This window comes from Pseudomonas defluvii (assembly GCF_001695625.1).
Lineage (GTDB): Bacteria > Pseudomonadota > Gammaproteobacteria > Pseudomonadales > Pseudomonadaceae > Aquipseudomonas > Aquipseudomonas defluvii.
Genome location: NZ_MBPN01000004.1, coordinates 1 through 106,247, shown reverse-complemented (window position 1 = coordinate 106,247; position 106,247 = coordinate 1). Strand labels below are relative to the sequence as shown.

93 protein-coding genes and 5 pseudogenes are annotated in these 106,247 nt (G+C 60.6%); 43 read left to right on the top strand and 55 right to left on the bottom strand.

Annotated elements, in window-relative coordinates; all coding sequences use genetic code 11:
- Positions 1 to 316: pseudogene (locus EKA13_RS02105) on the top strand (EamA family transporter RarD); the annotation flags it as partial.
- Here EKA13_RS02105 and EKA13_RS02100 read toward each other — a convergent pair.
- Entirely contained in the window at positions 279 to 1,850 is a 1,572-nt protein-coding gene (locus EKA13_RS02100; protein ID WP_065757888.1) for a TerC family protein, read from the bottom strand. The pseudogene EKA13_RS02105 and the gene EKA13_RS02100 overlap by 38 nt on opposite strands.
- A gap of 272 nt (positions 1,851 to 2,122) precedes the next feature.
- Between EKA13_RS02100 and EKA13_RS02095 the strand changes: the two genes are divergently transcribed.
- The gene (locus tag EKA13_RS02095) at positions 2,123 to 2,710 is read left to right on the top strand and encodes a LysE family translocator (protein ID WP_065757887.1); all 588 of its coding nucleotides are present in this window, start codon (positions 2,123 to 2,125) and stop codon (positions 2,708 to 2,710) included.
- Here the strand turns inward: EKA13_RS02095 and EKA13_RS02090 are convergent.
- Together EKA13_RS02090 and EKA13_RS02085 are read right to left on the bottom strand one after the other, a co-directional pair.
- Positions 2,699 to 3,484 carry an AraC family transcriptional regulator gene (locus tag EKA13_RS02090; protein ID WP_065757886.1) on the bottom strand — a complete coding sequence of 262 codons (786 nt, stop codon included), beginning with the start codon at positions 3,482 to 3,484 and terminating at the stop codon, positions 2,699 to 2,701. The genes EKA13_RS02095 and EKA13_RS02090 overlap by 12 nt on opposite strands.
- 26 nt (positions 3,485 to 3,510) lie before the next feature.
- A complete protein-coding gene (locus tag EKA13_RS02085) occupies positions 3,511 to 4,053 on the bottom strand; it encodes a helix-turn-helix domain-containing protein (RefSeq protein ID WP_065757885.1) in 543 nt (180 codons plus the stop codon).
- Between the two features lie 160 nt (positions 4,054 to 4,213).
- Here EKA13_RS02085 and EKA13_RS02080 point away from each other — a divergent pair, with 160 nt between their 5' ends.
- Together EKA13_RS02080 and EKA13_RS02075 are read left to right on the top strand one after the other, a co-directional pair.
- A complete protein-coding gene (locus EKA13_RS02080; protein WP_065757884.1) occupies positions 4,214 to 4,996 on the top strand; it encodes an aldolase in 783 nt (260 codons plus the stop codon).
- Positions 4,997 to 5,021: 25 nt separating this feature from the next.
- Positions 5,022 to 5,906 carry a dihydrodipicolinate synthase family protein gene (locus EKA13_RS02075; protein ID WP_065757883.1) on the top strand — a complete coding sequence of 295 codons (885 nt, stop codon included), beginning with the start codon at positions 5,022 to 5,024 and terminating at the stop codon, positions 5,904 to 5,906.
- Positions 5,907 to 5,994: 88 nt separating this feature from the next.
- Here EKA13_RS02075 and EKA13_RS02070 read toward each other — a convergent pair whose 3' ends face one another.
- From EKA13_RS02070 to lexA, 6 genes are all read right to left on the bottom strand, one after another.
- Complete coding sequence (locus EKA13_RS02070; RefSeq protein ID WP_065757882.1) at positions 5,995 to 6,651, bottom strand: CoA transferase subunit B; 657 nt, start codon at positions 6,649 to 6,651, stop codon at positions 5,995 to 5,997.
- 36 nt (positions 6,652 to 6,687) lie between these two features.
- A complete protein-coding gene (locus EKA13_RS02065) occupies positions 6,688 to 7,386 on the bottom strand; it encodes a CoA transferase subunit A (protein WP_065757881.1) in 699 nt (232 codons plus the stop codon).
- Between the two features lie 193 nt (positions 7,387 to 7,579).
- Complete coding sequence (locus EKA13_RS02060) at positions 7,580 to 10,678, bottom strand: error-prone DNA polymerase (RefSeq protein WP_218060835.1); 3,099 nt, start codon at positions 10,676 to 10,678, stop codon at positions 7,580 to 7,582.
- A complete protein-coding gene (locus tag EKA13_RS02055) occupies positions 10,654 to 12,069 on the bottom strand; it encodes a Y-family DNA polymerase (protein ID WP_065757879.1) in 1,416 nt (471 codons plus the stop codon). Before EKA13_RS02055 ends, EKA13_RS02060 begins: the two co-directional genes overlap by 25 nt.
- Positions 12,070 to 12,075: 6 nt before the next feature.
- On the bottom strand, positions 12,076 to 12,693 hold the full coding sequence (gene imuA / locus EKA13_RS02050; RefSeq protein ID WP_065757878.1) for a translesion DNA synthesis-associated protein ImuA: 618 nt from the start codon (positions 12,691 to 12,693) through the stop codon (positions 12,076 to 12,078).
- Positions 12,693 to 13,310: a transcriptional repressor LexA gene (gene lexA / locus EKA13_RS02045; RefSeq protein ID WP_065757877.1), complete on the bottom strand. Its 618-nt coding sequence runs from the start codon at positions 13,308 to 13,310 to the stop codon at positions 12,693 to 12,695. Before lexA ends, imuA begins: the two co-directional genes overlap by 1 nt.
- 101 nt (positions 13,311 to 13,411) lie before the next feature.
- Between lexA and EKA13_RS02040 the strand changes: the two genes are divergently transcribed.
- The gene (locus tag EKA13_RS02040) at positions 13,412 to 14,077 is read left to right on the top strand and encodes an HAD family hydrolase (protein ID WP_065757876.1); all 666 of its coding nucleotides are present in this window, start codon (positions 13,412 to 13,414) and stop codon (positions 14,075 to 14,077) included.
- Here the strand turns inward: EKA13_RS02040 and EKA13_RS28245 are convergent.
- The 3 genes and pseudogenes from EKA13_RS28245 to EKA13_RS02025 form a co-directional block, all read right to left on the bottom strand.
- Positions 14,071 to 14,166, bottom strand: a pseudogene (locus EKA13_RS28245) (hypothetical protein); the annotation flags it as partial. The gene EKA13_RS02040 and the pseudogene EKA13_RS28245 overlap by 7 nt on opposite strands.
- A 124-nt stretch (positions 14,167 to 14,290) precedes the next feature.
- A complete protein-coding gene (locus EKA13_RS02030) occupies positions 14,291 to 15,136 on the bottom strand; it encodes a site-specific integrase (protein WP_371918261.1) in 846 nt (281 codons plus the stop codon).
- A gap of 262 nt (positions 15,137 to 15,398) precedes the next feature.
- On the bottom strand, positions 15,399 to 16,070 hold the full coding sequence (locus tag EKA13_RS02025; RefSeq protein WP_065757874.1) for a DUF3313 domain-containing protein: 672 nt from the start codon (positions 16,068 to 16,070) through the stop codon (positions 15,399 to 15,401).
- An 80-nt stretch (positions 16,071 to 16,150) separates the two neighbouring features.
- On the opposite strand from EKA13_RS02025, the gene EKA13_RS02020 reads away from it, so the two are divergent.
- Positions 16,151 to 16,798 carry a DUF1345 domain-containing protein gene (locus EKA13_RS02020; RefSeq protein ID WP_065757873.1) on the top strand — a complete coding sequence of 216 codons (648 nt, stop codon included), beginning with the start codon at positions 16,151 to 16,153 and terminating at the stop codon, positions 16,796 to 16,798.
- Here EKA13_RS02020 and EKA13_RS02015 read toward each other — a convergent pair.
- Positions 16,787 to 17,983: a pyridoxal phosphate-dependent aminotransferase gene (locus EKA13_RS02015; RefSeq protein ID WP_065757872.1), complete on the bottom strand. Its 1,197-nt coding sequence runs from the start codon at positions 17,981 to 17,983 to the stop codon at positions 16,787 to 16,789. The two genes, EKA13_RS02020 and EKA13_RS02015, sit on opposite strands and share 12 nt — an antisense overlap.
- A gap of 304 nt (positions 17,984 to 18,287) precedes the next feature.
- On the opposite strand from EKA13_RS02015, the gene EKA13_RS02010 reads away from it, so the two are divergent.
- Positions 18,288 to 18,545 carry a DUF1652 domain-containing protein gene (locus EKA13_RS02010; protein ID WP_065757871.1) on the top strand — a complete coding sequence of 86 codons (258 nt, stop codon included), beginning with the start codon at positions 18,288 to 18,290 and terminating at the stop codon, positions 18,543 to 18,545.
- A gap of 3 nt (positions 18,546 to 18,548) precedes the next feature.
- On the opposite strand, the gene EKA13_RS02005 is transcribed toward EKA13_RS02010, so the two are convergent.
- The 9 genes from EKA13_RS02005 to EKA13_RS01965 all read right to left on the bottom strand — a co-directional run bounded on the left by EKA13_RS02005 (position 18,549) and on the right by EKA13_RS01965 (position 35,253).
- Positions 18,549 to 20,630, bottom strand: a complete 2,082-nt coding sequence (locus tag EKA13_RS02005; RefSeq protein ID WP_065757870.1) for a putative bifunctional diguanylate cyclase/phosphodiesterase — start codon at positions 20,628 to 20,630, stop codon at positions 18,549 to 18,551.
- 171 nt (positions 20,631 to 20,801) lie between these two features.
- On the bottom strand, positions 20,802 to 22,289 hold the full coding sequence (locus EKA13_RS02000) for an efflux transporter outer membrane subunit (protein WP_065757869.1): 1,488 nt from the start codon (positions 22,287 to 22,289) through the stop codon (positions 20,802 to 20,804).
- The gene (locus tag EKA13_RS01995) at positions 22,286 to 25,396 is read right to left on the bottom strand and encodes an efflux RND transporter permease subunit (RefSeq protein ID WP_065757868.1); all 3,111 of its coding nucleotides are present in this window, start codon (positions 25,394 to 25,396) and stop codon (positions 22,286 to 22,288) included. The genes EKA13_RS02000 and EKA13_RS01995 overlap by 4 nt, the downstream gene beginning before the upstream one ends.
- 22 nt (positions 25,397 to 25,418) lie before the next feature.
- Entirely contained in the window at positions 25,419 to 28,514 is a 3,096-nt protein-coding gene (locus tag EKA13_RS01990; RefSeq protein WP_065757867.1) for an MdtB/MuxB family multidrug efflux RND transporter permease subunit, read from the bottom strand.
- Positions 28,511 to 29,803: an MdtA/MuxA family multidrug efflux RND transporter periplasmic adaptor subunit gene (locus tag EKA13_RS01985; protein ID WP_065757866.1), complete on the bottom strand. Its 1,293-nt coding sequence runs from the start codon at positions 29,801 to 29,803 to the stop codon at positions 28,511 to 28,513. The genes EKA13_RS01990 and EKA13_RS01985 overlap by 4 nt, the downstream gene beginning before the upstream one ends.
- 216 nt (positions 29,804 to 30,019) lie before the next feature.
- A complete protein-coding gene (tpx, locus tag EKA13_RS01980; RefSeq protein WP_065757865.1) occupies positions 30,020 to 30,520 on the bottom strand; it encodes a thiol peroxidase in 501 nt (166 codons plus the stop codon).
- An 800-nt stretch (positions 30,521 to 31,320) separates the two neighbouring features.
- On the bottom strand, positions 31,321 to 32,598 hold the full coding sequence (locus EKA13_RS01975; protein WP_065757864.1) for a serine/threonine transporter: 1,278 nt from the start codon (positions 32,596 to 32,598) through the stop codon (positions 31,321 to 31,323).
- Positions 32,599 to 32,882: 284 nt separating this feature from the next.
- Positions 32,883 to 34,085: an amino acid aminotransferase gene (locus EKA13_RS01970; protein ID WP_065757863.1), complete on the bottom strand. Its 1,203-nt coding sequence runs from the start codon at positions 34,083 to 34,085 to the stop codon at positions 32,883 to 32,885.
- 136 nt (positions 34,086 to 34,221) lie between these two features.
- The gene (locus EKA13_RS01965; protein ID WP_065757862.1) at positions 34,222 to 35,253 is read right to left on the bottom strand and encodes an Ldh family oxidoreductase; all 1,032 of its coding nucleotides are present in this window, start codon (positions 35,251 to 35,253) and stop codon (positions 34,222 to 34,224) included.
- Between the two features lie 147 nt (positions 35,254 to 35,400).
- Here EKA13_RS01965 and EKA13_RS01960 point away from each other — a divergent pair, with 147 nt between their 5' ends.
- The 7 genes from EKA13_RS01960 to EKA13_RS01930 all read left to right on the top strand — a co-directional run bounded on the left by EKA13_RS01960 (position 35,401) and on the right by EKA13_RS01930 (position 41,820).
- Positions 35,401 to 36,270 (top strand): MurR/RpiR family transcriptional regulator, encoded by an 870-nt coding sequence (locus EKA13_RS01960; protein ID WP_065757861.1) that lies wholly within the window; start codon positions 35,401 to 35,403, stop codon positions 36,268 to 36,270.
- Positions 36,271 to 36,301: 31 nt separating this feature from the next.
- The gene (locus tag EKA13_RS01955; RefSeq protein ID WP_065757860.1) at positions 36,302 to 37,060 is read left to right on the top strand and encodes a transporter substrate-binding domain-containing protein; all 759 of its coding nucleotides are present in this window, start codon (positions 36,302 to 36,304) and stop codon (positions 37,058 to 37,060) included.
- A 115-nt stretch (positions 37,061 to 37,175) separates the two neighbouring features.
- A complete protein-coding gene (locus tag EKA13_RS01950) occupies positions 37,176 to 37,895 on the top strand; it encodes an ABC transporter permease (RefSeq protein WP_065757859.1) in 720 nt (239 codons plus the stop codon).
- Positions 37,892 to 38,602, top strand: a complete 711-nt coding sequence (locus tag EKA13_RS01945; protein ID WP_065757858.1) for an ABC transporter permease — start codon at positions 37,892 to 37,894, stop codon at positions 38,600 to 38,602. Before EKA13_RS01950 ends, EKA13_RS01945 begins: the two co-directional genes overlap by 4 nt.
- A 27-nt stretch (positions 38,603 to 38,629) precedes the next feature.
- Positions 38,630 to 39,871 (top strand): NAD(P)/FAD-dependent oxidoreductase, encoded by a 1,242-nt coding sequence (locus EKA13_RS01940; RefSeq protein ID WP_065757857.1) that lies wholly within the window; start codon positions 38,630 to 38,632, stop codon positions 39,869 to 39,871.
- A gap of 19 nt (positions 39,872 to 39,890) precedes the next feature.
- Entirely contained in the window at positions 39,891 to 40,679 is a 789-nt protein-coding gene (locus EKA13_RS01935; RefSeq protein ID WP_065757856.1) for an amino acid ABC transporter ATP-binding protein, read from the top strand.
- A gap of 331 nt (positions 40,680 to 41,010) precedes the next feature.
- The gene (locus EKA13_RS01930) at positions 41,011 to 41,820 is read left to right on the top strand and encodes a gamma-glutamyl-gamma-aminobutyrate hydrolase family protein (RefSeq protein ID WP_065757855.1); all 810 of its coding nucleotides are present in this window, start codon (positions 41,011 to 41,013) and stop codon (positions 41,818 to 41,820) included.
- A 179-nt stretch (positions 41,821 to 41,999) separates the two neighbouring features.
- On the opposite strand, the gene nfuA is transcribed toward EKA13_RS01930, so the two are convergent.
- Complete coding sequence (gene nfuA / locus EKA13_RS01925) at positions 42,000 to 42,584, bottom strand: Fe-S biogenesis protein NfuA (protein WP_065757854.1); 585 nt, start codon at positions 42,582 to 42,584, stop codon at positions 42,000 to 42,002.
- Positions 42,585 to 42,736: 152 nt separating this feature from the next.
- Positions 42,737 to 45,037 carry a fatty acid cis/trans isomerase gene (locus tag EKA13_RS01920; RefSeq protein ID WP_065757853.1) on the bottom strand — a complete coding sequence of 767 codons (2,301 nt, stop codon included), beginning with the start codon at positions 45,035 to 45,037 and terminating at the stop codon, positions 42,737 to 42,739.
- Between the two features lie 156 nt (positions 45,038 to 45,193).
- Here EKA13_RS01920 and metH point away from each other — a divergent pair, with 156 nt between their 5' ends.
- The gene (gene metH, locus EKA13_RS01915) at positions 45,194 to 48,901 is read left to right on the top strand and encodes a methionine synthase (protein WP_065757852.1); all 3,708 of its coding nucleotides are present in this window, start codon (positions 45,194 to 45,196) and stop codon (positions 48,899 to 48,901) included.
- A gap of 109 nt (positions 48,902 to 49,010) precedes the next feature.
- Positions 49,011 to 49,229 (top strand): DUF2970 domain-containing protein, encoded by a 219-nt coding sequence (locus tag EKA13_RS01910; protein ID WP_065757851.1) that lies wholly within the window; start codon positions 49,011 to 49,013, stop codon positions 49,227 to 49,229.
- A gap of 418 nt (positions 49,230 to 49,647) precedes the next feature.
- Here the strand turns inward: EKA13_RS01910 and EKA13_RS01905 are convergent, their stop codons facing one another.
- Positions 49,648 to 50,730, bottom strand: coding sequence for an ABC transporter substrate-binding protein (locus tag EKA13_RS01905; protein ID WP_065757850.1), 1,083 nt, complete (start codon positions 50,728 to 50,730; stop codon positions 49,648 to 49,650).
- A 219-nt stretch (positions 50,731 to 50,949) separates the two neighbouring features.
- On the opposite strand from EKA13_RS01905, the gene EKA13_RS01900 reads away from it, so the two are divergent.
- Positions 50,950 to 52,608 carry a nitrite/sulfite reductase gene (locus EKA13_RS01900; RefSeq protein ID WP_065757849.1) on the top strand — a complete coding sequence of 553 codons (1,659 nt, stop codon included), beginning with the start codon at positions 50,950 to 50,952 and terminating at the stop codon, positions 52,606 to 52,608.
- On the top strand, positions 52,592 to 53,086 hold the full coding sequence (locus EKA13_RS01895; protein ID WP_065757848.1) for a DUF934 domain-containing protein: 495 nt from the start codon (positions 52,592 to 52,594) through the stop codon (positions 53,084 to 53,086). The genes EKA13_RS01900 and EKA13_RS01895 overlap by 17 nt, the downstream gene beginning before the upstream one ends.
- Before the next feature lie 98 nt (positions 53,087 to 53,184).
- On the opposite strand, the gene EKA13_RS01890 is transcribed toward EKA13_RS01895, so the two are convergent.
- The 13 genes from EKA13_RS01890 to hpaA all read right to left on the bottom strand — a co-directional run bounded on the left by EKA13_RS01890 (position 53,185) and on the right by hpaA (position 67,589).
- A complete protein-coding gene (locus tag EKA13_RS01890) occupies positions 53,185 to 54,078 on the bottom strand; it encodes an EamA family transporter (protein WP_065757847.1) in 894 nt (297 codons plus the stop codon).
- 175 nt (positions 54,079 to 54,253) lie between these two features.
- Positions 54,254 to 55,522, bottom strand: coding sequence for an OprD family porin (locus EKA13_RS01885; RefSeq protein WP_065757846.1), 1,269 nt, complete (start codon positions 55,520 to 55,522; stop codon positions 54,254 to 54,256).
- 94 nt (positions 55,523 to 55,616) lie between these two features.
- Positions 55,617 to 56,621: a branched-chain amino acid ABC transporter permease gene (locus EKA13_RS01880; RefSeq protein ID WP_065757845.1), complete on the bottom strand. Its 1,005-nt coding sequence runs from the start codon at positions 56,619 to 56,621 to the stop codon at positions 55,617 to 55,619.
- Positions 56,622 to 56,623: 2 nt separating this feature from the next.
- Positions 56,624 to 57,511, bottom strand: a complete 888-nt coding sequence (locus tag EKA13_RS01875; protein WP_065757844.1) for a branched-chain amino acid ABC transporter permease — start codon at positions 57,509 to 57,511, stop codon at positions 56,624 to 56,626.
- A 73-nt stretch (positions 57,512 to 57,584) separates the two neighbouring features.
- Complete coding sequence (locus tag EKA13_RS01870) at positions 57,585 to 58,799, bottom strand: ABC transporter substrate-binding protein (RefSeq protein WP_065757890.1); 1,215 nt, start codon at positions 58,797 to 58,799, stop codon at positions 57,585 to 57,587.
- A 108-nt stretch (positions 58,800 to 58,907) separates the two neighbouring features.
- Complete coding sequence (locus tag EKA13_RS01865) at positions 58,908 to 59,630, bottom strand: ABC transporter ATP-binding protein (protein ID WP_065757843.1); 723 nt, start codon at positions 59,628 to 59,630, stop codon at positions 58,908 to 58,910.
- Positions 59,627 to 60,403: an ABC transporter ATP-binding protein gene (locus EKA13_RS01860; RefSeq protein ID WP_065757842.1), complete on the bottom strand. Its 777-nt coding sequence runs from the start codon at positions 60,401 to 60,403 to the stop codon at positions 59,627 to 59,629. The genes EKA13_RS01865 and EKA13_RS01860 overlap by 4 nt, the downstream gene beginning before the upstream one ends.
- Before the next feature lie 266 nt (positions 60,404 to 60,669).
- On the bottom strand, positions 60,670 to 63,126 hold the full coding sequence (locus EKA13_RS01855) for an AAA family ATPase (protein WP_065757841.1): 2,457 nt from the start codon (positions 63,124 to 63,126) through the stop codon (positions 60,670 to 60,672).
- A gap of 10 nt (positions 63,127 to 63,136) precedes the next feature.
- The gene (locus EKA13_RS01850) at positions 63,137 to 64,336 is read right to left on the bottom strand and encodes a hypothetical protein (protein WP_065757840.1); all 1,200 of its coding nucleotides are present in this window, start codon (positions 64,334 to 64,336) and stop codon (positions 63,137 to 63,139) included.
- Between the two features lie 100 nt (positions 64,337 to 64,436).
- Positions 64,437 to 64,637: a hypothetical protein gene (locus tag EKA13_RS01845; protein WP_065757839.1), complete on the bottom strand. Its 201-nt coding sequence runs from the start codon at positions 64,635 to 64,637 to the stop codon at positions 64,437 to 64,439.
- A 92-nt stretch (positions 64,638 to 64,729) separates the two neighbouring features.
- Positions 64,730 to 65,152 (bottom strand): homoprotocatechuate degradation operon regulator HpaR, encoded by a 423-nt coding sequence (gene hpaR / locus EKA13_RS01840; RefSeq protein ID WP_083199727.1) that lies wholly within the window; start codon positions 65,150 to 65,152, stop codon positions 64,730 to 64,732.
- A gap of 99 nt (positions 65,153 to 65,251) precedes the next feature.
- Entirely contained in the window at positions 65,252 to 66,508 is a 1,257-nt protein-coding gene (locus tag EKA13_RS01835) for a Bcr/CflA family multidrug efflux MFS transporter (RefSeq protein ID WP_065757837.1), read from the bottom strand.
- Positions 66,509 to 66,686: 178 nt separating this feature from the next.
- The gene (gene hpaA, locus EKA13_RS01830; protein WP_065757836.1) at positions 66,687 to 67,589 is read right to left on the bottom strand and encodes a 4-hydroxyphenylacetate catabolism regulatory protein HpaA; all 903 of its coding nucleotides are present in this window, start codon (positions 67,587 to 67,589) and stop codon (positions 66,687 to 66,689) included.
- 201 nt (positions 67,590 to 67,790) lie between these two features.
- Here hpaA and EKA13_RS01825 point away from each other — a divergent pair, with 201 nt between their 5' ends.
- The 9 genes from EKA13_RS01825 (at position 67,791) to EKA13_RS01785 (ending at position 76,572) form a co-directional block, all read left to right on the top strand.
- On the top strand, positions 67,791 to 68,450 hold the full coding sequence (locus EKA13_RS01825; protein ID WP_065757835.1) for a fumarylacetoacetate hydrolase family protein: 660 nt from the start codon (positions 67,791 to 67,793) through the stop codon (positions 68,448 to 68,450).
- Positions 68,451 to 68,461: 11 nt separating this feature from the next.
- Positions 68,462 to 69,229: a fumarylacetoacetate hydrolase family protein gene (locus EKA13_RS01820; protein ID WP_065757834.1), complete on the top strand. Its 768-nt coding sequence runs from the start codon at positions 68,462 to 68,464 to the stop codon at positions 69,227 to 69,229.
- A gap of 5 nt (positions 69,230 to 69,234) precedes the next feature.
- Positions 69,235 to 70,695: a 5-carboxymethyl-2-hydroxymuconate semialdehyde dehydrogenase gene (gene hpaE, locus EKA13_RS01815; protein WP_065757833.1), complete on the top strand. Its 1,461-nt coding sequence runs from the start codon at positions 69,235 to 69,237 to the stop codon at positions 70,693 to 70,695.
- Positions 70,696 to 70,814: 119 nt separating this feature from the next.
- Complete coding sequence (gene hpaD / locus EKA13_RS01810; protein WP_065757832.1) at positions 70,815 to 71,672, top strand: 3,4-dihydroxyphenylacetate 2,3-dioxygenase; 858 nt, start codon at positions 70,815 to 70,817, stop codon at positions 71,670 to 71,672.
- A 55-nt stretch (positions 71,673 to 71,727) separates the two neighbouring features.
- Entirely contained in the window at positions 71,728 to 72,120 is a 393-nt protein-coding gene (locus tag EKA13_RS01805; protein ID WP_065757831.1) for a 5-carboxymethyl-2-hydroxymuconate Delta-isomerase, read from the top strand.
- A 46-nt stretch (positions 72,121 to 72,166) separates the two neighbouring features.
- Positions 72,167 to 73,471 carry an MFS transporter gene (locus EKA13_RS01800; RefSeq protein ID WP_065757830.1) on the top strand — a complete coding sequence of 435 codons (1,305 nt, stop codon included), beginning with the start codon at positions 72,167 to 72,169 and terminating at the stop codon, positions 73,469 to 73,471.
- 13 nt (positions 73,472 to 73,484) lie between these two features.
- Entirely contained in the window at positions 73,485 to 74,288 is an 804-nt protein-coding gene (hpaH, locus tag EKA13_RS01795; RefSeq protein ID WP_065757829.1) for a 2-oxo-hept-4-ene-1,7-dioate hydratase, read from the top strand.
- A gap of 10 nt (positions 74,289 to 74,298) precedes the next feature.
- Positions 74,299 to 75,102 (top strand): 4-hydroxy-2-oxoheptanedioate aldolase, encoded by an 804-nt coding sequence (hpaI, locus tag EKA13_RS01790; protein ID WP_065757828.1) that lies wholly within the window; start codon positions 74,299 to 74,301, stop codon positions 75,100 to 75,102.
- A gap of 15 nt (positions 75,103 to 75,117) precedes the next feature.
- Entirely contained in the window at positions 75,118 to 76,572 is a 1,455-nt protein-coding gene (locus tag EKA13_RS01785; RefSeq protein ID WP_065757827.1) for an NAD-dependent succinate-semialdehyde dehydrogenase, read from the top strand.
- Positions 76,573 to 76,637: 65 nt separating this feature from the next.
- Here EKA13_RS01785 and tyrS read toward each other — a convergent pair whose 3' ends face one another.
- Entirely contained in the window at positions 76,638 to 77,873 is a 1,236-nt protein-coding gene (tyrS, locus tag EKA13_RS01780; protein ID WP_065757826.1) for a tyrosine--tRNA ligase, read from the bottom strand.
- Positions 77,874 to 78,209: 336 nt separating this feature from the next.
- Between tyrS and EKA13_RS01775 the strand changes: the two genes are divergently transcribed.
- Positions 78,210 to 79,508, top strand: a complete 1,299-nt coding sequence (locus EKA13_RS01775; protein WP_065757825.1) for an NAD(P)/FAD-dependent oxidoreductase — start codon at positions 78,210 to 78,212, stop codon at positions 79,506 to 79,508.
- Positions 79,509 to 79,541: 33 nt separating this feature from the next.
- Positions 79,542 to 79,907: a cupin domain-containing protein gene (locus EKA13_RS01770; protein WP_065757824.1), complete on the top strand. Its 366-nt coding sequence runs from the start codon at positions 79,542 to 79,544 to the stop codon at positions 79,905 to 79,907.
- 260 nt (positions 79,908 to 80,167) lie between these two features.
- On the opposite strand, the gene feaR is transcribed toward EKA13_RS01770, so the two are convergent.
- The 7 genes and pseudogenes from feaR to EKA13_RS01740 form a co-directional block, all read right to left on the bottom strand.
- Positions 80,168 to 81,130 (bottom strand): transcriptional regulator FeaR, encoded by a 963-nt coding sequence (feaR, locus tag EKA13_RS01765; protein ID WP_065757823.1) that lies wholly within the window; start codon positions 81,128 to 81,130, stop codon positions 80,168 to 80,170.
- A 113-nt stretch (positions 81,131 to 81,243) separates the two neighbouring features.
- Positions 81,244 to 81,828, bottom strand: coding sequence for a DUF3156 family protein (locus EKA13_RS01760; protein WP_065757822.1), 585 nt, complete (start codon positions 81,826 to 81,828; stop codon positions 81,244 to 81,246).
- Positions 81,809 to 83,308, bottom strand: a complete 1,500-nt coding sequence (locus EKA13_RS01755; RefSeq protein ID WP_065757821.1) for an APC family permease — start codon at positions 83,306 to 83,308, stop codon at positions 81,809 to 81,811. The genes EKA13_RS01760 and EKA13_RS01755 overlap by 20 nt, the downstream gene beginning before the upstream one ends.
- 213 nt (positions 83,309 to 83,521) lie before the next feature.
- Positions 83,522 to 83,785: pseudogene (locus EKA13_RS28745) on the bottom strand (methyl-accepting chemotaxis protein); the annotation flags it as partial.
- Between the two features lie 30 nt (positions 83,786 to 83,815).
- Positions 83,816 to 84,031: pseudogene (locus tag EKA13_RS28740) on the bottom strand (PAS domain-containing protein); the annotation flags it as partial.
- 566 nt (positions 84,032 to 84,597) lie between these two features.
- On the bottom strand, positions 84,598 to 85,536 hold the full coding sequence (locus EKA13_RS01745) for a p-hydroxyphenylacetate 3-hydroxylase reductase component (protein WP_065757819.1): 939 nt from the start codon (positions 85,534 to 85,536) through the stop codon (positions 84,598 to 84,600).
- Positions 85,537 to 85,611: 75 nt separating this feature from the next.
- Complete coding sequence (locus tag EKA13_RS01740; protein WP_065757818.1) at positions 85,612 to 86,781, bottom strand: p-hydroxyphenylacetate 3-hydroxylase oxygenase component; 1,170 nt, start codon at positions 86,779 to 86,781, stop codon at positions 85,612 to 85,614.
- Positions 86,782 to 87,139: 358 nt separating this feature from the next.
- Here EKA13_RS01740 and EKA13_RS01735 point away from each other — a divergent pair, with 358 nt between their 5' ends.
- The 10 genes from EKA13_RS01735 to EKA13_RS01690 all read left to right on the top strand — a co-directional run bounded on the left by EKA13_RS01735 (position 87,140) and on the right by EKA13_RS01690 (position 97,335).
- Positions 87,140 to 88,627 carry an aldehyde dehydrogenase family protein gene (locus EKA13_RS01735; RefSeq protein ID WP_065757817.1) on the top strand — a complete coding sequence of 496 codons (1,488 nt, stop codon included), beginning with the start codon at positions 87,140 to 87,142 and terminating at the stop codon, positions 88,625 to 88,627.
- A 99-nt stretch (positions 88,628 to 88,726) separates the two neighbouring features.
- Positions 88,727 to 89,986, top strand: coding sequence for an MFS transporter (locus EKA13_RS01730; protein WP_065757816.1), 1,260 nt, complete (start codon positions 88,727 to 88,729; stop codon positions 89,984 to 89,986).
- A 49-nt stretch (positions 89,987 to 90,035) separates the two neighbouring features.
- Complete coding sequence (locus tag EKA13_RS01725; RefSeq protein WP_065757815.1) at positions 90,036 to 90,476, top strand: GlcG/HbpS family heme-binding protein; 441 nt, start codon at positions 90,036 to 90,038, stop codon at positions 90,474 to 90,476.
- 110 nt (positions 90,477 to 90,586) lie between these two features.
- Entirely contained in the window at positions 90,587 to 91,885 is a 1,299-nt protein-coding gene (locus EKA13_RS01720; RefSeq protein ID WP_065757814.1) for an NAD(P)/FAD-dependent oxidoreductase, read from the top strand.
- 27 nt (positions 91,886 to 91,912) lie between these two features.
- Positions 91,913 to 92,605 (top strand): helix-turn-helix transcriptional regulator, encoded by a 693-nt coding sequence (locus EKA13_RS01715; RefSeq protein WP_065757813.1) that lies wholly within the window; start codon positions 91,913 to 91,915, stop codon positions 92,603 to 92,605.
- Between the two features lie 60 nt (positions 92,606 to 92,665).
- On the top strand, positions 92,666 to 93,490 hold the full coding sequence (locus tag EKA13_RS01710; protein WP_065757812.1) for a molybdenum cofactor biosynthesis F family protein: 825 nt from the start codon (positions 92,666 to 92,668) through the stop codon (positions 93,488 to 93,490).
- Positions 93,483 to 94,271 carry an SDR family NAD(P)-dependent oxidoreductase gene (locus tag EKA13_RS01705; protein ID WP_065757811.1) on the top strand — a complete coding sequence of 263 codons (789 nt, stop codon included), beginning with the start codon at positions 93,483 to 93,485 and terminating at the stop codon, positions 94,269 to 94,271. Before EKA13_RS01710 ends, EKA13_RS01705 begins: the two co-directional genes overlap by 8 nt.
- Positions 94,271 to 95,050 (top strand): SDR family oxidoreductase, encoded by a 780-nt coding sequence (locus EKA13_RS01700; RefSeq protein WP_065757810.1) that lies wholly within the window; start codon positions 94,271 to 94,273, stop codon positions 95,048 to 95,050. Before EKA13_RS01705 ends, EKA13_RS01700 begins: the two co-directional genes overlap by 1 nt.
- A gap of 214 nt (positions 95,051 to 95,264) precedes the next feature.
- A complete protein-coding gene (locus EKA13_RS01695; RefSeq protein ID WP_065757809.1) occupies positions 95,265 to 96,593 on the top strand; it encodes an alginate export family protein in 1,329 nt (442 codons plus the stop codon).
- Positions 96,594 to 96,774: 181 nt separating this feature from the next.
- A complete protein-coding gene (locus tag EKA13_RS01690; RefSeq protein WP_065757808.1) occupies positions 96,775 to 97,335 on the top strand; it encodes a UPF0149 family protein in 561 nt (186 codons plus the stop codon).
- Between the two features lie 229 nt (positions 97,336 to 97,564).
- On the opposite strand, the gene EKA13_RS01685 is transcribed toward EKA13_RS01690, so the two are convergent.
- The 6 genes and pseudogenes from EKA13_RS01685 to EKA13_RS01660 form a co-directional block, all read right to left on the bottom strand.
- On the bottom strand, positions 97,565 to 97,771 hold the full coding sequence (locus EKA13_RS01685; RefSeq protein WP_065757807.1) for a hypothetical protein: 207 nt from the start codon (positions 97,769 to 97,771) through the stop codon (positions 97,565 to 97,567).
- A gap of 553 nt (positions 97,772 to 98,324) precedes the next feature.
- Positions 98,325 to 98,441: pseudogene (locus EKA13_RS28735) on the bottom strand (hypothetical protein); the annotation flags it as partial.
- 142 nt (positions 98,442 to 98,583) lie between these two features.
- Positions 98,584 to 99,054 (bottom strand): anti-virulence regulator CigR family protein, encoded by a 471-nt coding sequence (locus EKA13_RS01675; RefSeq protein ID WP_065757805.1) that lies wholly within the window; start codon positions 99,052 to 99,054, stop codon positions 98,584 to 98,586.
- A 101-nt stretch (positions 99,055 to 99,155) separates the two neighbouring features.
- Entirely contained in the window at positions 99,156 to 99,782 is a 627-nt protein-coding gene (locus EKA13_RS01670) for a LysE family translocator (RefSeq protein ID WP_065757804.1), read from the bottom strand.
- A 225-nt stretch (positions 99,783 to 100,007) separates the two neighbouring features.
- A complete protein-coding gene (locus tag EKA13_RS01665; protein WP_065757803.1) occupies positions 100,008 to 101,327 on the bottom strand; it encodes an ABC1 kinase family protein in 1,320 nt (439 codons plus the stop codon).
- A complete protein-coding gene (locus EKA13_RS01660; RefSeq protein ID WP_065757802.1) occupies positions 101,324 to 101,788 on the bottom strand; it encodes a DUF3429 domain-containing protein in 465 nt (154 codons plus the stop codon). The genes EKA13_RS01665 and EKA13_RS01660 overlap by 4 nt, the downstream gene beginning before the upstream one ends.
- A 187-nt stretch (positions 101,789 to 101,975) precedes the next feature.
- On the opposite strand from EKA13_RS01660, the gene EKA13_RS01655 reads away from it, so the two are divergent.
- Positions 101,976 to 102,767 (top strand): PhzF family phenazine biosynthesis protein, encoded by a 792-nt coding sequence (locus EKA13_RS01655; RefSeq protein ID WP_065757801.1) that lies wholly within the window; start codon positions 101,976 to 101,978, stop codon positions 102,765 to 102,767.
- A gap of 134 nt (positions 102,768 to 102,901) precedes the next feature.
- Here the strand turns inward: EKA13_RS01655 and EKA13_RS01650 are convergent, their stop codons facing one another.
- Positions 102,902 to 103,102, bottom strand: coding sequence for a hypothetical protein (locus EKA13_RS01650; RefSeq protein WP_065757800.1), 201 nt, complete (start codon positions 103,100 to 103,102; stop codon positions 102,902 to 102,904).
- A 257-nt stretch (positions 103,103 to 103,359) separates the two neighbouring features.
- Between EKA13_RS01650 and EKA13_RS01645 the strand changes: the two genes are divergently transcribed.
- Positions 103,360 to 103,707: a hypothetical protein gene (locus tag EKA13_RS01645; RefSeq protein WP_065757799.1), complete on the top strand. Its 348-nt coding sequence runs from the start codon at positions 103,360 to 103,362 to the stop codon at positions 103,705 to 103,707.
- A gap of 114 nt (positions 103,708 to 103,821) precedes the next feature.
- A complete protein-coding gene (locus EKA13_RS01640; RefSeq protein ID WP_065757798.1) occupies positions 103,822 to 104,661 on the top strand; it encodes an isocitrate lyase/PEP mutase family protein in 840 nt (279 codons plus the stop codon).
- A gap of 156 nt (positions 104,662 to 104,817) precedes the next feature.
- On the opposite strand, the gene EKA13_RS01635 is transcribed toward EKA13_RS01640, so the two are convergent.
- The gene (locus EKA13_RS01635; RefSeq protein ID WP_065757797.1) at positions 104,818 to 105,135 is read right to left on the bottom strand and encodes a DUF2513 domain-containing protein; all 318 of its coding nucleotides are present in this window, start codon (positions 105,133 to 105,135) and stop codon (positions 104,818 to 104,820) included.
- Between the two features lie 309 nt (positions 105,136 to 105,444).
- Between EKA13_RS01635 and EKA13_RS01630 the strand changes: the two genes are divergently transcribed.
- Positions 105,445 to 105,657, top strand: a complete 213-nt coding sequence (locus tag EKA13_RS01630) for a hypothetical protein (RefSeq protein WP_065757889.1) — start codon at positions 105,445 to 105,447, stop codon at positions 105,655 to 105,657.
- Positions 105,658 to 106,069: 412 nt separating this feature from the next.
- On the opposite strand, the gene EKA13_RS01625 is transcribed toward EKA13_RS01630, so the two are convergent.
- Positions 106,070 to 106,247 (bottom strand): transposase (locus EKA13_RS01625; protein ID WP_141685661.1); only part of this gene is annotated, 178 nt, incomplete at its 5' end.

Sequence of the window (106,247 nt, the reverse complement as noted above, 5' to 3'; positions counted from 1 at the left end):
TTTCATTGTACAGGGACCACTGTCGGCGGCCGATCTGGTTGAGCATCCGGGGCTTTACGCGCTGATCCCGCTGCTCGGCGTGATCAGCGCGCTGGCCCTGATTTGCTACGTACTGGCCAGCCGGCTGTTAGCGTTCAGCCTGTTCGGCCTGCTTAGCTATGTCGAGCCGGTATTGCTGGTCGCGGTAGCGCTGATGCTGGGTGAAAGCATCGCCGCCGACCAATGGCTGACTTATATCCCGATCTGGCTGGCTGTGGTGGTGCTGGTGCTTGAGGGCATCAAGCACCTGCTGCGTCAGCGTCGCCGCCTGGTGTGAGGCGCACCTGCCGCACCCTGCGCTCGGCCACCGCCACCACCGTGAGCTGCCAGCCGTTCCAGTTCAGCTTATCGCCGACCATCGGCAACCGATCAAGCAAGCTCATGACCAGACCCGCAAGGGTCTGGTAATCCTCGGTGGCCTTGGCGGCAAAGCCGGTTCGGGCCTGAATCTGGCTCAGGTTCAAGGCGCCGTTGACCAGGTACCCCTCTGGGCCTTCGACGATGCCCGGCCCCTCGACCTCACTGGCGTCCGGCAACTCGCCGGCAATCGACTCAAGAATGTCGGTCATGGTCAGCACACCGGTGAAATCGCCGAACTCGTTCACCACAAAGGCAATGTGAGTCGACTGGTTGCGCATTTGCTCAAGGGCATTGAGCACACTGAAGCTTTCCAGCACATGCAACGGTGTGCGCGCCAGGCGCTCCAGGTCTGGCTCATTGCCGGCCAGCAGCTCTTTGAGCAGTTCTTTCTTGTGCACGAAACCCAGCGGTTCTTCGACGTTCCCATCACGGATCAAAGGCAAACGCGAATAGGACGAATGCATCAATGCCGTGCGAATCGCCTCTGCCGATTGTGCCAGGTCAATGACATCGACCTCGGCCCGAGCCGTCATCACGGTCTTGATCGGGCGCTCGGCGAGGTTCAGCACACCACTGATCATCACACGCTCGCGGCGATCGAACAGCACCTGCTCAGTTCCTCCCTCGACCAGATCGGCGATCTCCTCGCCGACTTCGTCTGCCTCGACCCGGCGCCCGCCGAGCAGACGCAGCACAGCGTGGGCGGTGCGCTCACGCAGTGGTCGGTGCTGCTGCAGGCTGCGCTTGCGGCGCACTCGGGCCAGTTGGTTGAACACTTCGATCAGAATCGAGAAACCAATCGCGGCATACAGGTAACCTTTGGGTATGTGGAAACCCAGGCCTTCGGCCGTCAGGCTGAAGCCGATCATCATCAAAAAGCCCAGGCAGAGCATGATCACGGTCGGGTGGGCATTGACGAAGCGAGTCAGCGGCTTGCTGGCGACAATCATGATGCCGATGGAGAACACCACCGCGATCATCATGATCGACAAGTGCTCGACCATACCGACTGCGGTAATCACGGCATCCAGCGAGAACACGGCGTCAAGCACCACAATCTGCGCCACGATGGGCCAAAAGGCGGCATGACGAACTGTTCCGCCTGTCTGGGCGACATGACCCTCAAGGCGCTCATGCAGCTCCATGGTGGCCTTGAACAACAGGAACACACCACCAAACAGCATGATCAGGTCTCGCCCGGAGAACGACTTGTCGAAGACTTCGAACAGCGGCGCGGTCAGGGTCACCATCCAGGAAATACTGGCCAGCAGGCCCAAGCGCATGATCAGCGCCAGGCTCAAACCAATCACCCGCGCGCGATCACGCTGATGCGGCGGCAGTTTGTCGGCAAGGATGGCGATGAATACCAGGTTGTCGATGCCCAGTACCAGTTCCAGGACAATCAGCGTGGCAAGGCCCAGCCAGGCCGTGGGGTCGGCTAGCCATTCCATGGAGAGGTACTCGCAAGCAAGGCGTCACAGGGACGAGAGAAAGGCCAGGACGGCCAGCTACTGGGGGGCTCCGAGAACGAAGTCATATCAACCTTGATATCAATAAGGGACGATGATCCTACAAGCGTCAGCTGCTCTTGATATAGCGGGAAACTATTACAAAAGCTGTAACGCCCTCCTCCATGACGCCTCACCAGGGTGATTTTCTTCAATACCCTGCCTCCCCTGCTGCTTAGGCTATGTGACCGTTCCCCTTAACCCAGAAGGTCACTATGAGTCTGATGTTATCCATGGCCGCCTTTGCGCTGGCCGCTTCGATTTCTCCCGGCCCGGTCAATATCGTCGCCCTCGGTGCCGGAGCCCGGCATGGTTTGCGCGCCAGCCTGGCGCATGTCACGGGGGCGACGCTGGGCTTTTGCCTGCTGCTGGTGCTGGTCGGGCTTGGCCTTCACGAACTGTTGCGCCACTGGCCCGGCCTGGCCCGCCTGTTGCAAGCGGGGGGTGTGCTGTTTCTGTTCTACATGGCCTGGAAGCTGAGCAGCGACAATGGCGAGCTTGGCGCAGGGAACCGTGAAGAGCCACCCTCCATGCTCTACGGGGCAACACTGCAATGGCTGAACCCCAAGGCCTGGCTAGCGAGCGTTGCCGGTATTGGCGCGTACGTCGGCGAGGGCGAGGTCGGCCTGCTGTGGCAGTTCACCGGGTTGTATTTCGTGATCTGTTATCTGTCAGTCGCCAGTTGGGCCTGGGCCGGTAGTGTCATCAGCCACTACCTGAACAACCCTCGACGCATGCGCCTGTTCAATCGCAGCCTGGCGCTGTTGTTAGTGGCCAGCGCGATCTACCTGTTACTCGGCTGAACGGTAGTGCCCGGGCGTGGCGGCCAGGTGCTGCTTGAAAGCCCGCTGCAGGTGGGCCTGATCGGCAAATCCGGCATCGGCGGCCACCTCGGCAATCAGCCGCCCCCGACGCAGCTGCGCCCGGGCATACTGGACGCGATGGTCAAGCAAGTAGCCGTGAGGCGTCAGGCCATAGTGCTGCTTGAAGGCCCGAATCAGATAAGACGCCGATAGCCCGGCGGCCTGACAGATGTCCTCCAGTTTCAACGGCTCGGTGCAGTGCTGGCGAATATAGTCGGCGGCACGCTCCAGACGCTGGTTGCCCTGCGCTGGCTCGACCCAAACGGGCCCCAATTGATCCAGCAACTGAACAAAGAATGCCTCTGTTGCCGCGGCCTTCTCCTGGGGGCTGCGTGCTGGATCAACCAGCCACGCATACAGCCTCAAGAGCTCGCTGTACACCTGTACCGACGTGGTATGGGTCGCCGCCAATGGCTGAAATCCCAATCGCTCAAGCCAGGGGGTATCGACATACAGCATGAGGTAGGACCAGGGCTGATCGGCAATCGGGTTGCAGGCATGCACCGTACCCGGGTTCATCATGACCACCGTGCCTGCGCTGATCTCGTGCCAGTGATCACCGTTCAAGTAGGTGCTGCGCCCCGCCGTAACGGCACCGATGGAAAAACCGGCGTGGGAATGTCGCGCATAACAGACCTTGCGTCCGTCTTGCACGCTGCGGGCCTCAATGAAGGGCAAGGCCGGGTCACGCCAGAATTGTGAATGAATGCTCATGGCTGGCTCAGGTCCTGAAGGCTCGTCTACCCGTTCATCTCATGCACCACAACCAGCAACTGCGCGGGTTGTGGCCCCAGCGAGCGCAATCGATGCGGTGTCTGTGCGTTGAAATACAGCGCATCACCGCGCTCTAGAATGACCCGCTCGTTCATGAAGTCAACTTCTACCTGGCCCTCATGAACAAACAGGAACTCTTCGCCCTCATGCTCCTTGAACGTTGAATCGCTGAACTCGCTTGGCGGGCTGAGCATGAACGGCAACAGGCTGCGATGGCTGATCTGACTGGCAAGCACGGCATAGCCGGAGACCTCGCGGGCACCTGGCAGCAACTGGCGCTGGTGGCTGCGCACCAGGCTATAACGCTCTTGCGTTGGCGTGTCGGCGGCAAACAACTCCTCAACCTTGACGTTCAACGCACTGGCCAGTTTCAAGGCAGCGGCAATCGAAGGGGTGTTCAGGCCGCGCTCGACCTTGGACAAGTAGCTCTTGGTCATACCGGCTTTTTCAGCCAGCGCCTCCAGCGTTATCCCCAATTTTTTTCTCAATAATTTCAATCGGATAGACATGCGAAGCCGTAGATCCCCACAGGCGTGTGCGATTTTGCCTTGCCAATGACACTCTGTGTCATATAGCATCTTTTGTGTCATATGCGTGTCGCCGCGCCACCTCCCAGCAACCCGGCGACATACCTCCCTGACACCCATGACTACTGCACAGGACATCTCCATGGCCAAGACATTAACACTGCCCAAGGATCAATTGATCAAGCAGGCCCTTGCGCACATGCAAGGCTCGCTTGCCGATAATACGTGGACTACCCGAGAAAAGCTGGCCCTCACCTGCCGGATTCTCTTTGAACATGGCCACGACTCCGGTCTGGCCGGGCAAATCACTGCACGTGGCCCGCAGCCCGGGACCTATTACACCCAACAGTTGGGCCTGGGTTTCGATGAAATCACGGCCAGCAACCTGTTGCTGGTCAATGAGGACCTTGAAGTGCTCGAAGGCGATGGTATGCCCAACCCGGCCAACCGCTTCCATAGCTGGGTGTACCGTGCTCGCCCGGACGTCAATTGCATCATTCACACCCACCCGACCCATGTCGCGGCCTTGTCCATGCTGGAAGTTCCCCTGCAGGTCTCCCATATGGACCTCTGCCCGCTGTACGAAGACTGCGCGTTCCTGGAGGCCTGGCCCGGGGTACCGGTGGGCAACGAAGAAGGCGAGATCATCAGCGCCGCACTGGGTGACAAGCGGGCGCTGTTGCTCTCGCATCACGGCCAATTGGCGACGGGGGCCAGTGTTGAAGAGGCCTGCGTGATAGCACAGCTGATCGAGCGTGCCGCCAAGCTGCAGTTACTGGCCATGGCCGCAGGGCAGATCAAACCGATCGAGCCGGCACTGGGTCGTGAAGCCCATGACTGGATCGCCCGCCCCAAGCGCCACGTTGCCGCCTTCAACTACTATGCCCGGCAAAGCCTGCGCCAGCACGCCGACTGCCTGAACTGATCACATTCTTATCGGAGCCTTGTCCATGTCCACCGCAATTCACGGCATCATCGGCTACACCATCACCCCCTTCACCGCAGACGGCGAAGGCCTTGATCTGCCCGCGCTGGGTCGTTCTATCGATCGTATGGTCGAAGGCGGCGCTCACGCTATCGCGCCCTTGGGCAGCACCGGCGAAGGCGCCTACCTCAGTGATCACGAATGGGATCAGGTGGCGGAGTTCAGCCTGGCGCACATCGACGGCCGCGTCCCCACGGTCGTCAGTGTTTCCGACCTGACCACTGCCGGCGCCATACGCCGTGCGCGACTGGCCGAACGCCTGGGCGCCGATGCGGTCATGGTGTTGCCAACTGCGTACTGGAAACTCAGTGAAGCGGAGATTCTCCAACACTACCAGGCCATTGGCGACAGCATTGGCGTGCCGATCATGCTCTACAACAACCCGGCCACCAGCGGCACCGACATGTCGGTGGAGCTGATTCTGCGCATCGTCAAGACGGTGGAGAACGTGACCATGGTCAAGGAGAGCACTGGCGATATCCAGCGCATGCACAAACTGCAGGTGCTCGGCGAAGGCCAGGTGCCGTTCTACAACGGCTGCAACCCACTGGCGCTGGAAGCATTCGTGGCAGGCGCGACAGGCTGGTGTACTGCCGCCGCCAACCTGATTCCGGCACTTAACCTGGCCCTTTATCAGGCAGTACAAGCCAACGATCTGGAGCGCGCAAAAGCACTGTTCTACCAACAGTTGCCATTGCTCGACTTCATTCTCAAGGGTGGCTTGCCGGCAACCATCAAGGCCGGCCTGGCGCTAACCGGCCTGCCCGTGGGCGAGCCGCGTCGCCCGGTGTTCGGGCTGAATGAAACTGGCCGTATGCAGTTGCAGGCGTTGCTGGATCAACTGATCTGACAATGCCCGCCCGCAAGGCAGGCTCCGCTCTTTGCAGGAACCCGTCTTGCGGGCAACAGGCCCGGTACGGTCAAAATAAAACGACTGCTTAGAAGGTCATTTCCTTCACATCGTCTGCGACGATCAGCTTACCGGCCGTTTTCTCGATGATTTCCTCGACGCTGACGCCCGGAGCGGTCTCGCGCAGGATGAACGCACCGTTCTCGATCTCCAGGTAAGCCAGGTCGGTGAGTACCTTGCGGATGCAGCCCGCACCGGTCAGCGGCAGGCTGCAGCGCGACAGCAATTTGGACTCGCCATCCTTGGAGGCGTGAGTCATGGTGACAATGATGTTGTCGGCACCGGCCACCAGGTCCATCGCCCCACCCATGCCCTTGACCAGTTTGCCCGGGATCATCCAGGAGGCGATGTTGCCCTCCACGTCCACCTCGAAAGCACCCAGTACGGTCAGGTCGACGTGGCCGCCACGGATCATGGCGAAGGACTCGGCAGAGTTGAAAATCGAAGCGCCGCGGCGCGCCGTTACGGTCTGCTTGCCGGCGTTGATCATATCGGCATCCAGTTGTGCTTCGGTCGGGAATTCACCCATGCCGAGCAGGCCGTTTTCCGATTGCAGCATCACGTCCATATCGGCCGGGACATAGTTGGCCACCAGGGTCGGAATACCGATGCCCAGGTTCACGTAGTAGCCGTCCTTGAGTTCGCGGGCGACGCGCTGGGCCATTTGTTCGCGGGTAAGTGCCATGGTCAGGATCTCTTTGTTGTTCTGTGCGGGGGCGGGTCAGGCTTTGACGGTGCGCTTCTCGATGCGCTTCTCGAAGGTGCCGACGATTACCCGGTCGACATAGATGCCTGGGGTATGGATCTCGCTGGGCAGCAGGACACCTGGCTCGACGATTTCTTCGACTTCGACCACGGTGATCTTCCCGGCCGTAGCGGCCAGCGGGTTGAAGTTCTGTGCGGTGTTGCGGTAAATCACGTTACCGTAGTGATCGGCCTTCCAGCCCTTGACGATGGCGAAGTCGCCGGTAATGGCTTCTTCCATGATGTACTTGCGCCCATTGAACTCGCGCACTTCCTTGCCTTCGGCAACCGGGGTGCCGTAACCGGTGGCGGTATAGAACGCCGGGATACCCGCACCGCCAGCGCGCATTTTTTCCGCCAGGGTGCCTTGCGGGGTCAGTTCCACTTCCAGTTCGCCGCTGAGCAACTGGCGTTCGAATTCGGCGTTTTCTCCAACGTAGGAAGCAACCATCTTGCGGATCTGGTGCTGTTCCAGCAGCACACCCAGGCCAAAGCCATCGACACCGCAGTTGTTGGAGACAACGGTCAGGCCCTTGACGCCACGGCGCTTGATTTCAGCGATAAGGTTTTCCGGGATGCCGCACAGGCCGAAACCGCCGGCCAGTACCGTCATGTTGTCGGTCAGGCCTTCGAGGGCCTCTTCATAGGTTGCTACGCGCTTGTCCAGTCCGGCCATGCTGATCCGCCTTTTGTAGTTGTAGAACCGACCTCAGGTGTCGGAGGAGCGTCTGGCGCATCTTCACCCCTCCAGACTCATTTGTTAATTTTGTTTTTTTCATTGATTAATTGATTTTTAAAAATAATAGACCCTCTACCGTTCCCTGCGCAGGCATTGACCCGCAAGCGGCGCTGGGCGACGCGCTGAACCATCAATGGAAGTCCCGGCTGCGCACGTCCAGCCCGCTCAACAGCGGGCTGAGGTCTTCAAGGCGTCGGGCAATCACATGGCGCACCCCACTCTCGCACTCCAGCCGCCCCACCACCCGCAACAGCCGTGCCCCCACCAAGATGCAGCGCTGACGCTCGGCCAGCGCGCGCCAGACCACCACATTGATCATGCCGAATTCGTCCTCCAGGGTGACGAAAGTCACCCCACTGGCGGTCTGCGGTCGTTGTCGTCCGATGACAATACCGGCGACGCTGACCTTGTCAGCATGAGCCAACTCGACCAGCCGCTGCGAACTGCGACAACCCAGGCCTTCGAGGCGACGCCGCAGCAAGGCCAATGGATGCGGCCCCAGGGTCGTGCCGGTGCTGCTGTAGTCGGCGAACAGATCCTCACCCAAGGTTGGCGCGGGCAAGGCCACCCCCTCGTCTGAAGGCGCCACCAGCCCGGCGAACAACGGCAACTGGGCCTGCACCGCCGCCACTTCCCAGCGCGCCTGGTAACGGTGCCCGACCAGCCCCTGCAAGGCTCCGGCATCGGCCAGCAACTCACGTGCGCGTGCATCCAGACCGGCCCGCAGGCTCAGATCGCTGACATCGGCCCATGCCTTCACGGCGCGCGCCTGCTCAATACGCCGGCCATATTCCTCACGAAAGCCTCGCACCTGACGCAGCCCCAGACGAATCGCCAAGGCATCATCGGTGACCGGCTCCAGGCTGCAATCCCAGTTGCTGTGGCACACATCCACCGGGCGAATCTCGATGCCATGTCGCCGCGCATCCTGAAGAATCTGGTCCGGGCTATAGAAGCCCATCGGCCAACTGTTGATCAACGCGCAGGCATAAATAGCGGGCTCATGGCACTTGAGCCAGCAACTGGCGTAGGTCAGCAAGGCAAAGCTGGCCGCATGGGACTCGGGAAATCCGTAACTGCCAAAACCCTTGATCTGCTCAAAGATCCGCGCAGCAAAGGCCTCGGTGTAACCGTTGTCGAGCATGCCGCGAGTCAAGCGCTCACGGTGCGGCTCCAGCCCGCCATGACGTTTCCACGCGGCCATCGAGCGACGCAGTTGATCGGCCTCGCCCGGGCTGTAGCCTGCCGCGACGATGGCCAGTTCCATGACCTGCTCCTGGAACAGCGGCACGCCAAGGGTGCGTTCAAACACCTTCGCCAGCGCGGGCGAAGGAAAATCGACAGGTTCTTCGTTGTTGCGGCGACGCAGGTAGGGGTGGACCATATCGCCTTGAATCGGCCCAGGGCGAACAATCGCCACTTCAATGACCAGGTCATAGAACGTCTTCGGCTTGAGCCTCGGCAACATGGCCATCTGCGCCCGCGACTCGATCTGGAACACGCCGATGGTATCGGCCCGACCGATCATGGCATACGTCGCTGCATCCTCGGGAGGCACCGTGGCGATGCTCAAGCGACGCCCACGATGGCGCTCAAGCAGGTCAAAACACCGACGCAAGGCGCTGAGCATGCCCAAGGCCAGGATATCGACCTTGAGCAACCCGACCAGGTCGAGGTCGTCCTTGTCCCACTGGATCACCGTACGGTCTTCCATGGCCGCGTTCTCCACCGGCACCAGGCTGTCCAATGGCTGCTCGGAAATGACAAAACCGCCCGGGTGCTGGGACAAGTGCCGGGGAAAGCCGATCAAGGTCCCCGTCAGTGACAGTACCCGGTGCAACAACGGGCTTTCAGGGTCGAAACCCGCTTCACGCAGGTGCTCGGCAGACGGCACACGGTCACTCCAACGGCCACAGCAATCAGCCAATGCGTTGATCTGATCGGGCGGCAACCCCAGCACCCGGGCAATATCCCGCACGGCACCGGCGGCATGGTAGGTGCTGGCCACGGCCGTGAGCGCTGCGCGATGACGCCCATAACGACGAAACACATACTGCAGCACCTCTTCGCGGCGCTCGTGTTCGAAATCGACATCAATGTCCGGAGGCTCGTTACGCTCGCGGGAGAGGAAACGCTCGAACAACAGGTGCGAGGTCATGGGGTCCAGTTCGGTGATACCCAGCACGAAGCACACCACCGAGTTGGCTGCCGAGCCCCGCCCCTGGCAGAGGATGCCCTGCTCGCGGGCAAACCGCACGATGTCATGGACCGTGAGAAAGTACCCTTCGTAACCAAGCTCGGTGATCAGGGCCAGCTCATGCTCCAGCATGCCACGGGCCTTGTCGTCGACACCCTCAGGCCAGCGCCAACGTAGACCGTGCTCGCACAACTGACGTAGCCAACTGGTCGAGGTATGGCCGTGCGGCACCACTTCCCGAGGGTACTGATAGCGCAATTGACCGAGGTCGAACTGGCAGCGCTCGGCGATTTGCACACTGGCCTGGAGCAATTCGGGTGGGTACAACTCGGCCAGGTGCTGCAACGGTCGCAAGTGTCGCTCGCCATTGGCGAACAGACGGTGCCCGGCCTCGGCCACGGTCGTGTGATGGCGGATAGCGGTCATGCAGTCCTGCAAGGCCCGACGTCCACGGGCATGCATATGCACATCGCCACAGGCGACCGCAGGAATGCCGGTCTCAGCGGCCAGCGCCAGCAGGTTCGCCAGCCGCTGGCGGTCATCCGGGCCACGGTGCAACTGCACCGCCAGCCACAGGCGCTCAGCAAACACTTCACGCAACCAGTGGCCGTTACTGGCGTCACGCTCGTCATCCGGTACCCACAACGCCAGCAGCCCCGGGAAAGGGCTGTTGAAGTCATCGCGGTACAGGCAGTACTCGCCCTTCTTTGCCCGACGACGCCCCAGGGTGATCAGCCTGCACAGGTGCTGATAACCACACAGGTCCTCCACCAACAGCACCAGTTTCGGGCCATTTTCCAGGCGTATTTCGCTGCCAATGATCAGCGGGAGGCCACTGTCCTTCGCTGCCTGCCAAGCCCGCACAATACCGGCCAAGGTACATTCATCAGTGATTGCCAGAGCCTGGTAACCCTGCTGGCGGGCACGCTCGAACAGCTCCTGCGCACTGGAGGCGCCGCGCTGGAAACTGAAGTTCGACAGGCAGTGCAGTTCGGCATAAGCAACGCTCATGCGAACCAGCCTTGCAACCACAGCGCACGACTGTCGCCGACATTGCGGTAGGCCCAGCCGCGCTGGCCGCTGGCGGTTTCGATCAGGTAATAGTCACGGCGTATATCGTCACCGTCCCACCAACCGGACTCGATACGTTCAGGCCCGGCCAACACCTGCAAACCCTCAGGCAGCAACGCTTGCGGCTCGGCCAACAACCAGCCAGGACGCGGTGCAGCCGGCAGCGACACGTCAGCCGAACGCCCTTCCCCTGAGTACCAGGCGCACTCGGGACGGTGGTCTGCCTGCACCTGCAGCGTCCCTACGGCGTCATCGCCAAGGCGCGCACGCAACCGCTCGCGCAACTGCTCCCATGGCTGGTACTGCTGCGGCCGGGCTTCGAAAAGCTCTGCCAGCGGCGGTACGAAACGTGGCAAATCCTCAGCCAGCAAACGCAGATTACGCACAGGTGCCGCTAGCTGCAGCGCCTCCAGCCGCCCACGGGCCAGCTCGAACAACATGCCCGCCTCACGCTCAGCCGCCAGCAAGCCGACCACCACGCGGGTGTCTTCGACCTCGGCATGCTCCAGGTGCAGCGTAAAGCGCTGAACCCCCACATCCCGTCCGACCAGGAACACCGTCAGGTCGTTGATCAACCGGCGCAAGGGGAACAACAGCGCCTGATGGGATTCAACATCGAAATTCAGCTCCAGCCGCGCATCGAAACGGTCTGCCGGCATGTAGCACGTCAATGCCATGGCCCGCAGACCCAGCAGCCGATCCAGATGCAACTGCACCGGCGCGGCGAAACGTCGGGCCAGCGCATCACGCGGCAGCGCCAGCACCTGATCCAGGCGGCGCAACCCCATGCGCACAAGCGCCGTGGCGGCGTCCGGCGGTAGACCGATACGCTCAACGGGCATCCGTACCAAGGCGGCGCGGGTTTGTTCGGGGCAGAAAGCGGTCAGCCCGTCATGCCCATTGGCAAGCATCCGGGCGGCTACCGGGTTGCTGGCCAGCACGATGCGATGGCGAAAACCGAGGGCCGTCAACTCCTCACGCAAGCGCGCCTCAAACACAGGCCAGGGCCCGAACAGCCCAAGGCTGGACTCGACCTCCAGCAACAGGGCTCGGGGGTAATCCAGGCTGACCTGCGAGCTGAAGCGGTACGCCCAGGCCGCAAGCAATTGCTGCAAGTGTTCCGTGGCTGCGGGGTCATGCTCAACACACGTAAACCCCTGGGCCAGGGCTTGCGCTGTACTCAGCGTTTGCCCCGCACGCAAGCCAAGGGCATGGGCCGCCGGGTTGACGGCCTGCAACACCCGGCGCTGGCTAGGCCCGCTGATCAATACCAACGGTGCGTCGGGCTCATCACGCCCGCGCAGTACACCATCGAGTGCCAGCTGCGGCAGCAGGATACAGGCCCAGAGCATGGTGCATCAGCCTCGCCAGCACGCAGCAATGGGGGTTGTCGGTGCCCGTCCGCCACGGCACTTGAGCACCCGCCACTGTGCTGGCTGGCAATCGACGGCAATACGCAAGGCCGCCGGTGAAGGGTTCAACGCCGCGTGTTGAGGACGACAGGCAAATGCCAGGGCCTGGCCCGTTTCGGCAGCGACCTGCAAACGGCGCAGGGCCCGATCATCGGCATGCTGCGGCCAACACAGCACTGCGGCGCAACTGCCCGAGCGCAAGCATTGTTCGGTGGCCCAGAGTACCTCGCTCGGGTCGGCCTGCACCAGCGACAGCCAGCGCAAGTCGACACCAGCGGCCTGCCAGGCAGGGGCATACGGGATATAGGGTGGCGCTACCAGCACCACCCGCTCGCCGCCTGTGGTCAAGCGCGCCAGGCTCGGCCAGAGCAACTGCAGCTCGCCACTGCCAGCACTCGCCAGCAGCACTTCGGTCAGCGCCCCGGACGGCCAGCCGGTATCGGGCAAGGCTGCATCCAGCGGCGCATGCCCGGTGGGTTGTACCTCACGCGGTGGGGCAACCGGCCGCCCTTTCCAGACCTGGCGCGTGTCCAGCAGCCCGTCGAGACTGACCACGGCACCCATCAGCCGCGCCTCAGCAGGCCACAGAACACACCTTCGATCACCAGCTCATGTTCGGGGCCAACGTCAATCGGCGCATAGGCCGGGTTACGTGGCAACAGGCGGTAATGCCCATCGGCACGCTGGAAGCGCTTGATGGTCACCTCACCGTCCAGGCGGGCAACCACGATCTGCCCGTCACGGGCATCGGCTTGTTGTTTGATGCCGACCAAATCGCCATCGAAGATACCGTCGTCGATCATCGAGTCACCACGCACCTTGAGCAGGTAGTCCGGGGTACGGCTGAACAACTGCGGGTCCAGCAGCAATTGCTCATGAATATCGATATCCGGGCCAATCGGTCGCCCGGCCGCCACCTGCCCCAGCACCGGAATCTCCAGCACCTCGGGCCGACGCAACACACCGGCCAGGCGGATACCGCGTGCCTGGTTCGGCGTGACCTCGATCAGACCGGCCTCGCAGAGGGCCTGAATGTGTTTACGCGCCACACTGCGCGAAGCAAAACCAAAGGCCTGGGCGATATCGGCCAGGCTCGGTGGCTGACCGTGCTCGGCAATGCGTTCACGGATGAAGGTCAGGATGGCGGTGCGTTTGGGCGATAATCTAGTCATGGAGTACATTTGTACTCTTTTCGTAAATCACTGACCAGCCCCATTGATCGCCTCAAGGCGAAATGAGTCCGTTATGATCGTCGCCATCAGACCTGTAGCGGAAACCCACCATGCTCAATGCCCTGCTGTTCGACCTCGACGGCACCCTGACCGATACCGACAAGCTGCACCTGCTGGCCATGCAGCAGTTGTTGCTCGAAGAAGGCCGGGTCTTTACCGAAGAAGAGTTCGATGCGCATGTCAGTGGCCGGGCCAATGCCGATTTGTGCCGCTACCTGTTCCCGGAACGCTCGGTTGCCGAGCACCGGGCCTTCGCCGAGCGCAAGGAGGAGCGCTTTCGCGCCTTGTCGCCGCGCCTGCAACCGACACCCGGTCTGTCGCGCCTGCTTGCGCATGGCGAGGCTGCCGGCCTGGGCATGGCCGTCGTCACCAATGCACCACGGGCCAACGCCGAGCACATGCTCGCCGCCATGGGTATGGCCGGGCGTTTTCGACATATCCTGGTGGCCGAGGAACTGCCCTGCGCCAAGCCCGACCCCCTGCCCTATCTCACCGGCCTTGAGCGCCTGCAAGCACGCGCCGAATACGCATTGGCGTTCGAAGACTCGATTCCTGGAGTAACGGCAGCCAGCAAGGCCGGCATTTTCACTGTTGGCCTGAGCACCAGCCAACGGCCAGAGTTGCTGCTAGCCGCTGGCGCGCAACTGGTGGTGGAGGACTTCACCGATGCCCGCTTGTGGGCATTGATCGACGGGATGTCCAACCAGGCTCAGTGACGCCGGTAGCTTTTCTTGCCACTTGGCGTCAGGCAATACACAGCACCCCGAGGGCCGGTACGGAACGCCCCGCTGCCACACGCGCAGCCGTCGTTGCACAGGACGCGCCAGTGCGCAGATAGCCGAAGGTTGCTCGGCGTGATCCTGATGTATATACCGATCTTCGAGCTGGCCTCGAGCATCCACTGAGCGGGAAGCTCGCGACGCCGACCGCTACATATCAAAACGATCCACCGCCCGCCGCCGCTCGTTGTCGTCGCGCATGTCATAGTTGGCAGTGGTCTGGATGTTGCTGTGGTGCGCAAGTTTCTGGGCAATCGACAGGTCGTGCTCTTCGATCACCCTGGTAATGAACGAGCGGCGAAAATCGTGGGGCATGATCTTCACCCCGACCTGCTGCCCCCGCTGGCGGGCGATGTAATAGATCGCATGCTTGGTGATGCGTTCGCGGGTGATATGGCTGCCCCGTCGTATGCGGTTGAACAGGAAGTCGTCATCGGCCTGCCCTTCCGGCAGTTGCGAACGACGAAAGGCCAACCAGGCATTGAGCCTGTCGAACGCCCAGGCCGGCGCATACTTGATCAGTTGTTTGTTGCCTTTGCCCAGCACCTGCAGGCTGCGCTCGGAAAAGTCGATCTGCGACAGTTTCAGATCGACCGACTCGGATTTGCGCATCCCTGTGCCATAGAGCAAGGCAATTACCGCTGCATCGCGTAGCCCTTGTGGGCGTGGGTCAGCGGCGCACACCTCCATGAGTTCGCGTATCAGGCTGCGCTTGAGGTTTCGCCCCACGGGCAGGCGTACACCCTGGGTCGCTTTCACCGTGCGAATTTTCAGCAGGTGTTCGTGGCTGATCAGGCTCAACCGCCACGCCTCGTTCATGACGCCCCGTACCGCATTGACATACAGCGATGAGGTGTTGGGGGTAAAACCGTCGGCACGCAGCGCCGCCACCAGCGAGGTGACATGTGCGGGGTCGAGCAGGTGCCAAGGTACCTCGGCAATGTCGCAATCCTCAAAGCCGAGCCGGTCGGCAGCATCCTGCAGGACGTACTTCATGGTCAACTGGCTGGAGGGCGCCAGGCGCGCAAGGTATTGCAGCAGCGGGTTATGCAGTGAATCGGGCAAAACGGGAGGTCCTGTAGCAGCGCTAGCATGATCTGAGGCCAGAGCCAGGTCATTGATTGCCAAGCATTTTGACCTGGCACCGGGCGGATGGTAACTCATCCCGCGTAACGCTGCTGCCAATAGCCGACAAGCCCTCCCATCATGGAAACCGATACCCCGGTCGAGCAGTCGACATCAGGACAAACCAACGAACCTAATGGGACTTGAGTTTCTGGAACGACAGGTTCAGGTCCGAGGCCCACGCATCCAGTACGACCTTGACATCGTCCGGGACCAATACCTGTTTTTCATTCTCCAGGGGTTTGCCGCTGCCCTTGCGCACGACCTGAGCCAGTACCTTGTTATTACCACCATCGAGAAATGCCGCTTCGGTGGCGATCTCGGTTTCCTGGTCACGGATTCCCGAAGCGGTACTCACAGCAGCAGCAACCAAGGCGATCGGAATCACTTCATACGGTTTCAAGCCTTCGGTCTTGCTGCTGACCGCAGTGATTGCCGGCCTGACGACAATAGTGCCTGGGCCAGGCCCCGTGGCCAGCGGCATCGATTTGCTGATTTCTCGCTTGAGTGCTGCGTCATAGTAGCGGGTGATACCTTGCAGGGTACTTTGCGGTATACGCTCGGTCGCCTGAGGTTTGGGGTAGAACTGGCTGGGCTCGATGTAGACGCTCGTGTAACGGCCAACCTTCAGGTCAGGGTCCACCCAGCGCATCACCGTTGCCCCGGAAGGCGATGTGTTCTCAGTCAAACGGCTGTAGTCCCTGAGGAAACCGGAATATTGCTCCGGTTCGACGACTTTGCTCGAACAGCCGGACAGAACAAGCCCGCTCAGGCACAGCGTACCGACGATCAACGCTCTTTTCATGCTCTCGCTCCATGGCGCGCAAAGGAAGGCTCTGTAGGTATAGGCTAGAGTTGCGCAGGCATCCAACAAAACGAGGCAGCATGGCATTTCACAAACTGGCACACACTCATCCACGCTTGAGCGCAGCGGCTCTACTGGGCGCTATTGCAGGCATACTGATTCCCGCACATGACCTGATCCAGCACATCTTGATTGGCTGGAACATCGGTGTCTGGTTCTACCTGGCACTGGTGCTCTGGCTGACCCTGCGAGCCAACCCGGAACGGGTTCGCAAGGTGGCCAGCATCGAAGACGAAAATGCCGGTCTGGTATTGTTCACCGTGAGTATCGCCGCCATCGCCAGCCTGGCCGCCGTCACCCTCGAACTGGTCGGCAGCCGGGGCCTGGAGAATGGCCAACAGCTGTTGCGCTATGCCTTCACCGGGCTCACCGTAAGCGGTTCATGGCTGTTGATCGGCACTGTCTTCAGCCTGCACTATGCGCGGCTGTTCTACACCGATGAGGCAAAGGCACCCTTGTTGCGTTTTGCCGATGGCGAATGCAACCCCGATTACTGGGACTTCCACTATTTCTCATTCACCCTGAGCGTGGCCGTACAAACCGCCGATGTCGGCGTCGCCGGGCGTGAGCTGCGCCGCGTGGTATTGGCGCACTCACTGATCGGTTTTCTCTTCAATACGGCCATCCTGGGTTTCACGATCAATATTGCTGCCGGCTTACTGAGCTGACGGGCCCTGCCCCTCAAGCGCTTGCACCGCACAGCGTGCAATGCGCTGGCAGGCCAACACCAGTCGCGAACTGTCCAGTACCAGGCCCAGACGCAGATGCCCTGCGGCACTGGGGCCGAATGCATCGCCGGGCAACACCGCCACACCATGCTCTTCCAGCAGGCGCTCAGCGAAGGCCCGGGCACTCAAGCCGGTTTCACGGATATCGATCATCACGAACATGCCGCCATCCGGCTTATGCACACGGATTCCCGCACAGCCTTCCAGGCTGGCGCACACCCGGTCACGCCGCTCGCGGTAGGCTTCGCGCATCTGCACAAGTTCTGGGAGTTCGTGCTCCAGGGCCACCCGAGCCGCATTCTGGATGAAGTCCGGCAGGCCATAGAGCATGCACAGGGCCAAGTGCGTCAAGTGATCGGCCAGGGCTGGCGGACCGATCATCCACCCTACCCGCCAACCGGACATGGCATGGGACTTGGAGAGGCTGTTGATTGTCACACAACGCTCAGCCATACCCGGCAGGCTCGCCGGGCTGACATGTTCGCCGTCATACAGCAATTCGCTATAGACCTCGTCGGAGATCAGCCACAAGTCATGCTCAATACACAGCCGCGCCAGGCGCTCCCATGTGGCCCGTGGCAGGCTGGCGCCTGAAGGGTTGTGCGGGCTATTGATGAGCAGGGCCCGCGTGCGCGGGGTGATCAGCGCCCGGACATCCGCCGGTTCAATACAAAACCCCTTTTCGGGCTTGACCGCGACGGGCACCACCTTGGCCCCACAAGCACCGAACACCGCGTCATAGGTGACATACATGGGTTCGGCGACAATCACCTCATCCCCGGGATTGAACACGCATTGGGCCACGCCGTACAGTGCACACTGTGCTCCGGCCAGCACGACGACTTCTTGCGCATCCACCGCTCGCCCGCTGAGCCGTGCATGTCGGTGGGCAATGGCTTGACGCAAGGCCAGGCTGCCACGCACATCCGAATAATGAGTATCGCCTGCAGCAAGGCTGTCGACCGCCGCCTGGACAATCGACTTCGGCGTGTCGAAATCAGGGTCGCCAACCGACAGCAACAAAATGTCACGGCCTTGCTGCTGCAGTTCCAAGGCTCGGTAATGAATGTTCCAGACGGCAGCACCATCACCGGCTATACGTTGGGTCAGGGTTGAATACTGCATGGAAGGCTCCTTGACTGATGGCACACCTCGGGCGTACCGCTGGTCAGAAACCTCCAGGCGGGCATCCCAGCCGACTGCCGGTAAAAATAGCAGAATGCCGTGTGCCTGGCGGCTCAACCCCCAAAGACAAACGTTTGCGTTGAAAAACTATCCGAACGAAGGGCCATGACCAGGGTCAAAAATCCGCTGATAAACCGCGTTCAGGTCCCGGACAACCCCCCCAGTGAATGCTATGGTTAGGGTCGCGCTGTACCCTGAGAAATAGCCAACACACCGTGTGACGCTGAAAATCAAGGAGGCCAGCATGAGCAAACTGACGTTTCCAAACGCCTGTCAGGTAATGCGTTGGCATTTCCATCCATTAGGCTTTGAGGCAAGCATGGATGCGCCCAGCAGCATGGTAGCCCGCCTGTTTGACCGCGCTACGGGCGAAACCTTGCTGGCAATTACCGGCATTCCTTGCGCCACCGTGATGCAGGCTACCGATGTCGAGTTGATCATCGAGGCCGTGGAGGCCAAGCTCGATGCCTTTGCACCGTCCAGCACCTTGCACTCGGCATGACAGCTAGGCCGGTACACCGGCCTGGCTGGCCGACTCGATTCTGGCCATGAAGTCTTCGGCGGACTGCGGCTGACCCAACAGATAGCCCTGCAGCGAGTCACAGCCCAAGCGCGTCAGGAAGTCCTGTTGCCGATCGGTTTCCACCCCTTCGGCAACGATGCGCAAGCCCAGCGCCTGGCCCAACGCAACAATTGCCGAAACAATGGCCGCATCGTCGCCATCTTGTTCCAGATCACGCACGAAACCGCGGTCGATTTTCAGCTCGTTGGCCGGCAGCCGCTTGAGGTACATCAAACTGGAGTAGCCCGTGCCAAAGTCGTCGATCGACAAGTCCACGCCCATGTCCGAGAGCTGCTGCAATACCAGCAAACTGGCATCGGCATCACGCATGGCAGTGGTCTCGGTAATCTCCAGCGTCAGGGTATTGGGCGGCAAGCGATGCCGTGCCAATGCCCCGGCAACGCTCTCGACCAGGCTGGCATGGCAGAACTGGATCGCCGACAGGTTCACGGCGATACGCCAATCGGCATAACCTTGATCGATCCACAGGCGCATTTGCCGGCACGCTTCATTCAGCACCCAATCTCCGATGGGGATGATCAGACCGGTCTTTTCCGCCAGCACAATGAAACGATCCGGCAGCAACAGACCGTGCTGTGGGTGCTCCCAGCGCAGCAGGGCCTCCGCGCCAATGGGCTGGCACTTCTGGGCATCGAACTTGGGCTGGTAGAAGAGACGAAACTGCCCCTGCTCCAGCGCCATGCGCAGATCCTGAAGCAATTGCAGCTGCAAGCGGGCATTGCTGTTCATCGACGCATCGAAAAAGCTGTAGCCGTTCTTGCCCGCGCTTTTGGCGTGATACATCGCCGCATCGGCATTGCGCAGCAGCTCGTGCTGATCGGTGCCGTTGCCGGGGTACAGGGAAATGCCGATGCTGGCGGATACCTGAAGGTTTTGATCGCTGATGCGAAACGGTCGCGATATCAGGTTGACCTGCTTGGTCGCGACACCCAGGGCATCATCCGGCTCATCCAGTTCTACCAGCAAGACAAACTCGTCGCCGCCAATACGCGCCAAGGTATCCTGGCTGTGCAGGTGCCCGCGCAGACGCAAGGCAACCTCTTTGAGCAACTGGTCCCCCGTATGGTGACCGAAGGCATCGTTGACCGGCTTGAAGCCATCAAGGTCAATAAACATCAGGGCAAAGCAGCCGCCCTGCTCCGCCACCTTGCTGATGGCCTGATCGATCCGGTCGGCCAGCAAGGTACGATTGGGCAGCCCGGTCAAGGTGTCATGCAAGGCCAGTTGGGTTAGTTCCTCGTTGGCCAGCGTCAACGAGCGCGCCAGTTCTGCCGTGCGCGCTTCCAGGCGCGCATCCAGCACCGACGTCAACAACGCCACGGCCAATACCGCCAGGGTGGTGATCAACACCAGATAATCCAGACCACTGCCGCTCAGACCGCCCTGGGCACCACAGAAACTGCCATCGGCGAAGTTGGCCGCGGCCATGCCGGTGTAGTGCATGCCGACAATGGCAATCCCCATCACCACGGCGGCACAGCCACGGAACTGACGAACATAAGGCGTGTGCAGGCGCAAGCGAAATGCGATCCACAGCGCCGCCGCCGATGCGCCCCCGGCGATCAGCAAGGAGGCCAAGAACAACACGGGGTCGTAATCGATGCCCGGCTGCATGCGCATGGCCGCCATGCCGGTGTAATGCATGCAACTGATGCCGGCACCCATGATGAGGGCACCCAGCCCCAACGTACGCCAAGGCAAGCGCGGCTGGCTGACCAGCCAGAGGGCGAAACCCGACGACAACACCGCAACCAGCAATGACAAGGCCGTCAAGGTGATGTCATACCCCAGCGGGATCGGCAGGCTGAAGGCGAGCATCCCGATAAAATGCATCGACCAGATACCAAAGCCCATGGCCATGGCCCCTCCGCCCATCCACAGGTGTACCGCACGCCCCTTGGCCGTCGCGATGCGGCCGGAGAGGTCAAGCGCGGTATACGATGCAAGGATGGCCACACACAGGGAAATCAATACCAGCGAGGGGGAGTAACTACCAATCAACATGAGGCCTTTGACAACCGGGTTGGAGGACCTGTGTTGAGGCCCGATAAAACCGATGATTGTACTCAAGCTTTAGCGAAACGCACGGAGTTTCAGTGGGTACGTTCCAACCTGCGCGGGCTGCGGCACCGTGCCAAAGCGGGCACCGTACCGCCACCCTCGCTGACAGAACCGTCAAGGCTGCGGGGCGAACGCCGTCTGTGTGTCCCAACCACCACCCAGGGCCGCGATCAACTGCACACTGGCCACCAGACGCCCCTGCAACAAGGTCAGCACACTGCGCTCATTGCTCAAGGCTGTGGTTTGCACATTGACCACATCCAGGTAACCAATCAAGCCCGCCTTGTACTGATTATTGGTCAAACGTAACGACTCGCGGGCCGAGGCCAGCGCCTCGTTACGTACCTGGGCCTCATCCTCATACACTTTCAACTGCACAAGGTAGTTTTCCACCTCACGAAAACCGTCCAGCACCGTCTGCCGGTACTGGGCGACGGTCTGGTCATAGACCGCTTCGGTACGGTCGACTTCAGCGGCACGCTTGCCGCCGTCGAACAAGGTCAAGGCCAGTTGCGGCCCGACCGACCAGAAACGGTTCGGCAGGCTGACCCAGTCATTGAAACTGCTACTGCTGTAACCACCACTGAGGCTAAGGCTAAGGTCGGGGAAGTAAGCCGCCTTGGCCACGCCAATACTGGCATTGGCGGCCATCACCTTGCGTTCAGCCGACGCGATGTCGGGACGACGCTCCAGCAGTTGTGACGGCAAGGCCAGCGGCACCTGAGGCAACGCCGGGATGCGATCGCTCGCCGCCAAGGCAAACTCGGACGGTGCCTTGCCAAGCAATACGGCAATCGCGTTTTCCAACTGGGCACGCTGCCAGATCAGATCGATCAGGTCAGCCTGGGTAGTTTTCAGCTGGGTTTGTGCCTGAGCCACGGCATCCTTGCCGGAGATGCCGGCACGGTACTGGTTCTCGGTCATTTTCAGCGAACGCTGGTAAGCCTCGACAGTCGCCTCAAGCAGGCGTTTTTGCTCATCCAGCACCCGCAGTTGCAGGTAATTCTGCACCAGCTCCGACTGCAGGCTCAGACGAATCGCCGCCATATCGGCCAGGCTCGCTTCAGCACTGGCCTCGTTGGCAGCCAGCCCCTCGCGCAGCTTGCCCCACAGATCAGCCTCCCAACTCACGCCCAGTTGGGTGCTGTAGGTATTACGGATACCACTGCTGTTATTGCTCAGGCTCGAGCTGCTGCTACCGGTGCCCTGGCTTGAGCGCGTCTTGCCCGCGCTCAAGTCAATACTGGGAAACAGCGAGCCGCGAGCACTGCGCACCAAGGCCTGGGCCTGACGGTACTGAGCCTCGTACTGGGCGACCGTCTGGTTGTTGGCATTGAGTTGCACGATCAGGTCGTTGAGCAGGCTATCGCGATACAGTTCCCACCAGGCGCCTCGGGCCAATGCATCGGACGGCGTTGCCGGTGTCCAGCCTTCGGCATACTTGAACGGCGCTTGCGCAGGGGTTTCCGGGCGCTGGTAATTCGGGCTCAGGGTACAGGCACTGAGCATCACCAGGCACATGCCGGTCGCCAGCAAGCGTGAGCCTCGAGCGGCCAGCAACTGCTGCAGGGTGCGGTCGGAAAGTAACGGGCGTTGAGTCATAGCGGGGTTTCCAGAGCAGCATCGGTACGCACGCCACGCCAACGGTTGAAGCGATGGCGCAGACGGTCCAGGTAGAGGTAGACCACAGGGGTGGTGTAAAGCGTGAGAATCTGGCTGAAGACCAGCCCACCAATGATGGTCAGACCCAGCGGTTGACGCATCTCGGCACCCTCGGCACCGCCGAGCAACAGCGGTAGCGCGCCAAGGATGGCCGCCAGGGTGGTCATCAGGATCGGCCGCAAACGCAACAGGCACGCGCGACGGATCGATTCTTCAGGGCTCAGCCCGTCATGCCGCTCCAGCTGCAAGGCCAGGTCGATCATCAGGATGGCGTTTTTCTTCACCACGCCGATCAGCAGGAACAGCCCCAGCAACGAGATCAGGCTGAACTCGCTGCCCACCAGGTACAACGTGAGCAAGGCGCCGACCCCGGCCGACGGCAGCGTCGACAGAATGGTCAGCGGGTGAATGTAGCTTTCATACAGAATGCCCAGCACCAGGTACACCGCCAGCAGTGCGCCGAGAATCATGAACGGCTGGCCTTTCTGGCTTTCCTCAAAGGCATTGCCGGTACCGCCCAGCTTGGCGATCACCTCTTCGGGCAGGCCGACCTTGGCCACTGCACGCTCCACGGCGGCCATGGCCGCTTCCTGGCTGTAGCCTTCAGCAATATCGAAGGCAATGTCTTCAGAAGCGAATTGCCCTTCATGACTGACCCGGTCGCTGGCCAGGCTGTTTTCATAGCGGGCAAACGCCGACAGCGGCACGCGCGCGCCTGCCGCTGTGATCACCTGCACCTGCTCCAGGGTACGTGGGTCCTGCGCGTACTGCGGGTTGACCTCCATCACCACCTGATACTGGTTCAGGCTGTCGTAGATGGTCGAGATCTGCCGCTGGCTGTAGGCATTGTTCAGCACCGCAGTGACCATGTTCATGTCGATGCCCAGGCGCTTGGCCTGTTCGCGATCGACCACCAGCGTCACTTGCTGGGTACCGCTGCCTTCACGCGCATCGATCGCGGTGAGCTCTGGCAAGGTCTTCAGGGCGGCAACAACCTTCGGGTACCACTCGCGCAACAAGGCCAGGTCGCCGCTTTGCAAGGTGTAGAGAAACTGTGAAGAGCTCTGCTCGCGCCCACTACCGCCAAATTGCAGGTCTTGATCCGCCATCAGGAACAAGCGCCCGCCCGGCACCTTGGGCATGTTCTTGCGCAAACGTTCGATGACTTTCTGTGCCGAGTCCTTGCGTTCTCTGATCGGCTTCAGGCGTACCAACACCATGGCGTTGTTGATGCCGCTGTTGCCACCGATGAAGCCAGCGACACTTTCCACCGCAGGGTCTTGGAGCAACGCCCGACGGTAGGTCTCCATCTTCGGCTGCATGACCGAAAACGACAGGCCATCGTCACCACGCACGAACCCCATGAGCTGGCCGGTGTCCTGCTGCGGCATGAAGGTCTTGGGCACCACGACGTAAAGGGCAATGTTCACACCGATGGTCAGCAACAGGCTAATGAGTGTCAGCCGACGATGACGCAGTGCCCAACCCAGGGTGCGGTCATAACCGGCCATCATGCGCTGGTTGAGTTGCTCGCTCCACCGCTGCAGGCGGGTCTGCTGGCCAACCGGGTGCGGCTTGAGCCAGCGGGCGCAGAGCATCGGTGTCAGGGTCAGCGACACCACCAGCGAGACGATGATCGCGGCCGCCAGGGTGATGGAGAACTCACGGAACAACGACTGAACAATGCCACCCATGAACAGGATGGAGATGAACACCGCCACCAGCGACACGTTCATCGACAACAATGTGAAACCCACCTCCTTGGCCCCGAGAAACGCAGCACGCATCGGCTCGATGCCTTCATCGATGTGCCGGGAAATGTTTTCCAGCACCACGATGGCATCGTCCACCACCAGCCCGGTGGCCAGGATCAGCGCCATCAGCGACAGGTTGTTCAGGGAAAAACCGCACAGGTACATGATTGCGAAGGTACCCACCAGCGATACGGGTACCGCCAGGGTCGGAATCAGCGAGGCGCGCAGGTTGCCGAGGAACAGGAACACCACCAGGACGACCAGGGCCACCGCAATCAGCAAGGTATGCTCAGCCTCCTTGAGGGTGGCCTTGATCACGGGCGAACGGTCCATGGCCAGATCCAGTTTGACACTGGCCGGCATCAGCGCTTCAAGGGCCGGCAACTGCTCCTTGATCTTCGCCACCGTCTCGATGATGTTGGCCCCGGTCTGGCGGTTGATGACCAGCAGCACCGCGTCCTGATCATTGAAAAAGCCACTGTTATAGCGGTTTTCCACGCCATCACTGATCTTGGCCACATGGCTCAGGCGCAGCACCGAACCGTCCTGGTAACGGATCACCAGGGGCTCATAATCCTTGGCCTCGTACAGTTGATCGTTAGCCTGAACCTGCCAGTTGCGCGCACTGTCTTCGACGAAGCCTTTGGGCCGGCGCTGGTTGGCGTTGGCGATGGTCTCGCGCACGTCATCCAGGGCCACGCCATACTGGTTAAGCATCTGTGGTTCCAGCTCGATGCGCACCGCCGGCAGCGAGCTACCACCAATCTGCACCTCCCCAACCCCGGGCACCTGGGACAGGCTCTGCGACAAGATGGTCGAAGCAAGGTCGTACAACTGACCTTTCTGCAACACACTGGACGTCAGCGCCAGCACCATGATCGGTGCCTGGGCCGGGTTGATCTTCTTGTAGGTCGGCATGCTTTTCATGCCGCTGGGCAACAGGTTGCGCGAGGCATTGATCGCCGCCTGCACTTCGCGGGCAGCGGCGTCGATATTCTGCCCTTGCTCAAAACCAAGAATCACCCGCGTCGAGCCCTGGCTGGACCGGCTGGTCAGGGTGTTGACCCCGGCAATGGCGCCCATCGAGCGCTCCAGCGGGGTCGCCACGGTCGAGGCCATGACCTCGGGGCTGGCCCCCGGCAAGTTGGCCGACACCACAATCACCGGGAAATCGATCTGCGGCAGCGGTGCCACCGGCAGCAAGCCGAAACTCACGCCCCCCAGCAGCATGATCGCCAGGCTCAACAGCATCGTCGCCACCGGACGGCGAATAAACGGGCCGGACAGGTTCATCGGCGGCAGCTCCAGTCCAACGTCATACCGGCACTCCCGCGGCACTGCGACCACTGAAACGCCGCGCCAGCCGATCGAAATACAAGTAGATCACCGGCGTAGTGAACAGCGTCAGCACCTGGCTGACCAACAGGCCTCCCACCATCACCAGGCCCAGTGGCTGACGCAGCTCTGCGCCGGAGCCCGTAGCCAGCATCAACGGCACAGCGCCGAACAGCGCCGCGAGGGTGGTCATCAAAATGGGCCGGAAACGCAATAACGCCGCTTCATAGATCGCCGTTTGTGGATCAACACCGCGGGTACGTTCAGCCTCCAGGGCGAAGTCGATCATCATGATCGCGTTCTTCTTGACGATACCGATCAGCAGGATGATGCCGATGATTGCAATCATCCCCAGGTCATGGCCACTGAGCAGCAAGGCCAGCAAGGCCCCGACCGCAGCAGACGGCAAGGTCGAGAGGATCGTCACCGGGTGGATGTAGCTCTCGTAGAGCACCCCCAACACGATGTACATGGTTACCACGGCAGCCAGGATCAACAACAAGGTACTCGACAGCGAGGCCTGGAACGCTTCGGCTGCACCCTGGAAGCGTGTCTGCACCCCGAGCGGCATGCCAATGTTCTGCTGCACCTGCTCAATCGCCTTGACCGCCTCGCCCAGCGCAACACCGGGCGCCAGGTTGAACGACATCATCACTGCCGGGAACTGGCCGATATGGGCAATTGCCAACTGCGCCTGACGCTGCTCGATACGTGCCAGGCTCGACAAGCGGACCTGCCCACCATCGGCGCTCTTGACGTAGACCTGCTCCAGCGCCTGTGGGCCAAGGGTGGCAGCGTCAGCAGCCTGCAAGACCACACGGTACTGGGTAGCCTGGGTGTAGATGGTGGAGATCTGGCGCTGCCCGAAGGCGTCATAGAGCGCGTTGGTGATGTCGGCAACGCTGATACCCAGGCGTCCGGTCGCATCGCGATCGATGATCAGGTACACCTGCAAGCCCTTGTCCTGCAGGTCGCTGGCAACATCAGTGAGTTCCGGCCGCAGGCGCAAGGCATCGACCAGCTTGCCGCTCCACTGCGCCAGCAACTCGGCGTCCGGCGATGACAGGCTGAACTGGTACTGCGTGCGGCTGACCCGGTCTTCGATGCTCAAGTCCTGCACCGGCTGCATGAACAGGCGCATACCGACCAGCTTGTCGACCTCTGGCTGCAGACGCTGGATCACCTGGGCCGCAGTCAGGTCACGTTCATTGTGCGGCTTGAGGTTGATCAACAAGCGGCCACTGTTCAGCGTTGCGTTGTCGCCATCAACCCCGATATACGACGAAAGGCTCTGCACCGCCGGGTCCTTGAGGATGATCGCCGACAAGGCTTGCTGACGCTCACTCATGGCGGCGAACGATACCGACTGCGGCGCCTCGGAAATCCCCTGGATAACCCCGGTGTCCTGCACCGGGAAGAACCCCTTCGGCACCATCAGGTACAACACGACGGTCAGGCCCAGGGTTGCCACCGCCACCAACAGGGTCAGCGGCTGGTGACGCAGCACCCACTGCAAACCCTGGCCATAATGACCAATCATCCAGTCGATCCAGGCGCCGCTAGCACGGTAGAAGCGGCTCTGCTCCTCTGCCTTGGGTTCACGCTTGAGCAGCCGCGCGCACATCATCGGCGTCAGTGTCAGCGAAACCACCAGGGAAATCAGGATGGCCACGGCCAGGGTAATGGCGAACTCACGGAACAGCCTGCCCACCACGTCGGCCATGAACAGCAGTGGGATCAATACCGCAATCAGGGAGAAGGTCAGCGACACCAGGGTAAAGCCGATCTGCCGGGCGCCCTTGAGCGCAGCCTGCAGCGGCGTTTCGCCTTCTTCGATATGCCGGGAGATGTTCTCCAGCATGACGATGGCATCGTCCACCACAAAGCCGGTGGCAATGGTCAGTGCCATCAGCGTCAGGTTGTTGATCGAGAAGCCCGCCAGGTACATCACCGCGAAGGTGCCGATCAATGACAGCGGCACGGTGATGGAGGGAATCAAGGTGGCGCTCAAGCGACGCAGGAAGACAAAGGTGACCATGACCACCAGGGCGATGGCGATCAACAGCTCATACTGTACGTCCTTGACCGAGGCCCGAATGGTCTGGGTACGGTCAGTGAGTATCACGACATCAAGGCCGGCTGGCAGGTTGTCGGTAATCGACGGCAGCAGGGTCTTGATCCGGTCGACCACCTCAATGACGTTGGCCCCCGGCTGGCGCTGAATATTGAGCAGCACTGCCTGGTTCTGGTTGGCCCAGGCCGCCAGACGCTCGTTCTCGGCACCGTCGACGATCTCGGCAACATCCTTGAGCCGCAGCGGCGCGCCGTTGTTGTAGGCCAGGATCAGGTTGGCGTATTCCTCGGGCGAACGCAGCTGGTCGTTGGCGTCGAGCATCGACACCCGGGTCGGGCCGTCAAAGTTGCCCTTGGGCTGGTTGACGTTGGACGCACCGATCAATGTACGCACATCGGCCAGGTTAAGCCCGGCCGCCGCCAGGGCATCGGGGTTGACCTTAATGCGTACCGCCTGGCGCTGGCCGCCGGCGATGCTGACCATCCCTACCCCGCTGATCTGCGCGATCTTCTGCGCGACCCGGGTATCGACCAGGTCATTGAGCTTGGGCAACAGCATGGTTTTCGAGGTGATGGCCAGGGTCAGCACAGGGGTATCGGCCGGGTTGACCTTGTTGTACACCGGTGGCGCCGGCAGGTCGCTGGGCAGCAGGTTGCTGGCAGCGTTGATCGCCGCCTGCACCTGTTGTTCGGCGACATCCATGTTCATGTCCAGGCTGAACCGCAGGGTCAGCACCGAAGCACCGCCCGAGCTGGTGGAGGCCATCTGGGTCAGCCCCGGCATTTGCCCGAACTGGCGCTCAAGCGGCGCGGTAACAGCGCTGGTCATCACCTGAGGGCTGGCACCGGGATAGAGCGTCATGACCCGAATGGTCGGGTAATCGACCTGCGGCAACGCCGCCACCGGCAGCAACCTGTAGGCGATAAGGCCCGCCAGCACGATGGCCAGCATGCTCAGTGTGGTCGCCACCGGGCGCAGGATGAACAGCCGCGAGAGGTTCATGCGCCCGCCTTACCCTTGGCACCCTGAGCACCCGGGCGCGCCGAGGCATCCTGCTGTTCCTGCCCTTGCAAGTGCTGGCCGGGGGTCGCAGGCACCTCGGAACTGTCATTGACCACATCCACATCACTGCCATCACGCAAACGGTCGGTGCCTTCCAGCACCACCCGCTCGCCCTTGGCCAGGCCCTCGATCACCACAGTGTGCTCACCATCGCTGGCACCGACCTTGAGTTTGCGGATGCGCACCTTCTTGTCGCCGTCCATCACATACACGAAGGAGCCCTCGGTACCGAACTGAATCGCTGCCGACGGGGCCAACACCACGTCTTTCAGCGTATCGGCCAGCAAGCGCACATTGACGAACTGGTTGGGGAACAACACTTCGTCCTGGTTCTCGAAGCGTGCCTTGAACTTCAGGGTACCGGTCGTGGTGTCGATCTGGTTGTCCAGGCTGCTCAGCACCCCGACGGCCTGCTGCTTGAGATCCCCCCGATCCCAGGCTTCCACCGCCAGCTTGGCGCCACTGCGATAACGCGCAAGCACCGTCGACAGTTCGGCCTCGGGCAAGGTAAAGGCGACGGTGATCGGCTGGGTTTGAGTGATGACCACCAGCGCCGTGGTGTCGTTGGCCGCTACCAGGTTGCCGACATCAAGCTGGCGCAGGCCCAGACGACCACCGATCGGCGCACGGATCTTGCTGAACTCCAGGTTCAGCCTGGCATCGCCAACGGCCGCCTGATTGGTCTTGATGGTGCCCTGATACTGCTCAACCAAGGCCGCCTGGGTATCGAGGGTCTGCTTGGCGATGCTGTCTTCAGCATAAAGGCCCTTGTAACGCTCCAGGTCGATCTGGGCATTTTTCAGTTGTGCCAGGTTCTGCGCCAGGGTGCCTTCTGCCTGTTGCAAGGCGATCTGGTAGCTGCGCGGATCGATCTCAGCCAGCAGATCACCGGCTTTCACCTTCTGCCCCTCCTGGAAGTTGACCTTTACCAACTCACCGGCCACGCGGCTGCGCACGTTCACCGTGTTGGTGGCCGTAACCGTGCCCAATGCCTTGAGGTACACCGGAAAGTCCGCCACGGTAGCAGACGCCACACGCACCGGCACCGGCCCACCAAAGGCCCCGAAGCCCGGTCGGCCGCCCTTTCCTGGCGCCATACTGGTGTTTTTTACCGGCGTCGAAGGCCACAGCCACCAACACAGGCCGACGACCAGCAACAGGATCAGCAGGCCAACGAGCCAGGGACGAGGGGAACGGGAAGCAGAAGCATGCATTGGGTGATCGACCATTGTGCGCAGGGATATCTTTTGAGAAGGCTGAACGATAAGCAGATGAGACCGTTAAGCAAAGCGCCTTTACCGGCAATTTACTTAGCGCTGACAGAGGCAAGATGCTGAACTATAAATAAAAACGGCCTGGACGAAGGCCAGGCCGTTACAAACGCTTGCAAATCCAGACGCCTTGATCGCCGGTATTACCGGCGATGGCGTCGGATTACTTCAACATTACTTCAACGCAGCCAGGGCGGCGTCGTAGTTTGGCTCTTCGGCGATTTCCTTGACCAACTCGCTGTGCAGCACCTTGTCGTTCTCGTCCAGAACCACTACGGCACGTGCCGTCAGGCCAACCAGTGGGCCGTCAGCAATGGCCACACCGTAGTTTTCGATGAACTCACGGCCGCGCAGGGTCGAGAGGTTCTTGACGTTTTCCAGGCCTTCGGCACCGCAGAAACGGGCCTGGGCAAACGGCAGGTCAGCCGAGATGCACAGCACAACGGTGTTGGCGAGATCGTTGGCCTTGGCATTGAAGGTGCGCACGGACGTGGCGCAGGTCGGGGTGTCGACACTTGGGAAAATGTTCAACACTTTGCGCTTGCCGGCGAAGTCTTTCAGCGACACATCAGCCAGGCCAGCGCCGACCAGGCTGAACGCAGGTGCCTGGGTACCAACCTGCGGCAGTTCACCGTTGACCTGAACCGGATTGCCTTTAAGAGTCACTTGAGCCATGAACGGAGTCCTTATGCGGGAGTTGAGTAAAGGACCAGAGTTAACCACGAAAGTGCCCCTTCACCTATGGGCAGACAAAAATTGTGGAGTTTTCAGACAATTCTTGTAGACAATCTGCAAGCTTAAACCCGGCCCTCGGCATACTGTTCGCCCAATTAGCGGGAGTGGTCAAGCGCCCTCAAACGCGCACCCTCCTGATAAAAGCAGGCATATCCATTCGCGATGTCGGGCCTGATACCCCGTTCCGCCTTTACGGCGTGTCACTTTTGTCGGGGCCGTGCTGAAGGGACAATTTGGCAGCGCCTGCAAGTTCAGCGCATCAAAAAGCAACGCCGAAAAGCCCAAAATCTTCGCAGGCAAGCAGAACAGCGAGCATCTGCTTGTCAGTGCGCGGAATGTCTGGCGCTACAGGGCGTCCCTTCAGTAGGCTGAGTGGAGCCGTCGCGTAGTGGGGTGCGAGGCAGGGATGCCTCGCAAGTGCTGATGGGCCATGGATGGCCCGTCGGCGCGTCCACGCGGGAGCGATGGCGTAAGAAAGGCACCCGAAGCGCAGCGTAGGGCCGGATGTCGGGACAGGGCGTTTTGCCCACTTTTGTGCCGTTCAAAAGTGGGTCGCCGTAAAAGGCGAAACCTGTCGGTGGTGCCACTGCAGGGAATGGATATGTTCGCGAAGGCGAGTGCCACCCACCACAAACACGCCCACCAAACCTGATGAAAGCAGGCATATCCATTCACGATGTCGGGCCTGATACCCCGCCGGGGCGGTGCTGAAGGGCCTTCCTGGCCCTCAGCACAAGGCATCAGCCCAGCAGCGAATACATCAGCGCCGAAATGGCCACCAGACCCACCGCGACCACAAACACGTTGGACAGCGCACCGCTGTACTGACGCATGGCAGGTACACGACGGATGGCGTACATCGGCATCAGGAACAGAATGGCTGCGATAACCGGCCCGCCAAGGGTTTCGATCATGCTGAGGATACTTGGATTACGCGTGGCAACGATCCAGCACACCACCAGCATGAACGCTGCGGTAACCCGGTCCAGCGCCTTGGCACCCGGGCGCCAGCCGCTTTTGACGATCATGCCCTTGAGGCCTTCGCTGGCACCGATGTAGTGACCCAGGAATGACTTGGAAATGGCCACGAAGGCAATCAGCGGCGCGGCAAACGCAATGGTCGGGTTACTGAAATGGTTGGCCAGGTACGACAGGATCGACAGGTTCTGCGCCTTGGCTTCGGCCAGTTGGGCTGGCGTCAGGGTCAATACGCAACTGAACACGAAGAACAGCACCATCACCACCATCAACAAGTGGGCACGGGCCAGGATCTGCCCGCTGCGCTGCTCAGCGTTCACACCGTAACGGCGTTTCTGGTCGACGGCGAAGGCCGAGATGATCGGTGAGTGGTTGAACGAAAACACCATCACCGGAATCGCCAGCCACAGGGTATGCAGAAACGCAGAGGCCGACGGAACTTCGCTGGCCGTCGTCAGGATGCCGCCACTCCAATGGGGAATGAGGAACACCGCCAGAAACGCCAGGGCGACGATAAACGGGTACACCAACAGGCTCATGGCTTTGACGGTGGCCTGTTCACCACACCGTACTACGGCCAACAAACCGAGGATCAGCACAAGGGACAGCACCGCACGCGGCGGCGGCGTAAGGTGCAACTGGTGCTCCATGAAGCTGCTTACGGTATTGGTCAAGGCCACGCTGTAGATCAGCAAGATCGGGAAGATCGCAAAGAAGTACAACAGTGTGATCAAGGCACCGGCCTTGAGCCCGAAGTGCTCCTCTACAACCTCGGTGATATCCGCGCCATCGCGACCTGACAACACGAAACGGGTCAGCCCACGGTGAGCAAAGAAGGTCATCGGAAATGCCAACAGCGCCAGGACCAACAGCGGCCAAAAACCGCCGAGACCCGCGTTGATCGGCAGAAACAAGGTGCCTGCGCCGATAGCCGTGCCGAACAGGCCCAGCATCCAGGTGGTGTCATGACGGGCCCAGTTGCCAAGGGCAACGGGGGTCGATTCAAAGCGCTGATCAACGCTTGGGGCCTGCTCGTTCATCCGGGTGCAACTCCACTCGCAAGACTACAACAGGGCCAGGAGCTGCGAAACAGACGCCTCATCGCTCCCAACCTATAGTAAGGGGGCGCGATTTTGCGCTGATTGGTTGCACTTGCAAAGTGCTACCAGAGGAACGGTTGCACTTGGTGCAACATCACCCAGGAAAACAACGTCAAACAGGTACTACCTCATCGCAGGCAGGCCAGCCCCCACACGGCTCGGTGAGCGCTGGGAGCAAGGCTTGCCTGCGAGGGTATTAGTGAAGTGCCAGCACAGGCGCGGCGTTACGCCTGACGCTGCACTGCAGCAAACGCCTTCGCCACCTGCTGCAGGTTGTCCGGGCGCAGGCCCGCCATGCAGACCCGACCGCTATCGATCAGGTACACACCAAATTCGTCACGCAGACGACGAACCTGCTCAACGCTGAAGCCGGTGTAGCTGAACATGCCACGCTGACGCAGGAAGAACTGGAAGTCCTGACCCGGCAACAGCGCGCCCAAGGCATCGACCAGCCCCTGGCGCATTTCAAGAATACGCAGGCGCATCTGTTCCACTTCGGCTTCCCACTGGGCATTCAGGCCCGCGTCGCCGAGCACGGCTGCGACCAGTTGGGCACCGAAGTTCGGTGGGCTGGAATAGTTGCGACGCACGGTGGCCTTGAGCTGGCCCAATACACTTTGTGCACTGGCCACGTCGTCGCAGACTATCGACAAGCCGCCTACGCGCTCGCCATACAGCGAGAAGATCTTCGAGAACGAATTGCTGACCAGGCAGGGTACGCCTGCACGGGCAACTTCACGGATGGCGTAGGCATCGTCTACCAGGCCTTCGCCAAAGCCCTGATAGGCAATGTCAAGGAACGGGATCAGGCTGCGCGCCTTGACCACTTCGATCACCTGCTGCCACTGCGCCTGGCTCAGGTCGACACCGGTAGGGTTATGGCAGCATGGGTGCAACAGCACAATGCTGTTGGCCGGCAGGGTCTGCAACGTCGCGAGCATGCCATCAAAATTCAGCCCGCGGCTCTGCTGATCAAAGTACGGGTAGGTGTTGACCTTGAAACCTGCACCTTCAAAGATTGCGCGGTGGTTGTCCCAGGTCGGATCACTGACCCAGACCTGCGACTCCGGGAAGTAACGCTTGAGGAAGTCAGCCCCTACTTTCAATGCCCCCGAACCGCCAACGGTCTGCACGGTAGCCACACGTCCACCCTCTACCGCAGGATGACCGGCGCCGAACAGCAGGGTCTGGATAGCCTGGCGATAGCTGCCCAGGCCTTCCATCGGCAGATACAGCGACGCCTGGTGAGGCTGGCCGGCCAGGCGTTTTTCCGCCTCGGCCACAGCGCCCAGTTGCGGTACCACACCGGCAGCATCGTAATACAGACCGATACTCAGGTTGACCTTGTCGGCACGAGGGTCGGCCTTGAAGGTCTCCATCAGCGAGAGAATCGGGTCACCGGCATAGGCATCAACATGTTTGAACACAGCGTGCAGCTCCTTGGGTCAGGACAGTTCGGACTAACAGCTGTCGCGAGGATACCTGTACTGAACGCCAAGGAACATGTCTTCGCGTGCAACTCGTCAGTGCAGCACTGCACGGCCCCGCATCGCCGTCATCGGCTCATTGCTCTCCCGCAAGGGCTCGCAACTGCTCCAGCTCCTGCACCGTCAGGGTCACGCCCTGCTGCGCCGACAACTCGCGCTCGCGATAACGCCGCTCACCCGGCATACGTTTCAAGCCCACCTCATGCATCTGGTTCACCAACTCGCGGCTGCGCTCGGCAAAGCGATTACCCACTGATTTGGCAGGGTCGATGACAATGATCAATTGCCCGGTCCAGGGTGTCTTCGCACCGGGGTGCTGCGACCAGTCGAACTCGAACGAGAAGTGACCGCCCGTTAACGCTGCTGCCAGCAACTCGACCATCATCGACAACGCCGAACCCTTGTGCCCACCAAAAGGCAGCAGCGCCCCACCCTCCAGAATCGCCTTGGGATCACAGGTCGGCTGACCCTGGCTGTCCACCCCCATACCCTCCGGCAATTGCTCTCCCTTGCGTGCAGCAATCTGCACGTCGCCGTGAGCCATGGCGCTGGTGGCCATATCAAAGACAATGGGGTCGCTGCCCGCGCAAGGTGCAGCGAAGGCGATCGGATTGGTACCAAACAACGGCCGCTGCGCACCATGAGGGACCACGCAGGTCATGCTGTTGACCACGCTCAGGGCAACCAACCCCTCTTCGGCGAACGGCTCTACGTCTGGCCAGAGGGCCGCAAAGTGGTGCGAATTGTGAATGGCCAGCACCGCCACACCGGCACTGCGCGCCTTTTCCACCAGCAACCCACGGGCTGCGGCCAGTGCAGGCTGAGCAAAACCACCCCTGGCATCAACCCGGACATAGCCAGAGGCGACATCTTCGACGCCTGGCTGCGCCTTGCCGTCTACCCAGCCACTGGCCAAGGTCGATACATACCCAGGAATACGAAAAACACCGTGGCTGTGGGCGCCGTCACGCTGAGCGCTGGCGCAGTTGTACGCCAGCGCGTCGGCAACGGCCTCACTGGTACCGTGACGAACGAATATCCGATGCAGCAAAGCCTGCAGTTCGGCAAAGGCAAGGTGCGCGACTGCAGTATCAGGACGTGCGGACATCTGAAGCTCCCTTGTTGGAATTGGACTGGGCTACAGCGATGAGCAGGCTGGAAACTCTCGCGCAGTGACAGCTATCTGTCAAATGTTGACTTGATGACAGAAAACATTCATTTTCTTCGTCAAGCGCAACCGCCGTGAGAGTCGTCCGTGAGCCAACCGATCAAACAACGCCTGGAAAGCAGCCTGCAGAACGCCTCGGCGTCTGGGCGCAAGATCGCCACTTACATGCTGGGCAACCTGCATGAACTGCCTTTCCAGACCGCTGCCAGCATCGCCGACAAACTTGGCATCAGCGAGTCCAGTGTCGGCCGTTTCTGCCGCGCACTGGGCTATGAACACTTCAAGGCGCTCAAACACGACCTCAAGAATGACCTGGGCGATGGCCCCTGGCTGGTTGGTGATCGCCTGCAAGAATTCCGCCAACAACGGCGCGAGTCTGAAGAAGGTGCCTCTCGCAGCTTTGAACTGGAAGTCGCAGCCTTGGTGCGGGTGCATGAATACAGCCACACCGCGCTTTGGCACAGCGTCGCCCAACGCCTCTCTGAACGACGGAAGATATTCGTCGCCGGCTTTCAGACCGAGCGCGGCATCGCCCTGTGCATGGTGCACCTGCTGCAATACCTGCGTGATGGCGTGCACGCCGTCGATGGCAGCGCCGGGCACTTTGGCGACGTGCTGCTCAGCCAGCCGGACGACTGTGCCCTGGTGGTGTTCGAGGCGCGCCGCTACTCACGCCATGCCCTGAACCTGTGTCGCAAGGCGCAGGAAGCGGGCATCCCGGTAACACTGGTTACCGACACCTTCTGCGACTGGGCCGATGCCCACGCCGACGAAGTCTTTCGTATACCCACCGATTTCAATCTGTTCTGGGAGTCCACCGCGACGATGCTGTCGTGGGTACACCTGATGGTCAACGAGGTCTGCAAGAAACTCGGACCGGATGTTGAAAAACGCTTGGAAGCCACTGCCGCTCTACACAACGAATTCGTTGGCTACACGTCAACGAACAAACAATAGCCAGAGTGCAAAATACCAATCGAGGTACATGATGAAACGAGTCGTCCACCTTGCAAGCGCTTGCGTACTGATGCTCGCCGGAATCGGCGCAGCCCAGGCAGAAACCTTGAAAATCGCCACCGAAGGCGCTTACCCCCCTTTCAACTACGTCGACTCGGATAACAAGCTGCACGGCTTCGACGTCGATATCGCCAACGCCCTGTGCGAACGCATGCAGGTGCAATGCACCCTGGTCGCCCAGGACTGGGAAGGGATCATTCCGGCACTGATGGCCAAGAAATACGATGCTGTGGTCGCGTCGATGATCAACACCGAAGAGCGCCGCAAGAAGATCGCCTTCACCAACCACTACTACAAGACCCCCCTTTCGGTCGCCGTGGCCAAGGACAGCAAGATCACCGACGCACAGACCGACTTCAAGGGCTACACCGTGGGCGCGCAATCGTCCTCGACCCAGGCCATCTATGCCGAAGACGTCTATGGCAAGGCCGGCGCCGAGGTCAAGCTCTACCCTACCCTTGATGAAGCCAACGCCGACCTCGCCGCAGGCCGCCTGGATGGCGTGATTGCCGACAAGTTTCCGCTGATCGAGTGGCTGAACAAGTCCGGCAAGGACTGCTGCAAGTTCATTGGCGATGTCAAAGGCACCACCGCCGATGCCTCGATCGCCGTTCGCAAGGACGACGACGCCCTGCGCGAACGCCTGAACAAGGCGCTGGACGAGATCGTCGCCGACGGCACCTACCAGAAGATCTCCAGCCGCTACTTCGACTTCGATATCTACCAATAAGCCCCACATCCCTGCAGGAGCCGGCCTTGCCGGCGATAGGCGCCAGGCCTAAATCGCGGTGACAACGCGCCGATGCCATACCGGCTCCTGCACGGTCAAAAAAGAGGGTTCGAGCATGATCGAACAACTGTCACTGCTGTCGTTTGCCAGCGGCGGCTGGGGCCAGGCATTGCTGGCCGGCGCCGTAGTCACCATCAGCCTGGCCCTGGCCTGCCTGCCCATTGGCTTGCCCCTGGGGCTGGGTGTCGCCCTCGCCGCCCGCTCGCCAAAGCGCTTCCCGAAGGCTGCAGCTACCGTCTTCTCCACCGTGTTCCGTGGCCTGCCAGAGCTGCTGACCCTGCTGATCATCTATTACGGCTGCCAGATAGCAGCACAGAAAATCCTCGCCGCCATGGGTTATGAAGGTGAAGTGCTGATCAACACCTTCCTGGCCGCGATGATCGCCTTCAGCTTCGTCTTCGCCGCCTTTTCCAGTGAGATCTGGCTGGCAGCGTTCAAGACCGTGCCCAAGGGCCAATACGAAGCATCGGCGGCGCTGGGCCTGAGCAAGACCACAACCTTTCGCAAAGTGGTGTTTCCGCAACTGGTACGTATTGCCTTGCCCGGCCTGTCGAACAACTGGCTGTCACTGCTCAAGGACACGTCGCTGGTTTCGACCATCTCCCTGGTGGACCTGATGCGCCAGACCAACCTGGCGGTCAGCGTTACCAAGGAGCCCATGTTTTTCTATGCCGTCGCCTGTTTTGGCTACCTGCTGTTTTCGGCCCTGTCAGGACGCGCCTTTAGCGTTATCGAGCGGTATTTCAGTCGCCACCTGCGGAGCGCACGCCCATGACTTTCGATGATCTGCTAAGGCTGTTCCTCGATCCCGAACTGCTGGAGCGCTACGGCCCGCGCTTTGTCGATGGCCTGCTGGTAACCGCCAAACTGGTGGCAATCTCGTTCACCCTCGGCGCAATCCTCGGCCTGCTGCTGGCCCTGGCGCGGCTGTCGAACAACCTGGTCGTGCAGCGCCTGAGTGCCGGCTATATCTACTTTTTCCGCGGTTCGCCACTGCTGGCCCAACTGTTCATGCTGTATTACGGCCTGAGTTCCTTCAAGGGCTTCTGGCAGGACGTCGGGCTCTGGTGGTTTTTCCGCGAGGCGTGGTACTGCACCCTGCTGGCGTTCACCCTGAACACCGCCGCCTACCAGGCCGAGATCTTCCGCGGCAGCCTGATGGCGGTCGCTCCCGGGCAGTATGAAGCCGCCAAGGCGCTGAGCCTGAAGCGCTCGACCACCTTCTTCAAGGTCATCCTGCCCCAGTCACTGATTGTCGCCGTTGGCCCACTGGGCAACGAATTGATCCTGATGATCAAGGCCAGCGCCATTGCTTCGCTGGTGACCATCTATGACCTGATGGGTATCACCAAACTGGCCTTCTCGCGCAGTTTCGACTTCCAGATCTACCTCTGGGCTGCAGTGCTCTACCTGCTGATCGTCGAGATCGTGCGACGCAGCCTCAAACACATCGAAGGCCGTCTGGGCCGTCACCTGCGCTAAACCGTGCAGCCTTTCGAGGACCGTTCCATGCAATGCCAAACCATCGTTCTGGGCGCCGGTATCGTCGGCGTCAGCACCGCCCTGCACCTGCAAGCCCGTGGGCGCAAGGTGATTCTGATCGACCGCGCCGAGCCCGGCAGCGGCACCAGCCACGGCAACGCCGGGCTGATCGAGCGCTCCAGCGTGATCCCCTACGCCTTCCCCCGCGAGCTTTCCCGCCTGCTGCGCTACAGCCTGAATCGCCAACCCGATGTGCGCTACAGCCTGCGCTACCTGCCCAAGGCTGGCCCCTGGCTGCTCAAGTACTGGCAGAACTCCTCGCCTGCCGGTGTCGCCGTAGCCACCCGCGCCATGCTGCCACTGGTGGAACGCTGCGTAGAGGAGCACGACGCTCTGATCGAAGCTGCCGAACTCGGCGACCTGATCAAGGCCAAGGGCTGGATCGAGGTGTACCGCAATGCCGAGGCCTTTGCCACTGCACAGGATGAGGCCCACGCGCTCAAGCCCTACGGCCTGCGCTATGAGATCCTCGACCGCCAACAACTGCACGCCCGCGAAGTCGATCTCAGCGAAAACGTCGTTGGCGGCATCCACTGGCTAGACCCCAAAACAGTCAGCGACCCAGGTGGCCTGACGCGCGGCTATGCCGCACTGTTCGTCAAACGCGGTGGCCAGTTCATTCATGGCGACGCCCGCACCCTGCGCCAGGTGGCCGGCGATTGGCAGGTCGACAGCCGCCAGGGGCCGATCACCGCAGCTGAGGTCGTCATCGCCCTTGGCCCGCAAGCCGCCGATCTGTTCAAGCCGCTGGGCTACAGCATTCCGCTGGAGATCAAGCGGGGTTACCACGCCCATTATCGCCCCCGCGCTGGTGCCGAGCTGACGCACTCGATCTGCGACGTACAGGGTGGCTTCGTACTGGCCCCCATGGTCAAGGGCATCCGCCTGACCACCGGCATCGAATTTGCCGCCAGCGACGCGCCGGCCAATCAAATCCAGCTGGAACGCTGCGAGGCCATCGCACGCAAGCTCTTCCCTCTCGGCGAGCGCATCGAAGCCGAGCCCTGGCTGGGGCGCCGTCCATGCCTGCCGGACATGCGCCCGGTCATTGGCCCGGCACCGCGTCACAAAGGCCTGTGGTTCAACTTCGGGCATGCTCACCACGGCCTGACCCTGGGCCCGGTCAGCGGCCGCTTGCTGGCGGAAATGATCACCGGTGCCAAGCCTTTCACCGACCCTGCGCCCTACAGTGCACAGCGCTTCAACTGACTTCGGGAGAACAATAACAATGCCTAGCCCCCTGAGCCTTGCCTCTGCCCAACCCATCGCCCAGCCCGACCCACGCAACGTCGTGGTGAAGATTGAAGGCCTGAACAAGTACTACGGCGCCTACCATGTACTGCGCGATATCGACCTGCAGGTACGCGAAGGCGAGCGCATCGTCCTCTGCGGGCCTTCAGGCTCGGGCAAGTCGACACTGATCCGCTGCATTAATCGCCTGGAGATCGCTGAAAAGGGCACGATTCGGGTCAATGACACCGACCTTGCCGAAAACACCCGCCAAGCCGCTCAAGTACGCAGCGAGATCGGCATGGTGTTCCAGCATTTCAACCTGTTCCCGCACATGAGCGTGCTCGACAACTGCACCCTGGCGCCCATGAGCGTGCGTGGCCTGTCACGCCAGGAAGCCGAGGAGCGCGCACGTTTCTACTTGAACAAGGTCGGCATCGAAAGCCAGGCAGGCAAGTACCCCAGCCAGCTCTCTGGCGGGCAACAACAGCGGGTGGCGATTGCACGGGCACTGTGCATGAAACCGAAAATCATGTTGTTCGACGAGCCCACCTCGGCACTCGACCCGGAAATGGTCGCCGAAGTACTGGACGTGCTAGTAAGGCTGGCCGACACCGGCATGACCATGCTGTGCGTTACCCACGAGATGGGGTTCGCCCGCCAGGTGGCAGAGCGCGTACTGTTCCTGGATGGTGGCCAGATCATCGAGGACAGCCCGCCTGAGGCGTTTTTCAACAACCCTCAAAGCGCACGGGCCAAAGGCTTCCTTGCGCAGATCCTGCACTGAGCCAAGGGCCTTGCGCGATCCTGTCTCGCCAAGGCCCATACTCCCGCAGCGCGCGCCAAAAACGTTAAATATAATGAACTACAAAAATCAAAAATTACCTCTATATTTCAAACACTTAGCAAGCTTAACGGCAAAATTAGTAGCTTACTAAGCAATAATTTTACACAAAGCTGTTTGACATATTTAACGGCGCTGGCAAGCTATGTAACAGGTTTCGACTGGAAACAGGCCATTGCGTGCCTTCCGGCAGTGCTCGAAACCTCAGGTAGCATCAGGCTGGATCGATGCGCCTGCACAACAATGACAGGCTGCGCCTGTCCAAAGGTGACATATGCCCAACAGCAACATTGGCAATAAGAATCAGACCCTCCGCAAGCCCGTCGTCCTGATGACCATGGGTGCCCAGGAGCGCAAGGGCCACGACTACCAGGTCATGACCCACAAGTACATCGTTCCACTGGTCGAACTGGCAGGTTGCGTACCGGTTCTGGTACCGACCTGCTGCGGTGCCGACGACCTTGAGCAATACCTGAACATGGCCGACGGTGTTTACCTGACCGGTGCGGGCAGCAACATCGACCCAAGCCTTTACGGCCAGGAAAACCACACCCCAGGCAAAGCCCAGGACAAGGCTCGCGACCTGTTCGACATCCCGTTGGTGCATGCCGCAATTGCGCGTGGCCTGCCAATCTTCGGTATCTGCCGCGGCATGCAGGAAATCAACGTCGCGCTGGGTGGCGATATCTATCAGAAGGTCTACGCCGAACCAGGCTTCAACGACCATCGGGAAAACCCGGAAGACCCAGTGGACATCCAGTACCAGGCTGTACACGGCGTACGCCTTGCACCGAACAGCTGGTTGCGTGAACTGTTGCAGACCGATGAAATTCGCGTCAACTCGCTGCATGGCCAGGGCTTGAAAACCCTCGGCAAAGGCCTTGAGCCTATCGCCCACGCCGAAGACGGCCTGGTCGAAGCCGTCCATGCACCCAGCCTGTCGCCGTTCCTCTTCGCCGTGCAGTGGCACCCGGAGTGGCAAGCTGCGAAAAACCCGGACTCGGTCAAGATGTTCCAGGCCTTCGGCGATGCCTGCCGCCAACGCGTGCGTCTTGCACTAAAAAAGCCTGAAATCGCAGCCTGAGTGCTGCGATGCATCGCCAGCAAGGCCAACTCACACTGAGAGCCAACCTTGCTGGCGATACAGGGGCGACCATCATTTGTTGCGAATGACACGCCTACCCTTCTTTTCCGACTGATCGACTGCGCTAACGCGCAAAGGCGCTGGCAGCGCCAGGCCTTTGTCAATCTGTCGCAAACACCCTAGTAGTAGGCGTTCTCTTTCTGAGAGTGGTCGGTGACGTCACGTACGCCCTTGAGCTCGGGAATACGCTCAAGCAGGGTACGTTCGATGCCTTCTTTCAAGGTCACGTCAGCCTGGCCGCAGCCCTGGCAACCACCGCCGAACTGCAGTACGGCAATGCCGTCATCAACCACCTCAATCAAACTGACCTGACCGCCATGGCTGGCCAGCCCCGGGTTGATCTCGGTTTGCAGGTAATAGTTGATACGCTCGTTGATAGGGCTGTCGGCATTGACCATCGGAACCTTGGCGTTCGGCGCCTTGATGGTCAGTTGACCACCCATGCGGTCAGTCGCGTAGTCGACCAAGGCATCCTCAAGGAAAGGCTCGCTGACCGCATCGATCCAGGCGGTGAAGCTCTTCAGGCCCAGGGCGGTATCTTCGGCCTTCTCTTCGCCCGGCTTGCAGTAGGCGATGCAGGTCTCGGCGTACTGGGTGCCCGGCTGGGTGATGAAAATGCGTATGCCGATGCCTGGGGTGTTCTGCTTGGACAGCAGGTCAGCCAGGTAATCATGCGCAGCATCGGTAATCGTTATGGCACTCATTGAAGTGGTTTCCTCACAGACTTGGCGGCAGTTTACGCCAACCTGACGCGCGAACAAAGTCCCAGTATTTTTGTCGGGAAACAACAGCCGCTTCGGGCGTCCTGAGCAGAAAGCCCAAACGCCGGAAGCGGCCTGATGAAGGGAGAATCGCCCTAGAGGTTTTCGTAGCGGTTCATATCCAGTACACCCGCTTCCACCGGCTCGGTTTCCTTGATGTAGGTGCTCAGGTCATGGAAATACTGCCAGAACTGCGGATGACTGCGGCGTACGCCCCAACGCATGACAATACGCTCGAATTTGGCGGTGTCGTCACGGGCCGCTTCCATGTCCTCGACAAACTCCGGTACATCCCGGGCCGGAATATTGAACATGAAGTTCGGGTAGCTGCTCATCACGCCGGGGTAGAGGGTCAAGGTATCCAACCCCAATTGGTACCGCGACTCCTCACCCAGCATGAAGGCAACGTTGCTGTGGGCGTGGTTGCGCAGCATGGAGTAGACCTGCCGCTTGCCGCCCTCGCCTTCTATACGCAGCATGGTCGCTTCCGGCAACTGGTTGATCACTTTCAGCCCTGCTGCAGGACGCGAAGCCAAGCGGCTCAGAGACTGTTCGACATCGCGGAACTCTTCAGTCATCTGTGGCCGTGAGCAGTAGGCGCCATGGCAGCGATTGATCGGGTCAGGAGCTGCGTTGAGGCTACCGGTCCGCTCGATCAGCTTGAGGCCAAAGTCACGTTTCGGGTCACGCTTGTCCAGCTTCAGGGCGCTCGGGGTGCTGGTATCGATCTCCTCGTAGTCCATCCACATTTTCACCTTGCCGCCGTTCTGGTACCAATCGCTGAGGATGGCACCACGCTTGTTGGCCGGCATCAGGCGCAGGAAGTTTACCTCGGCGCCATTGCGGATCAGATCGAAGTACAGCCGGGTCTGGGCCTGGTGCGACACGTTGCCGAACACATCGAAGTTCACCGCCAGCTGATAGTAGGTACGCTCGAACAGCGGATAATCGAACAGCCACAAGGTCAGCGGCACGTCACCAATGAGGCCCTTGTTGACCGAGGCGCTGTCAAAATGCCGGAAGATGGTCAGCAAGGCGTTGTCATTACCCGCCCATAGGCTTGACCAACTAGGCGCCGGCATGTCGGCATAGGCTTCCCGTCGCAGGCTTTCATACTCGTTGCGCTTGTCACGGTAGGTGTGCCAGAGGGTCAAGATGCTGCCAACATCGTCGATCTGCCCAGGCATTGCCAGCAATGGCGTGGCTTCAGCGCGATACTTGGCATCCGTCAGGTAGCGATCATGGGCCGGCTCCTGGAACAGCGCCCAGAAGTGGTCACGAATCACATCCGTGGCGATCTGCCCACGGCACACCGGGCCGCGAATGAAGGTGCGGACGAAATACTCGGCGTTATCCAGCATGAACTGATAGCGCGCTATCGCCGGGATTGCCTCAAACGTCTCGAACGGGTTGGCGCGGTGGCGTGGACCATAGCCCGGCAGTGCAGCCGCGTGCCAGTCGCCGCTGTAGAACAGCTGTTTGACACGCTTGAGCTTCTGCGGCCCCATCGGGTAGGTGATGTGGGTCTTGTGTACGATGACGCCCTGTACGGGCATCAACCGGTAGTAGAAGTCGGTGCCAGGCGGATCGTTGGGCCGACGCGTGGCAATCAGGTCAATGGGTTGGCCACTGGGTGTACGGGAACGTACCCATTGGAAGAAGTGCCCCGGCTCCCCGCCAACAAAGTAAATGTGTGCCAGAAACAGGTGTTCATACAGCCAACGGCCTACCAGCGCTTCGGTCGAACCCGGGCTGTTGAGCAGCGCTTCCCATTCCTGGATCTGTGCCGCCTCCTTGGCGCTGGGCTGGATCGGGTTGTGCTCAACTGGCGCGCCCGCCGCCAACCAACGCTGCAGGGTCTGGTACTGGGCATCGGTCAGGCCGGTGACCGCCAACGGCATGCCCTCACGGGGATGCGCCTTGGCATAGGCGTCGAACTCGCCGGGCAGCGGGCAGACATTTTCCCGGTTCAAGCCCAGCACGATGTCTTCAGGCAGCTTGGCGTTTGGCTTCAGCGGGGTTGAATGCCCCAGCTCCAGCATCCGCGCCATCAGCGCGGCCTGGCTGCCCTGGTTATCCAGCACCGAGTAGAAGCCCTTGCGCCGCCAGGCATCGACACTGTGGGCGTCGTAGAACAATCGGGTCGGGGGCACTGCAGTCGTGCGGTTGCCCTCGTAGACCGGCACCTTCGAAGCGCCGCGCTCGGCGCCTTCAGCACTTTCCAGCTTGAGCTGACAGGCGGCATCGTTGCAGGCATGGCAGGCAACGCATTTCTCAGTGAAGATGGGTTGAATGTCCCGGGTATAGGAAATAGCCGGGCTGGATTGAGGCGCTTGCCCCAACGCCATGCCACTGATCAGCAGCGCGACGGCGCCGGCAAGTAAACGATGCACCATGTGCCAATTGTCCTGGAAATTAAAAGCCTCACGATTCTACCGGTGGCAGCACCGTGCCAACATGAATGAAATTCATGCAAATTAGTGACACGTCTAAAAACCGCGCAGCTTTGTTATTATTCCGCAACTTTTGTCTTTGCCCGACCAGGTAGTCCTATGTCTGACCGCAGCGCTCGTTTCCAAGCACTTCAGAAAGCACTCAAAGAGCGCATCCTGATCCTCGATGGCGGCATGGGTACTATGATCCAAAGCTACCGTCTGGAGGAACACGACTATCGTGGCACGCGCTTCGCCGACTGGCCCAGCGACGTCAAGGGCAACAATGACCTGTTGCTGCTATCGCGCCCCGACGTCATCGCCGCAATCGAGAAAGCGTACCTGGATGCCGGTGCCGACATTCTGGAGACGAACACCTTCAACGCCACGCAGATCTCCCAGGCCGACTACGGCATGGAAGCGCTGGTGTATGAACTGAACGTCGAGGGCGCCCGCATTGCCCGCCAGGTGGCCGACGCCAAGACACTGGAAACCCCGGATCGCCCACGCTTCGTAGCCGGCGTGCTCGGCCCGACCAGCCGCACCTGCTCGATCTCCCCGGACGTCAACGATCCCGGCTACCGCAACGTCACGTTCGACGAACTGGTGACCAACTACATCGAGGCCACCCGTGGCCTGATCGAAGGCGGGGCCGACCTGATCCTGATCGAAACCATCTTCGACACTCTCAACGCCAAAGCGGCAATCTTCGCCGTGCAGCAGGTGTTCGAGGAAGACAATGTCGAATTGCCGATCATGATTTCCGGCACCATTACCGATGCCTCGGGCCGCACCCTGTCCGGGCAGACGACCGAAGCGTTCTGGAACTCGGTACGCCATGCCAAACCGATTTCGGTGGGCCTGAACTGCGCTCTGGGTGCCAAGGACCTGCGCCCGTACCTGGAAGAACTGTCGAGCAAGGCCGACACCCAGGTTTCTGCACACCCTAACGCCGGCCTGCCGAACGCGTTCGGCGAGTACGACGAAACCCCGGCGGAAATGGCCGCCGTCGTTGAAGAGTTCGCCGCCAGCGGCTTCCTGAACATTATCGGCGGCTGCTGTGGGACCACGCCTGCGCACATCCAGGCGATTGCCGAAGCAGTGACCAAGTACCCACCACGGGCTATTCCAGACATCCCCAAGGCCTGCCGACTGTCGGGCCTGGAACCGTTCACCATCGACCGCAACTCGCTGTTCGTCAACGTCGGTGAGCGCACCAACATCACCGGTTCCGCCAAGTTCGCCCGGCTGATCCGCGAAGAAAACTACACCGAAGCCCTGGAAGTCGCCCTGCAGCAGGTCGAAGCCGGCGCCCAGGTCATCGACATCAACATGGACGAAGGGATGCTCGACTCCCAGGCGGCCATGGTCAAGTTCCTCAACCTGATTGCCGGCGAGCCAGACATCTCCCGCGTACCGATCATGATCGACTCCTCCAAGTGGGAGGTGATCGAAGCGGGCCTGAAGTGCATTCAGGGCAAGGGCATCGTCAACTCGATCTCGATGAAGGAAGGCGTCGACGCTTTCAAGCATCACGCCAAGTTGTGCAAGCGCTATGGCGCTGCCGTGGTGGTGATGGCCTTCGACGAAGTCGGCCAGGCCGATACCGCCGCGCGCAAACGTGAAATCTGCCAACGCAGCTACGACATTCTGGTCAATGAAGTGGGCTTCCCGCCGGAAGACATCATTTTCGACCCGAACATCTTCGCCGTGGCCACCGGCATCGAGGAACACAACAACTACGCCGTGGACTTCATCGAAGCCTGCGCCTACATCCGCGACCACCTGCCCCATGCACTGTCCTCGGGCGGTGTGTCCAACGTGTCGTTCTCTTTCCGGGGCAACAACCCGGTCCGTGAAGCGATCCACTCGGTGTTTCTCTACCATGCGATCCAGAACGGCCTGACCATGGGTATCGTCAACGCCGGTCAGTTGGAGATCTACGATGAGATCCCCCCTGCCCTGCGCGAACGGGTCGAGGACGTGGTACTCAACCGTACCCCCGAAGGCACCGACGCCCTGCTGGCCATCGCCGATGACTACAAGGGTGGCGGCGCCACCAAGGAAGTCGAAAGCGAGGAATGGCGTTCACTGCCCGTCGGCAAGCGCCTGGAGCACGCCCTGGTCAAAGGCATCACTGCGTTTATCGTCGAGGACACCGAGGAATGCCGCCAACAGTGCGCACGTCCGATCGAGGTCATCGAAGGCCCGCTGATGAGCGGCATGAACGTGGTGGGTGACCTGTTTGGCGCCGGCAAGATGTTCCTGCCGCAAGTGGTCAAGTCGGCACGGGTGATGAAGCAGGCGGTGGCCCACCTGATTCCGTTCATCGAAGCCGAGAAAGGCGACAAGCCGGAAGCCAAGGGCAAGATCCTCATGGCCACGGTAAAAGGCGACGTGCATGACATCGGCAAGAACATCGTCGGCGTGGTGCTGGGCTGTAATGGCTACGACATCGTCGACCTCGGCGTGATGGTGCCGGCCGAAAAAATCCTGCAAGTGGCCCGCGAGCAGAAGTGCGACATCATCGGCCTGTCCGGGCTGATCACGCCGTCACTGGACGAAATGGTGCATGTCGCCCGCGAGATGCAGCGTCAGGACTTCCACCTGCCGCTGATGATCGGCGGCGCGACCACCTCCAAGGCGCACACCGCGGTCAAGATCGAGCCCAAGTACAGCAACGACGCCGTCGTATACGTCACTGACGCCTCGCGTGCCGTCGGCGTCGCCACGCAGCTGCTGTCCAAGGAGCTGAAAGCCGGCTTCGTCGAGCGGACCCGCCAGGAGTACGTCGAAGTACGTGAACGTACCGCCAACCGCAGCGCCCGCACCGAGCGCTTGAGCTACGCTCAGGCCATCGCGGCCAAGGCATCGTTCGACTGGGCTGGCTATCAGCCGGTCGTGCCGACTTTCACCGGCGCCAAGGTACTGGAAAACATCGACCTGAACGTACTGGCCGAGTACATCGACTGGACGCCGTTCTTCATCTCCTGGGACCTGGCGGGCAAGTTCCCGCGCATCCTCACCGACGAAGTCGTCGGCGAAGCGGCCACGGCGCTGTACGAAGACGCCCAACAGATGCTGCGCAAGCTGATCGATGAAAAACTGATCAGCGCCCGGGCAGTGTTCGGCTTCTGGCCGGCCAACCAGGTCAACCACGACGACATCGAAGTCTATGGACAGGATGGCCAGCCACTGGCCCTGCTGCACCATCTGCGCCAGCAGACCATCAAGACCGACGGCAAGCCCAACTTCTCCCTGGCCGACTTCGTGGCACCGAAAGAAAGCGGCGTGACCGACTATGTCGGTGGTTTCATCACCACCGCCGGCATTGGTGCCGAAGAAGTCGCCAAGGCCTATCAGGACAAAGGCGACGACTATAGCTCGATCATGGTCAAGGCACTCGCCGACCGCCTGGCCGAAGCCTGCGCCGAATGGCTGCACGAACAGGTGCGCAAGCAGTACTGGGGCTATGCCAAAGACGAGGAACTGAGTAACGAAGCGCTGATCAAGGAACAGTACCTGGGCATCCGTCCGGCCCCTGGCTACCCCGCCTGCCCGGACCACACTGAAAAAGGCACCCTGTTCCAACTGCTCGACGGTACCGAAATCGGCGAGCAAGGCCAGAGCGGCGTCACCCTGACCGAGCACTATGCAATGTTCCCGGCAGCAGCGGTCAGCGGCTGGTACTTCGCCCACCCACAGGCACAGTATTTCGCCGTGGGCAAGGTCGACAAGGATCAGGTGCAGAGCTATACGGCGCGCAAAGGCCAGGACCTGAGCGTCAGCGAGCGCTGGCTGGCACCCAACCTGGGGTACGACGCTTAAGCATCGGTCATCGGTATGGGCGGTTGCAGGGTCGACGTTGTGTCGCGCCCCGCAGACGCTCCTTGAGGGGCTACACTGTGGACAGGCCTTCCGCCCACAGGAGCTGATCATGGACGACCCCGCCCAAGGCAAGCCACCGACCTTCTGGCAAATGCTGCAAAGCGTGCTGGCCGCCGCCTTCGGCGTGCAGAGCAACAAGAACCGCGCGCGCGATTTCACCCACGGCAAACCCAGTCACTTCATTGTCCTGGGTACGCTGTTCACCTTGCTGTTTATTCTGGTACTGCTGGGGTTGGTAAAACTGGCCCTGCACCTGACCGCCGCCTGAAACGCAAACCGCCCGCAGGTATCCATGCTGCAGGCGGTCTCATGCTACCCAGCGGGTGATGTCACTGATGACTGACCCAGTACACGGCTGTCACGACCACCAGGATGATCAGGCAGAGTGTCGCCCAAGCGTCGACATGACTGTCACTCTTAACCGACTTGGTTGAATTTCCCATTGCATCGCCTCTTGTAGTGGTTATGGGAATGCATGACACCTGTAGCAGTTAAGCCCAGCGATGCCCTTTGCTCAAGCCAGGTCTTTTGGCTGTTCGTCGGTTAGGGTCTGTATGAAAAGTCTTGAGACGAAGGTCAGGCAAGGCGAAAACAGCCGAGGAAGCGGAGTTTACGGGTTGTAAATGAGCATTCCGAGGCTGTTTTCAACGCAGCATCACCGAGTATCAAGGCTTTTCGTACAGAGCCTAGTAGTCCACCGGCGCCGTCAGGAATGGGTAGCGAAAACTGCGCGCCTTGCCTTCGGCGCTGAAACGATTGAAGTCCAGGCCATAGTCGGGCTCGTTGACCAGCTTCAGCCAGCGCCGGGCTCGAGCGGGATCAATGAGCTGAAGCACAGGCACCTGGTACCGATGCTGGCCATCGCGGCTGATCGGCAACCCGAGCGCATCGTCGTGCAACAACACCATGGCCCAGCCACCGAGTGTGAAATGCCCACCCATGAGTACGCTCAGGCGCCCGTCGATACGCGCCTGCAAGGCCTCTGGCGAGCTGTTGACGGCACTGAAGTAGACATCCTTGCCGGGTTTGCGCCCGGCTTCCTCGAACGCCTGCATCGCGCCAAAGGCCATTTCATCGTTAGCCGACCAGACCAGTTGGGTGTTCGGATAGCGATGCAGCAACTGACTGGCCTGCTCATACGCCCGTTCCCGACCCCAACCGCCATAGACCACCTGGCGAAGGTTCACCTCGGGGTGCTCGGCAAGCGCCCGACGCATGCCGCGCTCGCGCAGTTGCGAGGCCGGGGTGATTTTCATCCCGGAAAACGCCAGCAATTCGATTTGCTGGCCCTTCGCAGGCGCCGGCACCTGGGCAATCAATGCCGTTAGCATGCGATAGCCCGCCTCCTCGTCATTTGTGACCAGGGTCGCGATAGGTTGCGGGTATTTGTCCGGGCTGTCGGCAATGAGCCGCGTCTGGTCGGGCGTCAAACCGTTGTTGACCAGAAACAGCTTTACCCCGCTGCCACGGGACAGGCGAATGATCTCCGGCGCTATATATTGCTCATTGACCAGCACCAGGTAGTCAGGGCGCTGCGGCCCCTCCAGCACTTGCCGTGCCAGCGTCATGGCACGCGCCGGCTCACGTTCGCTGTATTCGACCCGCAACTGCATGCCAAGATCACTGGCAGCCGCTTGCATGAAGCGCGAGTAACTGAGCCAGAAAGTCTCATTGGAATACCCCGGGTTCAAAAAAACCACCGAGGGCACCTGAGCATTGGCTGCCAATGGCAGACTCAGCAACAGGCATCTAGCCAGAGCTTTCAGCATGGGGAACAGGCTCGCACAGAATAAAGCGGCGCAGTATAACGCCCCCAACCTGCCCGATGGCTAAACGCAACACAGTCTCACTTAGTCCAAATGGTTCTTTGCATATGCAAAAACTTCACTTTTGCGCATAAACACAAGCTGATATCTTTCCACAGCTCCGCTCCGGAGTGCGCGGCCGTGCGCGCGATTAGCTGCCTGCAGCCTGAAAACAGGACCCTTATGTACGTATACGACGAGTACGATCAGCGGATCATCGAGGACCGCGTCAAGCAGTTCCGTGATCAGACCCGACGCTACCTGGCCGGTGAGCTCAGTGAAGAAGAGTTTCGCCCCCTGCGCCTGCAGAATGGCCTCTATATCCAACGTTTTGCCCCCATGCTGCGGGTCGCGGTGCCCTATGGCCAGCTGACGTCGCGTCAGACGCGGATGCTGGCGAAGATCGCGCGCGACTACGACAAGGGCTACGCCCACATCAGCACCCGGCAGAACGTCCAGTACAACTGGCCGGCACTGGAAGACATTCCGGAGATTCTGGCCGAACTGGCTACCGTGCAGATGCACGCGATCCAGACCAGCGGCAACTGCCTGCGCAACGTCACCACCGACCAGTTTGCCGGTGTGGCCGCCGATGAATTGATCGACCCGCGCCCATGGTGCGAGATCGTTCGCCAGTGGACCACCTTCCACCCTGAATTCGCCTACCTGCCGCGCAAGTTCAAGATCGCCATCAACGGTTCGGTCAACGACCGCGCTGCCATCGAAGTCCATGACATCGGCCTGGAACCGGTGCGTAACGCAGCCGGCGATCTGGGTTTCCGTGTACTGGTCGGTGGCGGCCTGGGCCGTACCCCGGTGGTGGGTGCGTTTATCAACGAGTTCCTGCCGTGGCAGGACCTGCTCAGCTACCTGGATGCCATCCTGCGGGTTTACAACCGCTACGGCCGACGCGACAACAAGTACAAGGCGCGGATCAAGATCCTCGTCAAGGCGCTCACTCCAGAAGTGTTCGCCGAGAAGGTCGATGCCGAAATGGCTCACCTGCGTGGCGGCAGCACCACGCTGACCGAAGCCGAATTGCACCGCGTCGCCAAGCACTTCGTTGACCCTGAGTACAAGGCGCTGGAAAACCTCGACCACGAGCTGGCCGAACTGGAGCAGCAACACCCAGGTTTCGCCCGCTGGCGTGCGCGCAACACCCGTGCGCACAAACGCCCAGGCTACGTGGCTGTCACCCTGTCGCTGAAACCGACTGGCGTGGCCCCAGGCGACCTGACCGACAAGCAACTGGACGCCGTTGCCGACCTGGCCGAGCGCTACAGCTTCGGTCAACTGCGCACCTCCCACGAGCAGAACATCATTCTGGCCGACGTCGAGCAACGCCAATTGCACGCACTGTGGCTTGAGCTGCGCGAAAATGGCTTCGCCACCCCGAACATCGGCCTGCTGACCGACATCATCTGCTGCCCGGGCGGCGACTTCTGCTCCCTGGCCAACGCCAAGTCGATCCCGATTGCCGAGTCCATCCAGCGCCGCTTCGATGACCTGGACTACCTGTTCGACATCGGCGAGCTGGACCTGAACATCTCCGGTTGCATGAACGCCTGCGGTCACCACCACGTGGGCCACATCGGTATTCTCGGTGTGGACAAGAAAGGCGAAGAGTTCTACCAGGTTTCCCTCGGTGGCAGCGCCAGCCGCGATGCCAGCCTGGGCAAAATCCTCGGCCCTTCGTTCGCCCAGGATGCCATGCCGGATGTGATCGAAAAGCTGATCGACGTGTACGTAGAACAACGTACCGAAGACGAGCGCTTCATCGACACCTATCAACGTATTGGCATTGACCCCTTCAAGGAGCGCGTCTATGCAGCGAATCATTAAGAACAACCAGGTCGTCGACGAAACCTGGCACCTGCTGCCCAAGGACGTCACCTTGGACGAGCTGAGCAACTGCGACGACTACATCGTACCGCTGCAGCTGTGGCGCGATCACGCCCATGCCCTCAAGGCCCGCGATGGCGGCCTGGGCGTGTGGCTGGACAGCGACGAAGAAGCCGAGGAAATCGGTGAAGATGCTGACCAGTTCCAGGTCATCGCCTTGAACTTCCCGGCATTCACCGATGGCCGCAGCTACTCCAACGCACGTTTGCTGCGTGACCGGTACCAGTTCAAGGGCGAGCTGCGCGCAATCGGCGATGTGCTGCGCGACCAGCTGTTCTACATGGCCCGCTGTGGTTTCGATGCCTTCGCGGTACGTGCCGACAAGGACCCGTACGAAGCCCTGGAAAGCCTCAAGGACTTCTCGGTGACCTATCAGGCCGCCACCGACCAGCCGCTGCCGCTATTCCGCCGCCGCTGATAGCGAAAGCCCGCAGATGCGGGCAACGCTGAGTCACACCAAAACACCCTGCAAGGCCTACGCCTTCGCAGGGTGTTTTTTTTCAGGCCACCCGCGCTTCAGGACACTTGCGCTTGAGTTGTACGCAAACGCTGCAGCAGGCGCGGGCCAAACACATTGATCAACAAACCGCCCATGACCAGCAATGCGCCCCAGCACTGCACATCGCTCAATCGCTCATCCAGCAGCAGCGCCGAGGAACTGAGCCCCACCACCGGTACCAGCAACGAAAATGGCGCGACCTTGCCCGCCGGGTGACGCGACAGTAACCGGCTCCACAGGCTGTAGCCGATCATAGTGGCGACAAAGGCCAGGTATGCCAGCGAGAGGATCGAGCTCAGGCCGATACCCCGCAGCGAAGCTTCAATCAGCGCCGGCCCTTCCAGCCACCAGGACAACGCAAAAAACGGCAGCGGTGGAATCAAGCCGCCCCAGATGACCAATGCAACCAGGTCCACATTGCCGAAGCGTCGAGTGATGATGTTACCTATCGCCCAACTGGCGGCAGCACACAACGTCAGGATCAGGGCGAAAACCGGGACACTGGTACCATTTTCACTGCCAATCAACACCAGCCCACCCGCCGACACCAGCAGCCCCAGCACGCTGGCCACACGCAGGCGCTCGCCAAGAAAAATGGCGGCGAAAAACAGGGTGAAGAAGGCCTGCGACTGCAACACCAAGGACGCCAGCCCCGGTGGCATGCCGTTACCCATGGCCTCGAACAGGAAGGCAAACTGGCCCAGCGAAATCGTGGCGCCGTAGGCAATCAGCCAACGCCAGGGAAGCGCGGGACGCTTGATAAACAGAATCGCCGGAAACGCCACCAGCAAAAAGCGCAGCCCGCCCAGCAGCATGGGTGGTAGCCCATCGAGGCCCACCTTGATCACCACGAAATTGACACCCCAGGCGATGATCACCACCAACGCCAACAGCAGATCCTTGACTGGCATCCTTCCCTCGCACGCCTTGTAATATGTCGAAACAGCATAGCCTTATGCGCGGGCCCGTCATACCCGCAACTGCCACCCGATAGTCTGTTTGCGTCATCGCTGCAGCTATTCACAACCACGCAGGAAAAAGGCCCGATCGTTGCCGAGTCGGGCCCTGTTCAGCACGTTACCGCACTTACCAGAGCGGCAGGCTGTAGCTGAGGATCAGGCGGTTTTCGTCGATGTCGCTGGCAAAGCTGGAGCGGTAGGTTGCATTTCGCCATTTGATACCGACGTTCTTCAGTGGACCACTTTGAACGACATAGCCGATATCGGTGTTACGTTCCCATTCCTTGCCCTCGCCGCCTGCCGCGCCAAGCTCGATCTGATCACCTTTGACGTAGCGGGTCATGAAGGTCAGGCCGGGAATACCCCAGGCCGCGAAGTTGTAATCGTAACGGGCTTGCATGGAGCGCTCGTCCTGATTGGCGAAGTCGTTGATCTGCACCAGATTGACCAGGTAAGGGTCGGCACCCTGAACGTTGGCAAAGCCGGTATCACCGTTCATTTTCTGGTAGCTGAGACCAAAAGCATGAGCCCCCAGGGTGTAAGTGAACATGCCACTGAGCAAGGTGTTGTCGACGTTGCTGCGGCCATCATCGCTGGCATCGGCAAAACGCAGGTCAGACTTCAAGGATTGCCCTTCGGCGATGGGCAATACATGCACCAACGTCAGGAAATGCTGCTTGTACAGGTCTTCCAACTGCGCGTAGTGGTAACCCGTGCTCAGCGTCTTGCTCCAGGCGTAGGTACCACCGACGAAATCGAACTTGTCCGATGTCGCCTTGCCGGTGGTGACGATATTGCGCCGAGGGCCCTTCATCAGGGTCATGTCTTCACGGTTGGTCGAGTCGCGCTGGTTCACCTGAGTCAGGCGCCCGGCGTCGAAGGTCAGGCCACTGAGGTCCATGGAGTTCAGCCAACCACCCTCGAAGGTCTGCGGTAGCAGGCGCGAGTTGTTCGGCGTCAGCACCGGCAGCATGGGGATCAGGGTGCCGACCTTGAGGGTGGATTTCGATACCCGGACCTTGGCGGCCAGCCCCAGCTCGCTGTAGTCGTCAGGTGCCCGCTTCGACTGGGCGCCGCGCGGCAGCAAGCCGGTTGCGCCGGCACGGTCGGGGCTTGAGTCGAGCTTGACCCCGAGCAGGCCCAAGGCGTCGACACCAAAGCCTACGGTGCCCTCGGTGAATCCGGACTCATAGCGCATGATGAAACCCTGCGCCCATTCCTCACCCTTGTTCTGCGGCGCCGCATGCTGGCGGAAGTCGCGGTTCATGTAGAAGTTGCGCATCTCCACACTGGCTTTACTGTCCTCCAGAAACGCAGCGGACGCCGGTGAGCAAACGCCAATGGCCCCGGCAAGGCCAGGTAACAACAGAATGCGGGTAGAACGAATTGCGCTCATAGGTCTCTCTTCTTATTAGCGTGCTGATGCACCCGTACCAAGCCCAGACCAGCGTCTGTGCGGTATTCCCCCAGCGTTGCCTGCAACGCTGCCCTTAGAAATTGCGCCGTGCGAGTTTCAGCACCCAGCCGACGATGCCGACCCGGAACAACAGCACGCAGATGACGAAGATCAAACCGAGGATCACATGCACCCACTCACCCAGAGGCCCATTGGACAGGTAGCTCTGCAGGGTGACCACGATGCCGGCGCCGACCAGTGGGCCAAACACCGTGCCGACGCCACCGAGCAGGGTCATCAGGATCACCTCGCCGGACATGTGCCAGTGCGCGTCGGTCAACGAGGCCAGCTGGAACACCACGGTCTTGGTCGAACCGGCCAGGCCGGTCAACGCTGCGGAAATCACAAAGGCCAGCAGCTTGTGCGCCTCGACGTTGTAGCCCAGCGAGATCGCCCGTGGTTCGTTCTCGCGGATGGCCTTGAGCACCTGGCCGTAAGGTGAATGGATCGTGCGCTGGATCACGGCGAAGCCGAACACGAATACGGCCAGGACGAAGTAGTACAGGGTCAGGTTGTTGTTCAGGTCGAAGACCCCGAACAACTGCCCACGGGGCACGCCCTGCAGACCGTTCTCACCACCAGTGAACGGCGCTTGGACAAAGATGAAGAACACCAACTGCGCCAAGGCCAGGGTGATCATCGCGAAGTAAATACCCTGGCGCCGGATCGCCAGCAGGCCAAACACCAGGCCGAGCGCGGTGGACGCCAGGGTTCCGGCAAGAATGCCCAGCTCAGTTCCCAGGCCGCTGTACGCACTCAGCACGTAACCCGTGACGTAGCCGCCCGAGGCGAGAAACGCCGCGTGGCCGAACGACAACAGCCCGGCATAGCCCAGCAGCAGGTTGAACGCACAGGCAAACAGCGCAAAACACAGCAGTTTCATCAGGAACACCGGGTACACCGCCAGTGGTGCGAGCAGCGCTACGCCCAACAGCGCCAGGTAGAACCAGCGCTTGCGCCGTGCCGCCGCCTGACGACGCTCCTGTACGACATTCGGTTGCAGGACGCCAGCGCCCTGCTTGATCTCCAGACTCGTCATCGTCACACCTCTTTCCCGAACAGTCCCGCAGGACGAACCAGCAACACGAGTACCATCACCAGGAACACCACGGTATTGGCCGCCTCTGGATAGAACACCTTGGTCAGCCCTTCGATCAGGCCCATGGCCAGGCCGGTGACAATCGCGCCCATGATCGAACCCATGCCGCCGATCACCACCACGGCGAACACCACGATCAACAGGTTGGCGCCCATGGTCGGCGTCACCGAGTAGATCGGTGCAGCCAATACGCCGGCGAAGGCCGCCAAGGCAGCACCGAAGCCATAGGTCAGGGTGATCAGCAGCGGCATGTTGATGCCGAACGCCTGCATCAATTTCGGGTTTTCGGTACCCGCACGCAGGTAGGAACCCAGGCGCGTGCGCTCGATCATGAACCAGGTCGCCAGGCACACCACCAAGGCCGCTACCACCACCCAGGCGCGGTAGATGGGCAGAAACATGAAGCCCAGGTTGACGCCGCCCTTGAGTTGCTCAGGCATGGGGTAGGAGGAACCGGATACACCGAACAGTTTGACGAAGGTGCCTTCAACGATCAGCGCCAGGCCAAAGGTCAGCAACAGCCCGTAGAGGTGGTCTTCACCGGCGATGCGCCGCAACAGGCCGCGCTCGATGAGCATGCCCAGCGCGCCGACGAGTAACGGTGCCAGCACCAGGGCGACCCAGTAGTTCACACCCAGGTAATTGAGCCCAAGCACGGCCGCGAACGCGCCGAGCATGTATTGGGCGCCATGGGCAAAGTTGATGATCCGCAGCAAGCCGAAGATGATCGCCAGGCCCAGGCTGAGCAAGGCATAGAACGTCCCGTTGATCAGCCCGAGCAGCAGTTGACCGAGCAGTACGCTCAGGGGAATGCCGAATACGATAGTCATGAATTACCATCCGCTGGAAGTCCGTGACACCCGGCTGCAAGCAACCGGGCGCGTAGCCTGATTCAGTTGCCGATCAGCTTTTCGGCAGCAGTTTGCAGGTGCTTTCGGACATCGGCCGGTAGGCCTCATCGCCAGGAATGGTGCTGACGATCTTGTACAGGTCCCACTCCCCCTTCGACTCGGCCGGGGTTTTCACCTGCGCCAGGTACATGTCGTGAACCATGCGGCCGTCAGCGCGGATCTTGCCGTTCTTGGCGAACATGTCATTGACCGGGGTGGCCATCATCTGGGTACGTACCGCCTGCGCCTCGTCACTGCCGGTGGCCTTGATTGCGTTCAGGTAGTTCGTGGTTGCCGAGTAGATGCCCGCCGGAACCATGCCCGGCATCTTGCCGAAGCGTTTGTAGTAGCGCTGGGCCCAGGCACGGCTTTCATCATTCATGTCCCAGTACCAGCCCGTGGTCAGCATCAACCCTTGGGTAACGTCCAGGCCCATGGCATGAATGTCGTTGAGGAACACCACCATACCCGCCAGCTTCTGCCCGGACTGGGCAACACCGAACTGGCTTGCGGTCATCAGCGAGTTGACCGTGTCGGCACCGGCGTTGGCGAAGGCAATCACATCCGCACCAGACCCTTGGGCCTGGAGGATGTAGGAGGAGAAATCACTGCTGGGGAACGGATGGCGAACCGTGCCAACCACCTTGCCACCGTCGCTCTGGACGACCTTGGTGATGTCCTTCTCCATCGCATGACCGAAGGCATAGTCGGCGGTCAGGACGAACCAGTTCTTGCCCCCGGAAGCGAGTACCGACTTGGCCGTGCCATTGGCCAGGGCGTAGGAGTCATAGGTCCAGTGGATGTGGTTGGGCGAGCAGTATTCGTTGGTCAGGCTTGAGGCCGCCGCACCGGAGATCAGCGCCAGTTTGCCGGACTGTTCTACCACCTTGCTTGCCGCCAGCACGACCGAGGACGCCACCATCCCGGTGACCATGTCGACATTGCGCTCATCGACCCACTGACGCACGGTGTTGGCACCGACATCCGGCTTGTTAAGGTCGTCGGCGCTGAAGACCACGATTTTCTTGCCATTGACCTGACCGCCGAAATCTTCGACCGCCATGTTCAGCGCCTCCAGGCCGCCCGGGCCGGAAAGGTCACGGTAAGTACCGGACATGTCGGCCAGGTAACCAATGCGAATTTCATCGTCGCTGATCTGGGCCTGGGCAGCACCGGCGATCAGGCCGGAGGCGAGCATGGCGCAAGCAGTCTTTTGGAAAACCTTCATGTAGTTCACCCACTTTCCACAGTTATTGTTGTTGTAAAGGGCAAAGCGACCCCCGCCCGGCATGACTGACGCCACGCCGACGTAAACAGCACAGGGGTTAAACGGCGCTCAGACGCCGAGACAGCGGTTCAGCAGTTCCTGTTTCGCATCCAGCTCGGCAGCACTGATTTCCTCGACAATCTGGCCGTGATCCATCAGGTAATGACGATCGGCCAGCGGCGCCGCAAAACGGAAGTTCTGCTCCACCAGTACGATGGTCAGGCCCTTCTGCTTGAGCTTGATCAACACCTCGGCCAGCTTCTGCACGATGACAGGGGCCAGGCCTTCGGTGATCTCATCGAGCAGCAGCAGGTTGGCCCCGGTGCGCAGGATGCGCGCCATCGCCAGCATCTGTTGCTCGCCACCCGACAGGCGTGTGCCCTGGCTGAAACGGCGCTCATAAAGGTTGGGGAACATCGCGTAGATGTCGTCCAGGCTCATGCCATCGCTGCGCACCATTGGCGGCAGCAGCAGGTTTTCCTCGACGTTGAGGCTGGCAAAGATACCGCGCTCTTCAGGGCAATAACCGACCCCCAGACGCGGGATCAGGTGAGCGGCGATGCCGATGGTTTCGTTGCCATTGACCATGATCGAGCCGGTGCGGCGGCCGACCATGTTCATGATCGCGCGCAAGGTCGTCGAGCGCCCCGCGCCGTTGCGCCCCAACAAGGTGACCAGTTCACCCCGCCGTACCTGCATGTCGATGCCGTGCAGGATATGCGACTCGCCATAGAAGGCATGCAGGTCGCTGATACGCAGTTGCTCGAAATCCGGAACGTTCAGGCTGCTCATGCGTGGGCCTCCTCGAGGCAGACTGCTTCACTGCCCAGGTAGGCTTCACGCACCTGCGGATTTGCCGAAACACTGGCGTAGTCACCTTCAGCGAGGATCGAACCACGCGCCAGTACCGTAATGCGGTCGCACAACTGGCTGACCACATTGAGGTTGTGCTCCACCATCAGTACGGTGCGCCCTACTGCCGCGCGACGCACCAGGCCAATGACCATTTCAACGTCCTCGTGGCCCATGCCCTGGGTCGGCTCGTCGAGCAACAGCACGGTCGGGTCCAGCGCCAGCGTGGTCGCCAGCTCCAACGCGCGCTTGCGCCCATAGGGCAACTCGATGGTCAATGTGTCGGCATAGGGCAGCAGGTCGACGTCATCCAGCATCTGCAACGCACGCTCATTGAGGGCATCGAGGCTGCGCTCGGACTTCCAGAAATGAAACGAGTTGCGCAACTTGCGCTGCAGCGCTACCCGCACGTTTTCCACCACACTCATGTGGCCGAACACCGCCGATATCTGGAAAGAACGCACCAGACCAAGACGGGCGATTTCGTTGGGTTGCATGCCGGTGATCGGCTTGCCAAGGTAGTGGATCTCGCCACGGGTGGGCGTGAGGAACTTGGTGAGGAGGTTGAATACGGTGGTTTTGCCGGCCCCGTTAGGCCCGATCAGCGCGTGGATGTGTCCCTTCTGTACACGTAGATCTACCGAGTCGACCGCGGTGAAACCGCGAAATTCCTTGGTCAAGCCACGTGTTTCCAACACGAACTCTGGTGACATGTGTAGCCCTCTAACCTTGATTATTTTTATTGGTTATGGCGCTGCAGGTGTTCTTCCCTTTACGTAAACGCAAACACTAGACGAAGATTACCTTTACGTAAACGGTAATAACATGAAGAGCAGGAAGAAATTTTAACAGTGGCGAAATGTGACAAAAAATGTCGGGAAATGACGGGCAAAATCGGGATAAAACACTTTGCCCGTGCTGAAACGATACTTGGCTGTGATCTACGCCGTAGTTGGTTTTTCGCAGACGCGCAAACGACCTAGCTCGTTTTGCCAGACCAGTTGAACACGCCTGCCAGCGAGCCCCCTACTCCGACACCGAAGCCACCTGACAAATGGCGGTTTTCCAGGACGTATTTCTTCAAGCTCAGTTGATCCGCGTCATCCAGGCATAGCCCCGGGTTCTTGGCCAGCGCCACTTTCACAGCGCCGTACGTATCCCCAGCCAACACCACCTGCGTCGCCTTGCTCAAGCCCGGATTCCCGGCCAGGTTGAGCCGTACGCTCTGCAGCGGGTCTTTGGCCAGTAGCAACTGCACACCGTGCGCCAGCTTCGGATGCAGCGAAAGCATGATCTTCAGTGCCGCATCGGCATTCTTCAGCAACAGCTGCTGCTCGGCCTCGGTCAGTTCAGGGCGTTTGGCAAAGGCTTGCTTGATACTGCTGTCGCCATGTTCAAGCAGTTGCCGTTCTGCGCCACTCGCCAACGAAGGGTTGAGAATCAACGCCGCCACGACCGAGGTATCCTTGTCCTTGAGCAGCTGCAACTGCATGACCTCAGGCAGGGCCGGGTTGCTCGCCAGCCCTCGACGCACCTCAACCTCCGGGTCGCTCGCCAACAACTGCAGCAGCATCGGGCCTTTCACGCGACCGGCCAATTTGGCCCGCAGCTCCCTGGCAACCTGCCCGTCCTTGACCTGACGCACCAGCAGATCTTCTGGCGCGTTATCGTTCAGGCAGGCCAACGCGAGTAGTTCAACATCATAGAGCGGGCTGTTCTGTGCGATGTTGATACGCATCGTCAACAGCCGCTCAGGGCAGCGTGGGTTCTCGTAAACCGCCTTCACCACACTACGTTGCGAATCACCCGCCAGCTTCTCCAGTTGATCGTCCGGGCAATCGGGGTTGCTTGCCACTTCTTCACGTTTCACCTGATTGGGGTCTGCGGCCATCCTGATCATCTGCGCCACACTCAAGCCTTGATACTCGGACGCCGGGCGCAACTTGAGCTTCTCGAACAGCTCTTCATACTTACCAACCTGCTCGCGCAAGGTTTCCCGCAAAGGAATAGTGGACTGGATAGCCTCGGCCAAATGCGTTTGCGTCAGCGGGCTGCCAGCAATGAAGGCATTAGCCAGGGCTTCGTTGACCGCGTTCTCGATATCCGCACCACAGTAGTCACGGCACTGCTGGACAAGCTCAGGCAAGTCCAAGCCGTCCACCGGCTGGCGGGCCTTGCGCAGGTGAATCTTCAGAATATGTTCGCGCTCCACCGCGTTGGGGAAGCCGACGTAGAAAATCTCGTCGAAACGGCCTTTGCGCAACAACTCAGGTGGCAGTGCGCTGATGTCATTGGCGGTGGCAATGACGAACACCGCTCCAGTCTTCTCCTGCATCCAGGTCAGGAAGTAGCCCAGCAGCCGCGCAGTGACTTCCGAAGCATTGCCGCCGCCCATGCCGACAAAGGCCTTCTCCAGCTCATCGACCCAAAGAATGCACGGGCTGACCATCTCCGCCATGTTCAAGGCGCGACGCATGTTGTGCTCGCTTTCACCGACGTATTTCCCCAGCAGCGAGCCGATATCCAGGCGCAGCAGGGGCAATTGGAACAGGCTGGCAGCGACCCTGGCGGTCAGCGATTTACCGCAACCGGGCATGCCTGCAATCAGTACCCCTTTCGGTGCCTTGACCCCTTGCCGGGTGGCTTTGTCCAACTGCGACACAATGGCCGCACGTTGTGCCAGCCAGTGTTTGAGCTTCTCCAGCCCGCCGATGTCGTCCGGCGCTTCATCGACGCGAACCAACGCCAGTACACCGCTTTTGGCGATGATCTGTTCCTTCTCATGGAGCATAGTTTTCAACCCCTGCTCAGTCAGCACCGGCGTCTGCAGGCTGACTATCCGCAACAACCGGCCGATCTCGCTGGCGGTCAACCCGCTCAGTCCGGACACCGCCAGGTCAACCAGATCGCCTGGCAGGGTCAGTTGCCCACTGGCATCGGCCTGCGCCAGCAGCGCTTGAATGTCCTCGCGATCCGGCAGTGGAAGCGGCAACAAGGTGACTTGAGACTCGATCGAAGCAGGGATGCACACCGACTCGGACACCAGGATGACCGAACAACCGACGGCATGGCCCCGCTCGATTCGGTTGAGCAATTGTTTGAGGCGGGCAATCGCCAGGCGGTTGTTCTCCAGCGCAAGCCGCGCCCCCTTGATCAGAATCAGCGTCTGCTCCAGGTCTGCATCCAGCAACTGAAGCAGCGCATGCTCCAGCTCGGTAGTGCCAGAGTCCGGGTTGCTCAGCGGCTGTTTGTTCGTGAAGTCGACCCAGCCATGGCCCAGGTTCCACTCATGGATACGTTTGAGCCCGAGCCGCTCTTGAAGCGCGATCAGCAACTGATCGACACGGGCTTCTTCGGCGGAGTGGATGAAAATGGCGGGGGCACCGGCGCGCAACTGCGCTTCCAGTTGCGCCGAAAATACCGGTTTGTTCGTCATCGACATCACCTCAGTTGCACAACCCACCGACGAAATTCTTCACGCCATCGGCAAACGCCGACACCGCCTCCCTGATCCCCTCGCTGACTTTCCTGACGACCTTGCTGGCCACTTCGACAATCTTCCGGCCGCCCTTTTCAATGAGTGCGCCCACCGCCTTACCACCAAGACGCCCGGCAATACCGCCCAACATGCCACCCACGGCCACGCCCTGAGGGCCAAACGCTGCGCCTAGCGACATGCCCCACTGCGTGCCGAGCTCTGCGCCTTTTTCTTCGGCCATCTGCGCCAATGATCGCGCGGCCACCAGCGTGGTCTGTTCGATGGCATTAATGGCACTGTCGGCAAGGATGTCACCCTGCCCCAACTTGTACAGCGCCTTGGCCCGTTCAAGACCGGTATAGGTCGTTGCAGCAATCACCTCGACCGGCGTTTCAGCGGGCAGGCCCAGCCAACCGCGCTTGGCGGCCACCAGCACCCCGCCCGAAACGGCAACCTGTGCGCCGACGTGCTGGGCCGACTTCAGCGAGCTGTCGAAAAATGCCTGCAGGGCCTCGCTGGCCGGTGCGTTTTCCTCACCCCGCATCCAGTTCCAGGCCCGCTGGCCGAGAATGCGTGCACCGTGGCAGGAGGCATTCAGCGCCGCATTGAGCAGCGCCTGATTGTTGATCTCCTTGCTGACCGCCAGACGGGCGTTGTCGTCCCAAATACTTGGGCGCAGCGCTTCACTGGGCAGCGTGGTCTGGCGGATGTCCGGCTGCATCCCCGGCAACAGCGCAGCATTGGCCGAATGCAGCATCCCCTGCACCTGAGCGGCGTAGTCCGGCAGGTTAAGGTCGGGGTTACGCTGGGCGTCCTGCTCCAACTCCCTGGTCAGCCAGTTGGTCGCGCTTTTGCCCATGTCCAGGTGCTGCTGCAGCGTGGCCTTGTGCTGGTTTGTGCGGGTTACCGAATCAATGAGCACCTGCGCGACACGTTCAGCCTCAGCCTTGTTCGCCCACAGGTCTGGCTGCTGGTTGAACTCGTGCACCAGCCACTGCGCCAGCGGCATCTCATGACGGTGCTGATCATAGGAGCGGATGAACCGGCAGATCACCTCGATAGCCTTGGGTGCACTGCTCACGTCCGCGAATGCCGCATCGCTCAGAACATCCGCCTGCTGTTCGTAAACAGCATCGTCTTGAGGAGAATTTGCACAAACATTAGGCATGACGGGTCCTTGTGGCTGGCTCATGGCAGCGTGTCCTGAGGTTTTTTAAACGTGCGGGTATGGGAAAGGGGCCGTGGCAAGCAGGCATCACGGCCAGCGATCAGTCGAGGTTACGCTCCCAACTTTCTTGATCTTCGCGATCAAATTCATCCCACTCGGCGTCGTCGTCTTCGCTATCGTCGTCATCGGCGTGGTCGAACAGCGGGTTGGCTTCAGCCTCTACCGCGTCGAAGTCTTCATCGAACTCATGATCGAGCAGGTGATCGTGCTCGGGTTCGTGAATATCAATCTCGTCGTTCATGAAGGGTTCCTGCATTGAGCCAATACATCCAAGGCGCCTGTATAGGCGTGCTTGGCGTAATCGTCAATGGTCCGTTTCAGGAACCCCCGCGCTCAGGGTTTGATCTTCTTCAATTCGTTCAGCAAGCCCATCAGTTGGTCGAGTTTCTCTTCACCGAACTGACGCTGGATCTCCTGGTAGTTACGCTCCATCTGCTCGCTCATTTCCAGGAAGCACTGATGGCCCTGCACGGTCAGGCTGATGAAGATACGCCGCTGGTCTTCCGTGGATTTGCGCCGTGACACCAGGCCGTCACGCTCCAGGCGCTTGAGCACACCACTCATGCTTGGCTTGAGAATACACGCCAGGTGCGCGAGTTGATGGCTTTCAAGCTCGCCCTGCTGACGCAGGATACGGATGACCCGCCATTGCTGCTCGGTCAGGTCTTGTGCGTTCAGCGCCGGGCGGAAAAAGGACATGGTCGCTTCACGTGCCTGAAGCAACGTGAGGGTCAGGGAAGGTCTGGGAATAGCCATGATTGAGTTAAACAATGAATGAGGTGGCAGTTTAAGGGTGCCCCGAAGTTGCAGCAAGGGCACCTGCGAAAAATAAACATGTTAACAAAATACAAATTGTTACCCACTAGAACCTTGGCGACCTCCAGGGGCACTCCCCGGCTGGAACTGGCCTGCCAACCCGGAACACGCCTCGCCACGCCCCAGATAGATCAGCAGGAACGCACCAAGGCTGGCAACACCGGCAGCCGCCATGGCCAGGCACATCGGCAATGGCGTGCCATTGGCGAAGTAGCTGACCAGCGCACTGAAACCGGCGCCACAGGCAAACTGCCCAGACACCGCCAAACCAGCGGCGGCGCCAGCCTGCTGAGGGTACAGGGCCAATAGACGCGCCACGCTGTTGGCACCCAGTAGCCCGGTAACGCTTACATACACGAGGATGCACGTCGCCATTGCCGCCAGACCGGCCACCCCGGTGAAGCCGACCACAGCCAAGGCCACCCCCGAAAGCGCCGCCAACACCGCGCCTACGCCCAGCATCGGTAGCGTTCCCACCCGCGTGACCAGCCGTGCGTTGACGAAGGTCATGACGATGATTCCAGCGATGTTCATCCCGAACAGCCACGCGTAGTCACTTGGCGAGACGCCAAAATACTCCACATAGACGAACGGTGAGGCGGTGATGAAGGCAAACATCCCGCCAAAGGAAAACCCCATGCACAGCATGCAGCCCAAGGCCCGACGTTGCGTGCCAATGTGCCAGTAGGCAGCAAACGCAGCGCCCACTGAACGGCCACGGCGGCTGGCCGGGTGGGTTTCCGGGATCCAGCGCAGCGACGCCAACAGGCACAGCACCGAGAACAGCAGCAATGCGCCGAAGATACTGCGCCAACCACTCAGGCTCAGCAGCGCACTGCCCGCCAGCGGTGCCGCCAGGGTGGCGATCATGGTCACCAGGTGCATCAACGACAGCGCTCGCGCAGCCTGATTCAGCGGATACAGGTCCCTGACAATAGCCCTGGCCAGCACCGAGGCTGCGGCACCACCCAACGCCTGAAAGAAACGCCAGGCGATCAACTGCTCAACACTGGATGCGGCCATGCAGCCGACACTGGCCAGCAGGTACAGTGCCAGGCCGGCCAGCAGAATCGGGCGGCGACCAAAGCGGTCTGAAAGCGGCCCGTAAAACAACATGCCGATGCACAAACCGAGCAGAAAAACGCCGATGGTCATTTGCACCTGCGTCTGGCTGGCCGCCAGGCTATTGGCGATCTCCGGCAAGCTGGGCAGGTAGGTATCGATCGACAACGGGGCAAAGGCGACGAGCGCAGCCAGCAGCACAAGCAAGCGATCAGGACGGGCAACAGTAGTCATGGGCACACAGACACCGACGAACAGGGATGAGAACGTTAGCATATTAACTATGCTACTGAAGAGCCCTACCGTCTACCCGTCATGAAAAGTGCAATACATCACCCGGAAAAGCCATTTCCGCGCAGCCCTGCAGGCGCAACCATCGGCCAATAAAAAAGGCAGAGGCGCCATGCACTCCCTATCGCAAGCCCACCTGACGCTGCCGGTACTCGCCTGGCGTGATTTGCGCGTAACGCTGGAAAAACCGGCTGAAGTACGCCGGATCCTTGAAGCCCAGCTGATAACAGATCTCGTTGGCCGAACTGCCGGTAAACAACAACAGCCGCTTCGCCTCCTGCATGACCCGCTCCAACACCAAGCGCTTGGACGGCAAGTCAGCGATGCGTCGGCATACGTCATTGAGCCGCGCCTCGGTCACGCCGATGGCCGAAGCATAGGCCGACAGCGCCCAGTGCTCGCGGTAATGGCGCTCGATCAACTCATTGAAGCGGTGGAAGATCTGCAAGTCTTCGTGCCGAGCCGGTGTTGCCTCAAGCGAATTGGCGCACAGCCGCAGCAGGCTGATCATGATCAAGCGCGTCAGGCTCGACAGTGCCGAAGCGTGGCCGGGCAACGACTGACTGTTTTCTTCGCGCAATGTCTCGAACAGGAACTCCAGGCGACGCGCCTCGTCCTGGTACGGCCCCGACAGCCGACCGAGGGCCACGCAGGCAGCCGGCAAACGCGGCCCCGGAATCAAGCCGGGCTCTGCCTCCATCAGTTGCCAGACCAGTTGCTGGCGCACGGTCAGGACATGGCCATCGGCATCGGCCTCGGTGACAAACGAGTGCGGAATGGTCGGCGGCGTGAGGAAGAACATCGGCCCCGCCTCCACGTACTGCTGGTCATCCAGATAAACCCGCACCGTACCGCTCTTGACGTAGTGCACCTGAACAAAGCGGTCGTGCCGGTGCACCGGCATGTTGCGGCCGAAAAAGCCGGCGAGATTACCCAGCTTGTCGTAATGCACTTCGCTATCGCTGTACCGCTGGTCGTACACCTTGCCGATGTTGATGTTTGGAATCGGATGGCGATCTTTCATCGCGGGCTACTCATGCTGTTCTTGGTCGCCACGCTGGACCTGTTCGCACGTCACGCGGCGTTTGCCCATCGTACCACTGCCACGGTAAAGGCCGGCACGATGGCAAATATCTTGACGGTCGTTAACATATTAATTATAACGATAACACATTAACAAATAGACGCAGGGCAGCCCATGTCCTGCCCCTGCCAGGAGAAAAGCATGAGCCGTGCCCTGCATGACGTTGCGACCGGCACCTTGTTCGGCGTTGCACTGAACTATCAGGGGCTGCTGAATCAGCACCTCGCCGCCTTTAACGAGCCGCCCTACAAGCAACCGCCGGTCAAACCGGTGTTGTTCGTCAAGACCCCCAACACCCGTAACCAGCATGACCATGCAGTGGTTTACCCCCAAGGCATCGAGCACCTGCAACCAGGCCCCGCGCTGGGCGTGGTCATCGGCAAGGACGCCAGCCGCGTCAGTGTCGAAGACGCGCTGGACTATGTGGCCGGCTACACCATCGTCAACGAATTCAGCCTTCCGGAAGACAGCTACTACCGCCCTGCCGTCAAAGCCAAATGCCGTGATGGTTTCTGCTCGTTCGGCCCGGAGCTGGTGCCGACCTCGCAGGTCGCCAACCCTCAGACGCTCGACATCAAGCTCTGGGTCAACGGTGAACTGCGCCAGTCCAACAGCACCGCCAACTGTGTCCGCTCGGTGGCGCAGCTGATCGCCGAACTCAGCGAGTTCATGACCCTGCATGAAGGTGACCTGCTGATCACCGGCACCCCTGAAGGCCGTGTCGATGTACTGCCTGGCGACCGGGTCGAAGTCGAAATCAGCGGCCTGGGCCGCCTCGTTAACCACATCGTGGCCGAGTAAGAGGAGCCCTCATGAAACACGCCCGTATCCGCTTTGAAGACGAGGTTCACCTCGCCACGGTCGACGCCGACAACGTCCTGCACCTGGCCGATGGTCGCCGTATCAACGAAGACCAGGTCGAGTGGCTGCCACCGGCCACCGGCAGCATGTTCGCCCTGGGCCTGAACTATGCCGACCACGCCGCCGAGCTGGCTTTCGCACCGCCGACCGAGCCACTGGCCTTCATCAAGTCGCCCGGCACCTATACCGGCCATAAACAGACCACCTGGCGCCCGGACAACGTCGCCTACATGCACTACGAGTGCGAACTGGTAGCGGTGATCGGCAAACCGGCACGCAACGTCAAGCGCGAAGACGCCCTGGCGTACCTGGCCGGCTACACCGTGTGCAACGACTACGCGATCCGCGACTACCTCGAGAACTACTACCGCCCCAACCTGCGGGTGAAGAACCGTGACGCGACCACCCCGGTCGGCCCATGGATCGTCGATGTGGCGGACGTACCAGACCCAAGCAACCTGACACTGCGCACCTGGATCAACGGCGAGTTGAAACAGGAAGGCAGCACCCGGGACATGATTTTCGACATCCCCTACCTGATCGAATACTTCTCCAGCTTCATGACACTGCAGCCGGGCGACATGATCGCCACCGGCACACCTGAAGGCCTGGCCGATGTCGTGCCAGGCGATGAGGTGGTAGTTGAAGTCGAGGGCGTCGGTCGCCTGGTCAACCGCATTGTCAGTGAAGCTGACTTCTTCAAGAACAAAAAGGCTTGAACACCATGATCAAACACTGGATCAACGGCCGCGAGGTCGAGAGCAAAGACACCTTCGTCAACTACAACCCGGCCACCGGCGAGGCCATCGGTGAAGTCGCCAGTGGTGGTGCTGAAGAAGTCGCGCAGGCCGTTGCCGCCGCCAAGGAAGCGTTCCCGAAATGGGCCAACACCCCAGCCAAGGAACGTGCGCGGTTGATGCGCAAACTCGGCGAGCTGATCGAGCAGAACGTGCCACACCTGGCCGAACTGGAAACCCTGGATACCGGCCTGCCGATTCACCAGACCAAGAACGTGCTGATCCCGCGCGCCTCGCACAACTTCGATTTCTTCGCTGAAGTCTGCACCCGCATGGACGGTCACACCTATCCGGTCGACGACCAGATGCTCAACTACACCCTGTACCAGCCAGTGGGTGTATGCGGCCTGGTGTCGCCGTGGAACGTGCCGTTCATGACCGCCACCTGGAAGACGGCGCCGTGCCTGGCACTGGGCAACACCGCCGTCCTGAAGATGAGCGAACTGTCGCCACTGACCGCCAACGAGCTGGGTCGCCTGGCCGTTGAAGCCGGCATTCCCAACGGCGTGCTGAACGTGATCCAGGGCTACGGTGCCACCGCAGGCGACGCCCTGGTTCGTCACCCGGATGTGCGCGCCATCTCCTTCACCGGCGGCACCGCCACCGGCAAGAAGATCATGCAGACCGCCGGTTTGAAGAAGTACTCCATGGAGCTGGGCGGCAAGTCGCCGGTGCTGATTTTTGAAGATGCCGACCTTGAGCGCGCACTGGATGCGGCACTGTTCACCATCTTCTCGCTGAACGGCGAGCGCTGCACCGCGGGCAGCCGGATCTTCATCCAGGAAAGCGTGTACCCGCAATTCGTTGCCGAGTTCGCCGCCCGTGCCAAGCGCCTGATTGTCGGCGACCCGCAAGACCCGAAAACCCAAGTAGGCTCGATGATCACTCAAGCCCACTACGACAAGGTCACCGGCTACATCAAGATCGGTATCGAAGAAGGCGCCACCCTGCTCGCCGGTGGCCTGGAGCGCCCGGCCAACCTGCCGGCGCACCTGAGCCGCGGCCAGTTCATCCAGCCGACGGTATTCGCGGACGTGAACAACAAGATGCGCATCGCCCAGGAAGAGATCTTCGGCCCTGTGGTCTGCCTGATCCCGTTCAAGGACGAGGCCGAAGCACTGCAACTGGCCAACGACACCGAGTACGGCCTGGCCTCCTACATCTGGACCCAGGACATCGGCAAGGCCCACCGCCTGGCGCGTGGCATCGAAGCGGGCATGGTCTTCATCAACAGCCAGAACGTGCGTGACCTGCGCCAGCCGTTCGGCGGCGTGAAGGGTTCCGGTACCGGGCGTGAAGGCGGCCAGTACAGCTTCGAAGTGTTCGCCGAGATCAAGAACGTGTGCATTTCCATGGGCAGCCACCACATTCCACGCTGGGGCGTCTGATACCTGCACGGGAGCCGCCGTTGTTGGCGATAACGACAGCACCCTGTATAGGGTGAGCACCGCGTCGGCAAGGCCGGCTCCTACAACGCACAACAAGAACAATTTTCAGGAGTTTCATCATGGGCGAAGTCGTCCTGGCAGCCAAAGTCTGTCATGTGCCATCGATGTACCTTTCCGAACTGCCGGGCAAACACCATGGCTGCCGTGAAGCCGCCATCGCCGGCCACAAGGAAATTGGCCGCCGCGCACGCGAACTGGGCGCCGATACCGCCGTCGTGTTCGATGTGCACTGGCTGGTCAACAGTGCCTACCACGTCAACTGTGGCGAACACTTCAAGGGTATCTACACCAGCAACGAGCTGCCGCATTTCATCAAGGACATGCACTTTGAGTACCCCGGCTGCCCGGAACTGGGTGAACTGATCGCCGCCGAGGCAAATGCCACCGACGTGCGCACCCTGGCCCACAACATTCCAAGCCTGGAGCTGGAGTACGGCACCCTGGTGCCCATGCGCTACATGCACATGGACGTTCCGGACGAACAGAAATTCAACGTCGTTTCGGTTGCGGCCTGGTGCGCCTGGCATCGCCTGGAAGACAGCTTCACATTCGGCGCCGCCGTACGCCGGGCCATTGAAAAGAGCGACCGTAAGGTACTGGTGCTGGCCTCCGGCTCGTTGTCACACCGTTTCTCGGACGACCGCAACGCTGAAGCGAACATCCACAACTGGACCCGCGAGTTCGACAAGCAGATGGACATGCGCGTGGTCGAACTGTGGAAGCAAGGCCGCTTCAAGGAGTTCTGCGCCATGCTCCCGGACTACGCCGCGCACTGCTTTGGCGAAGGCGGCATGCATGACACCGCGATGCTCCTGGGCCTGCTCGGTGGTGCCGACTACAACAAGCCTGTCGAGGTGCTCACCGAGCCGTTCGGCAGCTCTGGTACCGGCCAAATCAACGCCATCTTCCCGGTTTAACGTAGCGCAAGCCTTGAGCAACAGGCTCAAGGCTGCCCGGCGCAGAGGAGTTCCCATGCCGCATTTCATTGCCGAGTACACCGACAACCTCGAAGAGCAGGCTGACCTGCCCGGCCTGTTCGAGAAGGTTCATGCCACCTTGGGCGCCAGTGGCGTGTTCCCACTGGGCGGCATCCGCAGCCGTGCCGTTCGCCTGGACACCTGGCGCATGGCCGATGGCAAGCATGACTATGCCTTCGTGCACATGACCCTGAAAGTCGGCCATGGCCGGGACCTGGCCACCCGCCAGCGTGTCGCCGAAGCCCTGTTCGAGGTGATCAAGGCGCACTTTGCGCCCCTGCAGGCCGAACGCCTGCTGGCCTTGTCCTTCGAGATGATCGAGCTACACGAGGTCCTGAACTTCAAGGAAAACAACGTCCACGCGTTCCTCAAATCACAAGGCAACTGACCTCGTTGCCTTTACCCCTGATCTCTCTAATAAAAAGCACAAGATCATGAACACAGCCCATAGCGTTCAAGGCATCACCGCCGCTACCCAGGACCGTACCCACAGCATCGTCACCTGGCGACTGATGCCCCTGCTGCTGATTTGTTACCTGTTTGCCCACCTCGACCGCATCAACATTGGCTTCGCCAAGATGCAGATGAGCACCGACCTGCACTTCAGCGATACCGTCTACGGTTTCGGCGCAGGCCTTTTCTTTGTCGCCTACGCACTGTTCGGCGTACCCAGCAACATGGCCCTGGACCGGGTTGGCCCGCGCCGCTGGATCGCCACCCTGATGGTGGTCTGGGGCATGCTCTCCACCGGCATGCTGTGGATCGACAGCGCGAGCGGGTTCTACGTACTGCGCTTCCTGCTGGGTGTAGCCGAAGCAGGCTTCTTCCCCGGCATCCTGGTCTTTCTCAACCGTTGGTACCCGGCCGGGCGCCGTGCGCAGGTCACCGCCTTGTTCGCCATTGCCGTACCGATGGCCGGGGTGATTGGCGGCCCGCTGTCGGGCGGTATCCTCGAGCGTTTCCATGAGTTTGCCGGGCTGCGTGGCTGGCAGTGGATGTTCCTGATCGAAGGCGCGCCTGTCGTACTGCTGGGCCTGATCGTACTCAAGTGCCTGCCTGACAGTTTCGAGACCGTGAACTGGCTGTCCGACGAGCAGAAACGTCAGTTGCGCGAACAGCTCAGCCATGAAGAGCAACGCAAGTCCATCACCTCGTTCTCCGGCATCCTCAAGGACTCGCAGGTCTGGCTACTGGTCGCCGTGTACTTCGCAGTGATGCTGGCGGTCAACACGCTGGCGTTCTGGATGCCCACCCTGATTCACGGCGCCGGCATCGGCAGCGACGGCAAGGTCGGCCTGCTCAGCGCCGTGCCCTACCTGTTCGGCTGCCTGTTCATGATCGCCTGCGGACGCTCTTCGGATCGTCACCGGGAGCGCCGCTGGCACCTGTGCGTACCGCTACTGATGTCGGCACTGGGGATCGCAGTCGCCGGCCTGGCACCCACCAATCCGGTCATGGTGCTCAGTGGCCTGGTTGTCGCCGGTATGGGGGCCAGTGCCGCCTTACCGATGTTCTGGCAGTTGCCACCGGCATTTCTTTCCAACAGTACCCAGGCGGCCGGCATCGCCCTGATCAGTTCGTTCGGCAGCATCGCCTCGTTTCTTGCGCCTTACCTGATCGGCTGGATGCGCGACACCACGCACAGCGCCAGCCTGGCCTTGTATGTACTGGCGTTGTTCATCGCTCTGGGCGGTTTCCTGGTGCTGCGCACCCGGGCTGCCATCGTTAATCCACAGTAAGAGAGCCTTTTCCATGCTTGACCACAGCCTGATTCTGCAAGCCGCTGCCCAACTCGACCGTGCTGAACGCTCGCGCGAACAAGTCCGCCAGTTCTCGCTCGAACACCCGGCCATCACCATCGAAGACGCCTATGCCATCCAGCGCGCCTGGGTAGCGCAGAAGATCAAGGACGGTCGCAAGCTGGTCGGGCACAAAATCGGCCTGACCTCACGGGCCATGCAAGTGTCCTCGAACATCACCGAACCGGACTACGGCGCCCTGCTCGATGACATGATGTTCGAAGAAGGCAGTGACATTCCCTTCGACCGCTTCATCGTGCCTCGGGTCGAGGTGGAGCTCGCGTTCATCCTCGGTAAACCGCTCAAAGGCCCGAACGTCAGCGTGTTCGACGTGCTCGACGCCACCGAGTGGGTAATCCCGGCGCTGGAAATCATCGACGCGCGCATTCAACAGATCGACCCGCAGACCAAGGCCACCCGCAAGGTCTTCGACACTATCTCCGATAACGCCGCCAACGCCGGCGTGGTCATGGGCGGACGGGCCGTGCGCCCGACCGAGATCGACCTGCGCAAGGTACCTGCCGTGCTCTACCGCAATGGCGTGATCGAAGAGTCCGGCGTATCTGCGGCCGTACTCAACCACCCGGCCAAGGGCGTGGCATGGCTGGCAAACAAACTGGCGCCGTATGACGTCACCCTGGAAGCCGGTCAGATCATTCTTGGCGGCTCATTCACCCGTCCGGTTGCGGCCAACCCGGGCGATACCTTCCATGTCGACTACGACATGCTCGGCTCCATCGCTTGCCGTTTTGTCTGAGGAGCAGCCCATGGACATGCCCATCAATACCTTCAAGCAACGCCTGAAAAGTGGCGAAGCCCAGATCGGCCTGTGGCTCGGCCTGGCCGATGCCTATTGCGCGGAGCTCGCGGCCAATGCCGGTTTCGACTGGTTGCTGATCGATGGCGAACACGCCCCGAATGACCTGCGCGGCATGCTCGGCCAGTTGCAAGCCGTGGCGCCCTACCCGAGCCAACCGATCATTCGCCCGGTGATCGGCGATACCGCCCTGATCAAGCAGGTGCTGGACATCGGTGCCCAGACCTTGCTGGTGCCCATGGTCGAAAGCGCCGAGCAGGCGCGCGAACTGGTCCGCGCCATCCACTACCCGCCGCAGGGGGTTCGCGGGGTTGGCAGCGCCCTGGCCCGCGCCTCGCGCTGGAACAGCATTCCCGGCTACCTGGATCACGCCGACCAGCAGATGTGCCTGCTGGTGCAGATCGAAAATCGTGAAGGCCTGGCCAACCTGGACGCCATCGCAGCGGTCGACGGCGTCGACGGCGTGTTCATCGGCCCGGCCGACCTCAGTGCCTCACTGGGCCATCGTGGCAACCCTGGCCACCCCGAAGTCCAGGCGGCCATCGAAGACGCCATCGTACGGATCCAGCAGGCTGGCAAAGCAGCCGGCATTCTCAGCGCTGACGAGGCACTCGCCCGGCGCTACATCGAACTGGGCGCAGCCTTCGTCGCCGTCGGTGTCGACACCACCGTGCTGATGCGTGGCCTGCAGGCCCTGGCCGGCAAATTCAAAGGCTGCGCCGCGCCCACCAGCGCGGGCGGCAGCGTCTACTAACGGCTGAGCATGACCATGACACTCAACGACTTGAAACTGCTACGCGAGCACGCCTACGTCAACGGCCAATGGCTTGAGGCGGACGACCATGCCCGCTTCAGCGTGAGCAACCCGGCCAACGGCGAAATCATCGCCACCGTCAGCTCCCTCGGCCAGGCCGAAACTGCCCGCGCCATCGACGCCGCTCATGCGGCCCTGCCAGCCTGGCGCGACAAAACCGCTAAAGAGCGCAGCGCAATTCTGCGTAAATGGTTCGAGCTGATCATGGCCAACCAGGAAGACCTGGCGCGCCTGCTGAGCTGGGAACAGGGTAAGCCGCTGGCAGAAAGCCGTGGCGAAATTGCCTATGGCGCCAGCTTTATCGAATGGTTCGCCGAAGAGGCCAAACGGGTCTATGGCGACGTCATTCCTCACGACAAGCCAGGCCGTCGCCTGCTGGTCATCAAGCAGCCGATTGGCGTCGTCGCCGCGATTACCCCGTGGAACTTCCCCAACGCCATGATCACCCGCAAGGTCGGCCCGGCCTTGGCGGCAGGCTGCACCGTTATCGTCAAACCGGCCTCGGAAACCCCATTGTCGGCACTGGCGCTAGCCGAGTTGGGCGAGCGTGCCGGTATTCCTGCAGGCGTGCTTAATATTGTGCCTGGCACCCGCTCGCGCGAGATCGGAGCGGAGCTGACCGGTAACCCGCTGGTGCAGAAGCTCTCGTTCACCGGCTCGACCGGTATCGGCAAGCTGTTGATGGCGCAATGCGCTGAAACCATCAAGAAAGTCAGCCTGGAACTGGGCGGCAATGCGCCCTTTATCGTCTTTGACGATGCCGACCTGGATGCGGCTGTTGAAGGCGTGATTGGCTCCAAGTTCCGCAACACCGGGCAAACCTGCGTCTGCACCAACCGTATTCTGGTGCAGAACAGCATCTACGAGGCCTTCAGCGAACGCCTCGCCAGCGCCGTCAAGGCGCTCAAGGTTGGCAGTGCCGATACCGACGGCGTCCAGCAAGGCCCCTTGATCAATGCCAAGGCGGTGGCCAAGGTCGAAGAACACATCAACGATGCGCTGGGCAAAGGCGCGACGCTGCTCGCCGGCGGCAAGCCCCATGCCTTGGGCGGCAACTTCTTCGAGCCTACCGTGCTGGGCGATGTAACCCCGCAGATGCTGGTGGCCCGTGACGAAACCTTCGGGCCACTGGCACCGATCTTCCGCTTCGACACCGAAGCAGAAGCCATCGCTATGGCCAACGACACCGAGTTCGGCCTGGCCTCCTACCTCTATACCCGCGACCTCGGTCGTGCCTGGCGCGTCAGCGAGGCGCTGGAATATGGCATGGTCGGCGTCAACGAAGGGCTGATCTCTACCGAAGTGGCCCCCTTCGGCGGCATCAAGCAATCCGGCCTGGGCCGCGAAGGCTCCAAGTACGGCATTGATGACTACATCGAGCAAAAGTACATGTGCCTGGGTATCAAGTAACGGCCAGGTCCATTGACCAACACGGCCTGCTGAGCAGGCCGTGTTTCTGCTAAACCCCGCTCGCGTCAGCCCACCACCTTGATGTCGAAATGGCGTTTCTTGCCCAGGCTCACCCGCCATTGGCTGGCCTGCCGGTCCATTTCCCGCTCAGCCGACTCAACCAGCTCCCCATCCAGCCGCAGCCCACGCCCCTCAGCCAGACGACGTGCCGCTGAGCGTGATGCCTGCAAGCCCGTCTCGACCAGCAACTCGGCCAGGCTGATACCGGCCTGCACCTGGGCGCGCGAAATATTCAGCGTGGTCAGCTCCGCCGCCTCACCGTGGGCAAATACAGCGGTTGCCGCCGCATGGGCTTGCTGTGCCGCCGCCTCGCCATGGGCCAGCGCCGTGGCGTGGTCAGCCAATACGCACTTCGCCTGATTCAACGCGGCACCGCCCTGCGCCGTGAGCGCCTGAATCTCCTCCAGCGGCAGCTCGGTGAACAGCGCCAGGAAGCGCCCGACATCGCGGTCATCACAGTTGCGCCAGAACTGCCAGAAATCGAACGGTGCCAGGCGGCTACCGTCCAACCACACCGCGCCACTGACCGACTTGCCCATTTTCTTGCCATCGCTGCTGGTCAACAGCGGCATGGTCAGGCCAAACAGCTGGCGGTTGTCGCGACGGCGCCCCAGTTCCACACCATTGATGATGTTGGCCCACTGGTCAGCACCGCCCAGTTGCACAGTGCAATCGTACTGGCGCGCCAGCTCGGTAAAGTCGTGGGCCTGCAGCAGGGTGTAGCCGAACTCAAGAAACGACAATGAATGCTCGCGCTCCAGGCGCTGGCGAACCGCGTCGAAGGTCAGCAAACGGTTGATGGAGAAGTAGCGCCCCACCTGATCCAGAAACTGCAGGTAACCGATGCCATCGAGCCATTGCGCGTTATCGACGACAACACCAGCGCCCTCTCCCAGGTTCAGGTAACGGCCAAAAGTGCGGGTAATGCCAGCGATATTGGCCTGGATCTGCGCTTCGCTGAGGATCGGCCGGCTCTCGTCACGAAAGCTCGGGTCACCGATACGGGTCGTGGCGCCACCGATCAACAGAATCGGCCGGTGCCCGGCCTTCTGTAGCCAGCGCATCAGCATCAGGCCTTGCAGGTGGCCTACGTGCAGGCTGTCGGCGGTGGCATCAAAGCCGAGGTAGATCGTTCTTGACCCCGTGGCCAAGTGCGTGCGCAAGGCTTCCAGGTCGGTACTCTGGTGAATAAAGCCCCGCGCCTGCAGGTGGTCGATCAAACGGTCTTGGGTGTCGTTCATTGCTGTCTCCAGGGGTAAGGCCCGAGGAGAAGGGAGCACTATCCGATTCGCCTCAGGCGGATCGGGTGCACGCAGCAACTACCGCCTCATGGGGTGAGCGGGTAGCCGTAATAGTCGCTGCGACAGGTCATTAATGTATTCATGAAACGATCATCCGAAATGCAAGGGCTGCCGTCAAGCGGCCCGGCCTGAAACGCCTGCGCTGGCAGGCCGGATCAAAGCCGTCGGCACGCAGAGTCAAGACACCTACCGCTCGTTAGGAACTTAATAGGCCCCAGGGGACAGTGCTTGCGAAAAGCCCTGCCGTCGTGCCAATTCAACCGTTCAGGCTGCGCCATGATCACTATCGAAACGCCTACGTACTACTCGGCTACCAAGAAATACAACCTCAGTTTCCCGACGCTGGAAAGTGACATTGAAGCGGACGTCGTCGTGATTGGCGGCGGTTTCTCCGGCATCAACACTGCGCTGGAACTGGCCGAAAAAGGCATCACCAACGTTGTGGTGCTGGAGGCACGCTACCTGGGCTTTGGCGGTACGGGCCGCAATGGCGGGCAGATCATGGCCGGGATCGGGCACGACCTGGAGAAGATCAAGAGCAGTGTCGGCGAGCAAGGCCTGCGCGAGATCTTCGAGATCAGCGAACTGGGCGCCGGGATCATCAAGGACCGTATTGCCAAGTACGCCATCGACGCAGACTTCTGCCACGGCTATGGCTACATGGGCTTCAACGCCCGCCAGGAAAAAACCCTGCGCGCCTGGGAGAAAGACTTCAAATCGATCAACAGCAAGGACGAAATCCGCTTCCTGGCCGGCGCCGAGGTCAAGCAGATCATCGGCTCGGACGCCTACAGCAGCGCCCTGCTGCACATGGGCGGCGGCCATGTGCACTCGCTGAACCTGCTGCTCGGTGAGGCCAAAGCGCTGGTCGGCCTGGGCGCACGTATTTTCGAACATAGCCCGGCCCTGGAAGTGAGCTACGGCGAGCAGATCACCGTGCGTACCGGGCGCGGCTCGGTGAAAGCGCGCAAGCTGCTGTGGGCCTGCGACAGCTTCCTCAACAAGCTGGAGCCAGAGTTGCACGCACGCACCATCAACACCTACGCATTCCAACTGATGACCGAGCCGCTGTCCGACGAATTGATCCGGCGCATCAGCCCGATCCGCGGTGCCTACAGCGATATTCGCCCAGTCATCGACTACTACCGGGTCACCAATGAGAACCGCCTGCTGTTCGGTGCCGCCACACCATTCATCGAACACATCCCCAAGGACCTGAAGGCCTGGAACCGCAACCTGATGCTGAAGATCTTCCCGTACCTGAAGGACGTGCAGATCGACCTGGCCTGGGGCGGCCCAATGGCCACCGGCGCCAACCTGTTCCCGCAGATCGGCACACTCAGCGGCCGCCCGAATGCGTTCTATGTACAAGGCTACTCGGGCTTCGGCGTCACCCCGAGCCACATCATTTGCAAAATCCTCGCCGAGGGCATGAGCGAAGGTTCATCGCGTTACGACCTGATCAGCTCGGTCAAACACGCCCAGATCCTCGGCAAAGACCACATTCGCCCCCTGCTGCTGACGGCCGGCAAAAGCCTGCATCAGCTGTCCGGCTACTTCAACGGCCGGCGTTGAAACCCCTTATCGTTCACTCACTGGAGCACTGCCATGACCCTTACAACTGTACAGAACAACATTGCGCTGTCCGAACTCGACGCCTGGGGCACCGTTGCCGACCTGGGTTCCGAGATTCTGGAAGGCGAAGTCAAAGCCTTCGGCAAAATGACCTTCGGTGCACCGACCGATCCGGTCAGCAGCGCCTACTTCGGCACGACCCAAGGCAAGTTCCGCATGGTCTACCCATTCAACGAACAGGCCGTGGTCGTCACCGGCGAAGTGCTGCTCACTGATGAGTCCACCGGCCAGAGCACGCGCTACAAAGCCGGCGACAGCTGGTTCGTGACCAAGGGCACGCCGGTGCTCTGGGAAGTCGTCAGCGAGAGCTTTGTGAAGCACTACTTCGCGGTCGTCTGACCCGTCTCAAGGCTCCCCTTCACCAACAAACCCTCGCTTCTCAGCGGGGGTTTGTTTTTTCCAGCCAACGTAGCCGCTTTCAAAGCCTGCGGCACCCCTTTGTGGGAGTTGGCTTGCCAACGATGCAAGCACCGCGCATTCACTGCCGTACCGGCTCACCCAATGACACTACCGACCGAAAGGTAGGTAGTGCGCACCGAGCTTGCCGACGACATACGGACGTCCTGGGTAAACGTGCTATCGAGTGATCAGGTTATCGGTTACGCCGTGCCGGCCATAGCAGCGCTGAGTACGTGAGCACGAAAATCTTTCGGCGATTGTTCGAACTGCTTCTTGAACGAGCGGCTGAAGTGCGCCGAGTCGGTAAACCCCCATTTGTAGGCAATGGCGGTAATCGATTCAGTCTTCAGGAACGGGTTGGAAAGGTCGTCGGCACTGCGTTTGAGGCGGGCACGCTGAATGTAGCGGCAAACGCTGTCGCCCTCCTCCTCAAACAGACGGTAGAGGTGGCGCACCGAAATGTTCAAGCGACTGGCCAGGCTTGCCGGGCTCAAGCCTGGCTGGGTCAGTGATTCATCGATCACCTTCTGCACGTAGCTGCGCAGGTTGACACCATTGACGGTCAACGAAGTGCTACTGGCGTCGGCGCGCTCGAAACCCGGGCTGAGCAATGAAATAAAGGCACTCTGCAGCGCATCACCTTGCGCATTGGCCGAGGAGTGCTCATCGGTGTCCTTGCACAGCTCATCCATCAACACATGCAACATGCGGCCACACGCGTTACTGGAGGAAATTTTGCCAAAGGTCTCGCCCTGGCCTTTCAGGTGCTTGCGCACCTCAGTGCGCGACAACGACAACGAGGTGTGTTCAATCAAACCGAACGGGGTGATTTCGCAGGGGCCGACAGAGTCCATCAAGAGCATCTCACCCGGCGCAAGCTGGATTTTGACGCCCCCCTGAGTGATTTGCGAATAACCGGTACGCTGGCTGACCAGGAAACAATGCTGGTCATCGTCACGGTCAGGGTTGTCACCAAAGCGCTTGATGTTGCCCGCATTGGTTCGCAGGTTGGACAGTTGCAGACCAGCCCGCAGGCTGGTCGATATTTCACCGATGAACAACGACCGGTTAAACGCCAACTCGGTCTCGAAACGGCCACAGACACTTTGCATGGCTGTGGTCCAACGCTCCAGTCTGTTGCCATCAAGCTGGGGGATGCTCATGAATACCTCCACACGCGAACTTATTTTTATGACTCAATTGTTAACATGTTACCAATGAGCGCACAACCATAATCCATCACGCAATGTGGAGCAGTATTCATGCCACCCTTTGGCTAACGTGCCAGTAACACGCGTTGCAGAGCCGTCAGCGTATGCTCGAGCAGCACTTTCTGTTCGCTGCTGAATTTTACGTAGCGACGAAAGGCAGGCATACGGTTGACGACTTCGCTGCCCCCCATGTGTTCCAGAGTAACCGTCCAGCCATTGAGCGCGTATTCGATGCTCAGGTGCTTGAAATCCAGCGGCATCAGCGCCGCGCTGAGCCTGGCGTCGCCCAGCAGCCGCTTCGACACGGCCTCGAACAGCGTCCGGTCGCCGCTACGGTAGCGGCAACGAATACCGGTACGCTTGAGCGAGCCAGTATGGTGCAGATCAAAGTGGACGTTGCCCTGTTCAAAGGCAGGCACCTGGAGACGGAACTCGGTCATGACCAGATGCATCAGCAACTGCGCTTGAGTACGCTCGCTGACCTGCACGCGCAGCCCCGCCGCCCCCAGATCGAACTCGGCACGCCCCGTCTCCACCAGGTGGAAACGGTGTATTCCCAGGTTACGCCGCAGCAACTCCAGGGTGACCCCAGGCCGATAACCGGCCGGGGCCCGCTGGGCGCTGAACAGGTCAAACAGCTTTGCTAGCATGATGGACATGACCGCTAACGTGAATGCCAGGCTCGTTGGCGAACTCCACCGCCAGGACGTCTTCGACCCGTGCCGGGGCAAACGGGTTGACCTTCTGCACACACAGTGTCCAGAACAGCGCATAGGCTGCCGTGGCCGCCAGCATGATGCCGAATGGAACGTAGATGTCGGCGGGGTTCATGCCCGGTGGGGTAATGAACCACATCCCCAGCAGGATACCGACACTGGAGAGGATCTGTGGCAGCGGGAAGAGCGGCGAGCGGTAGGCACGTGGCAGGTCAGGACGGCGAATGCGCAGGATGACCACCGACAGGGTCACCAGCAGGTAGGCCGTACTCCAGGCGCAGACCGCAGCCAGTACCAAGTGCAGGATGTTGTCTGCGTTACCCCCCAGGTACCAGGCGTGCAGGCAAGGAATCAGTACCGCGACGAGGATGCACAGCAGCGGCGTCTTGAAGCGCGGATGCAGGTAGGTGAACACCTTGGGCAATGCACCGTCCACCGCCATGCCGTAGAGAATCCGCGGTACGCCGGCCATCAGGGTATTGATGGTCGCAGCGCCGGCGAACAGGAAGCCGATACCCAGCCACAGCGGGCCAATGTCACCCATGACCTGGGCCGCAAACTTCGGAATGGCCATCGGCGTGTCCAACAGGTGCAGCCCGGTGGCCGGATCAAGCACGATGTTCTCGACCTGACGCTTCATTGCCGCGCCATAAATGAACATGCACGACGCCACACCCAGCAACCCCAGGGCCATGGCCTTGGGCATCACCGAGGCAGACCTGCGCAGGTCCGGGGCTAGCGGCGTAACGAACTCGCAGCCGACAAACATGAACATGGCCATGCCAACCAGCGACAGGATGGTGATCAGGTCGGTGCCCACCAACGACTCACCGAACAGGCCGTCCAACTCTACTGCCGGCGCAGAGATCAGGCCAAGCACGCCAAACACCATCAGGGTGGTCCACATACCGAAGGTCAGGATGATCTCCGCACGACCGAAGGCGCTGACGCCAAAGGCATTGAGAATGCCGAACACGATCACGAACGCCACACCCAGCAACCACGAGCCACCGGCGGATTCGGCCAGGGTATTGAGGTGCTCAAAGTTCACCAGGGCCATGACCCCTGAGAGGATGGTCTCGGCGGTACCGGCGAAGACATGGACGATCAGGTAGGCTGAAAGCGTACCGGTAATGGCGAAAAAGCGCCCCATGCCGCAGTTGATATAGTCGTAGACCGAGCCGGTGGTTGGCAGGATCGAGGCTGCTTCGGCAAAGGTCGTCGACTGAGCCAGCATCATGACAGCGGCAATCACCATGGCCACCGCGAAGGCACTGCCACCAATCCCGAACCCCATGGTTGCGGTCAGGATGACCGGGCTGGCCATGATCAGACCAACCGTACTGGCCAGTGCCGTGGGAAATCCGACGGTGCCGCGATTCAGATGCTCGGTGAGCTTTTTATTGATTGACATCTGGATAATGCCCTGACTTCAGTGTGTGACATAAATGGCGACAAAACCCGTCAACCTGCAAGGCCCCTTCCAGGTGCGGGTTGTCACCGTGTACGTCCACTGTGCGCTTCGCCTCCGCCCATCGTCTTGCCCGAGGCTGCCGTCGTCTTTGTTGCAGCCTGCCACATATGAAGGTCGAGCGCTTGCCTGCAACCGACCTCGCCGGTTTTACTGCCGGTGCAACATGGCCTGGATCTGCTGGGTGGCCTGGCGGGTACTTTCGGCAAGCTTCTTCACTTCATCGGCGACCACCGAAAAGCCGCGCCCCACCTCACCGGCACGTGCCGCTTCAATCGCAGCATTCAAGGCCAGCAGGTTGGTCTGCTCGGCGATGCTCTTGATGACCCCGACAACAGTCGCGATCTGCGCGTAAGTCGCCTGATTCTGGGTCAGCATCTGTTCGTGACTGGCCTGTGCACTGCGCTCGTCACTGATGTCGCGCACCGCGCCCAACACACGGGTCAGCACGCCCTGTTCATCACGTACCGCACGACCACGCTCACGGCACCAGATAAAACCGCGGGTCTTGTGCTGCATCCGGTACTCGAACACATACTCACCGCTACCACCGGGTTTGAGGATCTCCCGGTCGAAAACCGCCATGATCTCAGCCAGGTCGTCCGGGTGCGTGATACTGACCTGCGCGTCCCAACCATCGGGCAACTCCTGCGGCAGGTAGCCCATCAGTGCACGGAACGGGTTAGAGATACGCATTGAGCTGGAAGGATGGCGCACATCGCCATGGGCGACCGAGATGTCCCAAGTGCCTTCGGTGAGGGTCGACTGCAACAACGCCCAGATCTGTGCCTGTTGAACAAGCGCCTGGGTCTCGTGCTGTTGATCCAGTAACGCGGCCTGCAGCGCCTCGCAACGCTGTTGCAGAAGCGTCTGCTGCGCCTGTGCGCTCTGCAGATGGTGTTGTTCCTGATCGAGCCGGGTGGCCAGTTCTGCCGCAGTGGCCTGCGCCTGCGCCAACTGCTGGCCGACCTGTTGGCGCTCGACGCCAAGGGTTTCCAGCGTCGCCCGCAACTGCGGATGGCTGGCCAGCAGCGGCGCCTGATGCGCCGCACCGGGCTGGCCGGCAATTATTTGCAGCAAGACCTCAGTCAACTCACCTGCCCAGTGATTGCGTTTGAAAAACATCAGCGCACCGTTTGGCTATCCAGTCGGGGGGATAGTGAGTTGACCGTATTCCCAGATCGCCGTCTTGCGCCGCCGTGCCAAGGTAGTTGTTCGCCGCTGCCAGGGCGTCAGCGCTTGATCACCGCCTTGAGCACAGTCTTGAAGGTTTCGATCTGCTCTTCGCTGAACTGACCAAACACCTTGTCCTGCTGTTCACGGGCAATCGCCCACAGGGCTTCGGTTTCTTCTATACCCTTACCCGTCAACACAACCCGCTCATGGTCATCGGACACCAGCCCTTTGCGCTTGAGGTTGGCAACAGCCTCGACGATCTCGCGCTCGGGCATCGCCACTTCGCGCTGCAGGTCAGCAAGGCCCAGCCCCGCATCGTTCTCCAGCACCATCAGCATGCGCGCCTCACTGGTGCGCAAGCCGGTAGACAGTTGCCGAGGCTGGTAGCTGGTCTGATAGGCCCGCAAGGCCTGAGTCATCAGGTAGTACAGGTTATGGCTCAGACGGCCCTGGAAGTTGCTGCTGGGCGGCTGCCCCTCCTCACGCTTGGTCATGCGTGTGTGTGGCAACACCATGGAGTAGGCACCTTGGTGATACAACAGTGGCGAGCGCCCGCAATCATCGAACGCCACTACCTTGCCGACCAGAATCCAATGGTCCCCGCCGTCCAGTTGCTGGTACTTCTCGCAACTGAAACGCGCCGAGCAATCCGCGAGCAGCGGTGCGCCACCCTCACCGGCCTCGTAGACGATCCCGGCGAAGCGGTCATCCTTGGGGCGGGCAAAGTTGTTCGACAGGTCGATCTGGTCTGCCGCCAGGATGTTGACCGCAAAGTGGCTGGCCTCCTCGAACACCTCAAGGCTGCTCGAGCGCTTGTCGATGCTCCACAGGATGAGTGGCGGGTCCAGGGAGACCGAGTTGAAACTGTTGGCGGTCACGCCAACTTTGCGGCCGCTGGCATCGGCAGCCGTCACTACGGTGACACCCGTGGCAAAGTTGCCCAGCGCCCGGCGGAAGGCCCGTGCGTCGAAGGTGGTTTCAGTAAGGGTGGACATGCAAGACTCCCGGGCTGTCGCGACGACAGCCTCGTTTGTTGTTATTCGATACGCGTGACGAGTAGAACCGCTGACTCAGACCATCGAAGGATCAGGCTCAAGGCCCATCAGTTCACGGCCGAGGATCTGCGCGCAGACATCGTAGTCGGTGTAGGCGTGAGCACCGGTCAGGTGCGCATCACGGAACAGGCGCTGACTTTCATTGCTCTCGAACCACGCACCGCCGCCAGACGCCTCCATCAAGCGATCAACCGCTTGAATGCACATCTTCACAGCGTAGCCCTGATTGGTCCGCCAGAATGCCAGGGTGCCGCGGCTTGGGTACTCGTGGCGCTCACTGTGCTCGGCAATGTCCTGCCAGCTTTTTTCCAGCAAGGCGCGGGCAGCAGCGACCTGATGGGTGGACTCGGCCAGACGCATCAGCGCCGGGGTGGCGGCACCTACGGCAGCACCGGTGTAGGCCCGCACGCGGTTACGGGTTTTCTCACGGAAGACCTCAAGCATGCGCTCGGCAATGCCCAGGCTCACGGTGGAGAAGCCACTGGCGAAATACGGGCGATAAGGTGCGTAGAAAATCTTGCTGTCGGGGTACAGGCCAAAGCCGGCGGACTTGCCTTCCATCATGTCCTTGGCCTTCTGGATACGGTGCTCAGGCACGAAGGCGTTGTCGATGATCAAGGTGCGGCTGCCACTGGCGCGCATGCCGACAGCGTACCAGTCATCGCGGATCTGGTAGTCACTGCGCGGCAACACGGCGAAGCAGTAGTCCTGAGTGCCCTCGGCGTTTTTGCGGCGAAAGCCGACAATCGCCCACTCGGCGTGATCGCAACCACTGCTCCAGCCCATTTCACCGCTGAAGGTGACGCCACCTTCAACCTCTTCGGTACGCCCGAACGGGGCGATGCTGCTGCTGGCGGTGGCATCGGGGTTGCTGCCCCAGATCTCCTCCTGCAGTTTGGCCGGGAACATCGCCAACTGATGGCTGTGGGTGCACAGCAGGCTCATGGCCCAGGCGGTGCTGGCACAGGAGCCGGCCAGCAGTGCAATGCACTCGGCAAACTCGGGCAGGGAAATTTCCAGGCCTCCGAACTTCTTCGGCAGAAATGCGCGGTGCAGGCCAGTGCCTTTGAGCAGCGCAATGTTCTCGGCAGGTACGGTACGCGCCTTCTCGGCCTCGTCCGCATTAGCGGCGATGGTTGGCAGAATGGACTTGAGATCTTCCAGCAAGGAGTTTGGCTTTTTCATGGTCTGGCTCATTATTATTGGACCCAAGTGACCTGCCGCGGCCAAAACCCATCTGGCTGCGGCATTGAGCGCTGGACGCAGTAGACCAGGCGCCGCTCACTTACGAATGCCGGGCCAGTATGCGAGGCAGTCTCGCCCAGGAAAATGCACGTTCCAGATGGAAGATTGTACTTTCCATAGCCAACACCCTCTTCAGGCCACACCCGACAGCAGCCAACTGCCTGACCGATGGCAGGCACAGACATGTCGCTGACAGGCAGAGTCAAGATCGCCCCGCCAGCGCCGGGTAAGCTCGTGCCATACGTCTATTTCAGCGCGGCAAGCCGCCGCCTGCTTCCCTGCCTGGAGTCTGCCCAGCATGAGCGATATCGCACTGCTTCCCTCGGTCAACGCCTTCCTTGAGCGCGACCATAGCCTGTACATCGACGGCGGTTATGTCGCCAGCAGCTCAACGAACAGGCTCACGGTGCTGAACCCGGCCACTGGCGAGGCGATTGCGCAGGTCAGCGATGCAACCCAGGCCGATGTCGAGCGCGCCGTCGATTCGGCCAATCGCGGCTTCAAGGTCTGGTCACGCACCAGCCCGGCGGCACGCGCCAGCGTGTTGTTCAAGCTCGCCGACCTGCTGGAGCGCCACCGTGAGGAGCTGGCGCAGATCGAAACCTGCCAATCGGGCAAGATCATCCACATTTCGCGCGCCTTCGAGGTCGATCAGGCGGCCCACTTCCTGCGCTACTACGCCGGCTGGGCAACCAAGATCACTGGCGAAACCATCACCCCGTCGCTGCCCTCCTTTGCTGGCGAGCGCTACAACGCCTTTACCCTGCGCGAACCGATTGGCGTGGTGGTCGGCATTGTGCCGTGGAACTTCTCCACCATGATCGCGATCTGGAAGCTGGCCTCGGCCTTGACCACCGGTTGCAGCATCATCATCAAACCAAGCGAGTTCACCCCGCTGACCATCCTGCGCATCGCCGAGCTGGCCAGTGAAGCGGGCCTGCCTGCCGGAGCACTCAACGTGCTGACCGGCGGCGGCAGTGTCGGCAAGGCGCTGATCGAGCACCCAGGCACCGACAAGGTGTCCTTCACAGGTTCGGTCCCGACCGGCATCGCCGTGGGCCAAGGCGCGATGGGTGCCAAACTGACCCGCGCCACCCTGGAGCTGGGCGGCAAGAACTCGGCGGGCTTTCTGCCTGACGTCGATATGGACAAGGCCGTCGATGGCATGATCGAAGCCGGCTTCCTTCACTCCGGGCAGATCTGCGCCGCCGCAGAACGCTTCTTCGTCCACCGCTCGCAGATCGAGCCGATGATGGACGCGCTGTCCAAACGCCTGGCGCAACTGAAGGTTGGCTCGCCACTGGATGAAAGCACCCAGTTTGGCCCGGTTGCGAACAAGCAACACCAGCAGAAACTGGCCCGGTTCTTCGCTACCGCCCGCGCCGAAAACAGCACCATCATTCATGGCGGCCAGATCAGCGAAGGCCCCGGCTGCTACGTGGAGCCGACGATCATCCTGGCCAACTCGGTGAACGACACCCTGCTCAATGAAGAAACCTTCGGCCCGGTCGCGACCTTCTTCCCGTATGACACCGAAGAGGAACTGCTGGCGCTGATGAACAACACCGCCTACGGCCTGAGCGCCAGCCTATGGACCAACGACCTGTCCAAAGCGCTGCGCCTGGTACCGGAAATCGAAGCCGGCACGGTCTGGGTCAACATGCACACCCTGCTCGACCCCGCCGTCCCCTTTGGCGGTACCAAGTCCTCGGGTATCGGCCGTGAATTCGGTGGGGCCTTCATCGATGACTTCACCGAACTGAAGTCGGTGATGATTCGCTACTGAACGCGGTGCAGGATGAATAATCTGTTGGCACAGGCGCATGACAGGACGGCACACTAAGTTAATATGTGAACATTATCAGCCGCTGACGGGCGCCTTGTCGTGAACCACCCCCAACCTTCCACGTCGTCTCGCTGGCCCTCCTCGATCCGGGCGCTGCGCCACCGTAACTTTCGCCTGTACTTCGTTGGCCATGCGATTTCCACGCTAGGCACCTGGGTGCAGATGGTGGCGTTGTCCTGGCTGGTCTACCGGTTGACTGATTCCGCAGCGCTGCTGGGCATCACCACCTGCGCCAGCCTGTTGCCACAGTTGTTTGTCGGCCCGATTGCCGGGGCCTGGATTGATCGCCACGACAAACGCAGGTTGCTGATACTGACCCAGAGCCTGCTGGGCCTGCAGGCACTGTTACTGGCGCTGCTGACCTACAGCGGCCACATTGGCGCGAACCTGATCGTGCTCATGTCGTTCGTCCTGGGCGTGCTGAATGCCGTGGACACACCGCTGCGCCAATCGCTGCTCAGCCGTTTCGTCGATGATGTCGACGACCTGCCAAATGCCCTGGCCTTGAATGCCTCGCTGTTTACCTGCTCGCGCTTCGTCGGCCCGCCGCTGGCCGGGCTGCTGCTCGGCATGACCGGCGAGGCGGTGTGCTTCGCCCTGAACGCGCTGTCCTACGGCGCACTGATCACCGGCCTGCTGGCCGTGCGCATGAGCGCCGGTGTGCGCGCCAACGGCAGCATGCGCAGCGTCTTCCGCGAAGGCCTGACCTACGCCTTGCAGACGCCATCGGTACGCGGTCTGATTCTCGGCGTACTGATCGTGAACATCACAGCCTCAAGCTACGCCGTGCTGCTGCCGGTGTTCGCCCGGGACATCTTCGCCGGTGATGCCAGGACGCTGGGCTGGCTTTGGGGGGCGGCCGGGTTCGGCTCGCTGCTTTCGACCCTGCTGCTCGCCGCTCACCGGTCCGCCGAACAACTGCAGCGCTTGATCATCGCCACCGCCGGCGCCAGTGCCGTCGCCTTGCTGGTGTTTGCGGCCAGTACCCAGCTGGCACTGTCGTTGACGGCAATGGCAGTGCTGGGCTTCGGCGTGACGATCAACAACGTCGGCACAAACATCCTGCTGCAGAGCCAGGCACCTGAAGTGCTGCGTGGCCGGGTGGTATCGCTCTACACCTCGACCCGTTTCGGCTTCGACGCCATCGGTGGCCTGCTCGCCGGCCTGCTCGCGGCACGCTTTGGCGGCCCATGGGCCATGCAGATCGCCGGCGCCTTGCTCCTGCTTTACTGCGCCTGGCAACTGCTGGCGCAACGCCGAAGCGCCCGGCAACAGGCACAGGCCAGCGAAACGCATTGAGCACGCACCCGGCCGTTTCAACCGATCACTGAACAGACAAGGTCGCGACATGAACGAACTGCTACGCCAGCAACCCACCATCACCCTGCGACTGGCCATGCAGGCGCTGCAAGCGGCCCTGGAAAAAGCCGAAGAAGAACAGGTGCGCATCAGCCTGGTCGTGGTCGACGCAAGCGGCCTGCCGATTCACAGCGCGCACATGGACAGGGCGCCCCGGCCATCGCAGGACATTGCCCTGAACAAAGCACTGACGGCCGTGGGCTTCGGCATCGCCACACAGGGCTGGCAAGCCCGCCTGGAGAAGTGCTCCGAGGGCGTCCGCCAAGGCTTGCCGCTGCAACGCAATATGGCCCTGTTTGGTGGTGGCGCGCCCTTCCTGCATGAGGGGCAGGTAATCGGCGCCATTGGCGTTTCCGGTGCCTCCGAAGCCGTCGATGGCCATTGTGCCGAGGCCGCCGTCGAACGCGTCAGCGCGCTGCTCGGCCACTAGACTCAAGGTCAACGGTTACGCCTGTAGCTCGCTTGAAGGCCAAGGCCCGCACCGTCGCCTCAAAGGGTGCATCCTGTTTTACCTCACAACCTTTGTTCCAGGTGGCAGCCATGATCAACATCGAAACGCCAACCTACTACACAGCGACCAGGAAGTACGACCTGCACTTCCCGGATCTGCAAGCCGACCTGGAAGCGGATGTCGTGGTCATTGGCGGTGGCTTTTCCGGTATCAACACCGCACTGGAGCTGGCCGAAAAAGGCATCACCAATACCGTTGTGTTGGAGGCACGCTACCTGGGCTTTGGCGGCACCGGGCGCAACGGTGGGCAGATCATGGCGGGCATTGGCCACGACCTGGAAAAGATCAGGCAGGATGTCGGCGAAGCGGGCCTGCGCTCGATCTTCGAGATCAGCGACCTCGGTGCCGACATCATCAAGGCGCGTATCGCCAAGTACGCCATCGACGCGGACTTCTGCCACGGCTATGGCTACATGGGCTTCAACCGCCGCCAGGAAAAGACCCTGCGCAGTTGGGAAACAGCGTTCAAATCCCTTGGTTCAAAACACGAGATCCGCTTCCTGGCCGGCGCCGAGGTCAAGCAGATCATCGGCTCGGACGCCTACAGCAGCGCCCTGCTGCATATGGGTGGCGGCCATGTGCATTCCTTGAACCTGTTGCTGGGAGAAGCCCAGGCACTGGCCAGTCATGGCGTAAAAATCTTCGAGTACAGCCCGGCACTGGAGGTGTCCTACGGCGAACGGATCACCGTGCGCACAGCCAAAGGGTCGGTCAAGGCAAGCAAACTGCTCTGGGCCTGCGACAGCTTTCTCAACAAGCTGGAACCCGAACTGCACAAGAGCACGATCAACACCTATGCGTTCCAGATGATGACCGAGCCGCTGTCGGACGCACTGATCCAGCGCATCAGCCCCATCCGTGGGGCCTACAGCGACATTCGGCCGATCATCGACTACTACCGCATCACCCATGAAAATCGCCTGCTGTTCGGTTCAGCCACACCGTTCATCGAGCACATCCCGCTTGACCTGAAAGCGTGGAACCGCAGGCTGATGCTGAAGATTTTCCCGTACCTGAAGGACGTCAACATCGACCTGGCCTGGGGTGGCCCGATGGCCTGCAGCCCTAACCTGTTCCCGCAGATCGGCACCCTGCCCGGCCGCGCCAATGCCTTCTTCGTGCAGGGCTACTCGGGCTTTGGCGTCACCCCCAGCCACATCATTTGCAAGGTGTTGGCCGAGGGCATGAGCGAAGGCTCGGCGCGCTACGACTTGATCAGTTCGGTCAGACGTATTCAGGTGTATGGCAAGGATCATTTCCGGCCACTGCTGCTCAGTGCCGGCAAAAGCTGGCACCAACTGTCAGGCTTCTGGTCTGGCCGCCGTTAACCCCCTACTGCGGACGAAGACTGCACCATGCCTGCCTACACCGAAGCACTCGGCCAACACTGCCTGCACGCCTTCAGCCAGCAGGTACCCACGTCGCTAGGGGCGTTCTATCGCATCGACACGCAGCTACAAGCCTGTGATTTCCAGCTATTGGGCATGCAAGCGCCCATGCACCAGACCTACCTGGAGCACTACCGTCACCTCGACCCACTGCAACCCAGCAACTGCGTGGCCATCGGCTTGCCGGTGGTGTCGCTGCGCCAAGGCCTGGCTTACCAGAGCGAGGCGAACGGCCGCCGTTACCAGCGTTTTCTCAACCAGCATCAGGTGGTGGACGTGGTCGAGGTAATTGCCCACGTCGATGGCCGCCCGGCCGCCGGCCTGTCGTTGTTGCGCTGCAGCGGTCTGGGCCTGTTCCAGGCGCACGAACTGCAAAGCCTGTTACCGCTGCACGGCCTGATGCAACTGGCGGCGCGTCAGCTGCCAAACACGCCGAGGGATGATCGCCTGCAACGGTTGACCCCACGCGAACGCGAGATAGCCATGCTGTTACAGGAAGGCGTGAGCAACAAACAACTGGCGCGCCATCTCGACCTTGGCCTGCCAACGGTGAAAACCCACCTGATCAACCTGTTCCGCAAGGTCGGCGTGAAAAACCGCACCGAGTTGGTCGGGGCACTGTTCCTCCCGGAAAACACTGGAACTCAACCCTCTGGTTGATACCGCCGTGCGCCAGCGGGAGGCACCATCCGTGCATCTTCCACCGCACGAGCAACCACCATGAATACCCCCCACTCAGACTGGATCACTGTAGGCGCCCTGGCCGAGGGCTTCGCCCCCGAAGCGTTTATCCTGCCGCAGCTCGCCGAACTGGCCGGCAAGCAATTCAACCTGTTCTTCGCCAATGGCTGGGAAATCGTCCACCGCTTCGACGCCGAACAGCTGCACTGGGCCGCCGCCGATGGCCACTCCAGCGGCAGTGCCAGTTACCGCGCGACCTCGATACGCCCGGGGATCTACCTGGTGGATTTCCTCAAGAGCGAGCACGGCCAGGACTGGTCGATCTCGCTGGTACTGGACACCCTGACACACTCCTTTACCGCCGTTATCGGCCGTCTGCCGCGTGAACCAGAAACCCATGAGGGCCTTTACCACCTGGCCCTGGCCGGGAAAAGCCTGACCCGCGTGGACGCACAATTTTTCCACGGCAGCCTGGACACACCATGGCGCGAAGGCAGTTGCCCGCATGCACCGACGCAAGAACTGGTCGGTATCCGCAACTGCTACCGCTACAGCCCGACCGAGGTCTACGAGCACATCTACCTGAACGAACACTACTACGCCTGGCAGTGCCTGAAAGGTGTCGAACAAGGCCTGTGCGACACCGACCGCGCGCACTACTACAAGATCGCCGATCAGCTCTACCTGTTCGTCTGGCGCGAGAAGATCGTGCCAACGCTGGGCCTGGTGATGATCGACCTGAAAAACCACCGCAGCGACGGCAAGATTTTCGGCTATGCCGGCGGCAGTTTCGATGAACTGTCGAACTTCCCGGTGTCCTCCTACTGCAACCTGGTCAACACCACGGTCCACGCGCATGACTAAGACGATCCTGATTACCGGTGGCGGAACCGGGATCGGTGCAGCCTGCGCGCGACGCTTGGCCGACCAGGGCGCCAACCTGGTGCTGGTCGGTCGTCGCCGGGAAGCACTGGAACAGGTCGCTGCCACAACGGGCGCGCTGGTGCTGGTCGGCGATGCCGCCAGCAGCCAGGCCTGGGCCGGTTTCATCGAGCAGATCCGCAAGCGCTTCGGTGGCCTCGACGCACTGATCGCCTGCGCCGGTGGGCATGGCCTTGGTGCGGCGCTGGGCACCTCAGACGACGGCTGGCATACAGCGCTGCGCAGTAACCTCGACAGCGCCTTCCACAGTGCCCGCGCCTGCCTGCCGTTGCTGATCGAGCGACGCGGCAGCATCGTCCTGATGGGATCGATTGCCGCTCTCGCTGCGGGCCCGAAGGTGTGCGGCTATACCACCAGCAAGCACGCGCTGATCGGCCTCAACCGGTCGCTGGCGCGCGACTACGGCCCTCTGGGCGTGCGGGTCAATTGCGTCTGCCCAGGCTGGGTGCGCACGCCCATGGCCGATGAGGAAATGCAGCCATTGATGCAGCACTACCACGAAGATCTGGAGGCGGCCTACCGTCGGGTTACCGCCGATGTGCCACTGCGGCGCCCGGCCAGTGCCGACGAAATCGCCACGCTTTGCCAATTTCTGATCAGCGACCAGGCCTCGATCATCACCGGGGCAGTCATTGCCGCGGACGGCGGCTCAAGCATCGTCGATGTGCCGACCCTGGCCTACACCCACCTGGAGGGTGCCTGATGAGTACACACTTCGACTTCAGCGGGCAGACCGTCCTGGTCACCGGCGGCGCACAAGGCATAGGCCGCAGCATCGTCGAGGGCTTCGCCGCCAGTGGTGCCAAGGTGTTGATCGCTGATCTCAACCTGGCTCAGGCGCATGCCTTGGTGGCTTCATTGCAGGCCGAAGGTCGAACGGCCGAAGCCATTGGCATCGACCTAGCGGACCCCGGGGCAATCTTCAACCTGCTCGCACGCCTTGAGCGGCTGGATGTGCTGGTGCATAACGCAGGCTACTTTCCCCTGACACCGTTCACCCAGATCACCCCCGAGGTCCTCCAGCGCACACTGGCGGTGAACCTCTCGGCGCTGTTCTGGCTGACCCAGGGCGCCCTGCCACTGTTCCAGCGCCAGGGCGCCGGCACTGTCCTTGTGACCTCATCGGTCACCGGTCCCCGGGTCGCCTTTCCGGGGCTGAGCCACTACGCCGCGTCCAAGGCCGGGGTCAACGGTTTCATCCGCAGCGCGGCATTGGAGCTGGCCGCCTGCAACGTGCGGGTCAACGGAGTCGAACCGGGCATGGTGCGTACACCTGCAATGGCCAACCTGGGCGATGAAGCACTCAATGCGCGCATTGCTCAGGGTGTTCCCCTGGTTCGCCTGGGCGAACCGCAGGACATCGCCAACGCCATGCTGTTCCTGGCCTCGGAGCGGGCTGCCTACATCACCGGGCAAACCCTCATTGTCGACGGCGGTGCAACGCTACCTGAAACCCAGGCCACCGCCCCGCAACAACCTTGAGCAACGCGCGACCGTGGCGGCAGCCGAGCAACTGCCGACACTGGCCGCCGGGATCAAGGGCACTGGCAGCCACGAACAAGACTTGCCCCCCACAACAACGCGCTAATAGCCCGTCGCCAGCCAGCACGCGACGACGATCTTGTCTGAACAAGGTAGTCCTTCAATCAAAAAACGCAGCCGTCCGTGCTACGAAGAAAAAACGAGGGAGAGTTTCATGGGTAAAAAAATTCACCTGTTGCCGTGGGTACAGGCCATCGGCCTGAGCGTCGCCACACTCGCCACCAGCCAGACCGCCATGGCTTACGCACTGTATGCCGACGACGACACACACCTGAACGCAGACTTTCTCGCGGTCTATGGCCTGTTCAACAGCCGCAAGAACTACGATGGCACAACGGGTGGCTCCACCTGGCAGGAAGGTTTCATCAAGTACGGCGTCAGCGGCGATCAAGGGCTGGGCGGCAACGGTACGGCCTATGGCGCACTCAACTGGGTCAGTTCGGGCACCTGGGGTGACGGCGACGCGGCAGGCAATACCGACGGTTCCGAACGCACCACCAAGATTGAAGACGCCTACCTGGGCTGGCGTTCAGCCGATCTGTTCCCGGTGCTGGGCAAGGACGGTGTCGATATCTCCGCAGGCCGCCAGGTGGTCAAGATCGGCAGCGGCTTCTTGCTTAACGACGACGGCCCGAACCTGGGCAACGGCCCGGCTGACGGCGCACTGAACCGTGGCGGCGCTTACTACCTTGCCGCCCGTCATGCCTTCGACCGCACCGCCGTACTGCGTCTGGGAGGCACGGACGGCCTGCATGGCAGCATGCTCTGGCTCAAATCCGACAACCGCGCACAGGCCGAAACCGAACTGGCCGCCGGCACCCTGGACTACACCGCTGACGTCGGCACCCTGGGCCTGACCTGGATTCATGGCCTGGGTGTCAGTGAGCAATGGGCCAGCGACTTCCAGAAGCAACGTGATGGCATGGATGTCTACAGCCTGCGCGGCGAAGGCAACGCAGGCATCGAAAACGCCAGCTTCGCCTTCGAGTACGCCTGGCAGGACAAGGACGCTGGCGCCGAAAAAGCCTGGTACGCCGAGGCCGGCTACACCTTTGCCGATGTCGCCTGGGCACCGAAGTTGACCTACCGCTACAGCCGTTATTCCGAAGGCTGGGACCCGCTGTTCAACGGCCTGAGCACCGGCTACGGCACCTGGTTCCAGGGTGAAGTGGCCGCCAACTACTCCGGCCCGTTCAACAGCAACACCGGCGTGCACCACGTCGGCCTTAAGGCCAACCCGCTGGAAAACGTCACCGTCGGCGCGCTGTACTTCGACTTCAACACCCTGCACAAGAGCAATGCGCTGAACCTGGACGCTCGCGAACTGGACCTGTACGTCGAATGGGCGGTCAACGAGCACCTGGTCATCAGCCCGCTGGTTGGCCTGTACCAACCCAAGAAGGATGAAACCAACGGCGGCAACCAGGTGGGCGGCAACGGCACCAACGTCTACAGCCAACTCACCGTGGCCGTTCCGTTCTAACGACCCACCTCGCATGACCACCGCGCACATCGAGCGGTGGTCGCTTCCAGAGGGCTGCGCACGCTACAGGTCGGCGTGGCACCAACAAGCCGGGCTGGATAAAAAATGCCAGAAGCGCCATCCTCCATGCCTTTTTCAAGCGACGCTCTCACGTTACGCGCGTAGACCGAGGAACAGCCCCATGCACACCCATCCCCTAGACGCCACTGACTTCACCTTTATCGAAGACACCTTGCTGAAGTACGGCGATGATCACTCGGTGCTCAACCCCTCCGAACTCGACGGCTACTTCACCGCGCTGGTCTCCAGCCCTGTGCAGGTGGACATCGCCGAGTGGTTCCCGGCCATCTGGGGCGGGCAAAACCCGGACTGGGAAAGCCCTGAGGAGTGCAGGCAGTTCATTGAGTTGAGCGTACGCCACATGAACACGCTGGCCTCGCAATTGGCCCTCGACGCGCAAGCCTTCAAGGCACGCTTTGAACAGACCGAACACCAGGGCCAGGCACTCACGCTCGCTGAAGAATGGTGCTTCGGTTACCTGCGCGGGGTCGCCGTAGGCAACTGGCCTGAGCTGCCAGCACCTCAAGCCGCACTGTTCCAGGTGATCAGCACCTGCGCCGAACAAGACAACTTCGAACTTCCGGCAGACCTGGATGTGGTTCGGCACCGCTTGCAGGTAGAGGCCATCGAGCCGGCTGCCCGCGCACTGCATGACTACTGGGTTGCTCAGCGCCAGGGGTGATTGGCCTGGTTAAGGCAGCCACCCCCACTCACGAAAAGCGACTGAAAGGACCGCGCAAGACCATAGTGCAGTCACTTCAGCCCTTGGAGTGATTGAACTCACTCGATCAACCACATCACGCGCCCCAAAAAACGCCGTTTCCTTTATAAAGACAAACGGCGCTATTTCTTTACATGGACAGCGTCAGGCACAAGCCGAGTGTTCAAACACTCTGTCGCCAGCCCCACTGTTAAGGCTGAACACCAGCAATTTTTTCCAGGCGAATCGGATAGCCTTGGCCTGGCTGAACAACCGTTTCAGTCTCTACGGTCTGGACCACACGGCCAGTTGCATCCTTGGTAACGGCTACAGATTTGCTATAGGTGCTCTGTACCACACAGCCAGTCACGGATGCAGCGACAGCGGCTGTGAACACCAATGCTAAAGCAGACTTCATGCGGGATCTCCTTCCCAAAGTGATTGTGGCGCCCACTTTATCAGCATCAGAACTCGGCAGGCACTCAAATAGTGGCCAATTGCCAAGAACCAGAAACAACCGCCTCCCGTCCCTCTACGAAAAAGCCCCGCAGACGTTGATCTGCGGGGCTTTTGAAGCCAGGAACTCAAGCAGCAAACTGCAATGCTCAGCCAGACGTTCAGGTCAGCGCATCAGTCCTGAAGACCTTCCATCAATTTCAATGCGATTTTTTCGATCCCGACGTCCCTGCTTTGCTCAACCCCTTCGAATTGTGGTCGCCTGGGGTAGACGTCGAAATTGCAGTGGCTTTAGTGACACCGCGCGTATCTTTGGAATGGGCAATGCCAGACGTCGTGGTGCCATGGCCGCGATCACTATTGCGATCACTGCCGAAGTGGTTGCCGCTTGTGCCATGGTCGCGAACAGCCTTGCCAGCATGATCAGCGTCCAGCCCTTTACCACGACCGTTACTGTCAGCGTTGCCGGCGTGGCCTGAACCACTGTGGCCACCACCATTGCCATTGCCGCCGCCATGACCACCACCATTACCGCCACCGTGACCACCACCATCCTTCGCATAAGCGGAGCCCATGATGGACAGGCCAGCAGGGAGCAATGGGGCAGCTGCAAGCGCCATGACGCACGACATTACAGCAACGAGACTCTTGTTTTTTAAACGCATGATGGCTTCCGTGAAGGTTGATATTGCACGTCCTATGACGCGCCAACCACTCAACAGTTCACGCCCTCACGACGGACGGCTGTGCTTTGTGACGGTGATCACTCAATCGTCAATCGAAAGCACCGTTGATGACCTCATAAATGAGCCCGGTTGCCAGCGTAACCAGGATCAGGTCAGCACCCACCTGTTGCCACTCGTACCCATCATAGTGAGGCAACCTGCCAATCAGCCGACCATCGAGCTTTTTAGCGATTCCCGGCGGAAGCGGCTTACCGCGGGCCAGGTTCTTTTGTATGCCGGGTGGCAAGGCTGGCCCTGGGCTCCAGTAATCTCGATAGCCACCAACGATGCCCAGTACACTTGCCCGGTTGATGCTGGGGCCATTATGCCAGTCACTGCCTCCTGAGTTTTTTCCGTTGTTGCCATGACCGCCCTGGTTGCCGTAGTCCTGGCTATTGTGCGGGTTTCCCTTGCCCCCACCTTGCCCTTTGCCATTACCAGGATCAGCCACAGCCGTGGCAGAACCGAAAACCAGCGTCAAACAGGTAACCGCTGCAATCAACGCGCGAGATCTGAACATATCCGTACTCTCAGAAAGTGATGATCCTCTGGAATGTAGACGCTCCAGAGGCTTTTGGTTCCATAAACACTCGCTCATCACGTACGGCGGCGCATCGACTGCTACTTCTGAGAGAGCGCAGCAATCGACATACCCGACGCGACAAAGGTCAGCCCCGCCCCCACGTTCAGCCCATTGACGAGTCGCGGTCGCTGACGCAGGCACTGCGATAGCGCTGTGGCAAACACACCCATGAGCGCAAATCCCACCGCGGTGAGCGCAGCGAACCATATGCCGTACACCAACATCTGTATGGTCACTGAGCCCCGGTGCGGATCGACGAACTGCGGGATGAATGCCAGCACGAACAAACCAGGTTTGGGGTTGAGTGCAGCAGAGAGAAAACCTGTGAGGAAAATACTCGTTAGCGATTGCCGGGCAGCCGGTCGAAAACTGATCAGGCTGCGGGAGCGCAGTACTTTGATGCCGAGCCAAAGCAAGTAACCCGCACCGATGAGCTTGATAACCCAGAACGCCGCCACAGAGGTCTGCATAAGCAGGGTCAGGCCCAACGAAGCTGCAGTCACGTGGAATAGAATCCCACTGCCGGAAGCCAAACCGGAGACGATAGCGGCAACACGCCCCTGACTGAGCCCGCGACCAATAGCCAGCAGATTATCCGGGCCGGGAGATAGCACCAGTAGCAAGCAGGCAGCGGTATAGGCAAGCCAGATATCGAGTGGAAACATGGTAATCATCCTTGAACGAAATAGAGGCATCCCGCCTACAGTACCGAGCGACTGTAGTCCTTATCGGACAGCACAGGCAACACTGAGTCCGACTCAAGCCGGGCCGGCGGTTGGCGTAGGGTATTCGCGTATTGGAGCTAGAAAAGCCTTGCGGCCCAGGCGAGGAATAGCAGCGTTGTCCTTAAGTGAGCAGCATTGCCTGCCAGCTGTTTGCACGCAAAACGTTCAAATCAAGTAAGGCTCAAACAGGCTCCGCACATCCACCCGCGCCTTCAGCTTCGCGGCCAACAGGTACAAGCCTCCCATCTTGCGATGCAGAAACAGTACATCCACCGGCGGAGTGCCCCAGAAGTCGCGGTCGGCGCCCAGTTTCCACCCGGCATCGCGCAGGCGTACGGCGAGGTCAGAGGCCGCAAAGTCATAGGCGCCTTGATGCCGCAGCGGCTCGCAGGCCTGGGCGATCAGGTCGGTCAGCAACGCCCGATGTCTGGGCAGGGTTTCAGGCTGAAAGTAGCCGACGGCCAGCGCGGCGTCGCTGATGGCGGCGCGGTCTTCACGCAGGCCTGCAATCAGCAAGCGACGAAAGGCCTCGGTGCTGTTGCGGGCATAACGGCGCGTGGCGCCGAAATCGAGCAACACCATCCGGCCGGTGTCCCGCTGATAGCGGTAATTGGCAAAATTGGGGTCGGTCTGCACGCACTGGAACTCGAACACCTCGCGCATAAGCAGGCCGAACAGCAACGCGATAATCCGGTCGCGCTCTGCCTGAGGCGCGTGCTCCAATGACTCCATCGCGACCCCATCGACGAAAGACATCACCAGAATGGTTGGCGAGCTGAACTCGGTGTACACACGAGGAACCAGAAAGTCAGGACTGTCGGCCAACAGTTGATGAAAGTGCCGTAAGTGCTCGGCCTCTTTGAGGTAATCCGCTTCGTCCTGCAGTTGACGCTTGGCCTCTTCGAGCAGCGGCGCAACGTCCATGCCTTTAGGCAGCAGCCCAGAGATGCTCAGCAAGGTAGCGACGTTGTCCACATCGCTGGAAATGCTCTCGCGCACGCCTGGGTATTGCACCTTGATCGCCAGGCGTTGGCCGTCTTTGCCTTGCGCCGCATGAACCTGGCCGATGGACGCCGCCGCCAATGGGGTAAAGGAAAACCGTTCGAAGCGCCCTTCCCAGCCCTTGCCCCAGCTTTCGTTGAGAACTGCCACCAGCTGGCTCATGGGCATCGGATGCGCGTCCGAGCGCAGACGGGAAAGGATGTCGCTGAGCTCGCGCGGCAACAAATCGCCTGCGTCCATCGACAACAACTGCCCGACTTTCATGGCGGCGCCACGCAGTTGCGACAGCTGATTTTCCACGCGTTGTACATTGCCAGGCGTCAACAGCAGGTCACTGAGCGCCGGACGTTTGCCTTGTGCCAACTGCCGAGCGCCTTCGGCCAGCATGCCGCTCGCAACGCCCGAGGCCAAGCTGCCAAAACGTATCAGCCGCGACAAACGACTGCCCGGCACAGACGACGAACCGGGCTCTCGCGGCTTCATGAGTGGGTCGCCATAACGACCGCGCCAAGCAGCAGGCAGAGGCTCGCCACGCTGGTCAAGCGCAATCGCATCGGCAGGTACCAGTCAGGCAGGCTAATAACCCGAAACAGCTGCCGGTCCTGCCAATAGTGGGCAACAAACCCGACGATCAACAGCAAACACCCCCAGAACACCGGCAGTAACGTGGCAGCCCACGCGACAAGGGCCGGGATGACGCTCCAGATGAACCGGTCGCGGCGCTGCTCGGCGCTCAGGTCTTGCACGGTCATGGCGAAGCCCCAGTGCAAGGCGCCAACGAAGCTCAGGATGACCGCGCCGTAGGTGACCAGCGCCACCGACCACAACGGCCGATATTCAAGAGAAAACGGAAGCAGCAGCGCCAGTGCAATAAACGGCAGCAAGCCGCCATAACCCAGCAGAGCAACGTGCCGTGGCGGCAAGGTCGAAGACAACAGGTTCATTTGAACTCCTTATCAATCGCAGACATTTAAGACTGTAGGCCCAAAAGCCCCGACGTGACTTCAGCGTATGCGCTCAACCCGTATCCAAATGAGCGGCTGTATCCTCCAAAAAACACAGGTCTGTCACTACTGGACACGGAACCCTCTTGCTAACGTACCGTTCCCCCCTGTTTCGAATGGATTCCTCATGCGCCTTAAACTCTACCAAGTCGACGCGTTTACCTCAGAAGTCTTCTCCGGCAGTCCTGCAGCCGTAGTCCCCCTTGAGTCTTGGCTTCCCGTAGAGATGATGCAGTCAATTGCGATTGAAAACTCGCTACCGGAAACAGCGTTCTTTGTCCGTAACGCGCACGGGCAGTATGAGATTCGCTGGTTCTCACCACTCACCGAGATCAACTTCTGCGGCCACGCAACCTTGGCCAGCGCTTTTGTGCTGTTCAACCAACCGGGTGTCTCCAAATGCATCACGTTCTGGGCCAAGGCGGTTGGAGAGATCCCGGTGACGCAGTTACCCAGCGGTGAGATCGAGTTGAATTTTCCTGAGCTCGCACCTCAGCCGCTTGTTGATGTGCCTGCCCAATTGGTGGAAGGTCTTTCGATCACGCCCAGCGAATATTGGGTCAACCGACAAGCCTACTTTGCCATCTATGCCAATCAACAGCAGGTCGAGAGCGTGGTGCCACAGCTCGACAAATTGATCGAATTGGGCCCACGTGATGTGGTCGTGACGGCACCAGGTAAGCAGTACGACTTTGTCTCGCGCTACTTCTGGCCAGCCAACGGCGGTGACGAAGATCCGGTCACCGGCTCCATTCATGCGGGGTTGGCACCCTTTTGGGCAGAGCGTTTGAAGAAATCGCGATTGTTAGCGATGCAGGCCTCACGCCGACGCGGTGTGCTGGACTGCCGCGTTGAGGCAGGCCGGGTGTTTGTATCAGGGCACGCGGTGCAATATCTAGAGGGGGTCATTAGCGTGTAAAGCGGCCGGAAATGGAGCCGCCATTAGCGAAAAGCTGCCGTTGCGCGCCACACATAACAGCATCACCAACTGTGGCGCGCAAGCGTGGGCATTTACGCAAGCGCGAGGCTCTGAAAGCCCGCCGGAAACGCTGACTACTTGGCCTGCAACCGAAGGTTATTCAAGTGCTCAAGGGAGGCCATCTTTTCCGCTGTGCCTGCCGGCCCATCGCTCCCCATGATGGACGCATACGCGTCCTCGTACACCTTCGCAACAATCTGGGCATTCTCGGAGTGTTTCAGGAAAGCCATCAGAAGGTGTTCTACCGCATCGACTTGCGCTTGATTCAGGCTCACAACAACCTCCTTGGCCCGGCCCAATGCCGGTTACCCGTAATACCCCATCCAACCTCAAATAGCCACCCGGGTGAACGGCTTAGGACTGTTTCGGATGCGGTGAAAATACTCAACGAGAAGCGATCAGAACTGGCGAGCAGCCCTACAGGCCGCATGCCACTGGGGAGTTCACGTCGAGTGTTGGAACCGAAGAGATATCAAATAGACATCACTGTGATAGCCTTGGCGACTCCACGTTAAAGCGTCAAGGATCGAGAATGAAAAAGCTTATTCTGGTTGCGGCACTGGCTGCCTTTGGACCCGCCATGGCCTCTGCATCCAGCAATGTTGGCCAGTGCGTCTACCCTAAAACGACCGTTGCCAAAGATGGAAGTCTGAAGTTCAAGCAAAACGTTGTAATTTTCAGCGAACCCAATGCTCAGGCTGGCAATTCTGTCCTGAAGACGTTCAGCGCATTCACCATTGGCGCGGAAGCAAATGGCTTTGTGCAGCTACTGACTGTTCCTGATTACGACGCCGCTGACCCGGAGCGCGATGCAGGTAAAGTGTTTGGTTGGGCGAAGATGAAAGACTTCGACTATCAGGCTCTGCGCAACTGCACCTGATTGACGCTCTGCTCAGCCAGGCTGCTTACGCCTGGCTGAGCGAAGCACACCGCCGACATCAGCGATTCGACTATGGCTACCTGGCTGTTGCTCAAACCAACGACTGGAACCTACATGAATAGCCTGGATAAAGCTTTGGCGTTTCAAGCGCTTCATTCGCGCAGACAACCCCTTGTTCTGCCAAACCCGTGGGACGCTGGCAGCGCAAAAATTCTGACGTCCATGGGGTTTGAGGCATTGGCAACGACCAGTGCTGGTCTGGCATTTAGCCTGGGCCGTCGGGATGCGGAAGGCGCGGTGTCGCGCGAGGAGATACTTGCCAATGCTCAAAGCATCGTCGAGGCAACCCATTTACCTGTCAGTGCCGACCTTGAAAACGGATTTGGAGACTCACCTGAGGAGGTTTCCGAAACTATCCGCATGGCTGCTGCAATTGGTCTCGTTGGCGGTTCAATCGAAGACGCCACGGGTAACCCGCAAGCGCCAATCTACGCATTCAACCATGCGCTGGAGAGAGTTATTGCGGGTGTTGAGGCTGCACGCAGCCTGTCACTGCCTTTTGTATTTGTGGCGCGTGCTGAAAACTTCAGTGCTGGCGTACATGATCTGGACGACACCATTCGCCGACTCATTGCATTTGAGCAGGCTGGAGCCGATGTCCTCTTCGCCCCCGGCCTGCCCGATTTGAATGCTATCCAGCGGGTGTGCGAGGCGTTACAAAAACCAGTCAACGTGGTGATGGGCTTGGCAGGCTCTACGTTCACCGTGGATGAGCTTACAGCGGTTGGCGTCCGAAGAATCAGCCTCGGTAGTTCATTGGCCCGGGCCGCACTGGGTGAGTTTATCCGCGCGGCGCTGGAGGTAAAAACCATGGGGACGTTCAACTTCGCCAGTAACGCCATCAGCTTCCAAGAGGCCAATTCGCTCATGGCCCCCGCCAGGAAATCTGACTAGGTTTGCGTTGTAATCAGGCTAGGCAGAGAACGACTCTATGCAGGTGTGCAGGCTACCAGTGCCCAGGCCTCCCCGCAGGTTGCCCTGGCTGCAGTGAATCGTGTTTCCTTGGCACAAAAAAGCCCCGTTCGATGACGGAGCTTAGAAAGATAAGAATTAACCAAATGACTTGAACTCGTACTTGGCAACGTTCGCTCTCATGTCGTCAAGCAGGTCATGGCCTTTCCATGTGAGAGAGATCAACGTCTCAACGCCTGCAGCATCCAAGGTGTACTCCACAAACGCTTCCTTGATGATGAGCTGGAGTGCATGGGTCCCTTGTTCCTTTTTGGCGTGATCATGAATGTCCGGGCCTAGCGCTCCCTTCAGGGCATCCTCTTGAAGAACCCCTTTTCTGTTGGCCCGTTCAACTTGCTCAAGAAGGCCCTTGATGTAGTTCCAATTCCGCTTCATATTCACGTTCTCTTCTGCCATCTCAGGTCAGTTGAGAATAGTCAGAGGGATGGAAAACACATACAAAATGCCGACGCGGTGGTCGGGTTTTTCATGCTCCCCGCCGAGCGGGAACGCAATAGGCCCTCAAGCGGCCCTCTGTAGCAGCAAGCTAAAGGCCGGCTCTGTCGCCATGAGGGATGGCGAGGTTACGCACGACTCTCCAGACATACTTCAGGATGTGAGGGGAGATTTTTCTTGAAGCCGCTGCCCCCTGGATGCCCGATTGAGCCGCTTGACGAGAATTGCCGGACGGTCGGCATCGTTGTGGGCGCTGCAGAGTCTCTAAAAATGCCGAAAAAGAAGCCGCCAACAGACACCGCCACAGCAACCGCTGCTGACATTGAAAAATCCATTCAGGCCCTGAACAAAATGGCTGAACGCCTTTGGGGCGATGGCCGCGAGGCCGAGGCGAAAGCCCTCCTCGATGCCTTGGATGCGTTAAACCGGGCGCTGGATCGGATCAGGATTGGCGAAAGCCGCAGGGCTGTGACGCTGCACTAAGGAAATAAGCGTTAAACCGGTTTCCACAGACGCCCCAGCAACGGGCAACTACCAAACGATGTAAACCCGTCTTCACGGGCTTTTCACTGCCCTGTCATCCGCTCGTAACACCGTCAAAACACAATGGGGTCAGCCAAAGGGATTTGGCCCCGTCTACAGAGAGCCTGGCCAAGCGCCGGGCTTTTTTGTGCCTGCTACGTTTGCTTCGAAACGGAGGAAACACCATGCCGGACGATCCAATCCCCGCCCTTCTCTATCGCCTCAATCGACGCCATCACCCCTGCCATGGTTGCCCAGTACAGAAAGCCCTCAAAATGAGAAAGTTTGGGACTGCCTTCTAAAAGTTTTGGGACTATCGGTTTTCCAGCCCACAACGAAAAAGCCCCGCAGGAGGACTTACGGCTCTTCGCATTTAAGGGTGTAGCTGATTTCTAAACCCTCCTGACTTCAGCAAGCACCTGGCTATGTAATTGGTTAAATTTCTAAAGCCCAAGGCGGTACCTCGTAAGTGCTCAAGTCGCCCGTTGATAGCTTCTGTTGGACCGTTGCTGGTTCCTGGCCGGTCGAAGTAGGCAAGGATGCTCTCAGCG

What these genes read in the sequence shown, in the direction of transcription:
- EKA13_RS02100 (WP_065757888.1), bottom strand. Translation starts at nt 1,850, where the DNA reads ATGGAATGGCTAGCCGACCCCACGGCCTGGCTGGGCCTTGCCACGCTG.
- EKA13_RS02095 (WP_065757887.1), top strand. Translation starts at nt 2,123, where the DNA reads ATGAGTCTGATGTTATCCATGGCCGCCTTTGCGCTGGCCGCTTCGATT.
- EKA13_RS02090 (WP_065757886.1), bottom strand. Translation starts at nt 3,484, where the DNA reads ATGAGCATTCATTCACAATTCTGGCGTGACCCGGCCTTGCCCTTCATT.
- EKA13_RS02085 (WP_065757885.1), bottom strand. Translation starts at nt 4,053, where the DNA reads ATGTCTATCCGATTGAAATTATTGAGAAAAAAATTGGGGATAACGCTG.
- EKA13_RS02080 (WP_065757884.1), top strand. Translation starts at nt 4,214, where the DNA reads ATGGCCAAGACATTAACACTGCCCAAGGATCAATTGATCAAGCAGGCC.
- EKA13_RS02075 (WP_065757883.1), top strand. Translation starts at nt 5,022, where the DNA reads ATGTCCACCGCAATTCACGGCATCATCGGCTACACCATCACCCCCTTC.
- EKA13_RS02070 (WP_065757882.1), bottom strand. Translation starts at nt 6,651, where the DNA reads ATGGCACTTACCCGCGAACAAATGGCCCAGCGCGTCGCCCGCGAACTC.
- EKA13_RS02065 (WP_065757881.1), bottom strand. Translation starts at nt 7,386, where the DNA reads ATGGCCGGACTGGACAAGCGCGTAGCAACCTATGAAGAGGCCCTCGAA.
- EKA13_RS02055 (WP_065757879.1), bottom strand. Translation starts at nt 12,069, where the DNA reads ATGCTCTGGGCCTGTATCCTGCTGCCGCAGCTGGCACTCGATGGTGTA.
- imuA (WP_065757878.1), bottom strand. Translation starts at nt 12,693, where the DNA reads ATGGGTGCCGTGGTCAGTCTCGACGGGCTGCTGGACACGCGCCAGGTC.
- lexA (WP_065757877.1), bottom strand. Translation starts at nt 13,310, where the DNA reads ATGTACTCCATGACTAGATTATCGCCCAAACGCACCGCCATCCTGACC.
- EKA13_RS02040 (WP_065757876.1), top strand. Translation starts at nt 13,412, where the DNA reads ATGCTCAATGCCCTGCTGTTCGACCTCGACGGCACCCTGACCGATACC.
- EKA13_RS02030 (WP_371918261.1), bottom strand. Translation starts at nt 15,136, where the DNA reads ATGAAGTACGTCCTGCAGGATGCTGCCGACCGGCTCGGCTTTGAGGAT.
- EKA13_RS02025 (WP_065757874.1), bottom strand. Translation starts at nt 16,070, where the DNA reads ATGAAAAGAGCGTTGATCGTCGGTACGCTGTGCCTGAGCGGGCTTGTT.
- EKA13_RS02020 (WP_065757873.1), top strand. Translation starts at nt 16,151, where the DNA reads ATGGCATTTCACAAACTGGCACACACTCATCCACGCTTGAGCGCAGCG.
- EKA13_RS02015 (WP_065757872.1), bottom strand. Translation starts at nt 17,983, where the DNA reads ATGCAGTATTCAACCCTGACCCAACGTATAGCCGGTGATGGTGCTGCC.
- EKA13_RS02010 (WP_065757871.1), top strand. Translation starts at nt 18,288, where the DNA reads ATGAGCAAACTGACGTTTCCAAACGCCTGTCAGGTAATGCGTTGGCAT.
- EKA13_RS02005 (WP_065757870.1), bottom strand. Translation starts at nt 20,630, where the DNA reads ATGTTGATTGGTAGTTACTCCCCCTCGCTGGTATTGATTTCCCTGTGT.
- EKA13_RS02000 (WP_065757869.1), bottom strand. Translation starts at nt 22,289, where the DNA reads ATGACTCAACGCCCGTTACTTTCCGACCGCACCCTGCAGCAGTTGCTG.
- EKA13_RS01995 (WP_065757868.1), bottom strand. Translation starts at nt 25,396, where the DNA reads ATGAACCTGTCCGGCCCGTTTATTCGCCGTCCGGTGGCGACGATGCTG.
- EKA13_RS01990 (WP_065757867.1), bottom strand. Translation starts at nt 28,514, where the DNA reads ATGAACCTCTCGCGGCTGTTCATCCTGCGCCCGGTGGCGACCACACTG.
- EKA13_RS01985 (WP_065757866.1), bottom strand. Translation starts at nt 29,803, where the DNA reads ATGGTCGATCACCCAATGCATGCTTCTGCTTCCCGTTCCCCTCGTCCC.
- tpx (WP_065757865.1), bottom strand. Translation starts at nt 30,520, where the DNA reads ATGGCTCAAGTGACTCTTAAAGGCAATCCGGTTCAGGTCAACGGTGAA.
- EKA13_RS01975 (WP_065757864.1), bottom strand. Translation starts at nt 32,598, where the DNA reads ATGAACGAGCAGGCCCCAAGCGTTGATCAGCGCTTTGAATCGACCCCC.
- EKA13_RS01965 (WP_065757862.1), bottom strand. Translation starts at nt 35,253, where the DNA reads ATGTCCGCACGTCCTGATACTGCAGTCGCGCACCTTGCCTTTGCCGAA.
- EKA13_RS01955 (WP_065757860.1), top strand. Translation starts at nt 36,302, where the DNA reads ATGAAACGAGTCGTCCACCTTGCAAGCGCTTGCGTACTGATGCTCGCC.
- EKA13_RS01950 (WP_065757859.1), top strand. Translation starts at nt 37,176, where the DNA reads ATGATCGAACAACTGTCACTGCTGTCGTTTGCCAGCGGCGGCTGGGGC.
- EKA13_RS01945 (WP_065757858.1), top strand. Translation starts at nt 37,892, where the DNA reads ATGACTTTCGATGATCTGCTAAGGCTGTTCCTCGATCCCGAACTGCTG.
- EKA13_RS01940 (WP_065757857.1), top strand. Translation starts at nt 38,630, where the DNA reads ATGCAATGCCAAACCATCGTTCTGGGCGCCGGTATCGTCGGCGTCAGC.
- EKA13_RS01935 (WP_065757856.1), top strand. Translation starts at nt 39,891, where the DNA reads ATGCCTAGCCCCCTGAGCCTTGCCTCTGCCCAACCCATCGCCCAGCCC.
- EKA13_RS01930 (WP_065757855.1), top strand. Translation starts at nt 41,011, where the DNA reads ATGCCCAACAGCAACATTGGCAATAAGAATCAGACCCTCCGCAAGCCC.
- nfuA (WP_065757854.1), bottom strand. Translation starts at nt 42,584, where the DNA reads ATGAGTGCCATAACGATTACCGATGCTGCGCATGATTACCTGGCTGAC.
- EKA13_RS01920 (WP_065757853.1), bottom strand. Translation starts at nt 45,037, where the DNA reads ATGGTGCATCGTTTACTTGCCGGCGCCGTCGCGCTGCTGATCAGTGGC.
- metH (WP_065757852.1), top strand. Translation starts at nt 45,194, where the DNA reads ATGTCTGACCGCAGCGCTCGTTTCCAAGCACTTCAGAAAGCACTCAAA.
- EKA13_RS01910 (WP_065757851.1), top strand. Translation starts at nt 49,011, where the DNA reads ATGGACGACCCCGCCCAAGGCAAGCCACCGACCTTCTGGCAAATGCTG.
- EKA13_RS01905 (WP_065757850.1), bottom strand. Translation starts at nt 50,730, where the DNA reads ATGCTGAAAGCTCTGGCTAGATGCCTGTTGCTGAGTCTGCCATTGGCA.
- EKA13_RS01900 (WP_065757849.1), top strand. Translation starts at nt 50,950, where the DNA reads ATGTACGTATACGACGAGTACGATCAGCGGATCATCGAGGACCGCGTC.
- EKA13_RS01895 (WP_065757848.1), top strand. Translation starts at nt 52,592, where the DNA reads ATGCAGCGAATCATTAAGAACAACCAGGTCGTCGACGAAACCTGGCAC.
- EKA13_RS01890 (WP_065757847.1), bottom strand. Translation starts at nt 54,078, where the DNA reads ATGCCAGTCAAGGATCTGCTGTTGGCGTTGGTGGTGATCATCGCCTGG.
- EKA13_RS01885 (WP_065757846.1), bottom strand. Translation starts at nt 55,522, where the DNA reads ATGAGCGCAATTCGTTCTACCCGCATTCTGTTGTTACCTGGCCTTGCC.
- EKA13_RS01880 (WP_065757845.1), bottom strand. Translation starts at nt 56,621, where the DNA reads ATGACGAGTCTGGAGATCAAGCAGGGCGCTGGCGTCCTGCAACCGAAT.
- EKA13_RS01875 (WP_065757844.1), bottom strand. Translation starts at nt 57,511, where the DNA reads ATGACTATCGTATTCGGCATTCCCCTGAGCGTACTGCTCGGTCAACTG.
- EKA13_RS01870 (WP_065757890.1), bottom strand. Translation starts at nt 58,799, where the DNA reads ATGAAGGTTTTCCAAAAGACTGCTTGCGCCATGCTCGCCTCCGGCCTG.
- EKA13_RS01865 (WP_065757843.1), bottom strand. Translation starts at nt 59,630, where the DNA reads ATGAGCAGCCTGAACGTTCCGGATTTCGAGCAACTGCGTATCAGCGAC.
- EKA13_RS01860 (WP_065757842.1), bottom strand. Translation starts at nt 60,403, where the DNA reads ATGTCACCAGAGTTCGTGTTGGAAACACGTGGCTTGACCAAGGAATTT.
- EKA13_RS01855 (WP_065757841.1), bottom strand. Translation starts at nt 63,126, where the DNA reads ATGACGAACAAACCGGTATTTTCGGCGCAACTGGAAGCGCAGTTGCGC.
- EKA13_RS01850 (WP_065757840.1), bottom strand. Translation starts at nt 64,336, where the DNA reads ATGCCTAATGTTTGTGCAAATTCTCCTCAAGACGATGCTGTTTACGAA.
- EKA13_RS01845 (WP_065757839.1), bottom strand. Translation starts at nt 64,637, where the DNA reads ATGAACGACGAGATTGATATTCACGAACCCGAGCACGATCACCTGCTC.
- hpaR (WP_083199727.1), bottom strand. Translation starts at nt 65,152, where the DNA reads ATGGCTATTCCCAGACCTTCCCTGACCCTCACGTTGCTTCAGGCACGT.
- EKA13_RS01835 (WP_065757837.1), bottom strand. Translation starts at nt 66,508, where the DNA reads ATGACTACTGTTGCCCGTCCTGATCGCTTGCTTGTGCTGCTGGCTGCG.
- hpaA (WP_065757836.1), bottom strand. Translation starts at nt 67,589, where the DNA reads ATGAAAGATCGCCATCCGATTCCAAACATCAACATCGGCAAGGTGTAC.
- EKA13_RS01825 (WP_065757835.1), top strand. Translation starts at nt 67,791, where the DNA reads ATGAGCCGTGCCCTGCATGACGTTGCGACCGGCACCTTGTTCGGCGTT.
- EKA13_RS01820 (WP_065757834.1), top strand. Translation starts at nt 68,462, where the DNA reads ATGAAACACGCCCGTATCCGCTTTGAAGACGAGGTTCACCTCGCCACG.
- hpaE (WP_065757833.1), top strand. Translation starts at nt 69,235, where the DNA reads ATGATCAAACACTGGATCAACGGCCGCGAGGTCGAGAGCAAAGACACC.
- hpaD (WP_065757832.1), top strand. Translation starts at nt 70,815, where the DNA reads ATGGGCGAAGTCGTCCTGGCAGCCAAAGTCTGTCATGTGCCATCGATG.
- EKA13_RS01805 (WP_065757831.1), top strand. Translation starts at nt 71,728, where the DNA reads ATGCCGCATTTCATTGCCGAGTACACCGACAACCTCGAAGAGCAGGCT.
- EKA13_RS01800 (WP_065757830.1), top strand. Translation starts at nt 72,167, where the DNA reads ATGAACACAGCCCATAGCGTTCAAGGCATCACCGCCGCTACCCAGGAC.
- hpaH (WP_065757829.1), top strand. Translation starts at nt 73,485, where the DNA reads ATGCTTGACCACAGCCTGATTCTGCAAGCCGCTGCCCAACTCGACCGT.
- hpaI (WP_065757828.1), top strand. Translation starts at nt 74,299, where the DNA reads ATGGACATGCCCATCAATACCTTCAAGCAACGCCTGAAAAGTGGCGAA.
- EKA13_RS01785 (WP_065757827.1), top strand. Translation starts at nt 75,118, where the DNA reads ATGACACTCAACGACTTGAAACTGCTACGCGAGCACGCCTACGTCAAC.
- tyrS (WP_065757826.1), bottom strand. Translation starts at nt 77,873, where the DNA reads ATGAACGACACCCAAGACCGTTTGATCGACCACCTGCAGGCGCGGGGC.
- EKA13_RS01775 (WP_065757825.1), top strand. Translation starts at nt 78,210, where the DNA reads ATGATCACTATCGAAACGCCTACGTACTACTCGGCTACCAAGAAATAC.
- EKA13_RS01770 (WP_065757824.1), top strand. Translation starts at nt 79,542, where the DNA reads ATGACCCTTACAACTGTACAGAACAACATTGCGCTGTCCGAACTCGAC.
- feaR (WP_065757823.1), bottom strand. Translation starts at nt 81,130, where the DNA reads ATGAGCATCCCCCAGCTTGATGGCAACAGACTGGAGCGTTGGACCACA.
- EKA13_RS01760 (WP_065757822.1), bottom strand. Translation starts at nt 81,828, where the DNA reads ATGCTAGCAAAGCTGTTTGACCTGTTCAGCGCCCAGCGGGCCCCGGCC.
- EKA13_RS01755 (WP_065757821.1), bottom strand. Translation starts at nt 83,308, where the DNA reads ATGTCAATCAATAAAAAGCTCACCGAGCATCTGAATCGCGGCACCGTC.
- EKA13_RS01745 (WP_065757819.1), bottom strand. Translation starts at nt 85,536, where the DNA reads ATGTCCACCCTTACTGAAACCACCTTCGACGCACGGGCCTTCCGCCGG.
- EKA13_RS01740 (WP_065757818.1), bottom strand. Translation starts at nt 86,781, where the DNA reads ATGAAAAAGCCAAACTCCTTGCTGGAAGATCTCAAGTCCATTCTGCCA.
- EKA13_RS01735 (WP_065757817.1), top strand. Translation starts at nt 87,140, where the DNA reads ATGAGCGATATCGCACTGCTTCCCTCGGTCAACGCCTTCCTTGAGCGC.
- EKA13_RS01725 (WP_065757815.1), top strand. Translation starts at nt 90,036, where the DNA reads ATGAACGAACTGCTACGCCAGCAACCCACCATCACCCTGCGACTGGCC.
- EKA13_RS01720 (WP_065757814.1), top strand. Translation starts at nt 90,587, where the DNA reads ATGATCAACATCGAAACGCCAACCTACTACACAGCGACCAGGAAGTAC.
- EKA13_RS01715 (WP_065757813.1), top strand. Translation starts at nt 91,913, where the DNA reads ATGCCTGCCTACACCGAAGCACTCGGCCAACACTGCCTGCACGCCTTC.
- EKA13_RS01710 (WP_065757812.1), top strand. Translation starts at nt 92,666, where the DNA reads ATGAATACCCCCCACTCAGACTGGATCACTGTAGGCGCCCTGGCCGAG.
- EKA13_RS01705 (WP_065757811.1), top strand. Translation starts at nt 93,483, where the DNA reads ATGACTAAGACGATCCTGATTACCGGTGGCGGAACCGGGATCGGTGCA.
- EKA13_RS01700 (WP_065757810.1), top strand. Translation starts at nt 94,271, where the DNA reads ATGAGTACACACTTCGACTTCAGCGGGCAGACCGTCCTGGTCACCGGC.
- EKA13_RS01695 (WP_065757809.1), top strand. Translation starts at nt 95,265, where the DNA reads ATGGGTAAAAAAATTCACCTGTTGCCGTGGGTACAGGCCATCGGCCTG.
- EKA13_RS01690 (WP_065757808.1), top strand. Translation starts at nt 96,775, where the DNA reads ATGCACACCCATCCCCTAGACGCCACTGACTTCACCTTTATCGAAGAC.
- EKA13_RS01685 (WP_065757807.1), bottom strand. Translation starts at nt 97,771, where the DNA reads ATGAAGTCTGCTTTAGCATTGGTGTTCACAGCCGCTGTCGCTGCATCC.
- EKA13_RS01675 (WP_065757805.1), bottom strand. Translation starts at nt 99,054, where the DNA reads ATGTTCAGATCTCGCGCGTTGATTGCAGCGGTTACCTGTTTGACGCTG.
- EKA13_RS01670 (WP_065757804.1), bottom strand. Translation starts at nt 99,782, where the DNA reads ATGTTTCCACTCGATATCTGGCTTGCCTATACCGCTGCCTGCTTGCTA.
- EKA13_RS01665 (WP_065757803.1), bottom strand. Translation starts at nt 101,327, where the DNA reads ATGAAGCCGCGAGAGCCCGGTTCGTCGTCTGTGCCGGGCAGTCGTTTG.
- EKA13_RS01660 (WP_065757802.1), bottom strand. Translation starts at nt 101,788, where the DNA reads ATGAACCTGTTGTCTTCGACCTTGCCGCCACGGCACGTTGCTCTGCTG.
- EKA13_RS01655 (WP_065757801.1), top strand. Translation starts at nt 101,976, where the DNA reads ATGCGCCTTAAACTCTACCAAGTCGACGCGTTTACCTCAGAAGTCTTC.
- EKA13_RS01645 (WP_065757799.1), top strand. Translation starts at nt 103,360, where the DNA reads ATGAAAAAGCTTATTCTGGTTGCGGCACTGGCTGCCTTTGGACCCGCC.
- EKA13_RS01640 (WP_065757798.1), top strand. Translation starts at nt 103,822, where the DNA reads ATGAATAGCCTGGATAAAGCTTTGGCGTTTCAAGCGCTTCATTCGCGC.
- EKA13_RS01635 (WP_065757797.1), bottom strand. Translation starts at nt 105,135, where the DNA reads ATGGCAGAAGAGAACGTGAATATGAAGCGGAATTGGAACTACATCAAG.
- EKA13_RS01630 (WP_065757889.1), top strand. Translation starts at nt 105,445, where the DNA reads ATGCCGAAAAAGAAGCCGCCAACAGACACCGCCACAGCAACCGCTGCT.